The organism is Modestobacter sp. DSM 44400 (assembly GCF_900107175.1).
Taxonomy (GTDB): Bacteria; Actinomycetota; Actinomycetes; order Mycobacteriales; family Geodermatophilaceae; genus Modestobacter.
The window spans coordinates 57,672-159,209 of sequence record NZ_FNOZ01000004.1 but is presented as its reverse complement, the minus strand read 5'-3'; the positions used below and the strand labels follow the sequence as shown (position 1 = coordinate 159,209).

103 protein-coding genes, 2 tRNA genes, 3 pseudogenes and 1 riboswitch are annotated in these 101,538 nt (G+C 73.7%); of the genes and pseudogenes, 59 read left to right on the top strand and 49 right to left on the bottom strand.

Annotated features, from left to right (window positions below; genetic code table 11):
* The coding region (locus BLW04_RS05040; RefSeq protein WP_139306733.1) for a transposase at positions 1-297 on the top strand (297 nt) is incomplete at its 5' end.
* An 82-nt stretch (positions 298-379) separates the two neighbouring features.
* Here BLW04_RS05040 and BLW04_RS05035 read toward each other — a convergent pair.
* Positions 380-452: transfer RNA gene (locus BLW04_RS05035), tRNA-Arg, on the bottom strand.
* Between the two features lie 205 nt (positions 453-657).
* On the opposite strand from BLW04_RS05035, the gene BLW04_RS05030 reads away from it, so the two are divergent.
* Together BLW04_RS05030 and BLW04_RS05025 are read left to right on the top strand one after the other, a co-directional pair.
* Positions 658-978: a GNAT family N-acetyltransferase gene (locus BLW04_RS05030; protein ID WP_091537673.1), complete on the top strand. Its 321-nt coding sequence runs from the start codon at positions 658-660 to the stop codon at positions 976-978.
* Between the two features lie 42 nt (positions 979-1,020).
* Positions 1,021-2,391, top strand: a complete 1,371-nt coding sequence (locus tag BLW04_RS05025) for a cryptochrome/photolyase family protein (protein ID WP_091537672.1) — start codon at positions 1,021-1,023, stop codon at positions 2,389-2,391.
* Positions 2,392-2,442: 51 nt separating this feature from the next.
* Here the strand turns inward: BLW04_RS05025 and BLW04_RS05020 are convergent, their stop codons facing one another.
* Complete coding sequence (locus tag BLW04_RS05020; protein ID WP_371327771.1) at positions 2,443-3,273, bottom strand: SCO6745 family protein; 831 nt, start codon at positions 3,271-3,273, stop codon at positions 2,443-2,445.
* Between the two features lie 74 nt (positions 3,274-3,347).
* Here BLW04_RS05020 and BLW04_RS05015 point away from each other — a divergent pair, with 74 nt between their 5' ends.
* The gene (locus BLW04_RS05015; protein ID WP_091537670.1) at positions 3,348-4,157 is read left to right on the top strand and encodes an Fpg/Nei family DNA glycosylase; all 810 of its coding nucleotides are present in this window, start codon (positions 3,348-3,350) and stop codon (positions 4,155-4,157) included.
* A 62-nt stretch (positions 4,158-4,219) separates the two neighbouring features.
* Here BLW04_RS05015 and BLW04_RS05010 read toward each other — a convergent pair whose 3' ends face one another.
* Positions 4,220-4,528 carry a putative quinol monooxygenase gene (locus tag BLW04_RS05010; RefSeq protein ID WP_091537669.1) on the bottom strand — a complete coding sequence of 103 codons (309 nt, stop codon included), beginning with the start codon at positions 4,526-4,528 and terminating at the stop codon, positions 4,220-4,222.
* 80 nt (positions 4,529-4,608) lie between these two features.
* Here BLW04_RS05010 and BLW04_RS05005 point away from each other — a divergent pair, with 80 nt between their 5' ends.
* The 3 genes from BLW04_RS05005 to BLW04_RS04995 all read left to right on the top strand — a co-directional run bounded on the left by BLW04_RS05005 (position 4,609) and on the right by BLW04_RS04995 (position 8,175).
* The gene (locus tag BLW04_RS05005; RefSeq protein WP_254781064.1) at positions 4,609-5,994 is read left to right on the top strand and encodes an FAD-dependent oxidoreductase; all 1,386 of its coding nucleotides are present in this window, start codon (positions 4,609-4,611) and stop codon (positions 5,992-5,994) included.
* Positions 5,995-6,113: 119 nt separating this feature from the next.
* On the top strand, positions 6,114-7,244 hold the full coding sequence (locus BLW04_RS05000) for an aminotransferase-like domain-containing protein (RefSeq protein ID WP_091537667.1): 1,131 nt from the start codon (positions 6,114-6,116) through the stop codon (positions 7,242-7,244).
* Between the two features lie 4 nt (positions 7,245-7,248).
* Entirely contained in the window at positions 7,249-8,175 is a 927-nt protein-coding gene (locus tag BLW04_RS04995) for an SMP-30/gluconolactonase/LRE family protein (protein ID WP_091537666.1), read from the top strand.
* Between the two features lie 61 nt (positions 8,176-8,236).
* Here BLW04_RS04995 and BLW04_RS04990 read toward each other — a convergent pair whose 3' ends face one another.
* The 3 genes from BLW04_RS04990 to BLW04_RS04980 are packed head-to-tail and all read right to left on the bottom strand — an operon-like array spanning position 8,237 to position 11,394.
* Positions 8,237-9,217: a TIGR03557 family F420-dependent LLM class oxidoreductase gene (locus BLW04_RS04990; RefSeq protein ID WP_091537665.1), complete on the bottom strand. Its 981-nt coding sequence runs from the start codon at positions 9,215-9,217 to the stop codon at positions 8,237-8,239.
* Between the two features lie 45 nt (positions 9,218-9,262).
* A complete protein-coding gene (locus BLW04_RS04985) occupies positions 9,263-10,468 on the bottom strand; it encodes an ABC transporter permease (RefSeq protein WP_091537664.1) in 1,206 nt (401 codons plus the stop codon).
* Entirely contained in the window at positions 10,465-11,394 is a 930-nt protein-coding gene (locus BLW04_RS04980; RefSeq protein WP_091537663.1) for an ABC transporter ATP-binding protein, read from the bottom strand. The genes BLW04_RS04985 and BLW04_RS04980 overlap by 4 nt, the downstream gene beginning before the upstream one ends.
* A 147-nt stretch (positions 11,395-11,541) precedes the next feature.
* On the opposite strand from BLW04_RS04980, the pseudogene BLW04_RS29465 reads away from it, so the two are divergent.
* From BLW04_RS29465 to BLW04_RS04965, 3 genes and pseudogenes are all read left to right on the top strand, one after another.
* Positions 11,542-12,054, top strand: a pseudogene (locus BLW04_RS29465) (MFS transporter); the annotation flags it as partial.
* Positions 12,055-12,139: 85 nt separating this feature from the next.
* A complete protein-coding gene (locus BLW04_RS28055) occupies positions 12,140-12,859 on the top strand; it encodes an MFS transporter (protein WP_091537662.1) in 720 nt (239 codons plus the stop codon).
* A 46-nt stretch (positions 12,860-12,905) separates the two neighbouring features.
* Positions 12,906-13,583 carry a UdgX family uracil-DNA binding protein gene (locus BLW04_RS04965; RefSeq protein WP_091537661.1) on the top strand — a complete coding sequence of 226 codons (678 nt, stop codon included), beginning with the start codon at positions 12,906-12,908 and terminating at the stop codon, positions 13,581-13,583.
* Between the two features lie 75 nt (positions 13,584-13,658).
* Here BLW04_RS04965 and BLW04_RS04960 read toward each other — a convergent pair whose 3' ends face one another.
* From BLW04_RS04960 to pdxH, 3 genes are read right to left on the bottom strand one after another with little or no spacing between them, the layout of a single operon-like run.
* Positions 13,659-14,843, bottom strand: a complete 1,185-nt coding sequence (locus tag BLW04_RS04960) for a glucose-1-phosphate adenylyltransferase family protein (RefSeq protein ID WP_091537660.1) — start codon at positions 14,841-14,843, stop codon at positions 13,659-13,661.
* Between the two features lie 39 nt (positions 14,844-14,882).
* A complete protein-coding gene (locus tag BLW04_RS04955; protein WP_091537659.1) occupies positions 14,883-16,292 on the bottom strand; it encodes an MFS transporter in 1,410 nt (469 codons plus the stop codon).
* The gene (pdxH, locus tag BLW04_RS04950; RefSeq protein WP_091537658.1) at positions 16,289-16,945 is read right to left on the bottom strand and encodes a pyridoxamine 5'-phosphate oxidase; all 657 of its coding nucleotides are present in this window, start codon (positions 16,943-16,945) and stop codon (positions 16,289-16,291) included. The genes BLW04_RS04955 and pdxH overlap by 4 nt, the downstream gene beginning before the upstream one ends.
* Before the next feature lie 150 nt (positions 16,946-17,095).
* Between pdxH and BLW04_RS04945 the strand changes: the two genes are divergently transcribed.
* The 3 genes from BLW04_RS04945 (at position 17,096) to BLW04_RS04935 (ending at position 19,662) form a co-directional block, all read left to right on the top strand.
* Entirely contained in the window at positions 17,096-18,226 is a 1,131-nt protein-coding gene (locus tag BLW04_RS04945) for a citrate synthase 2 (protein WP_091537657.1), read from the top strand.
* A gap of 99 nt (positions 18,227-18,325) precedes the next feature.
* Positions 18,326-19,441 (top strand): phosphoserine transaminase, encoded by a 1,116-nt coding sequence (gene serC, locus BLW04_RS04940; RefSeq protein WP_091537656.1) that lies wholly within the window; start codon positions 18,326-18,328, stop codon positions 19,439-19,441.
* Between the two features lie 32 nt (positions 19,442-19,473).
* The gene (locus BLW04_RS04935; protein ID WP_091537655.1) at positions 19,474-19,662 is read left to right on the top strand and encodes a hypothetical protein; all 189 of its coding nucleotides are present in this window, start codon (positions 19,474-19,476) and stop codon (positions 19,660-19,662) included.
* 347 nt (positions 19,663-20,009) lie between these two features.
* Here BLW04_RS04935 and BLW04_RS04930 read toward each other — a convergent pair whose 3' ends face one another.
* The 3 genes from BLW04_RS04930 to BLW04_RS04920 form a co-directional block, all read right to left on the bottom strand.
* Positions 20,010-20,324 carry a type II toxin-antitoxin system PemK/MazF family toxin gene (locus tag BLW04_RS04930; protein ID WP_091537654.1) on the bottom strand — a complete coding sequence of 105 codons (315 nt, stop codon included), beginning with the start codon at positions 20,322-20,324 and terminating at the stop codon, positions 20,010-20,012.
* Positions 20,314-20,535, bottom strand: coding sequence for a hypothetical protein (locus BLW04_RS04925; RefSeq protein ID WP_091537653.1), 222 nt, complete (start codon positions 20,533-20,535; stop codon positions 20,314-20,316). The genes BLW04_RS04930 and BLW04_RS04925 overlap by 11 nt, the downstream gene beginning before the upstream one ends.
* 78 nt (positions 20,536-20,613) lie before the next feature.
* Complete coding sequence (locus BLW04_RS04920) at positions 20,614-22,101, bottom strand: circularly permuted type 2 ATP-grasp protein (protein ID WP_091537652.1); 1,488 nt, start codon at positions 22,099-22,101, stop codon at positions 20,614-20,616.
* 326 nt (positions 22,102-22,427) lie between these two features.
* Between BLW04_RS04920 and sepH the strand changes: the two genes are divergently transcribed.
* The 4 genes from sepH (at position 22,428) to BLW04_RS04900 (ending at position 27,914) form a co-directional block, all read left to right on the top strand.
* Positions 22,428-23,366, top strand: coding sequence for a septation protein SepH (gene sepH / locus BLW04_RS04915; RefSeq protein ID WP_091537651.1), 939 nt, complete (start codon positions 22,428-22,430; stop codon positions 23,364-23,366).
* A gap of 146 nt (positions 23,367-23,512) precedes the next feature.
* Complete coding sequence (locus BLW04_RS04910) at positions 23,513-25,321, top strand: ABC transporter ATP-binding protein (protein ID WP_091537650.1); 1,809 nt, start codon at positions 23,513-23,515, stop codon at positions 25,319-25,321.
* Between the two features lie 52 nt (positions 25,322-25,373).
* The gene (locus BLW04_RS04905; RefSeq protein WP_091537649.1) at positions 25,374-27,260 is read left to right on the top strand and encodes an ABC transporter ATP-binding protein; all 1,887 of its coding nucleotides are present in this window, start codon (positions 25,374-25,376) and stop codon (positions 27,258-27,260) included.
* 180 nt (positions 27,261-27,440) lie between these two features.
* Positions 27,441-27,914 carry a YflT domain-containing protein gene (locus tag BLW04_RS04900; protein ID WP_254781063.1) on the top strand — a complete coding sequence of 158 codons (474 nt, stop codon included), beginning with the start codon at positions 27,441-27,443 and terminating at the stop codon, positions 27,912-27,914.
* A 350-nt stretch (positions 27,915-28,264) separates the two neighbouring features.
* On the opposite strand, the gene BLW04_RS04895 is transcribed toward BLW04_RS04900, so the two are convergent.
* Positions 28,265-29,209: a TrmH family RNA methyltransferase gene (locus tag BLW04_RS04895; protein ID WP_254781062.1), complete on the bottom strand. Its 945-nt coding sequence runs from the start codon at positions 29,207-29,209 to the stop codon at positions 28,265-28,267.
* A gap of 96 nt (positions 29,210-29,305) precedes the next feature.
* On the opposite strand from BLW04_RS04895, the gene BLW04_RS04890 reads away from it, so the two are divergent.
* Genes BLW04_RS04890 through BLW04_RS04865 form a run of 6 tightly spaced genes read left to right on the top strand, consistent with a single transcriptional unit; the run spans position 29,306 to position 35,541 of the window.
* On the top strand, positions 29,306-30,031 hold the full coding sequence (locus BLW04_RS04890) for an ABC transporter ATP-binding protein (protein WP_091537648.1): 726 nt from the start codon (positions 29,306-29,308) through the stop codon (positions 30,029-30,031).
* On the top strand, positions 30,028-30,801 hold the full coding sequence (locus BLW04_RS28050) for an ABC transporter permease (RefSeq protein WP_091537647.1): 774 nt from the start codon (positions 30,028-30,030) through the stop codon (positions 30,799-30,801). The genes BLW04_RS04890 and BLW04_RS28050 overlap by 4 nt, the downstream gene beginning before the upstream one ends.
* Positions 30,798-31,445 (top strand): TetR/AcrR family transcriptional regulator, encoded by a 648-nt coding sequence (locus BLW04_RS28045; RefSeq protein WP_091537701.1) that lies wholly within the window; start codon positions 30,798-30,800, stop codon positions 31,443-31,445. Before BLW04_RS28050 ends, BLW04_RS28045 begins: the two co-directional genes overlap by 4 nt.
* A gap of 12 nt (positions 31,446-31,457) precedes the next feature.
* A complete protein-coding gene (locus tag BLW04_RS04875; RefSeq protein WP_091537646.1) occupies positions 31,458-32,204 on the top strand; it encodes an ABC transporter ATP-binding protein in 747 nt (248 codons plus the stop codon).
* Complete coding sequence (locus BLW04_RS04870) at positions 32,201-32,869, top strand: ABC transporter ATP-binding protein (RefSeq protein WP_091537645.1); 669 nt, start codon at positions 32,201-32,203, stop codon at positions 32,867-32,869. Before BLW04_RS04875 ends, BLW04_RS04870 begins: the two co-directional genes overlap by 4 nt.
* Entirely contained in the window at positions 32,866-35,541 is a 2,676-nt protein-coding gene (locus BLW04_RS04865; RefSeq protein ID WP_091537644.1) for an FtsX-like permease family protein, read from the top strand. The genes BLW04_RS04870 and BLW04_RS04865 overlap by 4 nt, the downstream gene beginning before the upstream one ends.
* A gap of 58 nt (positions 35,542-35,599) precedes the next feature.
* Here the strand turns inward: BLW04_RS04865 and BLW04_RS04860 are convergent, their stop codons facing one another.
* The gene (locus BLW04_RS04860; protein WP_091537700.1) at positions 35,600-36,427 is read right to left on the bottom strand and encodes an acyl-CoA thioesterase; all 828 of its coding nucleotides are present in this window, start codon (positions 36,425-36,427) and stop codon (positions 35,600-35,602) included.
* A gap of 27 nt (positions 36,428-36,454) precedes the next feature.
* Between BLW04_RS04860 and BLW04_RS04855 the strand changes: the two genes are divergently transcribed.
* Entirely contained in the window at positions 36,455-37,423 is a 969-nt protein-coding gene (locus BLW04_RS04855) for an aldo/keto reductase (protein WP_091537643.1), read from the top strand.
* An 11-nt stretch (positions 37,424-37,434) separates the two neighbouring features.
* Here the strand turns inward: BLW04_RS04855 and thpR are convergent, their stop codons facing one another.
* The 5 genes from thpR to BLW04_RS04835 form a co-directional block, all read right to left on the bottom strand.
* A complete protein-coding gene (gene thpR / locus BLW04_RS04850; protein WP_256375464.1) occupies positions 37,435-38,019 on the bottom strand; it encodes an RNA 2',3'-cyclic phosphodiesterase in 585 nt (194 codons plus the stop codon).
* A 23-nt stretch (positions 38,020-38,042) separates the two neighbouring features.
* Entirely contained in the window at positions 38,043-38,450 is a 408-nt protein-coding gene (locus BLW04_RS25690) for a hypothetical protein (RefSeq protein ID WP_139306731.1), read from the bottom strand.
* A gap of 63 nt (positions 38,451-38,513) precedes the next feature.
* A complete protein-coding gene (locus BLW04_RS04845; protein WP_254781060.1) occupies positions 38,514-39,917 on the bottom strand; it encodes an MFS transporter in 1,404 nt (467 codons plus the stop codon).
* Positions 39,914-40,348 carry a MarR family winged helix-turn-helix transcriptional regulator gene (locus tag BLW04_RS04840; RefSeq protein ID WP_091537697.1) on the bottom strand — a complete coding sequence of 145 codons (435 nt, stop codon included), beginning with the start codon at positions 40,346-40,348 and terminating at the stop codon, positions 39,914-39,916. Before BLW04_RS04840 ends, BLW04_RS04845 begins: the two co-directional genes overlap by 4 nt.
* 51 nt (positions 40,349-40,399) lie before the next feature.
* Entirely contained in the window at positions 40,400-41,962 is a 1,563-nt protein-coding gene (locus tag BLW04_RS04835) for an NCS2 family permease (protein WP_091537642.1), read from the bottom strand.
* A gap of 150 nt (positions 41,963-42,112) precedes the next feature.
* Between BLW04_RS04835 and BLW04_RS04830 the strand changes: the two genes are divergently transcribed.
* Entirely contained in the window at positions 42,113-42,322 is a 210-nt protein-coding gene (locus BLW04_RS04830; protein WP_091537641.1) for a DUF2530 domain-containing protein, read from the top strand.
* A gap of 93 nt (positions 42,323-42,415) precedes the next feature.
* On the opposite strand, the gene BLW04_RS04825 is transcribed toward BLW04_RS04830, so the two are convergent.
* Positions 42,416-43,246, bottom strand: a complete 831-nt coding sequence (locus BLW04_RS04825; protein ID WP_091537640.1) for a DUF3027 domain-containing protein — start codon at positions 43,244-43,246, stop codon at positions 42,416-42,418.
* A gap of 304 nt (positions 43,247-43,550) precedes the next feature.
* Between BLW04_RS04825 and BLW04_RS04820 the strand changes: the two genes are divergently transcribed.
* A complete protein-coding gene (locus BLW04_RS04820; RefSeq protein ID WP_254781059.1) occupies positions 43,551-44,900 on the top strand; it encodes an MFS transporter in 1,350 nt (449 codons plus the stop codon).
* On the top strand, positions 44,897-45,391 hold the full coding sequence (locus tag BLW04_RS04815; RefSeq protein ID WP_254781058.1) for a DUF2771 family protein: 495 nt from the start codon (positions 44,897-44,899) through the stop codon (positions 45,389-45,391). The genes BLW04_RS04820 and BLW04_RS04815 overlap by 4 nt, the downstream gene beginning before the upstream one ends.
* A 158-nt stretch (positions 45,392-45,549) precedes the next feature.
* Here the strand turns inward: BLW04_RS04815 and BLW04_RS29460 are convergent, their stop codons facing one another.
* Positions 45,550-46,041 carry a cold-shock protein gene (locus tag BLW04_RS29460; protein WP_371327770.1) on the bottom strand — a complete coding sequence of 164 codons (492 nt, stop codon included), beginning with the start codon at positions 46,039-46,041 and terminating at the stop codon, positions 45,550-45,552.
* Between the two features lie 47 nt (positions 46,042-46,088).
* Here BLW04_RS29460 and BLW04_RS04805 point away from each other — a divergent pair, with 47 nt between their 5' ends.
* The 3 genes from BLW04_RS04805 to BLW04_RS04795 are packed head-to-tail and all read left to right on the top strand — an operon-like array spanning position 46,089 to position 47,171.
* Entirely contained in the window at positions 46,089-46,457 is a 369-nt protein-coding gene (locus BLW04_RS04805) for a YidH family protein (RefSeq protein ID WP_091537638.1), read from the top strand.
* On the top strand, positions 46,454-46,789 hold the full coding sequence (locus BLW04_RS04800) for a hypothetical protein (RefSeq protein WP_091537637.1): 336 nt from the start codon (positions 46,454-46,456) through the stop codon (positions 46,787-46,789). Before BLW04_RS04805 ends, BLW04_RS04800 begins: the two co-directional genes overlap by 4 nt.
* 58 nt (positions 46,790-46,847) lie before the next feature.
* Complete coding sequence (locus BLW04_RS04795; RefSeq protein ID WP_139306730.1) at positions 46,848-47,171, top strand: hypothetical protein; 324 nt, start codon at positions 46,848-46,850, stop codon at positions 47,169-47,171.
* Positions 47,172-47,174: 3 nt separating this feature from the next.
* Here BLW04_RS04795 and BLW04_RS04790 read toward each other — a convergent pair whose 3' ends face one another.
* The 3 genes from BLW04_RS04790 to BLW04_RS04780 all read right to left on the bottom strand — a co-directional run bounded on the left by BLW04_RS04790 (position 47,175) and on the right by BLW04_RS04780 (position 49,770).
* Positions 47,175-48,833 (bottom strand): AMP-binding protein, encoded by a 1,659-nt coding sequence (locus BLW04_RS04790; protein ID WP_091537635.1) that lies wholly within the window; start codon positions 48,831-48,833, stop codon positions 47,175-47,177.
* A 76-nt stretch (positions 48,834-48,909) separates the two neighbouring features.
* Positions 48,910-49,131, bottom strand: a complete 222-nt coding sequence (locus BLW04_RS04785; RefSeq protein WP_091537634.1) for a hypothetical protein — start codon at positions 49,129-49,131, stop codon at positions 48,910-48,912.
* Between the two features lie 117 nt (positions 49,132-49,248).
* Complete coding sequence (locus tag BLW04_RS04780) at positions 49,249-49,770, bottom strand: hypothetical protein (protein WP_091537633.1); 522 nt, start codon at positions 49,768-49,770, stop codon at positions 49,249-49,251.
* Positions 49,771-49,852: 82 nt separating this feature from the next.
* Between BLW04_RS04780 and BLW04_RS04775 the strand changes: the two genes are divergently transcribed.
* Positions 49,853-52,117 (top strand): helicase C-terminal domain-containing protein, encoded by a 2,265-nt coding sequence (locus BLW04_RS04775; protein WP_091537694.1) that lies wholly within the window; start codon positions 49,853-49,855, stop codon positions 52,115-52,117.
* A gap of 135 nt (positions 52,118-52,252) precedes the next feature.
* Positions 52,253-53,533 carry an SAM-dependent methyltransferase gene (locus BLW04_RS04770; protein ID WP_091537632.1) on the top strand — a complete coding sequence of 427 codons (1,281 nt, stop codon included), beginning with the start codon at positions 52,253-52,255 and terminating at the stop codon, positions 53,531-53,533.
* A 25-nt stretch (positions 53,534-53,558) separates the two neighbouring features.
* Here the strand turns inward: BLW04_RS04770 and BLW04_RS04765 are convergent, their stop codons facing one another.
* A complete protein-coding gene (locus BLW04_RS04765) occupies positions 53,559-54,191 on the bottom strand; it encodes a class I SAM-dependent methyltransferase (protein ID WP_256375463.1) in 633 nt (210 codons plus the stop codon).
* 220 nt (positions 54,192-54,411) lie between these two features.
* Between BLW04_RS04765 and BLW04_RS04760 the strand changes: the two genes are divergently transcribed.
* From BLW04_RS04760 to BLW04_RS04750, 3 genes are read left to right on the top strand one after another with little or no spacing between them, the layout of a single operon-like run.
* The gene (locus BLW04_RS04760) at positions 54,412-56,097 is read left to right on the top strand and encodes a DNA repair helicase XPB (protein ID WP_091537630.1); all 1,686 of its coding nucleotides are present in this window, start codon (positions 54,412-54,414) and stop codon (positions 56,095-56,097) included.
* A gap of 33 nt (positions 56,098-56,130) precedes the next feature.
* Positions 56,131-56,406 carry a type II toxin-antitoxin system Phd/YefM family antitoxin gene (locus tag BLW04_RS04755; RefSeq protein WP_091537629.1) on the top strand — a complete coding sequence of 92 codons (276 nt, stop codon included), beginning with the start codon at positions 56,131-56,133 and terminating at the stop codon, positions 56,404-56,406.
* Positions 56,403-56,795, top strand: a complete 393-nt coding sequence (locus BLW04_RS04750; RefSeq protein WP_091537628.1) for a type II toxin-antitoxin system VapC family toxin — start codon at positions 56,403-56,405, stop codon at positions 56,793-56,795. The genes BLW04_RS04755 and BLW04_RS04750 overlap by 4 nt, the downstream gene beginning before the upstream one ends.
* Here BLW04_RS04750 and BLW04_RS04745 read toward each other — a convergent pair.
* Together BLW04_RS04745 and BLW04_RS04740 are read right to left on the bottom strand one after the other, a co-directional pair.
* A complete protein-coding gene (locus BLW04_RS04745) occupies positions 56,779-57,357 on the bottom strand; it encodes a GNAT family N-acetyltransferase (RefSeq protein ID WP_217630843.1) in 579 nt (192 codons plus the stop codon). The two genes, BLW04_RS04750 and BLW04_RS04745, sit on opposite strands and share 17 nt — an antisense overlap.
* Before the next feature lie 46 nt (positions 57,358-57,403).
* Positions 57,404-58,198 carry an alpha/beta fold hydrolase gene (locus tag BLW04_RS04740; RefSeq protein ID WP_217630842.1) on the bottom strand — a complete coding sequence of 265 codons (795 nt, stop codon included), beginning with the start codon at positions 58,196-58,198 and terminating at the stop codon, positions 57,404-57,406.
* A 265-nt stretch (positions 58,199-58,463) separates the two neighbouring features.
* Between BLW04_RS04740 and BLW04_RS04735 the strand changes: the two genes are divergently transcribed.
* From BLW04_RS04735 to BLW04_RS04720, 4 genes are all read left to right on the top strand, one after another.
* Positions 58,464-59,393 (top strand): ABC transporter substrate-binding protein, encoded by a 930-nt coding sequence (locus BLW04_RS04735; protein WP_091537626.1) that lies wholly within the window; start codon positions 58,464-58,466, stop codon positions 59,391-59,393.
* A 3-nt stretch (positions 59,394-59,396) separates the two neighbouring features.
* On the top strand, positions 59,397-60,353 hold the full coding sequence (locus tag BLW04_RS04730) for an amino acid ABC transporter permease (protein WP_091537625.1): 957 nt from the start codon (positions 59,397-59,399) through the stop codon (positions 60,351-60,353).
* A 32-nt stretch (positions 60,354-60,385) separates the two neighbouring features.
* Positions 60,386-61,138, top strand: a complete 753-nt coding sequence (locus tag BLW04_RS04725; protein WP_091537624.1) for an amino acid ABC transporter ATP-binding protein — start codon at positions 60,386-60,388, stop codon at positions 61,136-61,138.
* Positions 61,139-61,323: 185 nt separating this feature from the next.
* A complete protein-coding gene (locus BLW04_RS04720) occupies positions 61,324-63,132 on the top strand; it encodes a DEAD/DEAH box helicase (protein WP_091537623.1) in 1,809 nt (602 codons plus the stop codon).
* A gap of 178 nt (positions 63,133-63,310) precedes the next feature.
* Here BLW04_RS04720 and BLW04_RS29115 read toward each other — a convergent pair whose 3' ends face one another.
* Positions 63,311-63,439, bottom strand: coding sequence for a hypothetical protein (locus tag BLW04_RS29115; RefSeq protein WP_256375461.1), 129 nt, complete (start codon positions 63,437-63,439; stop codon positions 63,311-63,313).
* 247 nt (positions 63,440-63,686) lie between these two features.
* Between BLW04_RS29115 and BLW04_RS04715 the strand changes: the two genes are divergently transcribed.
* The 5 genes from BLW04_RS04715 to BLW04_RS04695 all read left to right on the top strand — a co-directional run bounded on the left by BLW04_RS04715 (position 63,687) and on the right by BLW04_RS04695 (position 67,965).
* Positions 63,687-65,108 carry a glucose-6-phosphate dehydrogenase gene (locus BLW04_RS04715; RefSeq protein ID WP_091537622.1) on the top strand — a complete coding sequence of 474 codons (1,422 nt, stop codon included), beginning with the start codon at positions 63,687-63,689 and terminating at the stop codon, positions 65,106-65,108.
* A gap of 393 nt (positions 65,109-65,501) precedes the next feature.
* On the top strand, positions 65,502-66,095 hold the full coding sequence (locus BLW04_RS04710; RefSeq protein WP_091537621.1) for a carboxymuconolactone decarboxylase family protein: 594 nt from the start codon (positions 65,502-65,504) through the stop codon (positions 66,093-66,095).
* Positions 66,092-66,919: a radical SAM protein gene (locus tag BLW04_RS04705; RefSeq protein WP_175483899.1), complete on the top strand. Its 828-nt coding sequence runs from the start codon at positions 66,092-66,094 to the stop codon at positions 66,917-66,919. The genes BLW04_RS04710 and BLW04_RS04705 overlap by 4 nt, the downstream gene beginning before the upstream one ends.
* 90 nt (positions 66,920-67,009) lie before the next feature.
* On the top strand, positions 67,010-67,537 hold the full coding sequence (locus BLW04_RS04700; protein ID WP_217630841.1) for a TQO small subunit DoxD: 528 nt from the start codon (positions 67,010-67,012) through the stop codon (positions 67,535-67,537).
* Positions 67,534-67,965 (top strand): Rv1678 family membrane protein, encoded by a 432-nt coding sequence (locus BLW04_RS04695; protein WP_091537618.1) that lies wholly within the window; start codon positions 67,534-67,536, stop codon positions 67,963-67,965. The genes BLW04_RS04700 and BLW04_RS04695 overlap by 4 nt, the downstream gene beginning before the upstream one ends.
* Positions 67,966-68,032: 67 nt before the next feature.
* On the opposite strand, the gene BLW04_RS04690 is transcribed toward BLW04_RS04695, so the two are convergent.
* Positions 68,033-68,626 carry a Crp/Fnr family transcriptional regulator gene (locus BLW04_RS04690; protein WP_217630840.1) on the bottom strand — a complete coding sequence of 198 codons (594 nt, stop codon included), beginning with the start codon at positions 68,624-68,626 and terminating at the stop codon, positions 68,033-68,035.
* A 507-nt stretch (positions 68,627-69,133) separates the two neighbouring features.
* Here BLW04_RS04690 and BLW04_RS04685 point away from each other — a divergent pair.
* The 3 genes from BLW04_RS04685 to BLW04_RS04675 all read left to right on the top strand — a co-directional run bounded on the left by BLW04_RS04685 (position 69,134) and on the right by BLW04_RS04675 (position 71,392).
* Entirely contained in the window at positions 69,134-70,405 is a 1,272-nt protein-coding gene (locus BLW04_RS04685; RefSeq protein WP_091537617.1) for an ArgE/DapE family deacylase, read from the top strand.
* On the top strand, positions 70,402-71,031 hold the full coding sequence (locus tag BLW04_RS04680; RefSeq protein WP_091537616.1) for an HD domain-containing protein: 630 nt from the start codon (positions 70,402-70,404) through the stop codon (positions 71,029-71,031). Before BLW04_RS04685 ends, BLW04_RS04680 begins: the two co-directional genes overlap by 4 nt.
* Before the next feature lie 112 nt (positions 71,032-71,143).
* Positions 71,144-71,392 (top strand): DUF6458 family protein, encoded by a 249-nt coding sequence (locus tag BLW04_RS04675; RefSeq protein ID WP_091537615.1) that lies wholly within the window; start codon positions 71,144-71,146, stop codon positions 71,390-71,392.
* Here the strand turns inward: BLW04_RS04675 and BLW04_RS04670 are convergent.
* A complete protein-coding gene (locus BLW04_RS04670; RefSeq protein ID WP_091537692.1) occupies positions 71,386-71,676 on the bottom strand; it encodes a DUF4031 domain-containing protein in 291 nt (96 codons plus the stop codon). The genes BLW04_RS04675 and BLW04_RS04670 overlap by 7 nt on opposite strands.
* Before the next feature lie 51 nt (positions 71,677-71,727).
* Here BLW04_RS04670 and BLW04_RS04665 point away from each other — a divergent pair, with 51 nt between their 5' ends.
* Positions 71,728-72,723 carry a Gfo/Idh/MocA family protein gene (locus BLW04_RS04665; protein WP_091537614.1) on the top strand — a complete coding sequence of 332 codons (996 nt, stop codon included), beginning with the start codon at positions 71,728-71,730 and terminating at the stop codon, positions 72,721-72,723.
* Here BLW04_RS04665 and BLW04_RS04660 read toward each other — a convergent pair.
* Positions 72,720-73,544: a DUF72 domain-containing protein gene (locus BLW04_RS04660; protein ID WP_091537613.1), complete on the bottom strand. Its 825-nt coding sequence runs from the start codon at positions 73,542-73,544 to the stop codon at positions 72,720-72,722. The genes BLW04_RS04665 and BLW04_RS04660 overlap by 4 nt on opposite strands.
* A gap of 24 nt (positions 73,545-73,568) precedes the next feature.
* On the opposite strand from BLW04_RS04660, the gene BLW04_RS04655 reads away from it, so the two are divergent.
* Entirely contained in the window at positions 73,569-74,009 is a 441-nt protein-coding gene (locus tag BLW04_RS04655; protein ID WP_091537612.1) for a VOC family protein, read from the top strand.
* 133 nt (positions 74,010-74,142) lie between these two features.
* Here BLW04_RS04655 and groL read toward each other — a convergent pair whose 3' ends face one another.
* From groL to thrC, 3 genes and pseudogenes are all read right to left on the bottom strand, one after another.
* Positions 74,143-75,771, bottom strand: a complete 1,629-nt coding sequence (groL, locus tag BLW04_RS04650; protein WP_091537611.1) for a chaperonin GroEL — start codon at positions 75,769-75,771, stop codon at positions 74,143-74,145.
* A gap of 331 nt (positions 75,772-76,102) precedes the next feature.
* Positions 76,103-76,302, bottom strand: a pseudogene (locus tag BLW04_RS04645) (cold-shock protein).
* 163 nt (positions 76,303-76,465) lie between these two features.
* Complete coding sequence (gene thrC / locus BLW04_RS04640) at positions 76,466-77,767, bottom strand: threonine synthase (RefSeq protein ID WP_217630839.1); 1,302 nt, start codon at positions 77,765-77,767, stop codon at positions 76,466-76,468.
* 12 nt (positions 77,768-77,779) lie between these two features.
* A riboswitch (SAM riboswitch) is annotated at positions 77,780-77,907 on the bottom strand.
* A 166-nt stretch (positions 77,908-78,073) separates the two neighbouring features.
* On the opposite strand from thrC, the gene BLW04_RS04635 reads away from it, so the two are divergent.
* Positions 78,074-78,895, top strand: a complete 822-nt coding sequence (locus tag BLW04_RS04635) for an HAD family hydrolase (RefSeq protein WP_091537610.1) — start codon at positions 78,074-78,076, stop codon at positions 78,893-78,895.
* Between the two features lie 43 nt (positions 78,896-78,938).
* On the opposite strand, the gene BLW04_RS04630 is transcribed toward BLW04_RS04635, so the two are convergent.
* From BLW04_RS04630 to BLW04_RS04605, 6 genes are all read right to left on the bottom strand, one after another.
* A complete protein-coding gene (locus BLW04_RS04630; protein WP_254781057.1) occupies positions 78,939-79,832 on the bottom strand; it encodes an ABC transporter permease in 894 nt (297 codons plus the stop codon).
* Positions 79,829-82,678: an alpha/beta fold hydrolase gene (locus BLW04_RS04625; RefSeq protein WP_254781056.1), complete on the bottom strand. Its 2,850-nt coding sequence runs from the start codon at positions 82,676-82,678 to the stop codon at positions 79,829-79,831. The genes BLW04_RS04630 and BLW04_RS04625 overlap by 4 nt, the downstream gene beginning before the upstream one ends.
* Before the next feature lie 89 nt (positions 82,679-82,767).
* Complete coding sequence (locus BLW04_RS04620; protein WP_091537607.1) at positions 82,768-84,090, bottom strand: LytR C-terminal domain-containing protein; 1,323 nt, start codon at positions 84,088-84,090, stop codon at positions 82,768-82,770.
* 239 nt (positions 84,091-84,329) lie between these two features.
* Entirely contained in the window at positions 84,330-84,590 is a 261-nt protein-coding gene (locus BLW04_RS04615) for a DUF3263 domain-containing protein (protein ID WP_254781055.1), read from the bottom strand.
* A 223-nt stretch (positions 84,591-84,813) separates the two neighbouring features.
* Positions 84,814-85,734, bottom strand: coding sequence for an EamA family transporter RarD (gene rarD / locus BLW04_RS04610; protein WP_091537605.1), 921 nt, complete (start codon positions 85,732-85,734; stop codon positions 84,814-84,816).
* 46 nt (positions 85,735-85,780) lie between these two features.
* A complete protein-coding gene (locus BLW04_RS04605) occupies positions 85,781-86,218 on the bottom strand; it encodes a CBS domain-containing protein (RefSeq protein WP_091537604.1) in 438 nt (145 codons plus the stop codon).
* 88 nt (positions 86,219-86,306) lie between these two features.
* Here BLW04_RS04605 and BLW04_RS04600 point away from each other — a divergent pair, with 88 nt between their 5' ends.
* Positions 86,307-86,705 carry a DUF5313 family protein gene (locus tag BLW04_RS04600; protein WP_091537603.1) on the top strand — a complete coding sequence of 133 codons (399 nt, stop codon included), beginning with the start codon at positions 86,307-86,309 and terminating at the stop codon, positions 86,703-86,705.
* A gap of 314 nt (positions 86,706-87,019) precedes the next feature.
* Positions 87,020-87,418: a Rieske (2Fe-2S) protein gene (locus BLW04_RS04595; protein WP_217630838.1), complete on the top strand. Its 399-nt coding sequence runs from the start codon at positions 87,020-87,022 to the stop codon at positions 87,416-87,418.
* Between the two features lie 2 nt (positions 87,419-87,420).
* Here the strand turns inward: BLW04_RS04595 and BLW04_RS04590 are convergent, their stop codons facing one another.
* From BLW04_RS04590 to BLW04_RS04580, 3 genes are all read right to left on the bottom strand, one after another.
* Entirely contained in the window at positions 87,421-87,630 is a 210-nt protein-coding gene (locus BLW04_RS04590) for a dodecin (protein WP_091537602.1), read from the bottom strand.
* Positions 87,631-87,723: 93 nt separating this feature from the next.
* Positions 87,724-89,535 carry a flavin-containing monooxygenase gene (locus BLW04_RS04585; protein ID WP_091537601.1) on the bottom strand — a complete coding sequence of 604 codons (1,812 nt, stop codon included), beginning with the start codon at positions 89,533-89,535 and terminating at the stop codon, positions 87,724-87,726.
* Between the two features lie 61 nt (positions 89,536-89,596).
* A tRNA-Thr gene (locus BLW04_RS04580) sits at positions 89,597-89,668 on the bottom strand.
* A 67-nt stretch (positions 89,669-89,735) separates the two neighbouring features.
* Here BLW04_RS04580 and BLW04_RS29455 point away from each other — a divergent pair.
* Positions 89,736-89,912 (top strand): annotated as a pseudogene (locus tag BLW04_RS29455) (NAD(P)-binding domain-containing protein); the annotation flags it as partial.
* Between the two features lie 110 nt (positions 89,913-90,022).
* The gene (locus BLW04_RS04570) at positions 90,023-90,607 is read left to right on the top strand and encodes an NAD(P)-dependent oxidoreductase (protein WP_091537599.1); all 585 of its coding nucleotides are present in this window, start codon (positions 90,023-90,025) and stop codon (positions 90,605-90,607) included.
* A gap of 10 nt (positions 90,608-90,617) precedes the next feature.
* Here BLW04_RS04570 and BLW04_RS04565 read toward each other — a convergent pair whose 3' ends face one another.
* Positions 90,618-91,439 carry a hypothetical protein gene (locus tag BLW04_RS04565; protein WP_091537598.1) on the bottom strand — a complete coding sequence of 274 codons (822 nt, stop codon included), beginning with the start codon at positions 91,437-91,439 and terminating at the stop codon, positions 90,618-90,620.
* Between the two features lie 141 nt (positions 91,440-91,580).
* Here BLW04_RS04565 and BLW04_RS04560 point away from each other — a divergent pair, with 141 nt between their 5' ends.
* The 4 genes from BLW04_RS04560 (at position 91,581) to BLW04_RS04545 (ending at position 96,363) form a co-directional block, all read left to right on the top strand.
* A complete protein-coding gene (locus tag BLW04_RS04560; protein WP_217630837.1) occupies positions 91,581-92,345 on the top strand; it encodes an ABC transporter permease in 765 nt (254 codons plus the stop codon).
* Positions 92,346-92,462: 117 nt separating this feature from the next.
* Positions 92,463-93,851: a S1C family serine protease gene (locus BLW04_RS04555; protein WP_091537596.1), complete on the top strand. Its 1,389-nt coding sequence runs from the start codon at positions 92,463-92,465 to the stop codon at positions 93,849-93,851.
* Between the two features lie 78 nt (positions 93,852-93,929).
* On the top strand, positions 93,930-95,210 hold the full coding sequence (locus BLW04_RS04550; protein ID WP_254781054.1) for a DUF445 domain-containing protein: 1,281 nt from the start codon (positions 93,930-93,932) through the stop codon (positions 95,208-95,210).
* Between the two features lie 70 nt (positions 95,211-95,280).
* Entirely contained in the window at positions 95,281-96,363 is a 1,083-nt protein-coding gene (locus BLW04_RS04545) for an ABC transporter ATP-binding protein (RefSeq protein ID WP_091537595.1), read from the top strand.
* A 48-nt stretch (positions 96,364-96,411) separates the two neighbouring features.
* On the opposite strand, the gene rlmB is transcribed toward BLW04_RS04545, so the two are convergent.
* From rlmB to BLW04_RS04520, 5 genes are all read right to left on the bottom strand, one after another.
* Positions 96,412-97,392 carry a 23S rRNA (guanosine(2251)-2'-O)-methyltransferase RlmB gene (gene rlmB / locus BLW04_RS04540; RefSeq protein WP_254781053.1) on the bottom strand — a complete coding sequence of 327 codons (981 nt, stop codon included), beginning with the start codon at positions 97,390-97,392 and terminating at the stop codon, positions 96,412-96,414.
* Positions 97,374-98,777, bottom strand: coding sequence for a cysteine--tRNA ligase (cysS, locus tag BLW04_RS04535; RefSeq protein ID WP_091537593.1), 1,404 nt, complete (start codon positions 98,775-98,777; stop codon positions 97,374-97,376). The genes rlmB and cysS overlap by 19 nt, the downstream gene beginning before the upstream one ends.
* Positions 98,774-99,283: a 2-C-methyl-D-erythritol 2,4-cyclodiphosphate synthase gene (ispF, locus tag BLW04_RS04530; RefSeq protein ID WP_091537592.1), complete on the bottom strand. Its 510-nt coding sequence runs from the start codon at positions 99,281-99,283 to the stop codon at positions 98,774-98,776. Before ispF ends, cysS begins: the two co-directional genes overlap by 4 nt.
* On the bottom strand, positions 99,280-99,960 hold the full coding sequence (ispD, locus tag BLW04_RS04525) for a 2-C-methyl-D-erythritol 4-phosphate cytidylyltransferase (RefSeq protein WP_091537688.1): 681 nt from the start codon (positions 99,958-99,960) through the stop codon (positions 99,280-99,282). The genes ispF and ispD overlap by 4 nt, the downstream gene beginning before the upstream one ends.
* A gap of 68 nt (positions 99,961-100,028) precedes the next feature.
* Positions 100,029-100,511: a CarD family transcriptional regulator gene (locus tag BLW04_RS04520; protein ID WP_091537591.1), complete on the bottom strand. Its 483-nt coding sequence runs from the start codon at positions 100,509-100,511 to the stop codon at positions 100,029-100,031.
* Between the two features lie 130 nt (positions 100,512-100,641).
* Here BLW04_RS04520 and BLW04_RS04515 point away from each other — a divergent pair, with 130 nt between their 5' ends.
* Entirely contained in the window at positions 100,642-101,502 is an 861-nt protein-coding gene (locus BLW04_RS04515; protein ID WP_254781052.1) for a UbiA family prenyltransferase, read from the top strand.
* Positions 101,503-101,538: the final 36 nt, after the last annotated feature.

The window sequence follows — 101,538 nt, the reverse complement described above, 5'->3', positions numbered from 1 at the left end:
GCGGACAAGGCGTACTCCCATCCCAGTACGCGGGCGCACCTGCGGGCGAAGAAGATCGCTCACACGATTCCCGAACGCAGCGACCAGATCGCACGCCGCAAGGCCAAGGGCTCGGCCGGTGGGCGACCACCGGCCTGCGATGCCGAGCTCTACAAGGACCGCAACACCGTCGAACGCGGGTTCGGCCGGCTCAAGCAGTGGCGCGCTATCGCCACCCGCTACGACAAATACGCCACCACCTACCTCGGCGGTGTCCTCCTCGGCTGCATGATCATCCATCACCGCGTCCGCAGTTAGCAGACACGCTCTAGACGGGCACCTGACGTCCTCGTCCAGCGTTCTACGCCCTCTCGCGAGCCGCTGACCTGGGAGTTTACGGTGCCCCCGGCAGGATTCGAACCTGCGACACACGGTTTAGGAAACCGATGCTCTATCCCCTGAGCTACGGGGGCTCATCGGCCACGCGGGCCGACCGGGAAGTGCGGCCCCGAGGCTAGCGGGCCGCTGGGAGAGACCGCCGCCGCGCCCGGTCGGGGAACACCCGAACGGTGCAACGCGTCTGTAGAAGCGGGCGATGGAGTGCCGCAACGGTTACCGTGTTCTGGCACACACGAGCCCCGGCATCGGTGCCGGGACGTGGGAGGTGGACAGCGCACGATGGACATCACGGTGGTCGACGTCCCGGAACGCGGACGGTTCGAGGTGCGGGCGGACGACCGGGTCGTCGGCCTCGCCAGCTACCACGTCGACGGCGACGTCATGACGTTGCCGCACACCGAGGTCGATCCCGCCATGGGCGGTCAGGGCCTCGGGACGACGCTGGTCAGCGGCGTCCTCGCCGCTGCCCGGGAGCGCCGACTGCACGTGCTGCCCTACTGCTCGTTCATCCGGCACTACCTGCACGAGCACCCTGAGGAGATCGACCTGGTCACCGAGGACGACCGCCCCACCTTCGGCCTGGCCACCGCCGACCACTGAACTCACCCGGCGGCGCGGCCGGCGGCTTCCTACGCTCGGCCGGTGCCCACCGCCCTGCTCTGGTTCCGCCGCGACCTCCGCCTGGGCGACCACCCGGCACTGCTCGCCGCCTGCGACGCGGCCGGCGCGGACGGCGACGTCCTGCCGGTCTTCGTCTTCGACGACCGCCTCTGGGGCCCCTCGGGCGCACCGCGCCGGCAGTTCCTGCTCGACTGCCTGGCCGAGCTGCGGACGGCGACCGGCGGCGCACTGATCCTCCGGCACGGCGACCCGGCCCAGGTGGTCCCCCAGCTCGCCGCCGAGGTCAATGCCAGCAGCGTGCACGTCTCTGCCGACACCGGCCCCTACGGCCGGCGTCGCGACGCGGCTGTCGAGCAGGCGCTGGGCGAGGTCCCCCTGGTCCGCACCGGCTCCCCGTACCTGGTCACCCCCGGCCGGGTCACCAAGCGCGACGGCACCCCCTTCCAGGTCTTCACCCCCTTCGCCCGCGCCTGGCGGGAGCACGGCTGGCGCGGACCGGCGCCGGCCCCCGGGTCGCTGACCTGGCACCGGGGCGCCGCCTCCGACGAGCTGCCGGCGGCCCCGGAGCTCGGCGCGGTCGCACTGCCCGCGGCCGGCGAAGACGCCGCGCACGCCGCCTGGGAGCGGTTCCGCGACGAGCGGCTGCTGGGCTACGCCGAGGGCCGCAACACCCCGGGCACCGACGGCACCAGCCGGCTCTCGGCCTACCTGAAGTACGGCTGCATCCACCCCCGCACCCTGCTCGCCGACCTGGCGGCACACGACGACGGCGGCGAGGCGGTGCGCCGCTACACCGACGAGCTGGCCTGGCGGGACTTCTACGCCGACGTGCTGTGGCACCGCCCCGACTCCGCCCGGGAGTACCTCAACCCCCAGCTGCAGGGCATGGGGTACGACTCCGGCCCCGACGCCGAGGCGCACGTGCGGACCTGGGAGACCGGCCGCACCGGTTTCCCGATCGTCGACGCCGGGATGCGCCAGCTGCTCGGCGAGGCCTACGTGCACAACCGGGTGCGGATGATCGTCGCCTCGTTCCTGGTCAAGGACCTGCACCAGGAGTGGACCCGCGGCGCCCGGTACTTCATGCAGCACCTGGTCGACGGCGACCTGGCCAGCAACAACCACGGCTGGCAGTGGGTCGCCGGCACCGGTACCGACGCCTCGCCTTACTACCGGGTGTTCAACCCGGTCACGCAGGGCAGGAAGTTCGATCCGGACGGCGCCTATGTGAAGCGCTGGGTCCCGGAGCTGCGCGGGCTGGACGCGAAGCACGTGCACGAGCCGTGGACGGCGCCCGGCGGCATCCCGGCCGGCTATCCCGAGCCGATCGTCGACCACGCCCACGAACGCCTGGTCGCCCTCGACCGCTACAACGCCGTCCGCGCCCGCTGAGGCCCGCGTGCAGGGGCCCGCTGCGAGCGTGGGGGGCAGGCGGGTCCTTTCTCAGCCGCGGGAGCGGATCCAGCCGGGCAGCACCCCGGAGTCCAGCACCTGCTTGCGCAGCGGAGCGACCAGTTCGATGAGCCGGCGGGTGCGCTCCTCCCCCAGGTGCGCCCAGCCCTGCACGGCCAGGACGTCGGTGGTCTCCTCGACCTGACGGCGCTGCTCCGCACCGGCGGCGGTGAGCCCGTCGTCGTCCACCAGCCCGCGGGCGCGGCACCGCTCGAGCCCCGCCGTCCACTCCTCGTCGGTCCAGCCGCGGGTGGTGCGCACGAACTCCAGACTGTTCGAGGCCAGGCCGCCGGTGACCAGCGCCTCGACCGGGTCCAGACCGGCGGCCATCAGCGCGGCGACGTGCCCGTCGCCACGGTGCTCACGCACCAGCAGCCCGGCGTGCCAGAGCTGCATCAGCGGGTCGGTGGGCCACCCGACGCCGCTCCAGGCGGCGAACAGCGGCCGACCGGCCGGCGACAGCCCGGCGCAGGCCTCCTGGGCCAGCGAGATGACCTCGGCGACGTCCGGCTCCCCCAGCGCCTCGTGCAGGCAGGCGGCCACCGCCTCGGCGCGGGCGGCGGCCCACGTCTCCGGCGGTGCGGCGGCCCAGACCGCCGGCACGGCGCGGTGGACCAGCGTCGGGGAGAAGACGTAGAACGTGGCGACGACGATCGCCGGGTCCACCCGGCCCAGCGGCGACGAGCGGGCGGCGAAGTACCCGGCCCGGGTCGCCGGCACGGCGAAGCGGTCGTAGGCCTGCTGAACCTGCGGGGCGAAGAAGCCGACCACGTGCAGCGTCTCCAGCGACCCCCAGGCCCGGCGGGCGAGCTGCGGTGTCATCTCGGTCACGGCGCCCATCGTGGCGGACGGCGTCCACTCGGGTGAAGCTGTGGGCATGACCGCCGGAGTCGCCCGTGCCTGAGGGCCACACCCTGTTCCGCCTGGCCCGCGAGCAGCAGGCCGCGTTCGCCGGGCGCGAGGTGCACGTGACCAGCCCGCAGGGCCGCTTCGCCGGCCAGGCGGAGCTGATCGACGGCCGGGTCCTCGACGGCGTCAGCTCCTACGGCAAGCACCTGTTCGCCAGCTTCGGCCCGGACGTCGTCCACGTGCACCTGGGTCTGTACGGCACGTTCAACGCCGGCACCGGCCTGCCGCCCGTGCCGCGCGGCGCCCTGCGGATGCGCTGGGAGGGCCCGGGCGTGGACGGCACGGGGGTGTGGACCGACCTGCGTGGCGCCACCGCCTGCGACCTGATCAACGAGGGCGAGGTGCAGCTCATCCTGGACCGGCTGGGCCCGGACCCGTTGCGGAAGAAGTCCGACCCGGACCGGGCGTTCGCGCGCATCTCCCGCAGCCGGACGGCGATCGGCGCCCTGCTCATGGACCAGGCCGTGCTCGCCGGCGTCGGCAACGTCTACCGCGCCGAACTGCTGTTCCGGCACCGGTTGTCACCGTTCCGCTCTGGCCGCGACGTCGACGCCGGCAGCTGGGCACGGATGTGGGCCGACCTGGTCACGCTGATGAAGGCCGGGGTCCGCGCCGGGCGGATCGTGACCACCCGCCCCGAGGACCGCGACCGGCGGCGCGGGGTGGCCGGCCGCACCGACGCGCACTACGTCTACCGGCGCACCGGGCTGCCCTGCCGGGTCTGCGGAACCGAGGTCCGCACCCAGGTGATGGTGGGCCGCAACCTCTTCTGGTGCCCCACCTGCCAGGCGCTGTAGCTGGCCCCTCTGCAGGGGCCCACCTCGAGCCTGCGAGAGGTGGGGGGCAGAGGGGTCCTCTTTCAGAGCGAGCCCTTGTCCGGGTCGCCGACCGGCAGCGGGGTCAGCACCCGGACGCCGAGGGGCTCGGCGAGGTCGTCGGTGATCGCGGCCAGCATGGCGGTGAAGTTCTCGCCCTCGCCGTGCACGCCCATCGCCTCCCGGCTGGCCCACTGCTCGATGAACACGAAGCCGCGCTTGTCCTCCTGGAGCGTGTAGCGCTCGCAGCCGGGCTCCTCGTGCACCGCGGGGACGGCGGCCAATAGCGCGGCACGCACCGCGTCCCGGCGCTCGGGCTTCGGGGTGACGGTGGCGACGATCAGGACGGACACGGGGTCTCCTCACGGGTGCGGGCAGCCGGGCACGCCGTCAGACCTGGCGCACACGGGTCGGGGGGACGACGATGCCGGACGTGACCGACGGCGACGCAGGCGGGGCACGTCCGCTCCGGGTGGCCGTGGTGGGCGCCGGCCCGGCCGGCATCTACGCCGCCGACGCGCTGGCCGGTCAGGACGACGTCCCGGTCGCCGTCGACCTGATCGACCGGCTGCCCACGCCGTTCGGGCTGGTGCGGCACGGCATCGCCCCGGACCACGCCAAGATGCGCGCGCTGCGCGAGACGCTGCACCACACGCTGGACCACGAGCGGGTGCGCTTCGTGGGCAACGTCGAGATCGGCACCGATCTGTCGCTGGCGGAGCTGCGGCGTCACGTGGACGCCGTCGTCTACACCTACGGCGCCTCCGGGGACCGCCGGCTGGGCATCGAGGGCGAGGAACTGGCCGGCAGCCTCGCGGCCACCGACGTCGTCGCCTGGTACTGCGGGCACCCCGACGCCGACCGGGCGCTGGTCGAGGAGGCCGTGGCCCGCGCCCGGGACGTCGTCGTCATCGGGGTGGGCAACGTGGCCCTGGACGTCGCCCGGGTGTTGTCCCGCGCACCCGGGGAGCTGCTCTCGACCGACATGCCGCAGCACGTGCTCGACGCGCTGGCCGCAGCCCCGGTGGAGCGGGTGACCGTGCTGGGCCGCCGCGGCCCCGCGCAGGCCACCTTCACCACCCACGAACTGCGCGAGCTGGACACGCTCTCCGACGCCACCGTGCTGGTCGACCCAGCCGACCTGGAGCTGGACCCGGCTGCCGAAGCCGCGATGGACCGACTCGTCGCCCGCAACCTCGCGGTGCTGCGCGGGTGGACGCAGCACGCCGGCAGCCCCGGCCGGGTCAGCCTCCGGCTGCGCTTCCACGCCCGGCCGGTGCGGCTGCTGGGCACCGACCGGGTCACCGGCGTGGAGGTCGAGCGGACGGCGGTGGACGCCGCCGGCCGGGCCACCGGGACCGGCGAGTTCGACGTGCTGCCCGCCGACCTGGTGGTGCGCTCGGTCGGCTACCGCGGGCACCCGCTGCCCGGCCTGCCGGTCGACGAGCGCTCCGGCACGGTGCCGCACGAGGCCGGCCGGCTGCTGCGTGACGGCGTGCCGAGCCCCGGTGAGTACGCGGCCGGCTGGATCAAGCGCGGGCCGACCGGGGTCGTCGGCACCAACAAGCACGACGCCCGGGAGACAGTCGCAGCTCTGCTGGCCGACGCGGAGTCCGGGCTGCTGCGGCCGGGCGGGGACGTCGACGACCTGGTCGAGACCCTGGTCGAACGGGGCGCCGAACCGGTCCTGCTGGCCAACTGGCGGGCGATCGACGCGGCCGAGGCGGCGCTGGGCGCCAGCCAGGGTCGCGCCCGGACGACGCTGCACGAGCGCGCGGCGCTGCTGGCCGCCGCCCGGGCCGCCGCCGCGGCGGGCTGACCCGTGCCGCGCTCTTCGTCGGCGCGGCGACGCTCTACGGCCTGCTGGTGGCTCGCCGCGCGGCGGTACCGGCCGCCTGTTCCGGTCCGGGTGGACGCGGTACGGCAGACTCACCTGACGTGAGCGGTTCCCCGACGACCCGAGCCCAGGTCCCCACGATCTCCTTCGCGCGCGGCGCCCCGTCGACGGACATCGTCGACGTCGAGGGGCTGAAGCAGGCCGCGGTCACCGCCTTCGACAACGACCCGGCCGGCCTCACCGGCTACGGAACCGCCGTCGGCTACGTGCCGCTGCGCTCCTGGATCGCCGAGCAGCACGGCGTTCCGACCGACCACGTGCTGGTCACCAACGGGTCGATGCAGGCCGACGCGTTCCTCTTCGACGAGTTGGTCCGCCCCGGCGCGGCGGTGATCACCGAGCGGCCCACCTATGACCGCACTTTGCTGGGGCTCAAAGCCCGCGGCGCGGACCTGCACCTGGTGACGCTGGAGGAGGATGGCCTCGACGTCGAGGAGGTGGCCGCCCTGCTCCGGGACGGCGTCCGGCCCACGCTGGCCCATGTCATCCCCAACTTCCAGAACCCGGCGGGGTACACGCTCTCGCTGGCCAAGCGCCGGCGGCTGCTGGAACTCGCCCACTCCCACGACTTCGTGGTGTTCGAGGACGACCCCTACGTCGACGTGCGGTTCAGCGGGGAGCCGCTGCCGCGGATGCTGGAGCTGGACGGCGGCGCGGACAGCGCGCACGTCGTCTACGCCTCCTCGTTCTCCAAGACCGTGTGCCCGGGCATCCGGGTCGGCTACCTGGTCGGCCCGCCGGCGATCATCGAGCGCATCCGCGTGCGTGCCACGAACACCTACATCGCGCCGAACATGGTCGCCCAGGGCACCGTCTACGAGTACGTCCGCGGGCCGCGCTTCCCCGGCGCGCTGGAGCGGGTGAAGAACGCGCTGGCCGAGCGGGTGGGCCTCCTGGACGCGGCGCTGCGCGAGCACCTGCCGCAGGCGACGTTCCGCCGTCCCGAGGGCGGCTACTTCCTCTGGGTGTCACTGCCCGAGGGTGAGGGGCACGACGTGGCACGGATCGCCGCGGAGGCCGCCGCCCGCGGCGTGGTGATCGTGCCGGGCACCGACTTCCTGCTCGAGGGCGGGGAGAACGCCTTCCGGCTCGCCTACTCCGGCGTGCAGGCCGAGGACGTCGACGAGGGCGTCCGGCGGCTGGCCGCAGCGATCGCGGCAGCACGGGGCTGAGCCGGTGATCCGACTGCCGGCCGCCGCCGCTGCCCTCCCGCCCGCAACCCACGGCGAGGGCCCGACCTGGGACGCCGAACGGCAGGAGCTGCTCTGGGTCGACATCACCGCCGGCCAGGTCCGCCGGGCGACGGTCGCGGCCGACGGCGCGCTGACCGAGGTCGCCGTGCACGAGGTCGGCGGCACGGTCGGCGTCGTCGTCCCGGCTGCGGGCGGCGGCTGGCTGCTCGGCGCCGGCCCCGGCGTCACGCACCTGACCGCGGACGGCGAGCCCCGGGTGCTCGTCGAGCTGCCCGGCGAGGGCGGCTCGGCGGAGTCCGGCGGCACCCGGATGAACGACGGCGGCTGCGACCGGGCCGGGCGGTTCTTCGTCGGCTCGATGGCCTTCGACGAGCGCGCGGGCGCCGGGGCGCTCTACCGGGTCGACCTGGACGGAACGGTCAGCACCGTGCTCGACGGCCTGACGATCTCCAACGGAACCGGCTGGTCTCCCGATGACCGCACCGTCTACCTCGCCGACTCCGGCCCCGGCGTGGTCTGGGCCTCCGACTATGACCTGGGCACCGGCACCTTCGGGGCGCGCCGGGCGCTGCTGGAGTTCGACGGGGACGACGGCGTCGCCGACGGCCTCACCGTGGACGACGAGGGCTGCCTCTGGACGGCGCTGTGGAGCGGCGGTCAGGTGCGGCGGTACTCCCCGGACGGCGAGCTGCTCGCAGTCGTCGAGGTGCCCACCGACAACACTTCCAGCTGCGCCTTCGCCGGGCCGGCCCGCGACCTGCTGGTGATCAGCACCTCGCAGCACGGGCTCACCGACGCACAGCGGGCCCAGCAGCCCGATGCCGGCCGGCTGTTCACCGCCCACCCGGGCGTCACCGGCCCGGCCGCATTCCCCTACCGCGGCCCGCTGACCGGCCTCCGCCTCGCCTGAAGAAGGACCCCCTGCCCCCCACCCCTCGCAAGCTCGGGGCGGATCCCTGCAGGGGGCCGGCTCAGGAGCCGAACGCCTCCCGCCAGGCGGGCATCAGCGACTTCTTCGTCCACTTCAGGTAGAGCTCCTGCTGGTCGCCGCCGATCTGCACCAGGGCCAGGTGGGTGAAGCCGGCGTCCGCGTAGGCCCGGGCCGCCTCGATGACCGCCTCGACGTCGTCCCCGCACGGGATGGACCCGGCGACGTCCTCCTCGCGGACGAACTGGCTGGCCGCCTCGAAACCCGCCGTCCCGGGCAGGTCGGCGTTGACCTTCCAGCCGAGGCCGAACCAGCGGAACAGCGAGTGCGCGCGAGTGACCGCCGCGGCCTTGTCGGTGTCGAAGCTGATCGGCATCTGGCCGACCCGGGGCTTGCCGGCGCCGCCCGCCGCGTCGAACGTCTCGCCGAGCTCCGCCTTCGGCTCGGTGGCGATCAGGACGTCGGCGTACTCGCCGGCCAGCTGCACCGACTGCTGGCCCGAGACCGCGATGCCAATGGGCACGCCGCCCTCGGGCAGGTCCCAGATCCGGCCGCCGTCCACCGCGTAGTAGTCGCCGTGGAAGGTGGTGTACCCGTCGCCGGCCAGCAGCTCCTTGATGATCTGCACGGCCTCGGCGAACATCTCGTGCCGGACGGCGACCGGCGGCCAGCCCTCGCCGATCACGTGCTCGTTGAGGTTCTCCCCCGCGCCAAGGCCCAGGGTGAACCGGCCCTCGGAGAGCAGCTGCAGGGTCGCGGCCTGCTGGGCCACGACGGCGGGGCGGTAGCGCAGGATCGGGCAGGTCACGTAGGTCATCAGCGGCAGCCGGGAGGTCGCCTGCGCCACCGCGCCGAGGGTGACCCAGGCATTGGGCGCGTGGCCCATCTCGTCCAGCCACGGGAAGTAGTGGTCGCTGCTGACGGCGAAGTCGAAACCGGTCTCTTCGGCGCCGACGGCGTAGGAGACCAGGTCCTTCGGCCCGGACTGCTCGGTCATCAGGGTGTACCCCAGCTGCATGCTCATGCCCCGGCGCTACCCCGCTCTCCCGGGCCGTGAACGGCCGGACGGTCAGGCGCGCTCGGCGCGCAGCGCCTCCCGGAACTTCAGATTGCCGCTGGTCCGTAGCAGCGCCCCGGAATAGACCCGGCCGCCGATCCGGACGATCCCCGCGATCGCCACGAGCATGAGGACAACAGCAGTCGCGACCTCCCACCAGGCGGCCTCCCCCGCGGCCATCCGCACCGGCATGACCATCGGCGAGAGCCCCGGCACGAAGGAGGTGATCGTGGCCAGCGTGCTGGTCGGGTCCTGCGCAGCCTGCGCGGCGACGATGAATCCGATGACCAGCAGGATCGTGGTCGGGGTCAGCACGCTGCCCAGGTCCTCCTGCCGGCTGACCAGCGAGGCCGCCACGGCGAACACACAGGCGTAGAAGGCGTAGCCGATCACGAACCAGGCGATGACGCTGACGACGGTGCCGATCAGCTGCCCGGGCAGGTCGACGACGTCGAAGGCGAGCGCCCCGACGACCCCGACCACACCGATGAGCAGCATCTGCAGCAGACCCAGCACACCCAGCCCGATGATCTTCCCGGCGAGGAGCTGCCAGGGGCGCATGGTGGCCAGCAGCAGCTCGACGACCCGGCTGGACTTCTCCTCGACCACGCCCTGGGCGACGAACTGCCCGAAGAGGATGAGCAGGAAGTACAGCAACCCGACCCCGACGAGCGCGACGACCGTGGCCTGCACCCGCTGCTCGGCGTCCGGGTCGAGGGAGACGACGTCCACCTGCGGTGGGGCCTGCAGGGCGACACCCGCGTCCGTGAGCTGGCTGGACAGCGACAGTTGCGCGACCGCACCGTGGACAACGGTCTCGGCCTGGGCGTCGCTGGTGCGCACGAGCAGCTCAGGCTGGGCGCCGGACGGGCTCAGCAGGGCGGCGTCCAGGTCCTCGGCGTCGACGGCCGCGCGAGCGGCCGCCTCGTCGTCCAGGTCGACGACGGAGACGTCGGTGCCGACCGCCTCGCCCTGGTCCCGCAGCGCCTGCTCGACGGGAGCGCTGCCGCCGACCAGGCCGATCCGGGTGGTCGACGCCCCGCTGCTGAGGGCGATCTGGAGGCCCATGACCCCCACCACCAGCAGGATCAGCACCAGGGAGCTGATCAGGAAGCCCTTGTCCCGGATCCGGGTGGAGATCTCCCGGCCGGCGACCAGCCGCACCAGGGCAGCGGCGCCCTGCGGCTGCGTGGGCGTCGGCTGACCGGGGGCGGTCAAGCCGCCAGCTCCGCGCCGGGTTCCGCGGAGGCGACCGGCGCGGCCACCGCACCTCGGAACAGCTCGACCAGGGCGGGTTGCCGCCAGGCGAAGTGGCTGACCCGGCCGGTGGCCAGGGCTGCGGCGAGCACCTGCTGGTCGTCCGCGCCGTCGGCGAGCTCCAGCACGGTGTCGCCGCGCTGCTCGGACACGACCCGGACGCCGGGCAGCGCCGCGGCCCACCCGGCGGGTGCGTCGGCGGCCACCACGCGCAGCTGGCGGCCGGACTCGGCGGCCTTGAGTTCGGCGACGGTGCCGCTGGCGACGATCCGGCCGCGGGCCAGGATGCCGACGGCGTCGCAGAGCCGCACGACCAGGTCCAGCTGGTGGCTGGAGAAGACGACCGGGACGCCGCGCCGGCACTGCTCGAGCAGCGCCTCGGCGAGGGAGTCGACGCCGACCGGGTCCAGTCCGGAGAACGGCTCGTCGAGGATCAGCACGTCTGGCTCGCTGACCAGCGCGGCGGCCAGCTGGACGCGCTGCTGGTTGCCCAGGGACAGCTTCTCCACCCGATCGCCGCGGCGCTCAGCCAGGCCGAGGCGGTCGGCCCACACCGCGGCCGCCCGCGCCGCCGCCCCGGCGTCCAGCCCGTGCAGTCGGGCGAAATAGGTGAGCTGTTCGCCGACCTTCATCTTCGGGTAGAGGCCGCGCTCCTCGGGCATGTAGCCGATCCGCCGGCGGACGGACTCGTCGACCGGGCGCCCGTTCCAGCGGACCGCGCCGGCGTCGGCCCGGGCCAGGCCCATGGCGATGCGCATGGTCGTGGTCTTCCCGGCGCCGTTGGAGCCGCAGAAGCCGAACATCTGCCCCGGCGCGACGGTAAAGGCGACCCCCTCGAGCACCTGGTTGCTGCCGTAGGCCTTGTACAGGCCGTCGAACTCGAGCACTGCTCCTCCGGAGGTCGTCGGTGCCTGCCGCCGTGCGGCCCTGGTATCGGCCGCACCACTTTCCATGTCGGAAGAAGTGGCGTATCGCTTTCCAACTCGTCAAGTGATCACCGCGCGTGTCGCCGTCCGGTCCGACACCCGAACGTAGTGGCTGCTTCGCGCTGCGCCCAGGCGCATCGCGTCTCCGCTACCGTGCCGCCCACCGACGCACAGCGGGAGGTACGTCCTGACGCACGTCCCGGCGGGCGCCGCTCCCGTCGAGCCCGCGGCCCGGCTGCCGGCGGACTTCTGGCGCCTCTGCGGCGCCGGGGTCGTCTCCCGGTTCGGCAGCGGCATCGTCGCGACGGCCACGCCGCTCCTCGCGGCCACGCTCACCCGGGATCCCCGGGCGATCTCGCTGGTCGGGTCTGCGCCGGCCTGCCCTGGTTGCTGCTCGCCCTGCACGCCGGTGCGCTCGCCGACCGGTGGGACCGGCGCCGCGCCATGTGGATGTGCGACCTGTGCTCGGCGGTGCTGTTCTGCGGCCTCGCCGCGGTCGTCGTGTCCGGGCGGACGACGTTGTGGGCCATCTGCATCGTCGCGTTCGCCGGGGCGTCGATCCTCACGCTGTTCGACAGCGCCCCGCAGGCGGCCCTGCCCTCGATCGTCCCGGGCGCGCTGCTGAGCCGGGCCAACAGCCGGCTGTACACGGGCAACGTGCTGGCCGCCCTGTTCCTCGGCCCGCCCCTCGGCAGCTGGCTGTTCCATCAGGCGCCCGGCCGCGCCGTTCCTGGTCAACGCGCTGTCGTTCGTCGGCTCGGCCGTCCTGGTCATCGCCCTCCGGACGACGATCGCCTCCCGCGCGCCGGCCGGCCCCGGGTTGATGCGCGAGATCGGCGAGGGCGTCCGGTGGCTGTGGCGGCACCGCCCACTGCGGGCCCTGGTGCTGTTGCTGACGGTGTGGAACCTGGTGGAGAACGCCTACGTCGCCGTCCTCGTGCTGTACGCGCTGGAGGTGCTACACGTCGGTGCCTCCTTCTACGGGCTGCTGCTCACCGGTCTGGCGGTCGGCGCGGTCGCCGGCGCGGCAGCGGCCCCGTGGATGGAACGGCGCTGGGGCACCGGCGGCGTCATTGCGCTGACCGTGGTCGTGGACGTGGTGGCCACCTCCGGGCTGGCCGTCACCCGGGCGGCGCTGGTCGCCGCGGCCCTGCTGGGCGTCGTCGGCTTCGGCGCCTTTGCCTTCAACGTGGTGTCGGCGACCTACCGGCAGACCGCCGTTCCCGATGCCCTGCGCGGGCGGGTGACCAGCGCCTACCGGTTCGCCACCTGGGGCGTGACGCCGCTGGGTGCCGCGCTGGGCGGGCTCGTCGCCGCCGGCTTCGGGCTGCCGGCCGTGTTCCTCCTCGCCGGGGTCGTGCTCACCGCCGTCTCGGCGCTCACGCTCCCCCTGCTCACCAACCGGCGGCCGGCCGCGGGCGCGTGAGCGCTTCGCGCTGCGCCGGTCCGCCGACTCAGGTGTCATCGACCCCATGAGCGAGCGCAATCACCCGGCCCAGGTGCCCGACGGCGTCGGTCTGGCCGGGCTAAGGGAGGCAGCGGCCGGCTGCCGCGCGTGCGAGCTGTGGGAGCCGGCCACCCAGACGGTCTTCGGCGAGGGGCCCGAGACCGCGCGGATCGTGTTTGTCGGCGAGCAGCCCGGCGACCAGGAGGACCGCGCCGGCGAGCCGTTCGTCGGGCCGGCGGGCAAGCTGCTGGACCGGGCGCTGGCCGACGCGGAGATCAACCGCCGGGACGCCTACGTCACCAACGCGGTCAAGCACTTCCGGTTCACCCCGACCCCGAAACGGCGGATCCACCAGTCCCCGGGCGCGGAGCACCTGATGGCCTGCCGGCCGTGGCTGGAGGCCGAGTTCGCCGTCCTGGCTCCGGAGATCGTCGTCTGCCTCGGCGCGGTCGCCGCCAAGGCGCTCATCTCACCGTCGTTCCGGATCACCAAGGACCGCGGCCGGCTGTTGCCCTGGACACCGCCCGGGGTGCCCGCCGCGGAAGCCGGGGACGACGAGCCGGAGGAGGAGGTGCCCGCGCAGACCTGGATGCTGGCGACCGCGCACCCCTCCGCCGTCCTGCGGACCCCCGACGAAGGCCGGGCCGCCGCCTACGACGCGCTCGTCGCCGACCTGCGGGTGGTCGCGCACGCGCTGGCCTGACCCGCCCACCGTCGTGCGCTCGTCGACGGGTCAGAAGCCGCGCGGACGACGATCACCGCACAACGGCGGCGAAGCTCAGTCCTCCTCGCCCGGGTCGGGCAGCCGCGCCCCGGCGGCCAGCTTCGAACCGGCCTCGACCTTCGCCTGACGGCCGACCAGCGTGATGTCGCCGTCCCCGCCGACCACCGCCCCCTCCCCCACCTCGACCAGGTCGTCGAGCACCGAGCGGGTCACCGTCGCGCCGGTCCGCACCCGCACGCCGGGCAGCAGCACCGAGTCGACGACGGTGGCACCGGCCTCCACGACCACCCCGGGCGAGAGGACCGACCCGGTGACCTGACCGGCGACCCGGGTGCCGCCGGAGACCAGGCTGTCCTCGACCGTCGCGCCGCGGAGCAGCCGGGCCGCGCTGTGCCGGCCGCCGCGGGTGTGCACCGGCCAGCCGGGCTCGTCCAGGTCGATCGGCGGCTCCTCGGACAGGAAGTCGCGGTGCGCCTGCCAGTACGCCGGGATGGTGCCCACGTCCCGCCAGTAGCTCTCCAGCCGGTGCGCGCGGGCCGCGCCGTCCCGGGTCTGGGCGGGCAGCAGGTGGCTGCCGAGGTCCTCCAGCCCGTCTTTCCCGACCTGGTGGCTCAACGCCTCGAGCCGGTCCAGCGTGGGGGTCGGGGTGAAGACGAAGACCTCGTTGGTGGCCGTGGTGGTCGCCGGCTCGTCGGGCTTGTAGGCGTAGTCGCTGACCCAGCCGCCCTCGCCGAGCTGCACGATGCCGTAGCGGGAGGCGTCGTCCGGGGCGACCTCGGTGGTCACCATCGTGACCTCCGCGCCGGACTGGAGGTGACCGTCGACCACCTCGCGGTAGTCCAGCTTGTAGACCGCGTCGGAGCTGACGACGACGAGCGCGTCGGCGCGGAACTGGCGGATCAGCTCAGTCTGCCGCCACAGCCCGTCAGCGGTGCCCGAGGTCCAGCCACCCCGTTCGGTCCCCTGGAACGGCGGCAGCGTCATCAGCCCGCCGGAGGTGCGGTCCAGGTCCCAGGGCCGGCCGTTGGCCAGGTGGTCCGACAGCGAGGTCGGGTGGTACTGCACCGAGATCCAGACGTCGGAGATCTGCGAGTGCTCGCAGTTGCTCAGCGGGAAGTCGATGAGCCGGTAGACCCCGGCGAAGGGGACGGCGGACTTGGCGCGGTTCTCGGTCAGCAACTCCAGGCGGCCGCCGGCACCACCGGCGAGCACGAGCACGAGGATCCGGGGAAGCGTCATCCCCGCCCGCTACCCGGCGACCCGGGACTCACGCCCGCGTCAGCCCGCGACCGGCCCGGCGATCGTCGTCCGGGCGCGTTCGGCGTACTCCGTCGCCCGGGAGGCGCGGAACAGCCAGAACGACGGGACGACGACCGCGACCACCGCCATGAGCACGACGATCACCACACCGCCGGACACCATGGCCACGCTGACCCCGAACGCGCTGGCCAGCACCCCGGCGCGCAGGTCGCCCAGCCGGGGACCACCGGCGACCACGACGATGAACACGCCCTGCATCCGGCCGCGCATCTCGTCCGGCGCCGCGGTCTGCAGCATCGAGGAGCGCAGCACCGCGCTGACCATGTCGCCGGCGCCGGCCACCGCCAGGCACAGCACCGCCAGCCACAGCGAGTTCGCCAGGCCGAAGCCGACGATGGCCACGCCCCACACCGCGATCGCGCCGAGGACCACGGCGCCCTGCCGGTCCACGTGACTGACCCAGCCGGAGCTCAAGCCCATGAGCAGCGAGCCGATCGACACACCGGCGAACAGCCAGCCCAGGCTGTTGGCATCCCCGGCGAAGACGGTCTGGGAGAGCTCCGGGAAGACCGCCTGCGGCCAGGCGAACAGCATCGCGATGACGTCGACGACGAAGGTCATCAGCAGCACCGGCTGCGTGCGCAGAAAGGCGAACCCCTCCCATACGCCGCGCACGGCCGCGCGCAGACGCAATGGCCCGGCCCCGCCGCCCGGCGGCAGCGACGGCAGCCCGCGGAGCAGGAACACCGCCGCCACGAATCCCAGGGCGTCGATCGTATAGGTGATCGGGAGGTTGCCGACGCCGATCAGCACGCCGGCGAGCAGCGGCCCGACGATGACCCCCATCTGCCGCACGGTCATGGCCAGCGCGTTCGCAGCCGGAACACCCTCCTCACCCACCAGGGCCGGGATGACGGCGCTACGGGTCGGCTGGTTCACCGCCGCGAACCCGGACACCGCCGCGGTGAGCACCCAGAGCACGGCCAGGTTCCCGTTGCCGGGCAGGAGTGCCTGGACCGCGAGCAGCGCGCTGGTGACCGCCGCACCCACCGAGGTGATCAGGATCAACTTCCGGCGGTCCATGGCATCGGCGATCGCCCCGCCGAGCAGGCCGAAGACGACCAGCGGCACCAGCGCGACCATCGAGGTGACGCCGACCATCAACGAGGAGCCGGTGAGCTCGTAGACCTGGTACGGAACGGCGACCAGCGTCATCTGCTGGCCGAGCATGGTCACCGCCACGCCGCCGAAGAGCCGTCGGTAGGGGCGGTTGCGCAGCGGCGTGGTGTCGATCGCCCAGCGGCGACGACGCACCGGCTGGGGCTGCGCGACCGGCCCCCCACCCTCGAGCGGGTCGACGGGCGTCGGCTCCTGAGTCCGGCCGAAGTGGCCACTTTGGCCGGACTGACTGTCGCCGGGGACGGTCACGGGGCCAGGCGCCGCACGACCCAGCCGCCGCCCTCCTCGTCATCGCGCACGAACTTCAACCGGTCGTGCAGGCGGTCGTGGCCGCCCTGCCAGAACTCCACGGTCCCGGGCACCACCCGGTAGCCGCCCCAGGCGTCGGGACGGGGCAGCTGGCCCGGCGGCGTCGCCACGTCCAGGGCGTGGACCCGTTCGACCAGCTCGGCCCGCGACTCGACCACGGTGGACTGGATCGAGGCCGCGGCGGCCAGCTGGGAGCCGCGCGGGCGCGGGTCCCACAGCGCGTCCGACGCCGTCGGGCCGATCCGCTCGACCCGGCCGGTCACCCGCACCGAGCGCTGCAGGGCGTGCCAGGGGAAAACCAGCGCCGCCCGCGGGTTGACCGCGAGCTCGGCGGCCTTGGCCGAGGCGTAGCTGGTGCCGAAGACGAACCCGTCGGCGGCGTAGCCCTTCATCAACACGATCCGAGCGTCCGGCGCACCGTCGGCGTCGGCGGTGGCGACCACCATCGCGTTGGGCTCGGGCAGCTCCGCGGCCACCGCGTCGGCGAACCACCGGTCGAACTGCTCGACCCAGGTCGCGGCCAGAGTCTGCTCGGACAGGCCCCCGTCGTCGTAGTCCCTGCGCATGCTGGTCAGGTCTGGCACGGCCGCCATGCTGTCACCGCCGGGGAGGCCGGCAGAGGGCGGCCGGTCCGTTCCGCACCGCCCGGGTGCACCGGCCGGCGGGCAGGCGCCTAAGTTGTCGGCTGTCATGGGCGGACCTGCGCCACGACGCACCACCCCCGCTGCAAAGGAGCATGCGAGATGGCCGACGACTTCGTACCCGGCCTGGAAGGCGTCATCGCCTTCGAGACCACCATCGCGGAGCCGGACAAGGACGGCGGCGCACTCCGGTACCGCGGCGTCGACATCGAGGATCTCGTCGGCAAGGTCACCTTCGGCAACGTCTGGGCGTTGCTGGTCGACGGCAAGTTCGGCTCGGGCCTCCCGCCGGCCGAGCCGTTCCCGATTCCGGTGCACACCGGCGACGTCCGGGTCGACGTGCAGGCCGCGCTGGCGATGCTGACCCCGATCTGGGGTTACCGCCCGCTGCTGGACATCTCCGCCGAGGAGGCTCGCGAGGAGCTCGCCCGGGCCGCGGTCATGGCGCTGTCCTACGTCGCGCAGTCCGCCCGCGGCATCGGCATCCCCGCCGTTCCGCAGAAGCGGATCGACCAGGCCGCCACGATCGTCGAGCGCTTCATGGTCCGCTGGCGCGGCGAGCCCGACCCGGCGCACGTGGCCGCCGTGGACGCCTACTGGACGTCGGCCGCCGAGCACGGCATGAACGCCTCCACCTTCACCGCCCGGGTGATCGCCTCCACCGGCGCCGACGTGGCCGCCTCGCTGTCCGGGGCCATCGGCGCGATGTCCGGCCCGCTGCACGGTGGCGCGCCGTCCCGGGTGCTGCACATGCTGGACGGCGTCGAGCAGTCCGGGAACGCCGACTCCTACGTCAAGGACCTGCTCGACCGCGGCGACCGGCTGATGGGCTTCGGCCACCGGGTCTACCGCGCCGAGGACCCCCGCGCCCGCGTGCTGCGCCGCGCCGCCCAGGAGCTCGCGGCCCCCCGCTTCGAGGCCGCCCTCGCGCTGGAGCAGGCCGCGCTCAAGGAACTCCGCGAGCGCCGTCCCGACCGTCCGATCGAGACCAACGTCGAGTTCTGGGCCGCCATCGTGCTCGACTTCGCCGAGGTCCCCAGCCACATGTTCACCTCGATGTTCACCTGCGCCCGCACCGCCGGCTGGTGTGCGCACATCCTGGAGCAGAAGAACACCGGCCGCCTGGTACGGCCTTCGGCCCGCTACATCGGGCCCGACCCGCGCAAGCCCGAGGACGTCGAGGGCTGGGACACCGTCCAGACCAAGTCGATCAGCCAGGCCACCCCCGCCTGAAAGAGGACCCCCTGCCCCCCGCCACTCGCAGGCTCGCGGCGGGGCCCTGCAGGGGGCCGAGGCCTTGCCGTGGCCACCACTTCGAGAGGCATAGCGCGCATGAGCATCACCATCCCCGCCGACCTGCTGCCGAAGGACGGGCGGTTCGGCTGCGGCCCGTCCAAGGTCCGCCCGGAGGCACTGGCCGCCCTCGCCGGGCCGGGGGCCGCACTGATGGGCACCTCGCACCGGCAGGCGCCGGTGAAGAACCTGGTCAAGCGGGTGCGGGAGGGGCTCACGCAGCTTTTCGACCTGCCCGACGGGTACGAGGTGGTGCTGGGCAACGGCGGGACGACGGCGTTCTGGGACGCCGCCACTATCGGGCTGATCCGCACGCAGAGCGCGCACGGCACCTACGGCGAGTTCTCCGCCAAGTTCGCCAGCGGAGTCGCCGAGGCGCCGTTCCTGGACGCCCCGGTGATCGCCAAGGCCGCCCCCGGCTCGCTGGCCCTGCCCGAAGCCCAGGCCGGCGTCGACGTCTACGCCTGGGCGCACAACGAGACCTCCACCGGCGTGATGGCACCGGTGCTGCGGCCGGCCGGCGCCGACGAGGGCTCCCTGGTGCTCATCGACGCCACCTCCGGCGCCGGCGGCCTGCCGGTGGACGTGCTGCAGAGCGACGTCTACTACTTCGCACCGCAGAAGTCCTTCGCCAGTGACGGCGGGCTGTGGATCGCGCTGATGTCGCCGAAGGCGCTGGCCCGCGTGTCCGAGATCAGGGCCTCGGGGCGCTGGATCCCCGGCTTCCTGGACCTGTCGGTCGCCGTCGACAACTCCGCCAAGGACCAGACCTACAACACCCCCGCGGTGGCCACGCTGTTCCTGCTGGCCGACCAGATCGACTGGATGCTGGGGCTGGGCGGGCTGTCCGGGGCGGTGGCACGCAGCACGGACTCCTCGAGCCGGCTGTACGGCTGGGCGGAGAAGACCTCCTACACCCAGCCGTTCGTCACCGAGGTGGCGGAGCGCTCGCTGGTGGTCGGCACCGTCGACTTCGACGAATCGGTGGACGCCGCCCTGGTCGCTGCGACCCTGCGCGCTCACGGGGTCGTCGACGTCGAGCCGTACCGCAAGCTCGGCCGCAACCAGCTGCGCGTCGGCATGTTCCCTGCCGTTGACCCCGACGACGTCAGCGCGCTGACCGCCTGCATCGAGCACGTGGTCGGTCGGCTCTAGCCGCCGAGCAGTACTCGCGTCATCCTTCGGGCATGCCGAAGGTGACGGTCTCCCTGCCCAGCGACCTGCTCACTGACCTCGACCGTGAGGCGGCCTGGCGTGAGCTGGAGCAGCAAGATCCCCAGGAACTCGATGCCGCGCTCGACCGGGCCCGGGTGGCGATGCGGGCGGCCGGGTCGTTGGACGCTACTGGCCTGATGCGAGCCGAGCGTGGTCGGTGACCCTGCTGATCGACACGTCCGTCGTCCCCACGTGGGTACACGAGGAGGGGAAGGCCGAGGTCGAAGCGGCGCGCGAACTGCTGACCGCCCATCGCGCCGGGGACCTCGTCAGCTATGAGGTGGGCAACGTGCTCCTGCGCGCATTACGGCAGCCGGCTGCGGTTGTCGACGAGCACCTGGACCTCTCCCGCCGACTGTGCGGGCCGTTCGTGCATCCCGCGCCTTCGTGGCTCGCCGAGGCTGCCGTCCGCGGCGAGCAGCACGACCTGATCTGCTACGACGCCAGCTGGGCCGCGGCAGCACGGGCGCTGGAATGTCCCCTGGTCAGCGCCGATCGTCGAGCCTCCTCAGTCGAGCTCGAGGGCCAGACGGAGCGAGTCGTTCACCTGCGCCAACTCGTCGCAGCTGAGGTGGCCGACGAGCTCACCGAGGCGCTCCCGCGCCACTGCGGTCGCCTGCTCCACGAGGACCTGCGTCTGCTGGTCGTTCACCGTGATCGTCGGACGGAAGACCCGGGGCAATGCCGAGCGGGACGTGGGAGCCACGAGGACGGTCGACAGCAGCAGATCATCGGACTGCACCACGATGGCGTACCTCGCACCGCGCTCCTCGCTGCCGCGAGCGTCACGGGGAGCACGCAGGCGGTGGACGTCACCGCGCACGCAGCTCGTCCATCTCCGCCAGGACCCGTCGGCTCTCGGCGAGGTCGGCCGGGTTCCCGGCCGCCTCCAGCGACTCCCGCCGCATCGCCTCGCGCCGGCGTAGCCGGACGGCGTCGACCAGCGCCTGACGGATCGCGTCGGACACGGTGGAACCGTCGGCGGTCAGCTCCGCCAGAGCACGCTCGGACCGCTCATCGGTCCTGAAGTTCACGACAGCCACGGTGGCGAGCGTACTGCCGAGCGTCGGTTAATTGTCTTACGCGCACAAAGTGGACACACGCCTCCGCCCTCAGGCCGGCAGGATCCAGGTGTCCTTGCTGCCGCCGCCGCGGCCTGAGTTGACCAGCAGCGACCCCTCGGTCAGCGCCACCCGGGTCAGCGGCGCCGGCAGCGCCCTGGTGCTGGTGCCGGCCACCGCGAAGGCGCGCAGGTCGACGTGCCGCGGGGCGACCAGCCCATCGACCACCGTGGGCACGGTAGTGACATCCACCGGCTCCTGGGCGATGAACCGGTGCGGCGTCGCGGCGACCACGGCCTCCAGCTCGGCAAGTTCCGCGGCCGAGCACAGTGGCCCGAAGACCACGCCCTGCCCGCCGTACCCGTCGACGGGCTTGACGACCAGCTCGTGCAGTCGGTCACGGACCGCGGCGTGGTCGGCGGCGTCGGCGAGCACCCAGGTCGGCACCGAGGACAGCACCGGCTCCTCGCCGAGGTAGAAACGGATCATCTCCGGCACGTACCGGTAGGTGACCTTGTCGTCGGCCACCCCGTTGCCCGGCACGTTCGCCAGCGCCAGCTGCCCCAGGCGCACAGCTTCGCCCAACAGCACGTCGACCGGGGTGCCGGTCGGGGTGAGGTGGGCGGCCAGCCCGGCCTCGTCGAGCCGCCGGTAGAGCACGTTCACCGGCAGCCGCCGGCCGTCGACCTGGACGGCGACCCCACCGGTCGGCGTGGGCCACAGCGTGTCAGGGGTGACGATCGGGATGCCCATCGCCTCGGCCAACAGCTGGTGCTCGAACCACGCCGCGTTGTGCCGGCCGTCGGTGAGCAGCCCGAGCTGCGGCGGCCCCTCGCAGCCCGGTGGGGCGGCGTCGACCAGCGCCGCGCGGAGGACGTCGACGGCCTCGTGCGGGTCGGCCAGCCCGGCGGCCGACTCACCCAGGTACAGGCCCGGCAGCGCGGCCGCCGCGCTCTCGCGGTTGCTGATCGCGTAGCCGATGCCGGCCGGGACGCGGAGGTCGTCCGCCAGTGCGACCCAGCCGTCGGGCCCGTGCAGCAGGTCCAGGCCGGACACGGTGATCCGCTGCTGGCCAGGCCAGGCCAGTCCGACCGCGCCGGGCCGGTGGCCGGGGCTCGCCGTGACCACCCGGGCCGGCAGCACCCCGGCCCGCACCGCCTCCGGTTCGCGGTCGGCGTCGGTGCGCCGTCGTCCGGCAGGCCGGTAGACGTCGGCCAGGAAGGCGTTCAGTGCGCGGGTGCGTTGCTCGACGCCCCGGGTCAGGTGCTCCCAGTCCGCGGCGGGCAGCACCCGCGGCACCGGGCACAGCGGCAGCGGCCGCTCCTCGAGCCGGCCGTCGACGAAGCTGCCGACGACCACGCCGCGGACGCGCCGTTCCCTGGCCATCTCCCCGACCGCGGCGGCCAGGCCGACCCCGCCCAGCTCGTCGAGGGCCCGGAGCGCCGGTTCGTAACCGGCCCGCAGCGTGCCGTCGGGTTCGACCGCCTCGTCACCGGGCGAGCCGGGATAGCGGGCGAACACGCCGGCGGTATCGGTCATCGAGGCCTCACAACCACCGATCGAACCACCGGGAACCCGCTTGGTCAGCCCACGACACCGTCCCGTCCTCCCACGGTGTGACCTCCGCCGGCCGCAGCAGTCGGGCCGGCGCACCCGTGCCCCCGCCGGCCAGAGTGGCCACAATGGCTGACTTCTCTGCGCTGCGCGACCGGGCGGGCACGCTCGGTCGGGGACTCTGTGGGGGCGTTGTCGAGCCGACGCGCCGGACCGGGCGTGTCTGCGCGTGGGGCGCGTGCGACGCAGATAGCCTCGCGGGACGGGTCTGCTCCCCCAGGCCTCCCCGATCCAGCTGGAGGACGTCCCTCATGCGCTCCTTGCGCCTCGTGGCGCTCTCCGACGACGGCAAGCACCTGGTGCTGGCTCCGGACGGGCCCGAGTCCGGCGATCCCGCCGAACGGTTCCTCGTCCCGATCGACGACCGGCTCGGGGCCGCGGCGCGCGGTGACGCCCACCGGGTCGCCCAGATCGAGATCGAGGTCGGCAACTCGCTGCCTCCGCGGGTGATCCAGGCCCGCATCCGCGCCGGGGAGACCCCAGAGCAGGTCGCGCACTCCTCCGGCACCTCGGTGGAGCGGATCATGCGCTTCGCGCACCCTGTCCTGCAGGAACGCGAGCGGGTGGCCGACCAGGCCCGCGACGCCCGCGTGCGGCTGTCCGAGGGGACGCCGTCGGTGCCGCTGGAGCAGTTCATGTCCGAGCGCCTGCGGCTGCTGGGCGCCGACCTGGACGCCGTCCGCTGGGACGCCCACCGCAACGAGGACGGCACCTGGCAGGTGCGCGCCGCCTGGCGGGCCGGCCACAAGTCCGGCACCACCCGCTGGAGCTTCGACCTCCCGGCCAAGACCGTCACCCCGGTCGACGCCACCACGATGGACTTCGCCGAGGGCACCCGGCTGGTGCGCGTCGTCCCCGACGTCCCGGCCGGCATCCCGGCGGCCGACCCGCGCCGGCCGATCTCGGTCGCCCGCGGCGGGTCCGACCCGGCCGACGCCGACGCGATCACCGACGCCGACGACCTCGTGGTGGAGGAGATCGCGGACGCCGAGGAGGGCGTGCGCAACGTCGTCCCGGTCGACGGCAACCCGGTCGACGTCCTGCTGTCGGGCTCCGACGTCGGGGACGACGACCTGGCCACCCGCGACACCGTGGTGCTCGGCAAGCTCGGCGACGGCGAGACCGAGGACCCGCGGGCTCGCATCCCCGCGTGGGAGGACATCGTCTTCGGCGTCCGCCGGCACCGCTGAGCCGAGGGCCACGCCCTGCGCGGCTGAGCCAACGGCACGCCTCCGGCGGCTGAGCCAACGGCACGCCTCCGGCGGCTGAGCCAACGGCACGCCTCCGGCGTAAATGGTTAGGGAGTGTCAGCACCTCGTCATAGCCTGACCAGGCCATGACCGATGACCCCACGCTCGAGACGACCCGGGGCCGCCTCTCGGCGCTGGCGCGGCTGTGGCCGTTCGCTCGCCCTTACCGCGGCCTGATCGCGCTGACCTTCACCGGCGCGCTGCTGGCCACGCTCACCCAGCTGGTCATCCCGCTGGTCATCCAGGCGGTGGTCGACGGGCCGATCGCGGACGGCGACCGGGCCGGCCTCGTCCCGCTGCTCGCCCTGGCCCTCGGCTTCGGGCTGGCCGAGGCGGCCCTGTTCTTCCTCCGCCGCTGGGCGATGAACATCAGCAGCCTGCAGATCGAGCGCGACCTGCGCGACACCCTCTACCAACGGCTGCAACGCCTGCCGATCGCCTTCCACGAGGGCTGGCCCTCCGGTCAGCTGCTGTCCCGCGCGACCACCGACGTGTCCACCATCCGGCGCTTCGTCGGCTTCGGCGCGGTCTTCCTCGTGGTCAACCTGATCACCTGCGCAATCGTCGGCGTCCTGCTCGTGCTCACCTACTGGCCGCTGGGCGTCGCGGTGCTGATCACGAGCATTCCGTTGACGGCGTTCGGGCTGCGCTGGGAGAAGCGGTACAACGCCCAGTCCCGGCTGGTGCAGGACGAGCAGGGCGAGCTGGCCACCGACGTCGAGGAGGCCGTCCAGGGCATCCGCGTGGTCAAGTCGCTGGGCCGCAGCCGGCTGGTGTTCGGCCGCTACGACCGCAAGGCGCTGCGGCTGCACGACCTGCAGCTGGTCAAGGTGCGCACGCTGGCCCAGATCTGGTGCCTGTTCGAGTTCCACCCGCAGATCACCCTGGCGGTCATTCTGGTCGGCGGCTCGCTGGCCGTGGGCAGCGGCGCTCTCACCGTGGGCGGCCTGGTCGGCTTCGTCGCGCTGTTCACCGTGCTGCTGTGGCCGATCCTGTCGCTGGGCTTCCTGCTGGCCCAGGCCCAGGAGGCCGCCAGCGCCTGCGACCGGATCGGTGAGCTGCTCGACGCCCCGCTGACGGTGACCGACTCCCCGGGCGTCCGACCCCAGCAGGTCGGCACGCCCGCCCGACTGCGCTTCGAGTCGGTCGGCTTCCGCTTCCCCGGTGCCGGGGCGGCGATCCTGGACGGCGTCGACCTCGACGTCGCTCCCGGCGAGACCGTCGCCCTGGTCGGCGCCACGGGGTCGGGCAAGACCACGATGACCGCCCTGGTCAGCCGGCTGCTCGACGTCACGTCCGGACGCGTGACCCTCGACGGGCACGACGTCCGCGACCTGCCGCTGACGCAGCTGCGCGGTGTTGTCGCCACCGCCTTCGAGGACGCGACGCTGTTCTCGATGAGCGTCCGGGAGAACCTGACGCTGGGCCGGCCTGACGCGGGCGACGACCAGGTCGCGGAGGCGCTGCGGGTGGCCCAGGCCGAGTTCGTGCACGACCTGCCCTGGGGGCTGGACACCCGGATCGGCGAGCAGGGGCTTTCCCTGTCCGGCGGGCAGCGTCAACGGCTGGCGCTGGCCCGTGCGGTGCTGGGCCGCCCGTCGGTGCTGGTCCTCGACGACCCGCTGTCGGCGCTGGACGTGCACACCGAGGCGCTGGTGGAGCGTGCGCTGCGCGACGTGCTGGCCGAGACCACGGCGCTGGTGGTGGCCCACCGCGCCTCCACGGTGCTGCTCGCCGACCGGGTCGCCCTGCTGGAGGGCGGGCGGATCACCGCCGTCGGCCGGCACACCGACCTGCTGGCGGAGGTGCCGGCCTACCGCGAGCTGCTCTCCTCGGAGTCGGAGCTGGGTGGCTCGGCGAACCTCGGCGACCTGAGCGAGGTGGGCAGCCGATGAGGTGCTCGACAGCACGGCGTAGCCGTTCCGCTCCGGCACCGGAGGTGGGTCGATGAGCACCGCGAGTCCGGCCGGCCCGCCGTCCGGCACCTCCCCGTCCGGCCCCACCCCGCCCGACACCTCCGCCGGCTGGCGCGGCGTGGCCACCGAGGACGACGACGACCTCTCCGCCACCGCCAGCTCCTTCCTGCGCGGCCGCTCCCGGCAGCTGCTCGGTGAGCTGCTGCGCCCGCACCGCCGGGCGCTGTGGGTGCTGCTCGGGGTGATCCTGGTGCAGAACCTGGCCTGGCTGGCCGGGCCGTTCCTGATCGGCGTCGGCATCGACGTCGCCGTCCCGGCACTGCTGGACGGCGATCCCTGGCCGCTGGTCTGGACGACCGCGGCCATGGTCGGGGCGGCGCTGGCCGACACGGTGCTGCGCTACCGCTTCCTGATCGGCTCGGGCCGCGTCGGGCAGGCGGTGCTGCTGACACTGCGGCGGCGCGTGTTCACCCACGTGCAGCACCTGCCGCTGTCCTTCCACGAGCGCTACACCTCGGGCAAGACGATCAGCCGGCTGACCAGCGACATCGAGGCTCTGGCGGAACTGCTCGACGAGGGCCTCGACGGCCTGCTCACCGCCCTGTTCAGCGTGCTCACCATCGGTGTCGTCCTGCTGGTGCTCGACCCGCCGCTGGGCCTGGTCGCGCTGCTGGGCTTTCCCCTGCTGTTCCTGCTCAGCCGCTGGTTCCAGCGCAACTCCACGGTCGCCTACCGGCGCACCCGCCAGACGATCGCGGCACTGATCGTCCAGTTCACCGAGACGATGGGCGGCATGCGGGCGGTGCAGGCCTTCCGCCGCGAGCCCCGCAACGACGAGCTGCACGCCCAGCTGAACGAGGACAACCGCCGCGCCCACCACCGGGCGTTCTGGCTGATCGCGGTCTTCGTGCCGCTGGTCACTCTGATCGGCAACGTGATCACCGTCGCGGTGCTCGGCTACGGCGCGCTGCGCGTGATGGACGGCGACCTGGCCGTCGGCGTCCTGGTGTCCTTCCTGCTCTACCTGCGCCGGTTCTTCGACCCGCTGCAGGACATCGCGATGTTCTACAACAGCTACCAGTCGGCCAGCGCGGCGTTGGAGAAACTGTCCGGGGTGCTCGAGGAACGGTCGGTGGTGGCCGAGCCGGTCGACCCCACTCCGCTGCCCTCGGGATCCGGGGCGGCCGCCGGAGAGGTGGTCTTCGACCGCGTGCGGTTCGGTTACGGCGCGGCCACCGTGCTGCCGGAGCTGCACCTGACCATCCCGGCCGGGCAGACGGTGGCGCTGGTCGGAGCGACCGGTGCGGGCAAATCGACGCTGGCCCGGCTGGCGGCGCGCTTCTACGACCCACTGTCCGGCCAGGTGCGCCTGGACGGCGTCCCACTGGACCAGCTCGCCGACGCCGACCTGCGCCGTGCGGTGGTCATGGTGACCCAGGAGAGCTTCCTGTTCTCCGGGTCGATCGCCGACAACATCTCCTTCGGCCGGCCCGACGCCACCCGCCCGGAGGTGGAGGCCGCGGCCCGGGCGATCGGTGCACACACCTTTATCGCGGCGCTGCCGGAGGGCTACGACACCGACGTCCGCAAGCGGGGCGGCCGGCTCTCGGCCGGACAGCGGCAGCTGGTCAGCTTCGCCCGGGCGTTCCTGGCCGATCCCGCGGTCCTGGTGCTCGACGAGGCCACCAGCTCCCTCGACGTGCCCAGCGAGCGGCTGGTGCAGCGGGCCCTGCAGACGCTGCTGGCCGACCGGACGGCGCTGATCATCGCCCACCGGCTGTCGACCGTGGAGTTCGCCGACCGGGCGCTGGTCATGGACGCCGGCCGGATCGTCGAGGACGGCTCCCCCGCCGACCTGGTCGCCGGCGCGGGCCGGTTCGCCGACCTGCACCGGGCCTGGGCCGACAGCCTGGTCTAGGACGGCCCCGTCCAGGGCACCGCTCCGAGCTCATGAGGGGTGAGGAGGACGGGTCTTTCCCGGAACAGCGTGCAGGTCGCGACCGTTCGGGTACACGACAGGCGCTCGCGCAGGTGGACGCCGTGGGGTCGGAACGCCCGGTCCCCACGCCGCCGCCGGGCCCATTGATCGGAGGCTGACATGACAGCATCGGTGTCCATGCCGCTCGGCGGCGTGCAGGTCGGTACCTACGGCGACTACCCCTCGGCCCAGCGGGCCGTGGACTTCCTGTCCGACGAGAAGTTCCCGGTCGAGAACGTGACGATCATCGGCAGTGACCTGCGGATGGTCGAGCGGGTGACGGGGCGGCTGAGCTGGGGCCGTGCGATCGGTGCCGGCGCGGCCAGCGGAGCCTGGTTCGGGCTCTTCGTGGGCCTGCTGCTGGGCATCTTCGCCCCCGACGGGACCAGCTGGATCGGGTCGGTGATCACCGGGCTGCTCATCGGCCTGGTGTTCGGCGCCGTCTTCGGGGCCGTCGGCTACGCGGCCTCGCAGGGTAAGCGCGACTTCACCAGCACCAGTCAGACGGTCGCCAGCCGCTACGACGTACTGGCGGCTCCCCCCGTCGCCGAGCAGGCCCGGGAATTGCTCGCCCGGCTGTCGCTGCGCGGCTGACCTACGGCCGGGGCGGGTCCCGCGCTCAGTAGGAGCCGCCCCCGTGCAGGTTCGTCCCGCGGTAGGCCTCGGGATTGCCCCGCTCGCTGCCCCGGTCGACACCCTGACCGATGTCGCCCCGGACCCGCGCACCGCGCCCGGGCACGCCGGTCGTGCAGCCACATCGAGCTCAGCACGACGACCAGCACGATCCCGGCCACGATCCAGAACGTCATGGACCGACCGTAGGGGGCCGCGGGTGTCCGAGCACGCCGGCCCTGCCTGGTCGACGTGCCACTACCTGGGCGACATCCAGCTCGCGCTGATCTCCGGTGGGTCCGGCGCCGGCGTGTTCGTGCTGGCCGCTCAGGTCAGCGCAGCGACGCGAAGGCGATCGCCGCCGCCGCGGCGACGCCCAACGAGTCCACCCCGGTGCGCATGGGGATACGGGCCCGCACCTGCACGGCCTGCTGCGCCGCGACCGTGAGCCCCGGACCCTCAGCGCCGAGCAGAACGGCAGTCCGCCGGTGCGACCGCGGGTCGACATCGGTCAGGTCGACGGCATCGGCGGCCGGGGTCAACGCCACCGTGCGGTAGCCAGCAGCGTGCAGCTGGTCCAGATCGCCGGGCCAGTTGCCGAGCACCGCGATCGGCAGGGTCAGCACGTGCCCCATCGACACCCGCACGCACCGCCGGTACAGCGGGTCGGCGCAGGCCGGGTCCAGCAGCAGCCCGTCGATGCCCAGCGCCACCGCCGAACGGGCGATCGACCCGATGTTCTCGTGGTCGTTGAGCCCCTCCAGCACGGCCAGCCGGCGCGGCGCCGCCGGGTCGGGACCGGTGATGAGCTCACCCAGGTCCAGCGGTGGGATCCGGTCGGCGGAGGCCAGCACCCCGCGGGTCAGCCGGAAGCCGATCACCTCCGAAAGCACCCACCGGTCGGCCTCGTAGGCCGCCACGTCATCGGGGAGGCCGAGGTCGGCGACCCGGCCGGGGATGCCGAAGACGGTGCGCACCGGGTACGGCGACGCCAGCAGCCGCTCGACGGCCGGCACCCCTTCGACGATGACCGGGCCGGTACCCCGCTCGGTGCCGGGCCGGCGGTCTCCGGCGACCAGGTTGCGGAAGTCGGCGACCCGCTCGTCGGCGGGGTCGGTGATCACCTCGGGCAGCGTCGGCACGGCCGCGATCATGCCCGCCCGGGAGATCGCCGTCCTCACCTGCGTGCCGCCGTCCTCGCCCCACAGCGTGCGGACGGCGGCTGTGGCGTGCGGTTCGCGATCACCCGCCGCGCCGCGGGCCGGGACGCCGCGCACCGGAAAGACGCGTGCACGGCAGTGCCGGAGGGCCCTGTGCCCGGGCGAGTAATTCATCTAGCGTTGAGTTCCTCGTCCCCTGAGTCGGAGGCCGGCATGGACGCCGCAGTCACCGTCACCGATCTCGTCGTCGACCGCGGCCGCCGCCGCGTGCTGCACGGCCTGTCGTTCGCCGTCCCACCGGGCCAGGTCACCGGGCTGCTCGGCCCCAGCGGCAGCGGGAAGTCCACCCTGCTGCGGGCGCTGGTCGGTGTCCAGGTGGTCCGCTCCGGCGAGGTCACCGTGCTCGGTGAGCCGGCGGGCTCCACCCCGCTGCGCTCCCGGGTCGGCTACGTCACCCAGGCACCCAGCGTCTACGCCGACCTCACCGTGCGGGAGAACGCCCGCTTCTTCGCCGCGCTCTACGGGGTCGGCGCCGCGGCGGCCGACCGGGCGGTGGCCGACGTCGGGCTGGACGACGCGGCCGGGCAGCTCGTGCGCGACCTCTCCGGGGGCCAGATGGGACGGGCGTCGCTGGCCTGCGCCCTGCTGGCCGCGCCGGAGGTACTCGTGCTCGACGAGCCGACCGTCGGGCTGGACCCGCTGCTGCGGGTCGAACTGTGGAACCAGTTCCACGCGCTCGCCGCAACCGGGACGACGCTGCTGGTGTCCAGCCACGTGATGGACGAGGCCGGCCGCTGCGACCGGCTGCTGCTGCTCCGCGAGGGCCGGCTGCTCGCCGACTCCACCCCCGCCGAGCTGCGGGTCCGCACGGGCACCGACGACCTGGAGGAGGCCTTCCTCCGCGTGGTCCGCGAGCAGCGGACCGGGGTACGGGCATGACCGCCATCCCGACGCACGCCCGCCCGCACGCCGCGCCGGGCGCCACCACGCTGGCGGTCACCGCCCGGGTGCTCCGTCAGCTGCGGCACGACCCGCGCACCATCGTGCTGCTGCTCGTCGTGCCCAGCCTGCTGCTGGGCCTGATGGACGCGCTGTGGACCGGGCAGCCGCAGGTCTTCGACCGGGTCGGCCTGGTGATGCTGGCGATCTTCCCGTTCGTGGTGATGTTCCTGGTCACCAGCATCGCGATGCTCCGCGAGCGCACCTCCGGCACGCTGGAGCGGCTGCTCACCACACCGCTCCCCCGGCCGGCACTGCTGCTGGGCTACGGCGCCGGCTTCGGCCTCGCGGCCGCCGTCCAGGCCGCCGTCACCACCGCCGTCGGCTTCGGGCTGCTCGGCCTGGAGACGGCCGGCCCGCTGGGCTGGGTGGTGCTGATCGCGATGGTCGACGCTGTCCTCGGCGTGGCCCTGGGGCTGCTGTGCAGCGCATTCGCCCGCAGCGAGTTCCAGGCGGTGCAGTTCATGCCGGTGGTCGTGCTTCCGCAGGTCTTCCTCTGCGGGCTGCTGGTGCCGCGCGAGCAGATGGCGGGCTGGCTGCAGGCGATCAGCGACGTGTTGCCGTTGACCTACGCCGTCGACGCCCTGCAGGAGGTCGGCAGCTCCTCGGCGGCGACCGGCCGGATGGGGCTGGACCTGGCCGTCGTGGCCGGCGGCGCGCTGCTGGCCCTGGTGCTGGCGGCGGCCACCCTGCGGCGGAGGACCAGCTGAGCGAGCCGGCCGCCCGGCCGCGCCGGGCCCGCGGCACCGGCCGCCGTCCTGGCAACCCCGGGACCCGGGACGGCGTCCTTGCCGCGGCCCGCGCCACCTTCGCCGAACGCGGCTACGACGGCGCCTCCATCCGGGTCATCGCCGCCGCCGCCGGGGTCGACCCGGCGCTGGTGCACCACTACTTCGGCAGCAAGGAGAGGCTCTTCCTCGCCGCCGTCGACGCCCCGGCCGATCCCGACGAGCTGCTGCCCGCGGTGCTCGAGGGCGGCCCGGCCGAGCTCGGCGCGAACGTCGTCCGGATGGTGCTCGGTGTCTGGGACGGGCCCGGCCGGGCCGCCGGGCTGGCGCTGATCCGCTCCGCGGTCAGCAACGAGTGGACGGCGCGGCTGCTGCGCGAGTTCATCGTCAATCGGGTCGTCCGCCGGGTGGTGGGCACCCTCGGGCTGCCCCCGGCCGAGGCGGAGGCCCGGGGGGCGCTGGTCGCCTCTCAGCTGGCCGGGCTGGTCGTCACCCGGTACGTGCTGCGGGTGGAGCCGCTGGCCTCGGCGCCGGCCGAGGAGCTGGTGGCCGCGGTCGGGCCCACGCTGCAGCGTTACCTGACCGGACCGGTGGCCCTGCCCAGCGGAACGGCACCCAGCCCCTAGGCTGCGCACTCGATGAGCGGTCCCGAGGGCTTCCGGTTCGCCGACGACCCGCTGGCCGCGCCGGTCTTCACCGCCGCGCCCGTGGAGGCCTCGGCCGCGGTGTGCCGGGGCGTGTCCAAGACCTACCGGACGGCGACCGAGTCGGTGCCGGCGCTGGTCGACGTCACGCTGGCCATCCCGCGGGCACAGGTGACCGTGGTGGTCGGGCCGTCGGGATCGGGCAAGTCCTCGCTGCTGCGGCTGCTCGCCTGCATCGACCGCCCCGACAGCGGCGAGGTGCTGATCGCCGGGCAGCGGGTCGACCAGTTGCGCGCCCGGGCCCGCCGCCGGCTCCGCCAGCAGCAGGTCGCCTACCTCTTCCAGCGCCCCGGGGAGAATTTGCTGCCCTACCTGGACGCGGTCGCCCAGATCCGGCTGGCCGGCCAGCTGCGCGGCACGGCGGTGAGCGACGCCGACGCGTTGGACCTGCTGGACCGGCTGGGCCTGGCCGAGCGGGCCGACCACCACCCGGCACAGCTGTCCGGCGGGGAGCAGCAGCGCCTCGCCGTGGCCTGCGGCGTGGTCGGCGCCCCCGCCCTGGTCGTGGCCGACGAGCCGACCGCCGAGCTGGACACTGCTGCAGCGGAACGGGTGCTGGCCGCGATGGAGGACCTGTCCACCGCCGGCGTCGGGTTCGTCATCTCCTCCCACGACCCGCGGGTGATGGCGGTCACCGACGGCTTCATCCGGCTCGACCACGGCCGGCTGATGCCGGCGTGACGGGTGGCTTTGAAGGCAGTGGGCTGGTAAAGCGGTACCGGCGCGGCGCGGAGACGGTGTCCGCCCTGGCCGGGGTGGACCTGCAGGTCGACGCCGGCGAGTTCGTCGCGCTCGTCGGACCGTCCGGGTCGGGCAAGTCGACGCTGCTGGCGCTGCTGTGCGGCTGGGAGACCGCCGACGAGGGCATCCTCAGTTACCACGGCGCGCTGGCGGACCGCCGCCCGGACACCCTGGGCTGGCCCGAGCTCGCCCTCGTCCCGCAGGCCCTCGGGCTGGTCGCCGACCTCAACCTGGGCGACAACGTGCTGCTCCCGGCCCGGCTGCGCGGCACCCTCGCGACCGAGGAGCCGCGAGCGCGGGACCTGCTCGCCGACTTCGGTCTCGACCACCTCGTCGACCGCTACCCGGCGCAGGCCTCCCTCGGGGAGCAGCAGCGGGTCGCCGTCGCCCGCGCCCTGCTGCTGCGCCCGGCGGTGCTGCTCGCCGACGAGCCCACCGCCCACCAGGACCGCGGGCATGCCGACCGGCTGCTGGACGCCGTCACCGACGCCGCCCGCGCCGGCTCCGCGGTGCTCATCGCCACCCACGACGAGCTGGCCTGGGCCCGCGCCGACCGGGTGCTGTCGATGCGCGACGGCCACCTGACCGACGGCGCGCCGTCGTGAGCCGCAGACTCTGGCGGCTGCCGCCCTGGACCCGAGCGCCGTGGCTGGGACTGCGCCAGCCGGCCGCTGTCGCCGCCGTCCTGGTGACCAGCGCGATCCTGGCGTGCGCGGTCGCCTCCGCGCCGCTGTTCCTGTCCTCGGCCCGCTCCGCCGCGCTGCAGCAGCAGCTGGCCCCGCAGTGCGCGGAGGCCGGCTGGGTGCAGGCGGGCTTCGGAAGCCAGCAGCTCACCCAGAACGGCGTCGCGACCGGTCAGCTGGCGTCCGCCAACTTGGACGAGGTGCTGGCGGGGGCCTGGCGCGAGCAGGGTCGGGCCAGCTCGCCGGTGCTGGCGACAGCGCAGCTGGTCGGGCGGTACCGCGGACCGGACGGCGCCACCGTGGTCGCGCCCTCGGGAGAGCCGGTGTCGATCCAGCTGAGCCTGTTCTCCCGGCCCGGCGCGACCGAGCATGTGCAGGTCGTCGACCAGCAGCCCGGCGAGGGCATCTGGTTGCCGGCCGGGTACGCGCAGAACTCGGGCATCGCCCTCGGGGACACGATCACCGTGGCCGACCGGCCGGTGGACGTCGTCGGCCTCTACACCGATCTCTTCACCGTGGACCCGGGCGCCTACTGGTGCGACTACCGACTGCTCTACGCCAACGACACGAGCTCCAACACGCCTCCACCGGCACTGGGGATCGTGCCCGACCCGGCGACCTTCCACCGACTGGCCGCCGGCTACACCGTGGTCGAGCAGATCGCCCAGGTGCCACTGGACGCCGACCGTCTCTCCCTCACCGACGCCCGGGCGGTGCGGGCCGAGCAGGAGCGTGCCCAGCAGCGGGCCTTCGCGCTGGCCGACGACGGACGCACGTTCAGCCTCACCAACCAACGTCTCGCCACCGCCGCCGACCGCGCGCAGCTGATCGAGTCCGGGCTGCGTGGGCCGGTCATCCCGGTGGCCGTCGCCGGTGCCCTGCTCGCGCTGCTCCTGGTCGCGGCCGCCGGCAGCTTCTGGGCCGACCGGCGGGCGAGTGAGGTCCGGCTGCTGGCCGCCCGCGGGGTGGGCCCGGTGCCGCTGGCCGGGAAGGCGGCCCTGGAGCTCGGGCTGCCCGCGCTGGCCGGCGCGGCGCTGGGCTGGGCGGCGTCCCGGCTGCTGATCGCCGGCCTCGGGCCGGCCGACGACCTCGACCCGGCGGCCACCAGTGCGGCGGTGTGGGCCGGTGTCGCCGCGTTCGTCGTCGGGCTGGGCGCTGCCTCCGTGGTCGCCGGGCTGCGGGCCCGCGGCACCGCGGAGCGTCCGCTGGGCGCGACACCGCGGTGGCCGGCGCAGGTGCCGTGGGAGCTGGCCCTGCTCGCGGCCGCCGCCTGGTGCTGGGCGCTGTTGGAGGGCCGGGACGCCATCGTGAGCACCGGCGGGGTGGCCCAGGTCAACGGGCTGCTGGTGGCCTTCCCGCTGCTGGGCATCGCCGGCGCCGCGGTGCTGCTTGCCCGGCTGGTCACCGCCCTGCTGCCGCGGCTGCGCGGCTGGGCGGGCCGCCGGGCACCGGCGGTGTTCCTCGCGGTCAACCGGCTGACCGCGGCCCGGCTGGCAACCGCGACACTGCTGGTCGCGGTCGCCCTGCCGGTCGCCGTGCTCGGTTACACCGCCACGCTGACCGCCAGCTCGCAGACGACTCTGGACGCCAAGGTCGGGGTGCAGATCGGCGCGACCCGGGCGGTCATCTCGGTGAGCCGGTTCCAGTCGACCGCCGCGATCGACGCGGTGGGCACCTACGTCGTCCGGTACGACGGGAGCGCGCTGGCCCCCTCCCAGGACGGTGGCAGCGGCGACCGCACCGACGTCCAGGTGCTCGCCGTGGACCCCGACGACTTCGCCGGCACCGCCTTCTGGGACGACTCCTTCGCCGACCAGCCGCTGGCGGAACTGCTCGCCGCGCTGGACGGGCCCGAGGTCGACGGACGGGTGCCGGTGGTGGCCGCCGGACTGTCCGCCGGCGATCCCGACCTGTGGCTGGGCAGCCAGGCGCTGCCCGCCCAGGTGGTCGCCGAGGCCCGGGTGCTGCCGGGTCGCCGCTCCGCCGACCCGGTGGTGATGGTGGCCGCCGACCGCGTCCCGGACGTGCCGCGGTCGGCCGGCGCGGGCCGGATGGCCGAGGTCTGGACCGACGGGTCGATCGGCCCGGCCATCGACTCCCTCGTCGCCGCCGGCGGCGTGGACAGCCGGGAGCTGCAACCGGACCAGGTGCAGACCAACGCGAACTTCCTGGGGATCACCTGGACCTTCGGCTACCTGTCCGCGCTGGCCGTCTTCGTCGGTGTGATCGCGATCGGCGGCCTGCTGCTGTACCTGGAGGCCCGGTCCCGCACCCGGGTGTCGGGGTACGTGATGGCCCGCCGGCTGGGGCTGTCCCGGGCGGCCCACCTGCGCTCGCTGGTCGTCGAGTTGGCCGGGGTCGCCGTCGCCGGCCTCGTGCTCGGCGCGGTGCTGGCGGCCGGTGCGGTGGCGGTGGTCAACCGGCGGCTGGACGTCGACCGGCTGCGCCCGCCCACCCCGCTGCTCGACGTCCCGTGGACGGCGGTGGCCGCGACGGTCGCCGGAGCGGTCGTGGTGGCCGGGCTGGCCGCGCTGTACGCCCAACGCGCCGCCGACCGCGCCGACCCGGCGACCGTGCTGCGCGATGACGCTTGAGGCCCCCTCCAGGGCCCCGCCCCGAGCTTGCGAGGGATGGGGAGGAGGAGGTCCTTCATCATCTCGGGGCGCGGGCGAGTTGTCGGCTCTGCGCGACGAGCCGGCCGGTGCAGTCCCAGATCCGGTAGTCCTCGTCGAGCCATCCACCGGCGACCTCGCTGGCCCGGGCCTCCACCAGGCACCAGCCCGGGGCCGGCAGCGCCCGGATGAGCACCTGCAGCTGCACCGTGGGAGCCCACCCGTACTGGCCGATCGCCCAGCTGGTCGGCGGCAGCACGTCGGCGAACAGGACCAGCGCCAGCGGGTCGGGCTCCCGGCCGCCGGTCAGGCGGACCCACGCCCGCATCACCGGCTCCCCCAACGGCTGCCCGGCGGCCCAGCCGGCGGTCGCCGGGTCGAGCCGCGTCTCCACCCGCTCCCGCAGCCCGACCACGGGGACCGGGTGACCGGCCAGGTCGGCCCCGGCGTCCGCGGGCAGGCACCGCTCGACGGGAGGAACCTCCGGCATCGGAGAGGAGAACACCGGGGCGTCCTCGCCCAGCGTGGCAGTCGTCGCCTGGACGGCGAGCGTGGGGCCGGCCGGGTCCCCCAGCGTCACCTGCGCGTGCGCCAGCGTGCGGCCGGCCGGGCCGGGCGTCACGGTGAGCGTCGTCCTGCCCGGGCCGGTGACCCGCAGGTAGCTGGCCGACAGCGCCACCGGGTGCGGGTGCGGTGACTCGAGCACCGCGGCCCGCGCGGCGACCGACAGCAGGTACCCGCCGTTGAGCACCCCGCTGCCGACGTCCCAGCCCGGGTCCAGGACGGCGGTCAGGCCGCCGCCCTCGCCGCGGGAGACAGCGGTGGCGGCGTCGAAGTCGGACAGCGGGACGGCGTCGGTCGGCGGCACGCCGAACAGGGTGCCAGGGTGGGTGGCATGGACCAGACCCACCTCGGCCGCAGCGGACTGTCGGTCTCCCGGCTCTGCCTCGGCACCATGAACTTCGGCCCGGAGACCTCCGAGGAGGACGCGCACGAGATCATGGACCGCGCCCACACCGAGGGTGTGAACTTCTTCGACACCGCCAACGTCTACGGTCAGTCGGCCGGCAAGGGCCGCACCGAGGAGATCCTCGGCACCTGGTTCGCCTCGGGCGGCGGACGCCGGGAGCGCACCGTGCTGGCCACCAAGGTCTACGGCTCGATGAGCGACTGGCCGAACGACACGTTCCTGTCCGCCCGCAACCTCGTCCGGTCCGCCGACGAGTCGCTGCGGCGGATGCAGACCGACTGGATCGACCTCTACCAGTTCCACCACGTCGACCTCGCCACCCCGTGGGACGAGATCTGGCAGGCCTGCGAGACGCTGGTCGCCCAGGGCAAGGTGCTCTACGTGGGCTCGTCCAACCACGCCGGTTGGCAGCTCGCCGCCGGCAGCGAGGCCGCCCGCGCCCGCCACTTCACCGGCCTGGTCAGCGAGCAGTCCATCTACAACTTGCTCACCCGGGACATCGAGCTGGAGGTTCTCCCGGCCGCGCAGCACTACGGCATCGGCATCATCCCGTGGAGCCCGCTGCAGGGCGGCCTGCTCGCCGGCGTGCTCGCGAAGCAGGATGGCAGCCGGCGGCACAACGAGCGCAACCAGAAGCGGGTGGCGGAGGTGCGCCCGCAGTTGCAGCGGTACGAGGACCTCTGTGCGGAGTGGGGGCTGGCGCCGGCCGACGTCGGGCTGGTCTGGCTGCTGCACCAGCCGGCGGTGACCGCGCCGATCATCGGTCCGCGCACGATGGCCCAGTTCGAGAGCTCGCTGGGCGCGGCCTCCCTGACCCTGACGACCGAGCAGCTCGACGCGCTCGACGACATCTTCCCGGGGAAGAAGCCGGCGCCGATGCAGTACGCCTGGTAGTTCGGCCCCCTTCAGGGTCCCGCCCCGAGCTTGCGAGGGGTGGGGAGAAGGGGGTCCTTCAACGGCCAGGCGGACACCCGGTCGTAGCGCGGGGCCGGTCCGAGGTGGCTGCGCCACAGCACGACCTCGCTGACCGGCCACGTCGGCCCCGCGGTGCCGGCGAGCCGGTCGCACAGGTCGCCGTCGGCCGGCTGCCCGGCCCGCCACCGGCCCAGCGTGAGGTGCGCGCGGAAGGGCCGGTCCTCCACGGACAGCCCGACGGTGCGGGCCGCTCCGGCCAGCCGGCCGGCCAGTGCGGTCAGTTCATCGACGTCTCCGGTCACGCCGGCCCAGCAGACGGCCGGACGGCGTCGCGACCCGAACCGGCCGCCGCCCGCCAGCTGCAGCGTCATCGGCGGGTCAGCGGCGACTGCCGGGGCCACGGCGGCGCACAACGGTCCGACGTCTGGGGCGGGCACGTCGCCCAGGAACAGCAGGGTGAGGTGCCACCGTTCCGGCGGCGTCCAGCGCGGCGCACCGGGCGCACCCCGCAGCGGCGCCAGCGCGGCGTCGAGGGCGGCGACGGCCGCCGGCGGCGGGTCGACGGCGAGGAACAGCCGGCCACCGGTGTCCGGCTCGCTCAGTCGGTCACCAGACCGGCCGACCGGAGCGCGGCGAGCAGCCGGATCCGCTCCACCTCGCGCCCGGCCAGGGGCACGTCGGCCAGGTGTTCGGGCACCTCCAGCGCGGCGGCGGCCTCGCACAGCACGTCGTCGTAAGCGGCGAGCAGGCCACGCCGGCGAGCCACCGGGGTGCCGCTGGGCACCATCGCGAGCTCACGGGCCAGCCGGCGCACGTCCGCGGCGACCAGTTCGAGCGGGCGGCGGGTCGGAACGGCCGGCCCGGCGTGCCGACGGCGGAGCGCATGCGGCCCGGACAGCCACCGGGTGAGCAGGCTCACCGCACCGAAGACGACGACCGGGACCGCCGTGATCACGGCCAGGCGCACCAGGGCGCCGTCCGGGGACACCGACCCGTTCAGGGGCACGGCCCCGACGCTAGCCCCGCGACCGGCCGGTTGCCAACGCCCCGCGGGGTCTCGTCCGCCAGCTCAGCGGGCGGGACCGCCGGCCACCTGCTCGCCGGGCACCTCGCCGTCGGCCTCCTCGGCCAGCCCGGCGACCCGCTCGGGCGGTGCCTGGGCCGGCACCGATCCCATCGCCGCCGCCACGTGCAGCTGCACGCTGGGCGGGACGACGTGCACCTCCACTCGCACCCCACGCCCGCGGGAGAGCACCGCACCGGCCCCCGCCGCGACCACGATGCAGACCAGCCCGCCCCCGATCAGGCCCCACGGCGCGCCGAACCGCTCGGACACCCAGCCGATCATCGGGGCGCCCACCGGCGTGCCGCCCATGAAGGCCATGAAGTACAGCGCCAGGATCCGCCCGCGCATCTGCGGCTCGACGCCCAGCTGGACGAAGCTGTTGCAGGCCACGCTGAACACCAGTGCCGCGGCGCCGGTGGGCACCAGCATGACGGCGAAGGCGTAGTAGTTGCCCATCAGCCCGCTGATCACCAGCAACACTCCGAAGACCACCGCCGAGACGATCAGGAACCGCTGCAAGGGGCGGGCGCTGCGCCGGGTGGACAGCAATGCGCCGGACAGCGAGCCGATCGCGTAACAGGTCGACAGCAGGCCGAAGGCCCCGGCGCCCAGCCCGAAGACCTCCCGGGCCATCAGGGCGATGGTGATCTGGGAGTTGAACCCGAAGGTGCCGATCGTGAAGGCCAGCAGCATCGCCAACTGCAGGTCCGGGTGCTGGCGGGTGTAGACCAGCGCGGCGCGCAGCTGCCCACCGGCCCGGGCCACCCGCGTGCTGGGCCGCAGCTCCCCGGCCCGCATGCCCAGCAGCGAGGCGATGGTGAAGCCGAAGCTGGCCGCGTTGACCAGGAAGGCCGGCGCGGTGCTGCCGCCCGAGACGGCGATGATCGCTCCGGCGACCGCCGGGCCGATCAGGCGCGCGGCGTTGAAGGCGGTGGAGTTCAGGCTGACCGCGTTGGCCAGGTACTCCGGACCGACCATCTCCGAGACGAAGGACTGCCGGGCCGGGGTGTCCAGCGAGGCCACCACGCCGAGCGCGGCCGCGAACACATAGACGTGCCACAGCGCGATGCCGTCGGTGGTGACCAGCAGCCCGAGGGCCAGCGCCAGCACGCCCATCACCACCTGGGTGAGGACCAGCACCCGGCGCTTGTCGTACCGGTCGGCCAGCACCCCGCCGTAGAAGCTGAACAGCAGCGTCGGCCCGAACTGCAGCGCCGTGGTGATGCCCAGCGCCACCCCGCTGTCGCCGGACAGCTGCAGCACCAGCCAGTCCTGGCCGATGCGCTGCATCCACGTGCCGACCTGGCTGATCAGGTTCGCCGACACGTACAGGCGGAAGTTGCGCACCCGGAGGGCACCGAACATCGCCGTCCGGTGCGGTGCGTCGGCGTCAGGCGTGTGCGTCACCCACCGGCGAGCTTCTCCATGATCGTCGCGGCCTCCCGCAGCACGGCCCGCTCCTCGGCGCTCAGCTCCTGCAGCTGGCCGGACAGCCACGCCTCGCGGGCCCGCACCTCCTCGCTGAGCAGCTCCTCGGCCGCCGGGGTGAGGTCGATGACCACCTGCCGCCCGTCGGTGGGGTGCGGTGTGCGGGTGACCAGACCCCGGGACTCCAGGGCCACGACGACGCGGGTCATCGAGGGCGGCTGGACGCGCTCGTGCGCCGCGAGCTCACCGGGGCTCATGGCGCCGTGCCGCTTGAGCGTCGACAGCGCCGCGAGGTGGGTCAGCGTGACGGTGGTGTCGACCCGCTGGTTGCGCAGCCGGCGGGAGAACCGCATGACGGCCAGCCGGAGGTCGTGGGCCAGCGCCGCGGTGTCCAGCGTCGTCCGAGCCACGGCGACCACTCTAACCGATACGAAGCATGCCTAAGGACTTTCCGGACGCCGTCAGAGCAGCTGTTGCAGCGGCTCGAGGGCGAAGTAGACGACGAAGACCACCGCCACCACCCACATCAGCGGATGGACCTCCCGGGCCCGCCCGACCGCCGCGCGGAGCAGCACGAAGGTGACCACCCCGGCGCCGATGCCGTTGGTGATCGAGTAGGTGAACGGCATCAGCGCAATGGTGAGGAAGGCGGGGATGACCAGCGACATGTCGCCCCACTCCAGGTCGCGGATCTGGCCGATCATCATCGCGCCGACGATGACCAGCACCGGCGCCGCTGCCTCCGACGGCACGACCTGGACCAGCGGGGTGAAGAACGTGGCGATCAGGAACAGCACACCGGTGACCACGCTGGCCAGCCCGGTGCGGGCGCCGTCGCCCACCCCGGCGGCGCTCTCGATGTAGGTCGTGTTCGACGAGATGCTGCTCGCTCCGCCCGCGGCGGCGGCCAGCGAGTCGACCAGCAGCACCGGCTGGGAGCGGGGCAGGTTGCGGTCCTCGTCGAGCAGGTTGCCCTCGGCGCCCACCGCGGTGATCGTGCCCACGGTGTCGAAGAAGTCGGCGATCATGATCGAGAAGATGATGAGGACGGCGGCGAGGACGCCGATCCGGGAGAAGCCGCCGAACAGCGAGAAGTGCCCGATCAGCGACAGGTCGGGGACGTCGAAGACCTGCCCCGGCCAGGTCGGCACCTGCAGCGCCCAGCCGTGCGCGTCGGCCTCCGCGCCGTCGGCGCCGATGCGGGGCCCGATGTCCGCGATGGCCTCCACGATGATGGCGAACACGGTCGTGACGACGATGCCGATGAGCAGCGCGCCCCGGACCTTGCGCACCACGAGCACGCTGGTGACCAGCAGGCCGACGACGAAGGTGAGCATCGGCCAGCCGGCGAGCTGGCCGGCCACACCGAACCCGATCAGCGGGGTGCCCGGGCGGATGATGCCGGCGTCGGCCAGCCCGATGATGGTCAGGAAGAAGCCGATGCCCACGGCGATCGCCGTCTTCAGCTGCGCCGGGATGGCGGTGAACACCGCCCGGCGGAAGCCGGTGAGCACCAGCACGGTGATGAGGAGCCCTTCCAGCACGACCAGGCCCATGATCTCGGGCCAGGTGAGCTGGGTGGCGGCGAAGACCGCGACGATCGCGTTGATGCCCAGCCCGGCCGCCAGGGCCAGGGGGTACCGCCCGACGATGCCCATCGCGATGGTCAGCACTCCGGCGACCAGCGCGGTCACCGCCGCGACCGAGGCGAAGGGCAGCGTGGCGCCGGTGATGTCGGCGCCGGACAGGATGATCGGGTTGAGCACCACGATGTAGGCCATCGTGAAGAACGTGGTGAGCCCGCCCCGCAGCTCGCGGCCCAGGGAGGAGCGGCGGGCGGTGACCTCGAAGTACCGGTCCAGACCGTTCTTGGGGCGCACCGTCGGGCCGGGGCTGCGCCGCGGCGGGGCGACGACCTCGTCCACGGTGCCCGCTGTCGGGGCCGCCGGCGCGCTCGGTGCGACCGCGGTGGAGCCGGTGCGCCCCCCCGGCTTGCGGCCGCTGGGACGGGACTTCTCGGGCATGGGTGGACCCCCGGAACGGCGGATGGGCGGTGCCGGCGTGCACTGAGCACGCCGGACCGACCGCGCAGACGGCTGTGAGCGGCGACAGCGTGCCACACGGTGGCGGGGTGCAGGGCCCGCCGGCGCCCGGCGGCGTCCTAAGGTCGGGGCGTGCCCGCGCCGTCCCGCCCGTCTCCCCCGCCGCTGCAGGTCGACACCGCCCGGGTGGTGCAGGCCGGCGTCGTGCTGTGGGCCCTCGCCCTGGGGGTACTGCTCGTCCTCGGCGACCGCGTCGACACGGTGTGGACCTGGACCTGCGTGGCCGCCATCGCCCTCGCCGGCCTGGGGCTGCTGATCATGCGTCGGCAGGGCCAGCGCTGACCGTCGCCTGATCCCGGGGTGTAGGCATAGGAAGCTTTACACCCGTTTTCGAGGTCAAAACTGGGTGTAGAGCTTCCTATGCCTGGGGGCGGGTCAGAGCACGTCGAAGTCGGCGGTGTCGTAGCGCGCGGAGGTCACGACCTCGGCCGGCGGCTCACCCGGGTTCTCCAGGCTGGCCTGGCTGTGCGCCCCGCAGCCGTAGTCGGCGGTCACGACGCGCCCGTCCGCCGGGGAGTAGACGTTGCTGCAGGCGCCCATGGACATCCGCAGGGAGCCGGCCAGCGGCAGGAAGAACCCGCAGGTCGCGCACGGGGCGGGGGCATGCCGGGCCATGGCCGAGGCCGGCCCGAAGTCGCCGTCCCGCCACCGCTCGACCGCCTCGGCGCGGCCCTCGACCGACAGCACCCGCTCGCGCCCGATGCCGATCTCCTGGGCGACCACCCGGCCGGCCGGGTCGTCGGCGGAGTCGTCGTCGGCCAGGTAGGCCGGCACCAGCCGCGGGTCGTCCTCGGTGGCGGGGAGGACATCGCCCACCGACAGGTCGCCGGGGCGCAGCCGCTCGTGCCAGGGCACCCAGGACGGGGCCAGCAGCGCCTGCTCGCCGGGCAGCAGCACGACCTCGTCGACGGTGACGGTGTCCTCGCCGGGTACCCGGGCGACGGTGACCGCCCAGTGCCAACCGACGTAGCCCGGCAGCGCGGCGGCGAAGGAGTGCGTGGCCACCGCGCCGAACTGCTCGGCCGGAAGCGCCGCCGCGAACCCGAAGTCGTCGGCCAGCGGCTCGGCGGTCACCCCCTGGTGGTCCCCCACCCCGGCCGGCTCCCCGGCCACGTCGACGGCGGCGGCGCGGGCCAGTTCGACGGCCGCAGCCAGGACGTCGTCCGGGGTGGAGCCGTGCGCAGCAGCGTGCAGGGAGTCGGACACGCACTCCAGTGTCCCGGATGACCCCGCCGGCGCGCCCACCCCCGTCCCGGCGGTGCGGCACGATGGGCCGGTGAGCCCGTCCACAGGTCCGCGCGGACGGCGGCGGCCCCGCCTCTCCCGCCGGTCCCCGGGCGCCCCCGCGGCCGGGACGGAGACCCGGCCGCTGGGGGTCCGGCGGCCCCGGACCCGGCCGCTGCCGGTCGCCGGCGCCCAACCGCCCGGCGACGACAGCCCGAGGCTCGCCGGGGTGCCGACCGTCCCGCCCTTGGTGCCCGCAGATCCGGTGCCGCCCGCTGTCACCGCCGTGAGTGCGAGACCCCGCACGCCCACCGTCACCCGGGTCGCGGCCGCCCGCACCCGGGAGCTCACCAGCGCCGCCGTCCGCCGGGTGCGGGCGGCCAGCCGGGCGGACGGCGCCGGCGGGAGCGGGCTGTCCGGGCTGGTATGGGTCAATGCTCTGCACACGGCCGGGGACGCGATGATCGCCGTGTCGCTCGCCGGCACGCTCTTCTTCGCCGCCCCCGCCGACGCCCAACGCGGCAACGTCGCCCTGTACCTGCTGGTCACCATGGCGCCGTTCGCCGTGCTCGCGCCGGTGATCGGCCCGGCGCTGGACCGGCTGCAGCGCGGCCGGCGGTGGGCGCTGGCCGCGAGCCTGGCCGGGCGGGCGCTGCTGGCGGTGCTCATGGCCGTCCACTTCGACGATCTGGCGCTGTACCCGGCGGCGCTCGGCGTCCCGGTGCTGTCCAAGGGGTTCAGCGTGCTCCGCGCCGCGGTGGTTCCGCGCGTGCTGCCCCGGGCGCTGTCGCTCACCTCGGCCAACGCCCGGCTGTCGGTGTTCGGCCTGGCCGCCGGCGCGGTGCTGGGCGCGCTGGGCGCCGGCCTCGCAGCGGTGCTCGGGTTCGAATGGGAGCTCGGCGCCGCCGCCACCCTGTTCGCCACCGCGACCGTGCTCGCCGTCCGGCTGCCCGCGCACGTCGACGTCTCGGTGGGCGAGGCGCCGGCCGACGTCTTCACCACCGCCGAGATCCCGACGGTAGGCCGTCGCCGACGGCCGGCCGGCCCGCACGTTGCCACCGCGTTGCGGGCGACCGCGGCGCTGCGTGGGCTCAGCGGTTTCCTGACCATCTTCTCCGCGTTCCTGGTGCAGGCCACCGTCGCCGACGGCTGGGAGGCGACCGCGGCGCTCGGGGGAATCGCCGCAGCGGCCGGCGTGGGCAGCTTCGGCGGCACCGCCGTCGGTTCGCGGCTGCAGTCGGTCAGCCCCGACACCGTCGTGCTGGTGTCGGCCGGCGGTGCCGCCGTGGTGACCGTCGCGGCGGCGGCGCTCTACAGCTTCCCGATGGCCGCCGTGGTCGCCGGGGTGTCGGCAGTGGCCAACGCGCTGGGCAAGATCTCGCTGGATGCGATCATCCAGCGAGAGGTGTCCGATTTGCTGCGGGCATCTGCGTTCGCCCGCTCCGAGACGGCGCTCCAGCTGGCCTGGGTCGTCGGCGGTGTGCTGGGCATCGCCCTGCCGACCATCGGCTGGCTGGGGTTCACCGTGGCGGCGGCGCTGCTGGTGCTCGCCGTGGGCGTGACCCTGGCGGGCCGGCACCGCGCCGCCGCGGCGGCGGACCGGCGGGCACGCGAGGAGGAAGAGGGGTGGGCGTGACCGGGACCGGACGCGGGCTGGCCGGGGTCGTGCTGCTGGGCGGCCTCGTCGCACTCGGCGGCTGCGGCTCCGGGGACGACGCGGAGGCCGGCGCGCCGACGGTGACCGTCCAGGTGGGCGACCAGACCGTGGACGTCGACCCGACGCAGTACTGCCTGAACGGCGACGGGCAGCGCTACGACACCACTCCGCCGATCCTCGAGGCCCCGCCGGACAGCCCGATCACCCTCACCGTGTCCGACGCGGTGGCCGCGGCGGGCTGGGCCGTGCAGGTGTTCGACGACAAGCTGAAGGAGCGGATCGGCGAGGTCGAGGTCGACCCGGACACCACGGCGTTCGACGGGGTCAACACCTCCGACGTCGCCCCATCGGCCTTCTACCTGGTCGTCGTCCAGGACAGCGACGCCGACGCGTGCAACGGCCTGGCCGGGGCATGGCCGGTGGGCTTCATCCGGGCCGGGGGCGGGACTCCCACGGGCACCAGCCCGTAGGCCCCGTCCCGGGTCCGCCCCGAGCCTGCGAGGGGTGGGCAGGACGGCGGCCTCCCTGCAGGGTCCCGCCGCGAGCCTGCGAGCGGTGGCGGGCAGGCGGCCTCCCTGCAGGGTCCCGCCGCGAGCCTGCGAGCGGTGGGGGGCAGGGAGGTCCTTTCTCAACCCTCCAGGTCGGCGGCGACGGCGCGCAGCACCGAGCCGACCTTGCGGGCCATCTGCTTGTCGGGGTGCCGGCCGTGGCGCAGACCCTCGGAGACGCCGTCCAGCAGCTTGATCAGGTCCTCGATGATCGGCACCAGGTCGTCGGGCTTCTTGCGGGTGGCGGCGACCGCCGAGGGCAGCGGGTCCAGCACCTGCACCTGCAGCGCCTGGTCACCGCGACGGCCCTGGACGATGCCGAACTCCACCCGCTGACCCGGCTTCAGCTCGGCGGTCCCGGCCGGCAGGGCGTCCCTGTGCACGAACACGTCAGGGCCGCCGTCGTGGGCGAGGAAGCCGAAGCCCTTCTCCGCGTTGAACCACTTCACCTTGCCGCTGGGCACGTTGATCCCTCGGTCGCACTCGTCGTCCACCCCCGGACCGGGGTGGCCCGAGACGGCGGCGACCCGGGGAACCCCCGCAGTCGCCGCACTCCCCAGGTTAGTCGGCACGACCGCTGCCGGGCCTGGGCTTCACCGCGGACACCTACGCTGACGCGGTGTCCTCCCCGGCGGGCCCGCCCGCGCACCCGCCGCACCCGGACTACCGGTTCAGTCTGGCCAACGAGCGCACCCTGCTGGCGTGGCTGCGCACCGCGCTGGCCCTGGTCGCCGGTGGGGTGGCGATGACCCAGTTCGTCCCCGATCTCGGGATCCCGGGCGGTGGACCGGTCGTCTCGGTGGGCCTGTTGCTGGGCGGGCTGGTCACCGCACTGGCCGGCCACCGCCGCTACGTGCGCAACGAGCGGGCCATCGTCGCGGACCAGCCGCTGCCGGTCAGCGCCGCCGCGGCCTGGGTGACCGGGCTGGTCGCCGTCCTGGTGCTGGCGCTGCTGGTGCTGGTCGTGGCCGAGGTGTTGCGCGGATGAGCGCGCCGCGGGGCGGCGGGGAGACCCAGCCGGCCCGTACCGCGCTGGCCTGGCAACGCACCGGGCTGGGCGTGCTGCTGGTCGCCGGGCTGCTGGCGCGGCTCGCCGCCGCACAGGGCGAACTGGTGCTCGTCGTCCCGACGGTCGTGGTCGCCGGCGCCGGCCTCACCGTGCTGGGCGTGCTCACCCCGCGCCGGCGGCGCTCCAGCCAGCGGGCGGCGACGACCGGCGGCCCGGGGCACGCGCCGCGCACCGCCGCGATGGGCACCGGCCTGGTCGTGCTGGCCGCCGTGTGTGCCCTCGGCGCCGACCTGCTGGCGCGGCTGGGCTGAGATCCACCCGGACGCCGGGACGTTGGTGCCGGGCCACACGCCGGTGCACGATGCCCCCATGATCCGCAGCGCTGCGTCCTCGCTGCTGACCCCGCTCGCCGCCGCCGTCCGGCTGGTGCCCTCGCTCGTGGCCGGGTTGATCGTGGTCTACGCCGCCTTCACGTTCTTCGCGGCCAACCCCACGAACCCGCTGGTCGAGTTCACCTCGGGGGTGCGCGACTCGCTGGGCTGGTTCACCAAGGACCTGTTCACCCCTGCGGACCCGAAGATCGCCGAGACGATCAACGCGGTGCTCGCCGCGGTGGTCTGTGTGCTGGTCGGCAACCTGCTGTCCAAGGCGATCACGACGCTCGCCCCGGGCTGCGCCAGGGCGAAGATCTGACCCTCAGGCGAAGCGGTGCGCGGCCGCCGATTGCAGCCCCAGCTCTCCGACGGCGACCTCGCGCATCTCGATCTTGCGCACCTTGCCGGTGACCGTCATCGGGAAGGCCTCGACGACCTTGACGTAACGCGGGACCTTGTAGTGCGCCAGCTTGCCTGCGCACCAGGTGCGCAACGACTCGGCGGTCATCGGCTCGGCGCCCTCACGCAGCCGGACCCAGGCCATCAGCTCCTCACCGTACCGCTCGTCGGGGACGCCGATCACCTGCGCGTCGACGACGTCGGGGTGGGTGTAGAGGAACTCCTCGATCTCCCGCGGGTAGAGGTTCTCCCCGCCGCGGATGACCATGTCCTTGATCCGCCCGACGATGTTGAGGTAGCCCTCCTCGTCCATCACCGCCAGGTCGCCGGTGTGCATCCAGCGCGCGGCGTCGAGCACCTCGGCGGTCTTCTCCGGTTCCTGCCAGTAGCCCAGCATCACCGAGTAGCCGCGGGTGCAGAACTCACCGGTCTCTCCCCGCGGAACTGTCAGGCCGGTGCCGGGATCGACGACCTTCACTTCCAGGTGCGGGTGCACCCGACCGACCGTGGCGGTGCGGCGATCAAGGTCGTCGTCCGCGCCGGTCTGGGTGGACACCGGCGAGGTCTCGGTCATGCCGTAGCAGATGGCCACCTCCGCCATGCCCATCTCGTCGACCACCCGCTTCATCACTTCCACCGGGCACGATGAGCCGGCCATGATCCCGGTGCGCAGGCTGGACAGGTCGTAGGAGGCGAAGTCGGGCAGCGCGAGTTCGGCGATGAACATCGTCGGGACGCCGTAGAGCGACGTGCACCGCTCCTCCTGCACCGCCCGCAGGGTCGCGACCGGGTCGAAGGCCGGGGCCGGGATGACCATCGTCGCGCCGTGCGAGGTGCAGCCGATGTTGCCCATGCCCATGCCGAAGCAGTGGTAGAAGGGCACCGGGATGCACACCCGGTCGGCCTCGGTGTAGCCGCAGCCCTCGCCCACGAAGAACCCGTTGTTGAGCAAATTGTGGTGGGTGAGCGTGGCGCCCTTGGGGAAACCCGTCGTCCCTGACGTGTACTGGATGTTGATCGGGTCGTCGGCCGACAGCTGGGTCTCCCGCTCGGCCAGCCGGGCCCGGTCGCCGGCGCGGCCGGTCTCCAACAGCTGCTGCCACTCCGGCTCGCCGAGGTAGACCACCGTGCGCAGCTCGGGGCACTCGCCGCGCACCTCGTCGACCATCGCCCGGTAGTCGCTGGTCCGGTGAGCCGGGGCGGCCACGAGCAGCGAGATGCCGGCCTGACGCAGCACGAACCCGAGTTCGTGTGTGCGGTAGGCGGGGTTGATGTTGACCATCACCGCGCCGAGCTTCGCCGTCCCGTACTGGACGAAGACCCACTCGGCGCAGTTCGGTGCCCAGATGCCGACCCGGTCGCCCTTGCCGACACCGAGCGCATCGAGGCCCAGCGCGCATGCGTCGACCTCGGCGACCAGCTCGGGATAGCTCCAGCGGCGGCCGGTGGAGCACTCGACCAGCGCCTCGTGGTCGCCCACCCGCGCCGCCGTCCGGTCGAGATTCGCCCCGATCGTGTCGCCGAGCAGCGGCACGGTGGAGGTTCCGCTGCTGTAGGACGGCAGCGCGGGGGCCTTGCTCATTGCTCGACTCCGCCCTCGTTCCGCTCCTCGGTTGCTGGCGCTCCCTGCGATGTTCGCGAGGGCGTCGTCTTCGCGCTCACGCGCCCTCGCCCGCCATCAGGCCGGCCCGGTTGGGCTTGTCGGTCGGGTGGGCGTAGCGCAGCTTGTCCGGCGGGAGCGGAAAGGCGTGATCCTCGCCGAACGGCGAGGGCCCACCGGCCATCTCGCTGACCAGTTCGGTCAGCGGCGGGCCGCCACCCTCGGACTCGCCCCAGGTGGGCTCGACCAGGTGAGCGTGCTTGTCCTTGCGCTTTGCCATGTCGCCTCCAGTTGCCGCGCGCTGCCCGGTCCGCCGGGGCGCATCGGCGTCCATCTTCCCGTGCAGTCCACCAGGCACGCGCGATGTCCACCAGACCGTGTCGTCCGCGAGTTGCGGTCAGCGCTTCCGACCGGCCGTCCGGGCCCCGAAGACGGTGCCGGCGCCGTCGGCGGTGAGCACCCACTCCCGGGCCGAGACCGGGGCGTAGGAGACGGTGGCCTCGGCCAGCCGCTGTACCGCGCGGGTCCGCCAGACGGCGGTGGACAGGAGCTGCACACGCAGCGGCACGTCGCTCAGCTCGTCGAAGCCGAGCGGCTCGATCGCCAGCGCGGCCGCGCCGGCCACCCGCAGCCGGCCGAGCCGCCAGGAGGTGCCCGACAGCGCCGCGGTCCAGCGGCGGGCGCGCAGCAGCGAGCCCAGCCCGACGACGGCGGCGGCCAGGCCGCCGAAGACCAGGGCGACCACCGCGAGCCCGACGCCGGGGAGCGGCTCTCCACTATCCCGGGCGATCCGGACGGCGGCCACGGTCAGCAGCGCCCCGAGGACGACGGCGACCACCCCGCCCCCGAGCCAGCGCAGCGCACCCACCCGGAGCGCGGCCAGCGCGGCGCGGGTCTGCGGGTCGTCGAGGGCGGGCACGGGGGAATGGTCGCAGAGAAGTGAGTGCGCGCCTTCCCGCCTCAGCAGCGCCCTCGCAGCGCGGCGACGTAACGTGGACCGGATGCCTGCCGACCCGCCCGCCACGCTGGCCGCCTGGCTGCGCACCCGCTCCGACGAGCAGTTGGGCGCGCTGCTGGTCGCCCGCCCCGACGTCGCCCGTCCCGCACCGTCGGACGTCGTCGCGCTGGCCACCCGCCTGGCGGTTCCGGTGTCGGTCGACCGCGCGCTCGACGAACTGGACGCCGCCACCCTCCAGGTGCTCGACGTCGTCCTGCTCGCCCCCACCGACGGCGTGGCCCGCGCCGACCTGCCCGCGCTGCTCCCGGGCGTGCCCGCCGGTGTCCTGGACGCCGCGGTCGAGGCGCTGACCACCCGCGCGCTGCTGTGGGGCGATGACGAGCTGCACGCCCCTGACCAGGTGCGTCGGTCGGTCCGTTACCCGGCGGGGCTCGGCCGCCGGGCGGTCGACCTGCGGATCACGCTCCCCCGCGACCTGCCCGCCGCCCTCGACGGGCTGGACACCGAGGAGCGCACGGTCCTCGAGCGGTTGGCCGGCGACCGGCCGCTCGGTCACCTGCCCGACACCGGCAACGGCCCGCTCACCCCGGCCCGCCGGCTGCTGCAGCGCGGCCTGCTGACCCGCATCGACGCGGTCAACGTCGAGCTCCCCCGCGAGATCGGCCTGGCCCTGCGCGGCGATCAGCCCTACGGGCCCCCGCGGCTGCGCCCGGACGCCGAGGTCAGCCGGCGGGACCGGGCGACGGTCGACCAGCAGGCGGCCGGCGCGGCGCTGGAGGTGCTGGGCCGGGTGGCCGACGTCCTCACCGCGCTGGAGGAAGAGCCGGCCGGCCTGCTGCGCAGCGGCGGGCTCGGCGTCCGCGACCAGAAGCGGCTGGCCCGCGACCTCAAGGTGAGCGAGGCAGACATCGCCTTTCTGGCGGAGCTGGCGCACTGCGCCGGCCTGCTGGACGTCGGCGGTGCGCATCGCGACGAGTGGCTGCCCACCCGCGAGTACGACGCCTGGCGCGAGCAGGACCTCCCCGACCGGTGGGCGGTGCTGGCCGAGTGCTGGCTGACCAGCGTCCGGCTCATCTCGCTGGTGGGCCAGCGCGACATCGCCGGCAAGGCGGTCAACGTGCTCTCCCCCGACGTCGTGCGGCAGAGCGCCCCGGCGCTGCGCGGCTCGGCCCTGGCGGTGCTGGCCGAGTACCCGGTCGGCACCGGGTTGCGCGCCGACGAGCTCGTCGCGCTGCTGCGCTGGCGCACCCCGCGGCGGGCCGACCGGCTGGCGCCGGTGCCGGCGCTGCTGGCGGAGGCCGAACGGCTGGGCATCGTCGTCCAGGGCGTGCTGGGCAGCGGCGGCCGCGGGCTGCTGCGCAGCGGTGCGGACGGCGCCGCGATGAGCATGCGCGACCTGCTGCCCGCCCCGGTCGACCACGTGCTCGCCCAACCCGACCTGTCGCTGATCGCCCCCGGCCCGCTCGTCGCCGAGTTGGCCGGCTCGCTGGCCGTGCTGGCCGATGTCGAGTCCTCCGGCGGGGCCACGGTCTACCGGGTGACCGACGGCAGCATCCGCCGCGCGCTGGACAACGGCTGGTCGGCCACCGACCTGCACGACTTCTTCACCCGCGCCTCCCGCACCCCGGTGCCACAGGCGCTGGACTACCTCGTCGACGACGTCGCTCGTCAGCACGGTCGGCTCCGGGTGGGTGCGATCGAGTGCTACGTCCGCTCCGACGACCACGGGCTGCTCTCCCAGGTGGTCAACGACCGGCGCACCGCCCACGCGGAGCTGCGCCGGCTGGCTCCGGGCGTGCTCGTCAGCGGCCTGCCGGCCGACGAGGTGCTCAGCGTGCTGCGGTCGGCCGGGTACGCCCCGGCCGGTGAGTCCGCGGGGGGCGCCGTCCTCACCCGTCCTCCGGCCCGGCCCCGGGCGGTGGGCCGCCGGCCGGGCGCGGCGCCGGTGTCCGGGCCGCGCCCGCTGGCCCGGGACGACGTCGCAGCGACCGTCCGGGAGATCCGGGCCGGCGACGCGGCGCTGGCCGCGCGCCGCACCGACCCGGTGCGCCAGGTCCCCGGGGTCACCACCGCCAACACCCTGGAGCTGCTCACCCGCGCCGTCCGCGACGGGTTGCCGATCTGGCTGGGCTACGTCGACGCCCAGGGCAGCGGGAGCCAGCGGATCGTGCAGCCGGTGTCGCTGATGGGCGGCTTCCTGCAGGGGTTCGACGAGGGCCGCGGGGAGAGCCGCACCTTCGCCGTTCACCGCATCACCTCGGTCGCCGTCGTCGAGGACGACGAACCGGGACGCGCCGCGAGCTCCTGAACACCCCGCTACCGGGAATGATCAACCATCCGCCAGACTTGGGGCGGACGTAGTTGATTTTCGCAACCAGCGCCTGACCCGGTCACCGTCGCCCTCAGGGTCGCGCACTGGCTGACCTGGACGGGGTGGGCGGACATGGCACGGCAGACGGTCGCGGACCGGTTGGCGACGGCGCTCGGCGCCGTCCTGGGCACCTCGGAGCTTCCCCTGCGGCTGCGCGGCTGGGATGGCTCCCTCGCCGGCCCTCCGGGAGCCCCGGTGGTGGCCGTCCGGTCCCGGCGGGCGTTGCGGCGGCTGGTGTGGTCGCCCGGGCAGCTCGGGCTGGGCCGGGCCTACGTCGCCGGCGAGATCGACGTCGAGGACGACGTCTTCGCCACCTTCTCTGCGGTGAGCTCCGTCGGCCGGCTGTCCGAGACCGGGCCGATGGCCGCCCCCACGCTGCGCGAGCGGCTCGGGCTGGTCGGCACCGCACTGCGCCTGGGCGCGATCGGCCCCGAGCCGGTGCCGCCGGCGGAGGAGGCCGACCTCGGCCGGGCCGGGGGCCGACACTCCCGCTCCCGGGACGCCGCGGCGATCGCCCACCACTACGACGTCGGCAACGACTTCTACTCCCTGGTGCTCGGGCCCTCGATGGTCTACTCCTGCGCGGTCTGGGAGTCCCCGGACGCCGGACTGGAGGCCGCCCAGGAGGCCAAGCTCGACCTGGTCTGCCGCAAGCTCGGGCTCATCCCCGGCGCCCGACTGCTGGACGTCGGCTGCGGCTGGGGCAGCATGGCGATCCACGCCGCGCAGCGCTACGGCGTGACGGTCGTGGGCATCACGCTGTCGGAGGAGCAGGCCCGGATGGCCCGCAAGCGGGTGGCCGAGGCCGGGCTGACCGACAAGGTCGACATCCGGGTGCAGGACTACCGCGCCGTGGACGACGGGCCCTTCGACGCGATCAGTTCCATCGGCATGGCCGAGCACGTCGGGCGGGCGCAGATGCCCGAGTACGTCGCCCGGCTCACCGCGCTCCTGCGCCCCGGTGGCCGGCTGCTCAACCACGCGATCGCCTGGAACGACGGCGAGGCGACGTGGAACCCCGACACCTTCATCGCCCGCTACGTCTTTCCGGACGGCGAGCTGCTCAGCATCGGCGAGATGGTCGGCCGGCTGGAGGGCGGCGGGCTCGAGGTGCTCGACGTGGAGGCGCTGCGTCGGCACTACGCCCTGACTCTGCGGGCCTGGGTGCAGCGACTGGAGGAGGACTGGGATGCCGCCGTCGAGCTGACCAGCGAGGGCCGGGCCCGGGTCTGGCGGCTGTACATGGCCGCCTGCGCGCTGGCCTTCGAGGCCGGGAACATGGGCGTGAACCAGGTGCTGCTGCGCAAGCCGGGCGGCGAGGAGCCGCCGCTGCGGCGCACCGACTGGGTGTGACCCGGGCCGGGACGACGGCCTGCGGTCAGCCGGCGGCCCGCAGCAGGAAGGCGAACGCCGTGGCGTCGTCGGCCGCGGGTCGCCCGGCGGCGTCCTGCACCGCCTCGGTGCGCAGTCCGGCCGCGGTCACCAGCCGCCGGAACCCGTTCTGCGTGTGCCGGTGCAGCGTCCAGGTGCGGTCGACGACGGTGCGGTCGGTTCCCGCGTGCCGCTCGTACCGGAGCTCCGCGCGCCGCGTCCGACTGCCCTCGTCACGCTCCTCGGAGCGCAGGGAGAACCGCAGCAGGGCGCCCTCTGCGGCCAGCGCCTCGTGCATCTCGCCGAACCGGTGCTCCGGTGTCGGCGCGGGGACGAACAGCGGCACCAGCGCGGCACCGTCGTCAGCCAGGTGTGCCCGGATGCCGCGCAAGGAACGCAGCGCGGTGGTGTCGTCCGGCAGCAGGATGAAGGTCGGGCCAGCCAGGAAGATCGAGGAGTACCGGCGCGGCAGGTTCAGCTCCTCCATCCGCTGGTGGTGCAGGACGACGTCGAGCCCGGCGTCAGCGACCGCCCTCCGGCAGCGGTCGAGCATGTCGGCCGACGAGTCGACGCCCTCGACGTCCAAACCCCGACGGCGCAGGTCGAGCAGTGGCTCGCCGTCCCCGCAGCCGAGTTCCAGGGCCGACTCGCCGTGCCGCGCGATGAAGTCGGCATAGGGCGCGGCGTCCTGCGCGGTGGACTTCAGCGGCTGGTAGAGCTCCGCAACGATGCCGGTATAGAACCTGTCAGCCTTCCGGGCGCGTCACGCGGGTTGCAGCCGGAAGGGACTGTCGCCGTCCCGCGTTACCGTGGAGAGTCCGGCGCGGAGCTGCGCCGAAGCCCCCAAGCGAAGGATGCGCGTGAGCGACGGCCCCCTGATCGTCCAGTCGGACAAGACCCTGCTGCTCGAGGTCGACCACCCGCTCTCCAAGGAGTGTCGCGCGGCGATCGCGCCGTTCGCGGAGCTGGAACGCTCCCCCGAGCACGTGCACACCTACCGGGTCACCCCGCTGGCGCTGTGGAACGCGCGCGCCGCCGGGCACGACGCGGAGCAGGTCGTCGATGCACTGGTGCGCTACTCGCGCTACCCCGTGCCGCACGCGCTGCTGGTCGACATCGCCGACACGATGGACCGCTACGGCCGGCTGACCCTGGCCAACAACCCGGTGCACGGCCTGGTGCTGAGCAGCACCGACCGCGCCGTGCTCGAGGAGGTCGTCCGCAGCAAGCGGGTGGGTCCGATGCTCGGCGCACGGATCGACACCGACTCCGTCGTCGTGCACCCCTCCGAGCGCGGCCGGCTCAAGCAGGCGCTGCTGAAGATCGGCTGGCCGGCCGAGGACCTCGCGGGCTACGTCGACGGGCAGGCCCACCAGATCGAGCTCGACCAGGCAGACTGGCATCTGCGCGACTACCAGCAGCAGGCCGTCGACGGCTTCTGGGCCGGTGGCTCGGGCGTGGTCGTGCTGCCCTGTGGTGCGGGCAAGACTTTGGTCGGTGCCGCGGCGATGGCCGAGGCCAAGGCCACCACGCTGATCCTGGTCACCAACACCGTTGCCGGCCGGCAGTGGAAGCGCGAGCTCATCGCCCGCACGACGCTGACCGAGGAGGAGATCGGCGAGTACTCCGGGGAGCGCAAGGAGATCCGGCCGGTCACCATCGCGACCTACCAGGTGATCACCACCCGCCGGAAGGGCGAGTACCGGCACCTGGACCTCTTCGACGCCCAGGACTGGGGCCTGATCATTTACGACGAGGTGCACCTGCTGCCGGCGCCGATCTTCCGGCTGACCGCCGACCTGCAGTCCCGCCGCCGGCTCGGCCTGACCGCCACGCTGGTGCGCGAGGACGGGCGCGAGGACGACGTCTTCTCCCTCATCGGCCCGAAGCGGTACGACGCACCGTGGCGGGACATCGAGGCGCAGGGCTACATCGCGCCGGCCGAGTGCATCGAGGTGCGGGTCTCCCTCGACGACGAGGAACGGATGACCTACGCGGTCGCCGAACCCGAGGAGCGCTACCGGATCGCCGCCACCGCGCAGTCGAAGCTGCCGGTGATCCGCCGGGTGCTGGAGCGCCACCCCGACGAGCCGTCGCTGGTGATCGGCGCCTACCTCGACCAACTCGAAGAGCTCGGCGCCGCGCTCGACGCCCCGGTCATCCAGGGATCGACGACCAACAAGGAGCGCGAGCGGCTGTATCAGGCCTTCCGCACCGGCGAGATCCGCACCCTCGTGGTGTCCAAGGTGGCCAACTTCTCCATCGACCTGCCGGAGGCCGCGGTCGCCGTCCAGGTGTCGGGGACGTTCGGCTCGCGGCAGGAGGAGGCCCAGCGCCTGGGCCGGGTGCTGCGCCCCAAGGCCGACGGACGGCAGGCGCACTTCTACACCGTCGTCAGCCGGGACACCCTGGACAGCGAGTACGCCGCCCACCGGCAGCGCTTCCTCGCCGAGCAGGGCTACGCGTACACGATCGTGGACGCCGCCGACCTGGCCGGGCCCGGCGAGGTCAACGGCCCGGACTGGGTGGACGAGCCCGCCGACTGACCGTGGTAGCACTTGACGTGCTACGGTGACCCTATGACCAGGATCGGCGTCCGTGAACTCCGGCAGAATGCGAGCGCCTACCTCGCTCTGGTCAAGGCGGGCGAGACGGTCGAGGTCACGGAGCGCGGCGAGTTGGTCGCGGTGCTCGTCCCGCCATCCCCTGCTACCACCGCCCGCGAGCGGCTCATCGCCGAGGGGCGCCTCGTTCCGGCGAGCGCGCCGTTCCGGTTCCCACGGCGAGTCCAGCCCCCCGCCGGCAGTCCGGACAGCGGGACGGTCCTGGACGAGCTTCGCGCCGAGCGGCTGTGATCCAGCTCGATTCCTCGGCGCTGGCGAAGCTCGTTCTCGCCGAGCCCGAGTCCGACGCGCTCGAGGCCTGGCTGTCGGCCCGGACAGAACTCACCGTCGTGGCCAGCGACCTGGTTCGCGTGGAGGTGGTTCGGGCGGTCGCCCGGCTGGAGCCGGGCGCAGTACCGACCGCCCGGGCGTTGCTCGCCGGCCTCTACTTGGTGCCCGTGACGACGGATCTGCTGGAGCTGGCAGCGGGAGCGGGTCCGTCCTCGCTGCGCAGTCTGGACGCGATCCATCTGGCGACGGCCACGATCCTGGGCCCGGAGCTGGAGGCCTTCGTGGTCTACGACCACCGACTGGCCGGGGCCGCCGTCGACGCAGGGCTCCCCGTCACCCGCCCCTCGTGACGGCGGACGGGGTCAGCGGCGGAGATCGAGGGACATCAGCACCTCGTCGCGCCGGTCGCCCGGGGTGACCTGCAGCGCCCCGGGCCACCGGCCCCGCCACCGTCCAGCCGAACCGGGCGTAGAAGTCCTCGAGTCCCATCCCGCCGCGTACCTCCAGGCGGAGCAGTTCGAGCCCGAGGTCGTGCGCAGCCCGGTGGACCTCGGTCATCAGGGCCCGTGCGACACCGGTGCCGCGCGCAGCCAGTGCGGTCTGCACCCGGGTCACCCGGCCCCAGTGCGCCAGAACCGGGTTCGCGTTGCCGGTGAGCACCAGCCAGCCGGCCAGCGCGCCGTCCCGCTCGGCCACCAACAGCCGCCCGAGCCGCGGGTCGAGAGCTGCGACGACGCCGTCGACCGCGGGCGCGACGTCGTCATCGGTGACCGGGAGCAGCTCGGCGAAGCCGACCGCGCCGCCGGCGTTGGCCACGTCCCGCCAGCAGACCGTGAGGGCCTGTCGCAGCGGACCGGCCACCTCGCCCGGGGCGGTGTACCAGCGCAAGGACGCCCCGGAGCGCACGGTCACCCCGGGAGTCCGGCAGCGGGTCGACCGACCGGCCCGCCTCCGCGGATCACCCGCCCAGGTGTTCCCGGATGGCGGCGGTGACCTGGTCCGGCGAGTCCTCCGTCGGAATGTGCTTGCCCGGCACCTCGACGAGGTCGGCGCCGGGCACCTGGTCGACGTAGCGCTGAGCGAACTCGAGCTTCTGGAACTCGTCGTCCCGGCCCCAGACCAGGCGGGTGGGCAGCGCCCGCTCCACCAGGCCGGGGACCAAATCCAGGGTGAACCGGGCGTCGGCGGCCGCGGCCATCGCCGTCCAGGACCGCACCCGCACCTCGTCGTGCCACGGCGAGACGTAGTCCTCGACCTCGGCGTCCGACAGCTGCCGCCCCACCGCCGCACGGGTGCTCTGCCGACGCGCGGCGAGCAGGTCGTCCACGGTCGTCGTGCTCCGCACGGCGGCGTCGCGGAACCGTTCGACGGCCGGCACCGGCCACGAGTCGAGCAGCACCGCGTTCATCATCACCAGGCTGCGCACCCGGGCCGGCTGGTGCACCACCAGGTGCTGGGCGATCGCGCCGCCGATGTCGTGCGCGGCCAGGTCGAACTCCTGCACCCCGAGCGCGTCCGCGGCGCCCAGCACCGTGCCGGCCAGCGCCGGCGCGGTCGCCGCGGCGAGATCGAGCTCGCCACCGCTGCGACCGAACCCGGGCAGGTCCAGGGCGATGCAGTGCCGGGTCTTCCCCAGCTCGTCCAGGACCGGCTGCCACACCCGGCTCCAGAACGTGCCGTGCAGCAGCACCAGCGGCGGGGCCTCCAGGTCGCCGGCCTCCAGGTAGGACAGCTCGATCCCGTCCACGTCCACCTGCTGACGCTGCATCCGATCCCCCCTCGTCCCTGCGTCCGATCCGGAACGCACGCCTGGCGCACTGCCCAGCGACACCCGGTACGAACCGTCGGACTAATGGATCGGGCAGCCGGACCGCTGCTCGACTGCGCCCGGACTCGCGCCGCCGCTGGACCCGCCGCCGTGCCCGGGGCCGAGGCTTCGGGGAACGGCCGATTCCCCACAGCGAGGGCAGGCAGGGCAGGATCGTGCGGTCCGGCCACCGTGAAGGAGAATCACACCCGTGCTCGTGAGAACGCCGACCCGCCGTACGGCAGTCACCGCAGTCCTGACCACCGCCGTCTTTGCACTTGCCGGTTGTGGGGGCGACACCTCCAGCTCCGCGACCGGCGGCGCCGCGGGCAGCAGCGCGTCGCCGCTGCCGAGCGTGTCGGCCGACGACGCGCTGGCCGCCCGGGTGCCCGACAGCATCGCCGCCGACGGGGTGCTCTCGGTCGGCAGCGACACGACGTACGCGCCGAGTGAGTTCATCGCCGAGGACGGCAGCACGATCGTCGGGTTCGATGTGGACCTGTTCACGCTGGTGGCACAGAAGCTGGGCCTCGAGGCGGAGTTCACGACCGCACCGTTCGACTCGATCATCGCCGGGGTCGGCTCGGGCAAGTACGAGGCCGGCGTCTCCTCCTTCACCATCAACCCCGAGCGGCTGGCCCAGGTCAACATGGTCAGCTACTACGCCGCCGGCACCCAGTGGTCGACGAAGAAGGGCAACCCGGAGGGCGTCGACCCGGAGAACGCCTGCGGTCTGGCCATCGCGGTGCAGAAGGCGACCGTCCAGGTCGACGACGTCACCGCCCGCTCCCGGGCCTGCACGGACGCCGGCAAGCCCGCCATCACGATCGACCAGTACGAGGCCCAGAGCGACGCCACCGCCGCCGTCGTGTCCGGAAAGGACGTCGCGGGCCTGGCTGACTCCCCGGTCATGGCCTACGCGGTCCAGCAGACCAACGGTCAGCTGGAGCTGCTCGGCGACGTCTACGACGCCGCGCCCTACGGCTACGTGGTGCCCAAGGACCAGACCGAATTCGCGCAGGCGATCGCGGACGCGGTGCAGGCACTCATCGCCGACGGGTCCTACGAGAAGGTGCTGGAGAACTGGGGCGTGCTGGACGGCGCCATTCCCGACCCCACGGTGAACCCCACCGTCGGCTGACCGATGGCCGCCGACACGATCCCCAGACCGGCACCGCCCGAGCAGATCCGGGCGGTGCCCGTCCGGCACGCCGGCCGGTGGGTCGCGGCCGCGGTCATCGCGGTGTTGGCCGCGATGTTCGTCCACATGCTGGTCACCAACCCGGTGTTCCAGTGGGGGTTCATGGTCGACAACATGTTCGCCCCGCCGGTCCTGCGCGGTGCCCGGACGACGCTGCTGATGACCGTGCTCGCCATGGTGCTCGGCGTGGTGCTCGGCATCGGGGTCGCGGTCATGCGGCTGTCGCCGAACCCGGTGGTGTCGGCGGCGGCCTGGACCTACGTGTGGTTCTTCCGCGCCATCCCGCGCATCGTGCTGCTCTTCTTCTGCGCCAACCTCGGCGCGCTGTACGCGACCTACGAGCTGGGCATCCCGTTCGACCGTCAGCTGATGGGCGCCCTCGGCCTCGACGGCGACCTGCGGTTCCTCGGCCTCGACGGCAACCAGATCTTCGCCGGGTTCACCGCCGGCCTGATCGGACTGGTCCTGTCCGAGGCCGCGTACATGGCCGAGATCGTCCGGGCCGGGATCCAGGCGGTGGACCCCGGGCAGACCGAGGCGGCCGGGGCCCTCGGCATGAGCCGCAGCACGACGATGCGCCGCATCGTGCTCCCGCAGGCGATGCGCGTCATCATTCCGCCGACCGGCAACGAGACCATCGCCATGCTGAAGGACACCTCGCTGCTGATCGCGGTACCGGTGACCTCCGAACTGAACTTCCAGCTGCGGGCGATCGGCAGCCGGACCTTCCAGATCATTCCGCTCGCCGTGGCCTCGATCCTCTGGTACGTGGCCTTGTCCAGCCTGCTCATGGTGGGCCAGCACTTCCTGGAGAAGCGATTCAGCCGGGGATTCGGCTCTCGGGAGACCCGGGCCCAGCGGGCCGCACGGGAGGCCGACGCCGTGGGGAGCACCCATTGAGAGACGTCGTCGACGCACCGGTCGGTCCGCCGATGGTCAAGGCGGAGGGCGTCCGCAAGAGCTTCGGGCATGTGGAGGTGCTCAAGGGCATCGACCTGGAGGTCGCGGCACGCGAGGTGCTGTGCGTGATCGGCCCGTCCGGGTCCGGGAAGTCGACCTTCCTGCGTTGCATCAACCACCTGGAGAAGATCAACTCCGGCCGACTGTGGGTGGACGATCACCTGGTCGGCTACCGAGAACGGGGCGGCAAGCTGCACGAGCTCCCGGACCGCGAGGTCTCCGCGCAGCGCCGCGACATCGGCATGGTGTTCCAGCGCTTCAACCTCTTTCCGCACATGACCGCGTTGCAGAACGTCATCGAGGCACCGACCCGGGTCAAGCGCGTCGGCAAGCAGGAGTCCCGCGCACGCGGACAGGAACTGCTGGAGCGGGTGGGGCTGGGTGACCGCGTCCACGCCTACCCGAACCAGCTCTCCGGGGGTCAGCAGCAGCGGGTGGCGATCGCCCGGGCGCTGGCCATGGAACCCAAGCTGATGCTGTTCGACGAGCCGACGTCGGCGCTGGACCCCGAACTCGTCGGCGAGGTCCTGGACGTGATGCGGGGCCTGGCCGCCGACGGCATGACCATGGTGGTCGTCACCCACGAGATGGGCTTCGCGCGCGAGGTGGGCGACACGCTGGTGTTCATGGACGACGGCGCTGTCGTCGAGGCCGGCGATCCCAAGGTGGTGCTGACCGATCCCCAGCACCAGCGGACACAGGCCTTCCTGTCCAAGGTGCTGTAACCGGCCCGTCACCGCTGCACCCGGCCGGTCGAAGGCAGGGTGACGTCTCCCACCCCCGGGCACCGCTGCGTCGGGGGCTGCCCTGGGAGACTGAGCGGACCCCCCTGCCACACCGATCCCGGCACACCCGGGTGCCCCGGGTGGCTGGGCGTGTCGGACCGATCCGACACACGATGGACCACGCGATGGGAGACACAGCACTGGCGCGCGCAACACCGGCAGCCACCGCCCAGTCCGACTCGGCCCGGCCCCTGCGGGCCTGGCAGGCGACTGCGCTGACGCAGTACGAGGAGCAGCAGCCCAAGGACTTCCTGGTCACCGCCACCCCGGGGGCGGGCAAGACGACGTTCGCGCTGACCCTTGCCCAGCGACTGCTCGCCAAGCGGGAGGTCGCCCGGGTGGTCGTGGTCTGCCCGACCGACCACCTGCGGCTGCAGTGGGCCGACGCCGCCGACCGGATGGGCATCGTGCTGGACCCCGGGCTGACCAACGCGGTCGGCCCGGTGCGGGCCGGCACGCAGGGCTACGTGACCACCTACGCGCAGGTCGCCGGCAAGCCGATGCTGCACGCGGCGCGGGCCACGGCCGGAAAGTCGCTGATCATCCTGGACGAGGTGCACCACGCCGGTGACGGCCTGTCCTGGGGTGAGGCCATCGAGGAGGCGTTCAGCTTCGCCGCCCGCCGGCTGTGCCTGACCGGGACGCCGTTCCGCACCAAGGCCGACGAGCGGATCCCCTTCGTGCGCTACGAGGAGGACACCTTCGAGGGCGACGACGGCACGGGCGGCGTGGGGCTGGCCAGCCGGGCGGACTACACCTACGGCTACAAGGAGGCGCTGGCCGACGCCGTCGTCCGGCCGGTCGTGTTCGCCGCCTACACCGGCACCTCCCGCTGGCGGAACTCCGCCGGCGAGGTGGTCGCCGCATCGCTGTCGGAGGCCGCCACCCGGTCGGTGGAGATGCAGGCCTGGCGGACAGCGCTGGACCCCAAGGGCCAGTGGGTGCCGCACGTCATCGCGGCGATGGACGACCGGATCACCCACCTGCGCGAGACCGGCGTCCCGGACGCGGCCGGGCTGGTGCTGGCCAGCGACCAGGACGACGCCCGGGCCTACGCCAAGATCGTCCGCCGGGTGACCGGCAAGGCCCCGGAGCTGATCCTCTCCGACGACCCGAAGGCGTCGAAGAAGATCGAGCGCTTCGCCACCGGGTCGGCGCGGATCGCGGTCTGCGTGCGGATGGTGTCCGAGGGCGTGGACATCCCCCGCGCCGCGGTCCTGGCCTGGATGACCTCCTACCGGACGCCGCTGTTCTTCGCCCAGGCCGTCGGCCGCGTGGTGCGGGCACGCAATCCGCAGGAGTCCGCGACGGTGTTCCTGCCCGCGGTGCGGCCGCTCCTGACGCTGGCCGCGTCGCTGGAGGAAGAACGCAACCACGTTCTGCCGCCGCCGAAGACGGCCCAGGACGACGATCTGGAGGCGCTGGACCTGCCGCCGCGCGAGGAGCGCGAGGGCGCCGCGCCGCAGTGGGAGGCGCTGGAGGCCGACGCCCGGTTCGCGCACGTGCTGCACGGCGGGACGGCGCACACCGGCGAGGGCACCCCGGCGGTGACCCTGGCGCCGCTGGGCGCCGAGGAGGAGGAGTTCCTGGGCATCCCCGGGCTACTCACCCCCGCCCAGACCGCCGAACTGCTGGCCAAGCGTGACGACGAGCTGAGAGTGCGCATCGCGCAGCACCGGCACACCGACGACTCCGACGACGACGGCCACCTGGTCGAGGAACTGCCCGAGGTCGAGACCGGCGGATCGTGGCGCGACGCCGCAGAGCTGCGCCGGGAGATCAACCGGCTGGTCAGCAAGGTGTCGGCGCGGACCTCGACCCCGCACGCGGTGGTGCACACCCAACTGCGCCAGTCGGTGCCCGGACCGCCGTCCGCCTCGGCGCCGGTGGACGTGCTCCGCGCCCGGCGGGAGCGCCTGCGCACGATGCTGTGACACTGCGGTCCTCCGGACCGCTGAGCCGCTTCGCCGCTCGCTCCCTCGCCTTGCACGCTCTTCGGACACCTTGCACGTGGTGCACCGCGTGCAAGGCAGCAGAAGAGCGTGCAATGCGGCACGTCACCGATCGTGGCACGGCCTCGCGACAGGTCCGGCTCGCACGGCGCCGACGTGCTCAGTGCTGCCGTCGCCGGCCGGGCAGCCAGGAGCCGCGCCGGCCGCCGTGCCGCGCCGCCGTCTGGATGAGCTCGCGCCGGTAGGCCAGTTCGGCTTCCAGCGCCTCGTTGGGGTAACGCAGCGTCATGACCGTCACCTTTGTGTCGTCCGGTGGGGACGTGGAGGACGGTCGTCCGTCCTGAGGTGGGGTCGGCCGCACCGGTCGGTCACGCAGTCCCGCGGCCGGTGGGCACCTCACACCGACCTGAGGGACCTCAGGCACCGCAGACAGGCGCGGGGACGATCCTGGCCGCGGCAGGGATAGCCGCGCCGCCCGCGGGGAACACCTCAGCGCGAGCGCCCCGGCGACTGCCCGCCGCGCTGAGAGGAGCACCGTGCCCGACAACGGCAGCACCGACCTGCCCCCCACCGTCTTCGTGCTCTACGGGGCCACCGGCGACCTCGCGCACCGGATGGTCCTGCCGGCCTTCTACCAGCTCGCCCAGCACGGCCTGCTGCCCGCCGACTGGCGGCTGGTCGGCAACGGCCGCGGCGACGTGTCCCACGAGGACTTCGCCGGACGGGTGCACGACTCGCTGGCCGAGTTCGGCCCGCACCCCGACGAGGGCCCGTGGGACGAGTTCAGCTCCCGGCTCCGGTTCGCCGGCGGCGGGTTCGCCTCCGACGACCCCGGCAGCCTGCTCGACGTGCTGGCCGAGGCCCGCGAGGACCTCGGCGAGGAGGCGCAGCTGGTCCACTACCTGGCCATCCCACCGACCGCGTTCGCCGGTATCACCCGGGGCCTGGCCGAGCACGGCCTGGCCAAGGGGTCGCGCGTGGTCTACGAGAAGCCCTACGGCACCTCCCCGGAGTCCTTCCGCGAACTCGACGAGCTCGTGCTGTCGGTGCTCGAGGAGGAGCAGGTCTTCCGGATCGACCACTTCCTGGGCAAGGAGGGCACCCAGGACCTGCACGTGCTGCGCTTCGCGAACGGGCTGTTCGAGCACATCTGGAGTCGCGAGCACATCCGCCAGGTGCAGATCGACGTCCCGGAGACCCTGGACGTCGCCCAGCGGGCGGAGTTCTGCGACGCCACCGGCGCCACCCTGGACATGCTGGTCACCCACCTGTTCCAGGTCGCCGCCGAGGTGGCCATGGAGCCGCCGGTGTCGCTGCGGCCGGCCGACCTGCAGGACGCCCGCGAGTCGGTGCTGGCGGCCTTCCGGCCGCTGACGCCCCAGGACGTCGTCCTGGGGCAGTTCGAGGGCTACACCGACATCGACGGCGTGGCCGACGACTCGCAGACCGACACCTTCGTGGCCGCCAGGCTGATGATCGACACCGATCGGTGGCGGGACGTGCCTTTCCTGCTGCGCACCGGTAAGAAGCTGGCCGCCGGCGAGCAGCGGGTGAGCCTGCTGCTGCACAAGCCCGACGGCCCGGTCACCCAGCTGCCCGGGTACGGCAACGTGGTGTCGCTGTCGCTGTCCGGCGCCGGATCGCTGGACCTGCACCTGATCGCCAAGGAGCCCGGGCCAGACCTGTCGCTGGCCGAGGCCACCACCAGCCTGGACCTGGCGGACATCCCGGGTGGCGATCCACTCCCGCCCTACGTCTCGCTGATCCACGACGTGATCACCGGCGACCGGTCGCTGTTCACCACCAGTGCAGGACTGTCCGCGGCCTGGGCCGCGATCCAGCCGGTGCTCGACGACCGGCCGGCGGTGCAGCCCTACGCCGGAGGTTCGTGGGGGCCGGTGGCCGCCAACGAGCTGCCCGGCCCGTGCGGCTGGCTGCTGGGCCAGACCGAGGGCTGAGCCACCGCCGAAAGCACGAGAGCCCCGTCCACGCATGGACGGGGCTCTCGTGCGTTCGGGTCCGGACCGGACGCTGGTCGCCTCGCGGCGGTTTGCACATCCGCAGCTCCAGGCCCCCGACCGAGGTCGGGGCGGTGTTCCGCGGCGGCAGTTACTAGTGGAGCCCGGGGACACAGGTCGCCCGGTCCGGACATCCCCAGAGTACTCTCCCGGCGGATGGCGGAGCCATGCGCCGGCGGTCCGCAGGACACGTCCATGTACCTGTCAGCGCGGCGCAGCCGGTCGGACACCATGACCGGCCGGCCCTCGGATGGTCATCCAGCTGACTGTCCGGTGCCGCGCACACCGCCGGCCCGGCGATGATGGGGAGTCACCGGGACGAGGAGTCAGAGCATGAGCGCTGCCGTACCGCCCGTGGACGTGCCGACGCGGCCGGGCGGCGCGCCGCGGATCACGCTCATCGACGCGGCGTCGGCGGGCCTGCTCCTGCGCCAGCACTTCTCCTCCGGCGATCCCGGACCGGTCATAGCCTCGCTGGCTCACGTGCCAGAGCTGGTGGGCCCCACCCTTCCCTTCCTCGGTGCGGTGCTCGGGCCGTCGTGGATACCGGCGCGCGAGAAGGAAATAGTCATCCTGCGCACCTCTGCGGTGATGGGCTGCCGTTACTGCACCGAGGCGCACAGCGTCGTGGCGCTGGACTCGGGGTTGAACGTGCGGGAAGTTCGAGCACTCCGCGGAGAGCTGCCGGTCGGTGACGTGTTCACCGCCGAGGAGGAGCGGGCTCTCGTCGCCTGGTGCGACGCCGTGGCGCAGGGGGCCGAGGCCGACATCAGGCAGGCGCGGCAGGTGCTCGACGTCGACGATGCCCGCCTGGTCGAGCTGACCCTGCTGGTCGCCACCACGGTGATGCTCAACCGCTACGCCACCGCGTTGGCCCTGCCGACGTCGCTGGACGTGCGGGAACGCCTGCTCCGGGAGGACCTGTGACCGCCCTTGCGCAGGCCCTGGCCAAGGGATCCCTCGGCAACCGACTGTGGCTCTACAGCAACTACCACTGCAACCTGACCTGCACCTACTGCCTCACCGAGTCTGGCCCACTGGTCAGCCGGCGCGAACTCGACCCGGACACCATGGTCGACCTCGCGCACGAGGCCCGCGCACTCGGGTTCACCCAGCTGGGGATCACCGGCGGCGAACCCTTTCTCATCCCGCACATGCCCGAGCTGCTGCTCGAGCTCTCCCGCGTGCTGCCCGTCCTCGTCCTTACCAACGGCACGCTGTTCCGGCGGGCGCTGCTCGACCGGATGGCTCCGCTTGCCGACGCCGATGTCACCCTGCAGATCTCGCTGGACCACCCCGACCCCGTGGCCAACGACGTCATGCGCGGGCCGCAGAACTTCCGCAAGGTGGTCGACGCGGTACCAGCTCTCCTGCGGCACGGCATCGGCGTGCGCATCGCCACCACAGTCGAGGACCCGGACGCCGACGACCTCGCCCGGCTCTGCGCGCTACACCGGAACCTCGGTATCACCGACGACGACCACATCGTCCGTCCGATCCTCCGGCGTGGTCGCGCGCGGACCGGGGACATGGGCGTGGTCGCCCGGTACCTGGATCTCCCCCCCGAACTCACCGTCACCGCGGACGGCGCATTCTGGTCCCCCTTCGGGCCGACGGTCACCGGTGGTGTGCTCGACACCGACCTGCTGCTCACCCGGACGGTCCGCCCGCTCCAGCGGCCGGTGCAGGCGATGCTGACGGTCCTCGGCGCCCGGCCGGAGGGCGCGGACAGCACCCTCAACATCCGTTAGGCGTGATCCAGCGGCACCCGGTCGGGTGTCTGCACCACCCTCTTCCACCCCGATCGGCGAGGTCCCATGGCCAGAGCGACGAGCGACCCGATGACAGCCCCAGCCGTCGAGGGGCCTGACCAAGGGAAGGCCGCCCGGGCGACGCTCGCGGCCGTCCGGATCGCACTCGGTCTGCTGTGGATCCAGGGCGTGGGCTGGAAGACCCCGCCGGACTTCGGGCAGGAAGCGGGCCGGGGACTGTTCAGGTACACCAGGTACGCGGTCGACCACCCCGTCCTGCCGCCGTTCAGTTGGTTGATCGAGAACCTCGTGCTCCCTCACTTCGTCTTCTTCGGCTACCTGACCTTGCTGCTCGAAGCCAGCATCGGGGCCTTTCTCCTGGTCGGACTGGCCACCCGGTTCTGGGCCGCCATGGGCATCGTCCAGACCACAGCCATCACCCTGTCGGTGCTGAACGCGCCGAACGAGTGGCCGTGGTCGTACTACCTGATGTTCGCGGCCCACGTCGTCGTGCTGACCACGGCGGCCGGTCGGAGCGCCGGCATGGACGGCCAGCTGCGACCGGTGTGGCGGCGATCGCCGGGCCGGGTGGCACGCGTGCTGCTGAGGGTGTCGTGAACGCCCCCGACCCAGAGACGGGACGGCGCCAGCTCTTCCAGGCCGGCTACGGCCTCAGTGCCGCCGCCGGGGTGGCGACCGTGTCCGCCGTGGTGCCCGGCAACGACGCGGTGCGCTTCGTCACGGTGCCCCCGGCCGCTGTCGCGGCACTGGTGGTGGTGGCCCTCCTCGGGGTTCTCGGCACCCGCCTCGGACGCGCGTCGCTCCTCGCCGCCGCCAGCGGCCTCAGCGGTGCGGTGAGCCTCCTGCAACTGGTCCAGGCAGGCCGCAGCTGGAACTGGCTGGGCGGCAACGGTTCCACCGCCGCCTTCTTCGCCGCCCTGGCGATCGGCTTCGGCGCGCTCTGTCACGTCGCCGTGGCCCGCTCACGGGGGGCCAGGACCGACCAGCCGCAACCGGAATCGCCAGATGTGCGAGGCGAGCGATAGACCAGCAGCGAAGGTACGACCTGGTGATCGAGTGGGCGGCTCTCGTGGGCGGGGCGGGGCGGTTGCCTCAGCCGTCGGCCACCCCCCGGAGGCCGTCCTCGTCGAGGAGCCGGATCGAGGCGTAGCCGAGTGCCACGAGGCCTCGCCGCTCCAGTTCCTTGAGCACCTTGTTGAGTGAGGGCCGCGCCACGCCGAGCATCGCCGCCAGAGTGCGCTGGGGCAGCTCGACCGTCCCGTCCTCGGACTCGTCGACCAGAAGGCCGGCCAGCTGCGCCACCAGGGGGCGGCCGAGCAGGGAGATCAGTCGGCCGTGGCTGGTGGCCAGCCGCTGCGCCACGCTCGACAACCAACGCCGGGCCAATGCCGGGTGCCGGCCGAGCAACTCCTCGAAGGCGGTCGGCGACAGGTACAGGCACACGGTGTCGGCGAGCGCACGGGCCGAGTACGGGGTGGGGATCCCGAGCAGCAGGGGGATGTCGCCCTCGACGTCACCGGGGCGCCGCAACCCGATCACCACCCCTCCGCGCGGTGTCGCGACGCCGAGCTCGACGTGACCGGAACGGACGATCCACACGCCAGGGCGGTCACCGGCGGCGCCGCCGAATACCGGCTCGTCCCGCCGGAACCGGGTCGGGGTGATCCGGTCGGCCAGCGCAGTCACGTCCTGCGGGCCGAGCGGGGACGCGCTGCCCCGACCGACGCATCGAGCGACCCACGCAGCGTCACGGATTTGTACGTCCCGAGGCGTCAGGGCCGCGTCGGCGGGGAACAGCGCTGTCCATCGCCCTAGGTCCACGCCGTTGTCACCCCAGGGGACGGGTCGGTGACCGAACGAGTCGAATCGTGGCGTCTCACTCTCAATCACCTCTCCGATGAGCGTGACCCCGGTTGAACCGCCCTCGCGCTCTTCGAGGGCGCTGCCCCCATCTTGTTGTGATCCTGGACGCCTCGCGGCCCGGCCCGTCGGTGATCCCGGAGTCCCAGGCCCAGGTCTCGGCCTGGCTGCTGCAGGTGTCCGGTCCAGTCCGCCCGTCCCGCCAGTAGGTGCCGGCGCTCCCGGCGGGGTTCCGGTACGAGCCGAGTGGAGGCGGTGGAGCAGACATGGCGGGGACGGTAGCGGGTTCGGCGTCCGGGCCGGCCGCCCGCGGGGCCGTGCCAGACTCCCGGCGTGGCGGACCTGACCGACGCCGAGGCCCGGGTCCTGGAGTGCGTGGACGAACAATGGCTGGTCGACCGGCTGCGCGAGCTGGTCGCCGTCCCGTCGGTCGGCGGTACGGCCGCGGAGTCCGAGGCCCAGCACCTGGTCGCCGGCTGGCTGACCGCGGACGGCGCCGACGTCGACGCCTGGCCGATCGACCTGCTCGCGGCCGCGGGCGCCGAGGACGCCCCCGGCCAGGAGGTCACCCGGACTGAGGCCTGGGGTGTGGTGGGCACGCTGGCCGGCGTCGAGGACGGCGAGCCCGGCCTGGTGCTGTGCGGGCACACGGACGTCGTCCCGGCCGGCGACCCGACGCTGTGGCCGGCCGACCCGTTCACCCCGCGGGTCACCGATGGGCTGCTGCACGGACGCGGCGCCTGCGACATGAAGGGCGGGCTGGTCGCCGCGCTCGGCGCCGTCCGCGCGGTGCAGGCCGCCGGCGTGCGGCTGGTCCGGCCGCTGGCGGTGCACAGCGTCGTCGGCGAGGAGGACGGCGGGCTGGGCGCCTGGGCGACCCTAGCCCGCGGGCACCGGGGTGCCGCCTGCATCATCCCCGAGCCGACCGCCGGCACGGTGATGACCGCCAACGCCGGGGCGCTGACCTTCCGGCTGACCGTCATCGGGCTGGCCGCGCACGGCGCGATGCGGGACGCCGGGATCAGCGCGGTCACCCTGTTCGAGCGCGTGCACGCGGCGCTGCGGCAGTTCGAGGCCGAGCGGCAGCGCGGCACCGAAGGCCGGTTCGTCGGCACCGAGCTGCCCTACGGGATCTCCATCGGGCTGCTGCGGGCCGGCGACTGGGCGAGCACCGTCCCCGACCGGCTGGTGGCCGAGGGCCGCTACGGGGTCCGGGTCGGCGAGGCGGTGTCGGAGGCGCGCGCGGAGTTCGAGTCGACCGTGGCCCGGGCCTGCGCCGACCACCCGTGGCTGTCCGGGCACCCGGTGCGGGTCGAGTGGGTCGGCGGCAGCTTCGCCAGCGGACAGCTCCTCCAGGACTCCCCGCTGCTGCCGCGGGTGCAGCAGGCGGCGGTGGACGCCGGCGGTCCGCGCCCGGTGGAGAAGGCACTCCCGGCCGGCACCGACCTGCGGCTCTACGCGGCCGCGGGCATTCCGACGCTGCACCTGGGTCCCGGTGACCTGCGGCTGGCCCACGCGCCTCGGGAGAACGTGCCGATCGCCGAGGTGGTACACGTGGCCCGGGCGCTGGCGCTCACCGCCGTCCGCAGCTGTGGTGTCGCATGATCTCGTTCGCAACCTGGGCTCAGCTCGCCGGCGACTCCCCCACCTCGCGGACCGAGTGGGCCGCGGTCGTTGGCTCGTGGTCCGAGCCGCACCGCCGCTACCACGTCCTGGCTCACCTGGCGGCAGTGCTCGGCATCGTCGGGGAGCTTGCCGGGCACGCCGCCGACCCGGCCGCCGTCCGGCTCGCCGCCTGGTACCACGACGTCGCCTACGACCCGACGCGCGAGGACAACGAGCGGGTCAGCGCCGCCCGCGCCCGGATCGGCCTGCTCGGGCTGGTGGACGACGCGACGCGCACGGAGGTCGAGCGGCTGGTGCTGCTGACCGCCGGGCACGACCCGGCGCCCGGCGACGCCAACGGTGCGGTGCTCTGCGACGCCGACCTCGCCGTGCTGGCCGGACCGGCCGAGGCCTACGCCGCCTACGCGTCGGCGGTGCGGGAGGAGTACGGGCACCTGTCCGACGAGGTCTTCACCGCCGGTCGCACCGCCGTCCTGCAGCAGTTGCTGGCGCTGCCGGCGCTCTACCGGCTACCGGAGACCGCGGCGCAGTGGACCGACCGGGCGCGGGCCAACCTGACGGCCGAACTCGGCCTGCTGCGGAACCGGGCTCACCCCATCGGGTGACACCGGCAGACCTGGGGTAGCCGCACCCGCGGGCAGCACCCACTGTCGGGCTGCGGTCGCACCGCCGGTCATCCGACCGGGCCCGGCACGGCCGCCTGGAGAGGGAGTTCCCATGCGGCTCGGTACCGGCATCTTCCTGATCGCCCTCGGCGCCATCCTGACCTTCGCCGTCGACGTACAGGTCAGCGGCGTGGACCTGCGGGTCGTGGGCTGGATCCTGATGGCCGCCGGCGTGCTCGGCGTGCTCGTGGAGCTGGCCGTCTGGGCTCCGCGTCGGCGCCGGACCGTCCAGACCGAGGCCCGCGGGAGCACTCCGGACGGCGCGCCCGCCCGGCGGACGACCACCGACGAGAGCTACTGATCTGATCCGCCCGGCGCCGCCGCGACCCGCGGTTTCCTGACCCGCAACCCGGCGGCCAGCAGCCGCTGCAGCAGCTCGCGACAGCCGACCGGCTCGGCGCCGGCGGACACCGCCCGGTCGTAGAGCTCCTCCGGGACGTCGTAGTGATCGCCCTGGAAGGCCCGCCGCGGGATGTCCAGCGCGGCGGCGAAGGCGTGCAGCTCCTGGTGGCTGACGTCGCTGACCAGGTGCGACCAGCGCCGGCCACGCCAGGGCCACACGGGGGTGTCGATCAGCACGGGCACCGGGCCAGTCTGCCCGCCGGCGGGCACGGCGGTCCGGCTAGCGTCTTCCCGGTGACCACTGAGATCCGCTGGGGAGTCGTCGGGCCGGGCCGGATCGCGGAGCAGGTGGTCGAGGACTTCTCGGTGGTGAACGGCGCCCGGGCGGTCGCGGTGGCCTCGCGTTCGCTGGACCGCGCCCGCGACTTCGCTTCCCGCCACGGGCTGGAGCGGTCCTACGGCTCCTACGCCGAGGTGATCGCCGACCCGGAGGTCGACGTCCTCTACGTCGCCACCCCGCACCCCCAGCACGCCGCGATCGCCCGCGCCGCCATCGAAGCGGGCAAGGCGCTGCTGGTGGAGAAGTCCTTCACCGCCACGAGCGCCGGCGCCATCGAGGTGGTCGACCTGGCCCGGCAGCACGGCGTGTTCGTCATGGAGGCCATGTGGACCCGGTTCCAGCCGGCCGTGGTCGCCCTGCGGGAGCTGATCGCCGACGGCGCGATCGGGAAGGTCCGCTCCGTGCAGGCCGATCTGGGGGTACAGCGCGAGTTCGACCCCGAGGATCGGCTGTTCAGCCACGAGCTCGGCGGCGGCGCGCTGCTCGACCTCGGGGTGTACGTCGTCTCCTTCGCCCAGATGCTGCTCGGCTCCCCCGACACGGTCAGCGCCGTCGGCTCCCAGTTCCCCACCGGGGTCGACGCCGAGGCCTCGCTGCTGCTCGGCTACGCCGACGGGCGCTCGGCCGCGCTGATGACCTCGCTGCGCAACGCGTTGCCCGGCCAGGCCCGGGTGTTCGGCACGCAGGGGTGGATCGACGTCCTGCCGCGGTTCCACCACCCGCAGACGTTTGTGCTGCACCGCGGGGACGCCGAGCCGGAGACCATCTCCCGCCCGCAGCTCGGCAGCGGCTACGCCCACGAGCTGTTCGAGGTCACCGAGTGCCTGCAGGCCGGCCGCACGGAGAGCACGGTCATGCCGCTGGCCGACACCCTCGCCGTCCAGGCAGTTCTGCAGCAGGCCGCCGAGCAGCTGGGCGTGCACCACGCGGAGGCTCCTGTCGACCTCTAGCCGGCTGCTTTCCGCCGCGCGGCTGGTGGCTCCGGCGCCGGCCAGGCCGACCCGGTCGCCTGCGCCATCGTGGGCACCCGGGTGGCCGGCCGGCCGGTGCGCTGCACCGCCTCGGCGAAGACCACGGCGTCGATGACGGCCGCGCCGCCCGGGTCGTTGTTGAGGTACACGAGGACGTCCGAGTCCGCGCCGTAGCCGGCCGCGAGCCGCTCGGCCCACAACTGGAGGGTCCCCGGCCGGTAGCGGGGCCACGGTTCGGCGGCCCCGGTGTGCAGGCGGAGGTAGCCCCAGTCGGTGGTGCGCCACAGCGGGGTCAGCGGCTGCTCGTCTCGGTCGGCCCAGCACAGCGCCGCCCCGTACCGCTCCAGCAGTGCCCGCACCTCGTCGGTCCACCAGCTCTCGTGTCGCGGCTCCACGGCCACCCGGGTGCCGGCGGGGAACTGCGCCAGGCAGTCCCGCAGCAGGTCCACGTCGGCGCGCAGGGTGGGCGGCAGCTGCAGCAGGATCGCGTCCAGCCGGTCACCGAGCCCGGCGGCCCGCTCCATCAGCCGACCGACCGGCTCCTCGGGTTCGCGCATCCGCTTGATGTGGGTCAGGAAGCGGCTGGCCTTCACCGCCCACCGGTAGTCCGGCGGGGTGCGCTCCCGCCACGCCCCGAAGGTGGTCTTCTCGGGCAGCCGGTAGAAGGCGTTGTTGCTCTCGACGGTGGCGAAGTGCGCGGCGTGGTGCTCGAGCCACAGCCGCTGGGGCAGCTTCGGCGGGTAGAAGCGGCCGCGCCAGTCGCGGTACTGCCACCCGGACGTCCCGATGATCACCGTCACCCCGCCCGCCTACCCTGCTCGGCCATGACCGACTCCCCCGCGCGCTTCAAGGACATCTGCCTGGACGCCCACGACCACCAGGCGCTCGCCGACTGGTGGTGCGCGGCGATGGGGTACGTCCGGCGGGACACCCTCGGACCGCGGCAGACCGAGCACGAGTGGACCCGCCCGCTGGACTGGCCGGTGCCGATCGCCGACCCGGCCGGGCACGGCCCGCTGATCTGGGTCATCCCGGTGCCCGAGGGCAAGACGGTCAAGAACCGGATGCACCACGACGTCGTCGGCGACACCCAGGCGCTGGTCACGCTCGGGGCCACCGTCGTCCGGGCCAGCGACGACCGCCCCGGCCACGAGGCGGACTTCGCCGCCGGGGAGGTCAGCTGGGACGTGCTGGTCGACCCGGAGGGCAACGAGTTCTGCTGCTTCGCCCCCCGGCGGCACGCCTTCCCCCAGCCCGAGAGCTGAGTCCCCGTCGTCGACGCCTCGGCCCGGGAACGCCGACAGGGGCGGCCCCGCGTGTGCGGAACCGCCCCTGCCGGGCAGTGCTGGTCGTGCAGTGTTGCTGGTGGTGCGTGTCAGCTGGCGCTGACGGCGGGACTCAGAAGTCCATGCCGCCCATGCCGCCGTCGCCGCCGCCGCCCATGGCCGGGGCGTTCTTCTCCGGCTTGTCGGCGATGACGGCCTCGGTGGTGAGGAAGAGCGCCGCGATGGAGGCGGCGTTCTGCAGCGCCGAGCGGGTGACCTTGGCCGGGTCGATGATGCCGGCCGCGATCAGGTCCACGTACTCGCCGGTGGCGGCGTTGAGGCCCCAGCCGGTCTCGGAGTTGCGGACCTTCTCTGCCACGACGCCGCCCTCGAGGCCGGCGTTGATCGCGATCTGCTTCAGCGGGGCCTCGAGCGCGACGCGCACGATGTTGGCACCGGTCGCCTCGTCGCCTTCGAGCTCGAGCTTGGCGAAGACCGATCCGGCCTGCGCCAGGGCGACGCCACCACCGGCGACGATGCCCTCCTCGACGGCGGCCTTGGCGTTGCGCACCGCGTCCTCGATGCGGTGCTTGCGCTCCTTCAGCTCGACCTCGGTCGCGGCACCGGCCTTGATGACCGCAACGCCACCGGCCAGCTTGGCCAGCCGCTCCTGCAGCTTCTCGCGGTCGTAGTCGGAGTCCGACTTCTCGATCTCGGCGCGAATCTGGTTCACCCGACCCTGGATCTGGTCGGCGTCACCGGAGCCCTCGATGATCGTGGTCTCGTCCTTGGTGGTGACGAACTTGCGCGCCCGGCCCAGCAGGGACAGGTCGGCGGTGTCCAGCTTGAGGCCGACCTCCTCGCTGATGACCTGACCACCGGTGAGGATGGCGATGTCGCCGAGCATGGCCTTGCGACGGTCACCGAACCCGGGGGCCTTCACCGCGACGGACTTGAAGGTCCCGCGGATCTTGTTGACCACCAGGGTCGCGAGGGCCTCGCCCTCGACGTCCTCGGCGATGATCGCCAGCGGCTTGCCGGACTGCATGACCTTCTCCAGCAGCGGGAGCAGGTCCTTGACCGTGGAGATCTTCGAGTTGACGACCAGGATGTAGGGGTCGTCAAGGACGGTCTCCATCCGGTCGGTGTCGGTCACGAAGTAGGCCGACAGGTGACCCTTGTCGAAGCGCATGCCCTCGGTGAGCTCGAGCTCGAGACCGAAGGTGTTGCTCTCCTCGACGGTGATGACGCCTTCCTTGCCGACCTTGTCCATCGCCTCGGCGATGAGCTCGCCGATGGCCGGGTCAGCGGCGGAGATCGAGGCGGTGGCCGCGATCTGCTCCTTGGTCTCGACGTCCTTGGCGGTGCTGAGGAGATAGTCGGAGACGGCGGCGACGGCCTTCTCGATTCCCTTCTTGAGGGCCATCGGGTTGGCGCCGGCGGCGACGTTGCGCAGCCCCTCGCGGACGAGGGCCTGGGCGAGCACGGTGGCGGTGGTGGTGCCGTCACCCGCGACGTCGTCGGTCTTCTTGGCGACCTCCTTGACGAGCTCGGCCCCGATCTTCTCGTACGGGTCCTCGAGCTCGATCTCCTTGGCGATGCTCACACCATCGTTGGTGATGGTGGGGGCGCCCCACTTCTTCTCCAGTACGACGTTCCGGCCACGGGGGCCGAGGGTCACCTTGACGGCGTCGGCGAGGGTGTTCATGCCCCGCTCGAGGCCGCGGCGAGCCTCTTCGTCGAACGCGATCATCTTGGCCATGTGGTGATGTCCTCCATGCGTGGATCGCTGGCTGGTCAGGTCCGGCGCCCGCGACGGACGACACCGGCGACGTGGACGCTCCTGCGGCCCACGACCAGTGCCTCACCGTTCCGACCTGGTTGGCACTCAGGTGCTCCGAGTGCCAGGACGAGTCTGGCACTCGACCCAGGCGAGTGCAAGAACGGGGGTCGATCACCCGGTCGGCCTACCGGCCTCCACCGCGCCCAGGAGTCGTCCCCGGCCGCCGCTGCGCCGCTGTCCGTGTCCCGCACGGGCGCCCAGACGACAGAGGCCCGGCCCCCCGAAGGGGACCGGCCTCTGCCAGAGCCGATCAGGCGGCGGTGACGCCGTCGGCCTGCGGGCCCTTCTCGCCCTGCATGACCTCGAAGCCGACCCGCTGGCCCTCGTCGAGGCTCTTTACCCGTCCATCTGGGTGGCCGAGTAGTGGACGAAGACGTCCTGCCCGGCGTCGGCGGTGATGGAGCCGAGGCCCTTCTCGGCGTCGAACCACTTCACGGTGCCCTGTGCCACGTGTGCTCCCACGCGTGCGTCGGTCGGCCCCCGTCTGCTGGGGGTCGGGATCTCGCTCTTCCTCCCGCCGATCACGAACGTGAACCACGAACCGCGCGGAACGGTATAGCCGCGGACGTCGCAGCCCCGCCGAGCAGCCGTGACCGGACTGTGACGGGCCTCGTCAGCCGATCAGGCCGGCCTCGCGCAGCGACGACAGCGAGGGCTGCACGTGGTGCGACGGGCCGACGACGGTCAGCAGCGGGTCCAGCGTCTTGAGGCCCTCGCCGGTGTTGAGGACGACGGTCTCCTTCGCCGGGTCGAGCAGGCCGCCCTCGACCAGCTTGCGCAGCACCGCGGTGGTGACCCCGCCCGCGGTCTCGGCGAAGATTCCGGTGGTGCGCGCCAGGTCGCGGATGCCGGCCACGATCTCGTCGTCGCCAACCCGGCCGACGGCACCTCCGGTGCGCCGGATGGCGTCCAGCGCGTAGGGGCCGTCGGCGGGATTGCCGATGTTCAGCGACTTGGCAATGCCGGTGGGCTTGACCGGCTTGACGACGTCCCAGCCGTTGTCGAAGGCGGTGGCGATCGGGTCGCAGCCGGCCGACTGCGCTCCGAACACCTTCCACCCGGTGTCCTCGACGATGCCGGCGGCCACCAGCTCCCGCCAGGCCTTGTCGACCTTGGTCAGCAGCGACCCCGACGCCATCGGGATGACGATCTGGGCGGGGATCCGCCAGCCGAGCTGCTCGGCGATCTCGTAGCCCATCGTCTTGGAACCCTCGGCGTAGTACGGCCGCACGTTCTGGTTGACGAAGGCGGTGTCCTCGAACTCGTCGGTCTCGGCGAGTTCGCTGGTCAGCCGGTTGACGTCGTCGTAGGAGCCGTCGACGGCGATCAGCGCCTGGCCGTAGACCGCGGACTGCACGATCTTCCCCGGCTCCAGGTCACTGGGGACGAACACGAAGGAGGGCAGCCCCATCCGGGCGGCGTGCGCGGCCACGGAGTTGGCCAGGTTGCCGGTGGAGGCGCAGGCGATCTTGGCGTAGCCGAAGCCTCTGGCCGCGGTGGCGGCCAGGCTGACCACCCGGTCCTTGAAGGAGTGGGTGGGGTTGGCCGAGTCGTCCTTCACCCAGAGCCCGCCGGTGATGCCCAGCTCGGCGGCGAGCCGGTCGGCGCGCACCAGCGGGGTCATCCCCGGGTCCAGCGTCACCCGGTCGGCCGGGTCCTGACCCACCGGCAGAAGGGCGGCGTAGCGCCAGATGTTCTGCGGACCGGCCTCGATCTGCTGCCGGGTCACCGCCCGCATCAGCTCGGGGTCGTAGTCGACCTCCAGCGGGCCGAAGCACTCCGCGCAGGCGTGCTCGGCGATGAGGCCGAAGGTGGCACCGCAGTTGCGGCAGATGAGGCCGCGGGCCGGGTTCGGCGGGACCGGACCCCCCTCAGTGACATCGGCCTGGGCAGAACCGGGAGCGGTCAGGGTCATGCGACGACTACCTCCTCATCTTCCCCGCGCCGGGCCGTCGAGCCGCGCGGGACGGAATTGGCACCTTCCCTCCGCAGGAGTGCGAATGGCGGTTGCCGGGGCTTCGTCGGGCCGTGTCCCCCTGCCCCTCTGGATGAGTGGAACGCTGGTAACTCTACCCACCCACCTCCGTGCAGGAGCGGAACGGCTACGCCGTGCTGAAAGCACACCCCACCCACCTCGGTGACGGAGCGGTGCGGCTGCCGCCGCGCGATCGAGCATCCCCCGGGGTCGGGCGCTGCGGCCGGGAGCAGTCAGGATGGGCGGGTGGCCACCGGCATCGTCTACACCGACCTCGACGGGACCATGGTCGGCCCGCGCGGCTCCTTCTGGCACACCGCGGAGCGCACGCCGACCGCCTCCCCGGCCACCGCGCTGTTGGAACTTCACCGCGCCGGCGTCCCGTTGGTGCTGGTCAGCGGGCGCACCCACGACCAGTTGGTCGAGGCCGCCCGGATCTTCGGCGCCGACGGGTCGATCGCCGAGCTGGGCTCGCTGGTGAGCTGGGCCGGCGGCCGGCAGACCCACCTGCTCACCGGCGACCTGCCCGCCGAGCACATCGGCCGCACGCCGATGGCCGTAATGGCCGAACAGGGCGTCGTCGACGCGCTGGTGGCGGCCAACGCCGGACGACTCGAGTGGCACGAGCCCTGGCATGTCACCCACTCCGCCGACGCCCTGCTGCGCGGCCGGGTCGGCCCCGCCGCCGTCGACGCCTGGCTGGCCGGACAGGGGTGGGGGTGGCTGACATGCAAGGACAACGGCGCCATCCCGGCGACGTCCCGGATGACGCTGGCGCCCGAGGCCCTGCCGCCGCGGGTCTACCACCTCATGCCGCGGGGCATCTCCAAGGGCGCGGCCATCGCCTGGGACCTCGCCCGTCGTGGGCTGTCCCCGGCCGACGCGGTCGCGATCGGGGACAGCGTCAGCGACCTGGAGATGGCCCCGGCGGTCGGCCGGTTGTGGGTCACCGCCAACGGGGCCGCCGTCCCGGGGATGGCCGAGCTGCTCACCGCCGTCCCGAACGCGACCGTGACCGAGGAGCCGATGGGCTCGGGCTGGGCCCAGGCGGTCCTCGCCAGCCTGTGAACGGAGTCGCTGGGTGACGGGAACCGTCACCCAGCGACTCCACTCAGGAGGTGACGTCGCGGCGGGCGAAGTGCCGGAAGGCCAGCGCGGTGAACAGCGCGGCGTAGACCAGCGACTGCACCACGCCACGGAAGAGGTCGGCGGAGTCCACCGGTGTCTGCAGCAGGTCGGTCCAGGCGAACTCGCCGGCGGTCGGGAACCAGTCGCGCAGGCTGCCCAGCTGCTCGACCTGGTCGAGGATCGCGAAGACGAACATCGTGAAGATCGCCCCGCCGACGGCGGCCAGCGGCGCGTCGGTGACCGTGGACAGCCAGATCGCCAGCGTGCCCACGACGAGCAGGTGGACGGCGAGGTAGCCGACGATCCCGGCCAGCCGCAGCAGGCCACTGCCCTGCGGGATGGACAGCCCGACCGGGGTCTGCACATCGCCGAAGCCGAAGGCGATGCCACCGGCTACCACCGAGACGACGGTGACGGTGACCAGGGCGCTGACCGACAGCACCAGCGCGGCGTACCACTTCTGCCGCAGCAGCCGGAGCCGCGGGATCGGCGTGGCCAGCGCGTAGCGCAGCGACCCCCACTGCGCTTCGCTGGCCACGGTGTCGCCGAAGAACAGCGCGAACACCACGACCAGGAAGAAGCTGGTGGCGGCGAACAGCACGAACAGGGTGAAGTTGAGCCCGCTGGCGGTGGCCACGTCGACCAGATTGACCCGGCCGTTCGCCTGCGCCTCCGCGGAGGCGCCCAGCTTCAGCGCGGCGATCAGGATCAGCGGCAGCGCCACCATCGCCACGAAGACGCCCAGCGTGCGGCGCCGCTTGAACTGGCGGCGCAGCTCCACGCCCAGCCGCAGGGTGCGCCCGGGCCGGTAGCCGGCCGCCGCACCGGTCCTGTCGTGGGCAGAAATGGCCATTTCTGCCCTCTCGGTAGCGCTCATGACGACTCCACCAACGACAGGAACGCGTCCTCCAGCCGGCGCCGCGGGGTCAGCTGGTCCACCCCGATGCCCGCCGCGACCAACGCGGACAGCGCCGCGGCGCGCCCGGTCGGGCCGAGGTCGACGACCAGGCCCTCCTCGGTGCGCTCGACCGGCCCCGCCCCCGGCAACCCGGCCAGCAGGACGGCCGCCCGGTCGGTGTCGGCCTCGTCGGCCAAGCCCACGAGCACCGCACCACCGGCACCGATGATCTCCTCGACCGTGCCCTGGGCGATCTTCTGTCCTTTCGCCATGACCACGACGTGGCTGCAGGTCTGCTCGATCTCCGACAGCAGGTGGCTGGAGACGATGACCGTGCGGCCGGTCTGCGCGTAGGACCGGAGCACCTCACGCATCGCGTGGATCTGCGGCGGGTCCAGCCCGTTGGTGGGCTCGTCGAGGACCAGCAGGTCGGGCAGCCCGAGCATGGCCTGGGCGATGGCGACCCGCTGGCGCATGCCCTGGCTGTAGCTGCGCACCCGCTTGTCGATCGCCGTCCCGAGTCCGGCGACCTCCATCGCCTCGTCCAGGTGCGCGTCGGCCAGCGGGCGGCCGGTGGCCGCCCAGTACAGGGTCAGGTTGTCCCGGCCGGACAGGTGCGGCTGCAGGCCGGTGCCCTCGACGAACGAGCCGAGCCGGGACAGCACCGGCGCCCCGGGCCGCGCGGCGTGCCCGAACACCGAGATCCGGCCCTCGGTGGGACGGATGAGGCCCATCAGCATGCGCAGCGAGGTGGTCTTGCCGGCGCCGTTGGGCCCGAGCAGGCCGAGCACCTGACCGCGGCGGACCTCGAAGGACAGGTCCCGGACGGCGACGAAGCCGTCGTTGTAGGCCTTGGTGACCCCCTCGAATCGCAACGGCACGTCCTCGCCGTTCGGCTCGACGGCCGACAGCCGCCGGTCCCGGCGCCGTCCCCACAGCTTCGCGGCCAGCCAGCCGAGCGCTCCCACGGCGGCCAGAACGGCTAGCAGCACCCACCAGCGCGCCGATCCCCCCGAGCCGGCCACGGTGCCCGGCGCCTGCGGGACGGCGATCGACGTCTCGCCGACGGGCAGCCCCACCGAGTACACCGCCGCCGTCGAGGGGAGGGCGAATGCCTGGTCGGTCGAGGAGACCAGCAGCCGCATCCTGTGCCCAGCCTCGAAGCGGTGCACGATGCCCGGCAGCGTGACCGGCACCGCCGTGGGAGCGGCCGGGTCGGTCGACAGCGCGGTCAGCCGCAGCGGGGCCACCAGCCCGGCGGGCAGCGTCATCGTGCCGTCGGGGGCGACGTCGTAGAGCTTGGCGAACAGCGTCGCCGTCCCGCTGGGCGAGGAGACGGCCAGCGTGGTGGTCGCGGCACCGACCGCGTCGGTGCCGACGTCGAGCGCGGCGCTGTCGAAGGCGGCGAACTGGCCGGGGATCTCCACGGTCGTGCCGCCGAGTGCCGAGGTGACCGCGCCGAGGCCGGGCACGGTGGTCAGGGCGGCGGGGCTGCCGCCGGCGGGGGTGACCACCGGCTGGGTCATCCCGCCGAGCGCGACCGTCGTCCGCTGCGCCGGGTCGCCGCCGGCCAGGCCCGGGTAGGCGGCGGCGGTGACGGTCTGGCCGCCGTCCTGCACGCTGCCCACGCCGCTGACCAGGCCGGTGGGCGCGGGGTAGCTGAAGCCGCCGGTGCCCGGCGCCGGGTCCGCGCCGAGCAGGTGGGTGCCGAACCAGCCGGCGACCCGGTCGCGCAGGTCGGCGGTGACCCGGTCGGAGGCCTGCGTGTCGTGCCCACCGGCGTACCAGACGACCTGCACCGGCGTGCCGTTCGCAGCGATGCCGCGGGCGTTCGCGTCCGCCTCGCCGAGCCCGAAGAGGGAGTCCTGGGTGCCCTGCACCAGCAGCGTCGGGGCGCTGATCCGGTCCAGCACCGCGGCCGGGCTGCTGCGGTCGAGCACCGCGGCGACCTCCGGTGTCAGCGTCCCGGTGGCGGCGGCCGACTGGTAGGCCGCGCAGACGTCGGCCCGGAATCGGCCGCAGGTCAGCGCCTGGGTCACCGCGCCCGGGTCGAGAGCGGACTCGTCCGGAACGCCGGTCCCGTCACCGGCGCTGCCGCCGGTCAGCGCGCCCAGCAGCCCGTCGCCGGTGGGCACCGAGCCAACGCCGAAGAAGAGCCCGGCCCAGGACCGCTTGAACACCCCCGCATCGGTGCTGACCGGGCCGGCCGCCACGGTGTCCGCGTCGACGATGCCGGCGTTCTCCGGGAACAGCGCCGAGGTCAGCGAGTTCCAGGTGATCTCCGGGGCGATGGCGTCGATCCGGTCGTCGTAGCCTGCCGCCAGTAGCGACACCGCGCCGCCGTAGGAGGCGCCGGTGAGGCCCACGCTCGGGTCACCGGGACCGTCGAGCCGCACGTCGTCGCGGGCGGCGAGCAGGTCGATCAGGGTGCTGACGTCGGCCACCTCGTACCGGGGGTCGTCCAGGCCGATCTGCCCGGTGCTGCGGCCGAAGCCGCGCGCGGACCAGGTGAGGACGACGAAGCCGTGGCCCGCCAGGTCCCGGGCGTCGGCGGCGACGGACTCCTTGCTGCCGCCGAACCCATGCGCGATGAGCACCGCGGCGGCCGGGTCGTCGGCGGTGGCCGACGACGGCATGTAGAGCGTGGTGTCCAGCTCGACGGCGTCCGCGCCCTGCCCGGAGGGCACCGTGGCATCGGTGGTGGTGACGTCCTCGGCTGCGCGCGCCGGCGCGGCCGGGGCGACGACGAGCAGCGCGGCGAAGGAGAGGGCAGTGAGCAGGACGGCGGTCAGGAATCGCGCACCGGAGCGCGGACCGGGCAGCACGGACCCGGAGGGAGGGCGCACGCAGGCGGCAACGGCCGAGGGGACTCCGGCGTTCCACTGTGCGCCGGCTGTACGCCCGCCCGGGCCGGTCAGGGCCGCCAGTCCCCCGTCACGACGACGACCAGGCCGGGGTCGGGCACGCCGGGGACGTCGAAGAACCGCTCCGCCGGGCCCCCGGCGAGGTCGGGGAACTGTTCCCTGAGCTGATTGGCCGCGTCTTGCTGCACCGAGTTGCCAGCGGTGTAGTAGACGGTGGTGATGGCTACGTCCGCAGCGCCGTAGGCGCCGGGCTCGTTGACCTGCCAACCGCCGACGCTGAACTGGTCGCCGATGTCGGCGGCCAGGCCGGTGATGCGGGTGCTGTTCAGCACGGTGATCGGGGCTCGGACCGGGCCCGCCGGCACGCTGGGAGTCGCCTCGGCCGAGGGGGTCGCCTCGACCGCGGGCGCCGCCGCCGAGGACGGCGGCGCACCGGTGGCTGCCGGGGTCCGTGCGGAGGTCTCCTCGGTGCGCGGTGAGGTGAAGGACCAGACGCCCAGCACTGCCAGGGCCACCACGACCGTCGCCAGCACGAGCTGGACGGCACGCCGGGGAGCCCCGCGGCCGCGCTGGCCGTCGGTCGCCGCCTCCCGCTCGGAACCGGACGGGGGCGCGGGCGGGCCACCCGGACGGGCGAGCGGGCCAGCAGCGGTACTCCCCCGCCGACCACCCTTGCGCGCCGCAGCCTCGGCCGCCTGGCGTTCGAGTCGGGCGGCAGCCCGGCCACCCACGGGTCCGCTCCCCGGCCCGGGGACGCGTGCGGGGGCCCCCTCGTGCACCGGCGCCTCGGCCGGTTCCTCGCCCCAGGCCAGCGGCGGGAGCGCCGTGGTCTCCCGCTCGACGGCGGGGCTCCGCAGGTCGGGAGCTGCGGCGCGCGGCGCCGCGGGCGTACGCGCCGGCCGGGCCGCCGGCTCAGCCGGGGTCCAGGCAGCCGGGGCCGCCGGTGGCGCCGGCTCCGCGGCACGTCGGCCGGCCGGGGCGGCCGCGGCGGCCGCGGCGGAGCGGCGATCCGGCTGGTCGTCGAACGGGAACGGGTCGGCGTCCGGTGCCGAGGCGGGCAGGCCGGGCGTGAACGGCAGGTTCGTCGTCTGCGGCGCCCGGGTCGCGGGGCTGGGCGTCGCGGGAGCGGCCAGGCGGCTGCGGTCCGCGCCGATCCGGGCAGCGCCGTCGGACGTCGACAGCGTCGCGGAGGTGGGCACGTCGGCCGGCGAGGGGGCGGGGCCGGGCTGGTCGGTGCGGCGTCGTCCGGTGACGGGCGGCACGGCCGGGCCGGGCCGACCGGCGGTCGGGGGACGGCGGAGCAGCGGGTCCTCACCGGCCGGGAGCAGCCCCTCCCGGCGGCGCTCGGCCCGGCTGCGGCGCGGCATGGTCATCGCGTCGCCCTCGGTGTCCGGGCCGGAGCGGACCGGGCGGGGTTGGGGCCGGGGCGCCACAGGAGGCGCTGCCGAAGCTGCCGGGCGACGCGCGGCCGGGGGCTGGACACCGGCCGGCGGGCGGGCCGGGGGCTGGGCTGCGGTCGGGGGTGCGTCGTCCGGGAACCGGGAGGCGACCTCGCCGTCCGGGCGGGTGCCGTCACCACCTGATTGCGCATGCCTCCCCACGGTGAGGAAGGCTAGTCGGCCGAAGGGTCCGTGCCCAGCGTTCGCCCGGAGCGCTGCCGCTGTCGCGCGGAGCGCATCCGCCGCAACCGGCGCACCAGCAGCGGGTCGGCGGCCAGCGCCTCGGGGCGGTCGATCACGCTGTTGAGCACTTGGTAGTAGCGGGTTGCCGAGAGCCCGAACCGCTCGCGGATGGCGGTCTCCTTGGCCCCCGGGAACCGCCACCACTGCCGTTCGAACGCGAGCACCTCGCGGTCGCGTGCGGGAAGGTTCACAGCTGCGGTCGTCCCGCCCGCCCCACCCGTCACGGGCGTCTCGCTCGCGGCCTCGCCGGATGGTGGGCCAGCCACCTCGTCGGGTGCGGGGTCGCTGGTCATCTGCGGGCCTCCGATGGGCGCGGGTCGGACCGGCCGGCGGCGGGGCCGGCCCCGGACGGACCCCTCCGACGGTAGTCGCGCCGGGCGGTTGGAGGTGGAATCCCCGCCCAGGCGGTCGGCCTCACGGGGCGACGGGGACGGCGTCCGCCGCGGCGACGGCCCGGCGGTTGCCGTGGGCGGCGCGCAGGGTGTCGAGGGTGAAGACGGCCAGCGCCAGCCAGACGATGGCGAAGCCGGCCAGCCGAGCCGGCGGCATGGGCTCGCCGAGGACGAGGACGGCGATCGCCAGCTGCATCAGCGGGTTGATGTACTGCAGCAGCCCCACCGTCGACAGCGGCACCCGCCGGGCCGCTGCGGCGAAGAGGAGCAGCGGCACGGCGGTGGCCACGCCGGAGAAGGCAAGCAGCAGCGCGCTGCCCGTGCCCTCGTGGCCGAACGCGCCCGAGCCGGTCGCCTCGAGGACGACGAGGACCACGAGGGCCGGGAGGAAGACCAGCGCCGTCTCCACGAACAGCCCCGGCGCCGCCTCCACCCGGACCAGCTTCTTCATCAGCCCGTACAGGCCGAAGGAGCCGGCCAGGGCCAGCGCGATCCAGGGCGGGCGGCCGTAGTCGACGGTGAGGACGATGACCGCGAGCGCGGCGGTACCAACGGCGACCCACTGCAGCCGGCGCAGTCGCTCCCGGAACACCAGGACGCCGAGCAGCACGCTGACCAGCGGATGGATGAAATAGCCCAGCGAGATCTCCACGACGTGGCCGGAGTTGACGCCGTAGACGAAGACCAGCCAGTTGACGACGATCAACACGGCTGCCGCGGCGAGCACGAGCAGCGTGCGGCGGTCGGCGAAGGCGGCGCGGACCTGCGGCCAGCCGCGGCGGACGCTGAGCAGCAGCCCGATGAACAGCAACGACCAGACCACGCGGTGGGCGACGATCTCCAGGCCCCCGGCCGGCTCGAGCAGGGGGAAGTAGAGCGGGAACAAACCCCAGAGGACGTAGGCCGCGAGCCCGGCGACCACCCCGACACGACGTTCGTCCACGCCGGGACCCTACGTCCGACGCCGCCAGGGCCAGGCGGCGTCGGTGTCAGCTGGTCTGGATGTAGTCCACCAGCTGCTCGCGCTCGGTCTCCAGCTCGTCGAGCCGGGCCTTGACGACGTCGCCGATGGAGACGATCCCGGCGAGCCGGCCGGCCACCAGCACCGGCACGTGGCGCACCCGGTGCTCGGTCATCAGCCGGGTCAGGTCGGTCACGGCGGTGGCCGGAGTGCACGTGTGCACCTGTGCGGTCATCAACGTGCCGACCAGGTCGCCGAGCACGTCCCCGCCCCGCGCGTGCAGCCCGCGGGCGACGTCCCGCTCGGAGACGACGCCGTCCACGTGCTCCCCATCCGCGCTCACCACCAGTGCGCCGACGTTGCGCTCGACCAGCTGGGCGAGCGCCTCGCCGACCGTTGCGTCGCCGGGGACGGTGGCGACCGCTCCCCCGCCGACCTTGTGCCGCAGCACGTCCTCGACCCGCACGGTGCCTCCTCGGGCTCGTCCCCCGCGTGCGGAGTGTGGCGCAGCTCGTCCCCCACGGCAACGGCCTGCGACGCCTACCGTCTCCTGTGTGTCAGCTGCACGGCCGAACCCGGCACAGTGGGTCTGGTACGCCCTCGGCGGCGGCCTCCCCCAGCGCCTGTCGGGATGGGTGCTCGAGGACACCACGCGGCGCAGCTGGGTGCTGCGCCACCTGGCTCGGGCGCTGGTCCAACTGTCCCCCGTGATCGTGCTGTGCCTGCTCGTCCCGCCGGTGCCGATGGGGTTCCGGGTGAGCGCGGCCATTGGCGGGACGCTGATCGGGCTGCTCTTCTCCCTGGCGTACATGACCGAGACCACCGAGCACCGCGCGGTCAAGGCCGGCCACCCGTCGGGGACCACCGCCCGGGTGCGCGCCGAGCGGGCCGAACGCGAGCGGCTGGAGAGGCGGGCCCGCTACCGGGACGGCGGCTCCGGCAGCTTCGACTAAGTTGACTGTCGTCCTCCGGACTCCACCGCGGCCACGAGCCGTTCCCGGGCTTCCGCGGAGCCGTTGCGTGTCCCCCAGGTGGAGAGCCTCCGGCCCCCGCACCCTCAGGACACAGCGCTCCTCCGGAGCGCAGATCCACCACGGACTCCACCGCGGTCCCGGTTCTTTCCCGGGCTTCCGTGGAGCCGTTGCGTGTCCCCCAGGTGGAGAGCCTCCGGCCCCCGCACCCTCAGGACACAGCGCTCCTCCGGAGCGCGGGCTCGTGCAGCTTCGAGGCGCTGCCCTCATGGAAGATGCAGGCCGTGCATCCCTGCGTGTCCCGCCGGAGCCTGCTCATCGCCGGCGGTGCCGGCCTCTGCGCGCTCGCGCTGGCCGGCTGCGGAGGCGGTATCGACCTCCCAGAGCTGACCGGGGTCGCCAGCGGCGACGTGCTGGTGGCGCTGGCCGACGTCCCCGTCGAGGGCGGCTACCTGCTCGAGGTCGACGGACGCCGGGTGGTCATCACCCAGCCGTCGGCCGGCACCGTGGCCGCGTTCGACGCCACGTGCCCGCACGCGGGGTGCACGGTGCGGCCCACCGGTGACGGGCTGGGCTGCCCCTGCCACGGGTCGGCGTTCGACCCGGCCACCGGTGAGGTGCGGGAGGGGCCGGCGACGTCCCCGCTGATTCCGGTCGGGGTGACGGTCCGCGGGAACGACGTCGTCCTGGTGTGAGGTCAGTCCTCGACGCGGAAGCCGATCTTCATGGTGACCTGGAAGTAGGCGACCTCGCCGTCGACGACCTGGCCGCGGACCTCCGAGGTCTGGAACCACTCGATGTTGCGCACGGTCTGCGAGGCCTTCCGCACCGCGGTGCGGATGGCGTCGTCGACGCTGGTGGTGGACGTGCCGACGATCTCGCTCAGCCGGTAGACGTGGTCGCTCAACGGGACTCCTCGGGGCGGCTGCCCGGACGGCAGCGGGACCCCGACCCTGGCACGGTCCCGCCGCGCCCGCGACCGAGCGGGCACACCGGCCGGTCAGCTGCGGTGGTGAACCTCCTGGAGCCCGTACACCGGGGTCGGGAGGCCCTCCTTGCGCGCCTTGAGCTGCAGCGCGAGGTACAGGGAGTAGTGCCGCGACTGGTGCAGGTTGCCACCGTGGAACCACAGCGCCTCCTGCTGGGTGGGCTTCCACATGTTGCGCTGCTCGCCCTCCCACGGGCCGGGGTCCTTGGTGGTGTCCGAGCCCAGCCCCCACACCTTGCCGACGCGGTCGGCGACCTCCTGGGAGATCAGGTCCGCCGCCCAGCCGTTCATCGAGCCGTACCCGGTGGCGTAGACGACGAGGTCGGCCGGCATCTCGGTGCCGTCGGTGAGCACCACCGAGTGCTCGGTCAGGTGGTCGACCTGGCCCCTGACCAGGGCGACGTCGCCGTTGGCCACCAGGTCCGCGGCGCCGACGTCGATGTAGTAGCCCGAGCCCCGGCGCAGGTACTTCATGAACAGCCCCGAGCCGTCCTCGCCCCAGTCGTGGTCGAAGCCGGCAGCCTCCAGCCGCCCATAGAAGTCCTTGTCGCGTTCCCGCATCTGGTCGTACAGCGGGATCTGGAACTCGTGCATGATCCGGTAGGGCAGCGACGCGAAGACCAGGTCGGCCTTCTCCGTGGTCATGCCCGCGGCGACGGCGTCTTCGGAGTACAGGGCGCCCAGTCCGATGTCCATCAGCGAGTCCGAGCGCACGATGTGCGTTGAGGAGCGCTGCACCATCGTCACGTCCGCGCCGTTCTCCCACAGTGCCCCGCAGATGTCGAAGGCGGAGTTGTTCGAGCCCACGACGACGCACTTCTTGCCGCGGTAGGCGTCCGGGCCGGGGTGCGCGGACGAGTGGTGCTGGTCGCCGCGGAAGACGTCCATGCCGGGGAAGTCGGGGACGTTGGGCTTGCCCGACATCCCGGTGGCCAGCACGAGCTGCTGCGGGCGCAGGACGACCGGGATGCCGTCGCGCTCAACGGTCACTGTCCACTCCCCGGTGGACTCGTCGTAGGCGGCGTTCACGGCCCGCGTGTTGGACCAGTAGTTGAGTTCCATGACCCGGGTGTAGGACTCGAGCCAGTCGGCGATCTTGTCCTTGGGGGCGAACACCGGCCAGTTGTCCGGGAACTTGACGTAGGGCAGGTGGTCGTACCAGACCGGGTCGTGCAGGCACAGCGACTTGTACCGGCTGCGCCACTGGTCCCCGGGCCGCGGGTGCTTGTCGATGACGATGGTCGGGACGTCGAGCTGGCGCAGCCGCGCACCGAGGGCGATGCCGCCCTGTCCTCCCCCTACGACCAGAACGTACGGCTGGGTCTCGTAGCCGAGCTCGCGCGCCTCGCGCTCCCGCCGGTCCAGCCACGACTCGCGGTCGCGGTGGATCCCGTGCTCGGCGCCCTTGGGCCGCCGGTCCCGCGTCGGCTCCTCGTGCCCGGTGAGCTCGTAGAGCGTGGTGAGCAGCGTCCAGGCACGGCCGTCGCGCAGCCGCAGCTGCCCCCGGCCACGACCGACCGCCGTCTCGAACTGGATCCAGGCTTCGGTGACCCCGTCGGCCTCGGCCGGCTCTTCCCCGGGGGTGATCGTCCAGTTGCGCGGGCGGGTCCCGGTCAGCGTCTGCTCGAGCATGTCGGCGATGGCCGGCCGCCCCTCGGCGGTCGTGATGTTCCAGGTGAAGGAGATCAGGTCGCGCCAGTAGCAGTCCTCGGTGAACAGCGCGGCGGCGGCCGCCGCGTCACCGGCGGTGAGCGCGGCGTCGAAGTCGGACAGCCAGCCCCGGACGGCGGTCGCGGCCGGGCTCTGCTCGAGGGTGGTGGTCATGGCAGCAGTGTCGTATGTCACCTCCGGCTCGGCCAGGTGGCGACGCCGGAGCGCCGGGCGGAGCCCCATGTCCGGATTGAACGGACGACCTTTCGCTTACAAGGCGAGTGCTCTACCACTGAGCTAATGGGGCGGGCTCCGGGCGAGGCTACCGGTCTCCCGCACTGCCGCTGCGGTCCGGGAGCTGCAGGATCGGAGACATGACGCTCCCCGTGGTCGCCGTCCTCGGCACCGGCACGATGGGCGCAGGGATGGTCGGCTCGCTGCGGCGGGCCGGCATCCCGGTGCGGATGTGGAACCGCGACGCGGCGAAGGCCCGAGCGCTGACCGGTACCGGCGCGGAGACCCTGGACTCCCCGGTGGAGGCTGCCACCGGTGCCCACGTCGTGTTGACGACGGTCTTCGATGCGGACGCCGCGGTCGACGTCGTCCGGCAGGCCGCGCCGGCGCCGGGCACGGTGTGTGGCTGCAGTGCACCACCGTCGGCATGGCCGGTGCTGACGCGACCATCGCCACCGCCGGCGAGCTGGGCCTGGTCCTCGTCGACTGCCCGGTGCTGGGCACGAAGAAGCCGGCCGAGGACGGCTCGCTGGTGCTGCTGGCCTCTGGGGACGAGGGCGCGCGCGAGCAGCTGGCCCCGGTGTTCGACGCGTTGGGCAGCCGGACGCTCTGGCTGGGCGGGGCCGGCGCCGGGAGCCGGCTGAAGATGGCTTGCAACGCTTGGCTGTTCATGGTCACCGCCGGCGCCGCGCAGTCGATCGCGCTCGCGCGCGGACTGGGGCTGGACCCGCAGCACTTCCTGGACGCGATAGCGGGCGGCCCGCTGGACACCCCTTACGCGCAGCTAAAGGGCGCGAACATGATCGGCGGGGAGCACCCGGTGAGCTTCGGGCTGACCGGCGCGGCCAAGGATGCCCGGCTGATCCGGGAGGCGCTGCAGGCGGCCGGCGTCCCCGACCGGCTGGACGCCGCGGTGCTGGAGACCATGGACGCCGCGGCGCGACAGCTCCCCGACCCCGGGGCGGTCGACGTCAGCGCGCTGATCGCCGGGCTGGCGCCGGACCGGGACTGAGCCGGCCGGCTCAGGCGGTGCCCGACCCCGCCGACCAGTCGCCGCGCAGGTACTGCGCGGGGTTGCTGTCCGCCGTCGCCCCGGCGGCGAGCCAGCGGGCGAACCCGACCGGGTCGCGGCGCTCCAGCTCGTCGAGGGCCTCACGCCGCCGGTGCGCGACCTGCGCCCGGACGGCCGGGTCTACCGCGGCCTCCAGCGCCGAACCCGTGCGCAGCCACTCCCGGCCCAGCGCCTCCATCGACAGCCGCGACAGGTCGGTGGCGGCGACCGGCGGCACACCGGGCACCGCGGCCGGCCTGGCCGCGGGCTCCGGCCGGGAGGTCGCCGGGTGGGCGGGATCCTGGAGGGGCGGGTGGCCGGGGCCGCGCGAGGAGGGGTGTCGTTCCCGCCGGGCCGACGGCGGGCGGGCAGCGGGCCGGGCCGGCGCCGCGGGTCCCGCGCCGGGCCGGCTGCTCCCGGAGGGGTGTGGCGGGCCCGCAGGGCGGGCGTCGGCGCCGCGGGACCACCAGGCGAGCGCGACCACGGCGGCCCAGGGTGCAACCACCACCAGGGCGGCCCCGCCGGCCAGCGCCGCCGAGCCGCTCAGCACCAGCAGGACTGCCACCACGCCCACCCCGGTCCGCCAGGCCGCCTCGACGGTCGTGGCGCGCGCGGACCCGGTGGCGGACTCCCGAGCGATGCCGGCTGTCAGACAGGCGCCCATCGCCCCGGCCAGGCCCACGGCGGCCACGCCCGTACCGTGCAACGAGACGCCCCCGACGAGCGCGAGTCCCCCGGTCAGGATCAGGGCGACCACCGTCGAGCACCGGCTGAGCAGACTGTGCGCGGACACCGGCACCTCCCTGGCTGGCGAGCAACGAGGGAGACCCCTGCCGCCGAGCATCAGCTCAGCGGCGTCCCCCGTGTACAGAGAGTCCTCCTCCGCGGCCGATCCCGCCCGTCCTGGGGGGATGGACCAGGCACGATGTGCGCCGTGGGCAACTCCGTCGTGCAGGTGGGTCCCGGGCTCGCCCTCGCGGCGGTCGCGCTGACCGCGCTGGCCGTGGCGGTCGGCTGGACGTCCGGGCTGGGCCAGCAGCGCCCGGTGGCCGTCGCAGCACTGCGGGCGGCGGTCCAGCTGGCCGTCGTCTCCACCGTGCTGGCCGCCGTCCTGGGTTCACTGGCGCTGTCGACGCTGTTCGTCCTGCTCATGCTCACCGTCGCGGCCGCCACCGCGGCCGGGCGGGTGACCCGGTTGCCGGTGCACGCTCCGGGCCGGGTGCGACGGGTCGCCGCCGCCGGCGCCGCCGTCCTCACCGGCGTCGTCCCGGTGGTCGCCCTGGTGCTGGCCAGTGGCTCGGTCCCGCTGCGCGGGGTGGCGGTCATCCCGGTGGCCGGCATCGTGATCGGCGGGGCCATGACGGCGACCTCGCTGGCCGGGCGGCGACTGTTTGACGAGCTGGACCAGCGCCGCGGCGAGGTGGACGCCGCACTGGCGCTCGGCTTCCTGCCGCGGGACGCCGTCCTGGAGATCGCCCGCCCGGTCGCTGCCACCGCCCTGGTGCCGGGGCTGGACCAGACCCGCACCGTCGGGCTGGTGACCCTCCCCGGGGCCTTCGTCGGCGTCCTGCTGGGCGGAGGCAGCGCCGTGGAGGCCGGGGCGGCTCAGCTGCTGGTGCTCGTCGGGCTGCTGGCGGCGCAGGGCCTTGCGGTGTGGGTGACCCTGGAGCTCGTGGCCCGCGGCGTACTGCGACGCTGACCGGCCGGCGCATGCAGGAACCTCACAGCCCACCTCCAGTTGCGGCCCAGTCCGCTCCCGCACAGTGGTGTCCATCGCGGCGGGGACGGCCCGACGCGAGGTAGGGGAGGACGACCAGTGACTGAGCAGAACCGACCGGGCGATGAGACCGGACACGGCACCGACCGGCCCGGAGACGCCGGCAGCTCCTGGGCGCCACCGCAGGCCCAGCAGCCGCAGCCCGTGCCGAACCCGTACGCGAACCCACAGCAGCCGACCGCACAGTTCCCGCCGCACGCCGGTGACACCGCGCACCAGGGCTGGCCGCCGGCCGGCTGGGGTCAGCCGGCCGGCGCACCGCACCAGGCCGCGGGGCACCCCGGCTTTCCCGCCTTCCAGCCGGCCGCCGCGCCGGTGCAGCCGGTCCGCCGGGCCGGCCGCTGGCGGCTCGGGGCCGCCGGCCTGGTCGCCGGGGCGCTGATCGGGGGCGGCACCGGCGCAGGGGTAGCCACCCTGGTCGGCAACGACGGCGGCGCCGGTTCCTCGGCGGCCAGCGCGCAGAGCGTCGTCATCAAGGATCCGGAATCGGCCACCTCCGCCACTGCCGCGGCCGCCAAGGCCGCGCCCAGCGTGGTCACCATCTACGTAAGCTCGGGATCCAGCGGCGGGTCGGGCTCCGGGGTGGTGCTGACCGCGGACGGCTACGTGCTGACCAACAACCACGTAGTCACCCTGGACAGCAGCACCGAGGACGCAACGGTCCAGGTCCGCACGGCCGACGGCACGCTCTACGACGCGAGCGTCGTGGGCACCGACCCGACGTCGGACCTCGCCGTGGTGAAGCTCGACAACGCCGACGGCCTGACCGCCGCCACCTTCGCCGACTCCACCGAGGTGCAGGTCGGTGACCTGGCCATCGCCATCGGTGCGCCGCTGGGCCTGTCGAACACGGTCACCGACGGCATCATCAGCGCCACCAACCGGGCGGTGTCCACCGGCTCGAACACCGAGCAGACGGTCATCGACGCGCTGCAGACCGACGCCGCCATCAACCCCGGCAACTCCGGCGGCGCGCTCGTCGACGCCGCCGGTCAGGTGATCGGCATCAACACTGCGATCGCCACGGTGGCTACCGCCGTACCGGGCCAGGACTCGGGCCAGAGCGGCAACATCGGCGTCGGCTTCGCCATCCCGTCGAACACCGCCAAGCGGATCGCCGACGAGATCATCGCCAACGGCTCGGCCACCCACGCCCTGCTCGGCGTCAGCGCCCGGACGGCGGCGCAGAGCTCGGCCGTCGGCACCGGCGCCGAGGTGGTGCAGGTGCAGGCCGGCAGTGCGGCCGCCGACGCCGGCCTGCAGGCCGGTGACGTGGTGACCGCCGTCGGCGACCGCGCGGTGACCACCGCCACCGAGCTCACCGCCGCGGTGCGCAGCGCGAAGCCGGGCGACCAGGTGACGCTGACCGTCCGTCGGGACGGCAAATCCTCGACGGTCGACGTGACGCTGGACGCCGCCGCCAACTGACCGCCCCCTGGACCGACGACCCGGCACCGCCCCCGAGGTGCCGGGTCGTCGCACGTCCGGGGCCCCTACCCTGGAGGAGTGCCGGCCTCCCCGCTGACCGTCCCCCTGGCCGGCTCCCTCGACGATCCGGCCCGCGCCCGCGATCTGGCCCGGATGAAGCGCCTGGCGCTGGCGCTGTTCCTCTTCGCCGCCGTCGTGTTCCTGGTCTGCGTGCTTGCCGGCGACAACCTCGGGGCCTGGGTGCGCTACGTACGGGCCACCGCCGAGGCGTCCATGGTCGGCGCCCTCGCCGACTGGTTCGCCGTCACTGCACTGTTTCGGCACCCCATGCGACTGCCGATCCCACACACCGCGATCATCCCGCGCAAGAAGGACCAGATCGGCACCAGCCTGGGCACCTTCGTGCAGGACAACTTCCTGACCCGCGCGGTGGTCGACGAGCGGCTGGCCGCCGTCGACGTGCCCGGCCGGCTGGGCACCTTCCTCGCCGCCCCGGGCCGGGCCGAGCGGCTCGCCGGGGACGCCGGCGCGGCGCTGGGTGCGCTGACCGACCTGCTCAAGGACGACGACCTGCAGCCCGCCGTCGCCGCCCTCGTGGACCGGAAGCTCCGCGAGACCCCCGCCGCGCCGGCCGTCGCCCGGGCGTTGGAGCTGGTCGTGGACGGCGACCGGCACCAGGAGGTGCTGTCGGCGGCGCTGACCGGCCTGGCCCGGTTCCTGGAGGAGAACCGGGTCGTCTTCCGCGCCCAGCTGGGCGACGCCTCGCCGTCCTGGGTGCCGGACTGGGTCGACGACCGGGTGTTCGACCGGGTCTTCAGCGGGCTGCAGGGCTTCCTCGAGGAGGTCGGCGACGATCCCCGGCACGAGCTGCGGCGCGCCTACGACCTCCGGTTACGCGCCTACGTCCACTCGCTGCGCACCGACCCCGTCGCGGCCGCCCGGGTCGAGCAGCTCAAGGACGAGCTGCTCGACCACCCGGCGGTGCGCACCTGGTCGGGGTCGCTGTGGAGCACCGTCAAGACCACTGTCGTCGCCGCCGCGGCCGACCCCGACTCGGTGCTGCGGGCGCGGATGGCCGGGCTGATCCGGCACGCCGCGAAGCTGCTGGTGGAGGACCCGACGATCCGCGAGCTGGTACAGCGGCAGAGCCGCCGGGCCGCGGGGTACGCCGTCGAGCGCTTCTCCGGCGACGTCGCCGACCTGGTCGGCGCCACCGTGGCCCGCTGGGACACCGAGGAGACCAGCCGGCGGATCGAGCTGCAGGTGGGCCGGGATCTGCAGTGGATCCGGGTGAACGGCACCGTCGTCGGCGGCCTGGCCGGGCTGGTCATCTACACGGTGGGCCAGTTGCTGTCCTGAGCTCCCGGGCCGGCCCCATCGTCACCGGATCGTGCTCCGGCGGCCCGTTCGTGCCATTACAGTCCCGCCCATGTCAACGGTGACCTATGCCGGGGCCTCGCGCCTCTACCCCGGGAACGACGCCCCCGCAGTCGACAAGCTGGACCTGGACATCGCCGACGGCGAGTTCCTGGTGCTGGTCGGCCCCTCGGGCTCGGGCAAGTCCACCGCGCTGCGCATGCTCGCCGGCCTGGAGGACGTCGACGAGGGCGAGATCCGCATCGACGGGCAGGACGTCAGCGACGCCGCCCCCAAGGACCGCGACATCGCCATGGTGTTCCAGAACTACGCGCTGTACCCGCACATGACCGTCGGGGACAACATGGGCTTCGCGCTGAAGCTGGCCGGCACGTCGAAGTCCGAGATCGCCGAGCGGGTGGGCCGGGCCGCGCAGATGCTGGACCTGGTGCCCTACCTGGACCGCAAGCCCAAGGCGCTGTCCGGTGGCCAGCGGCAGCGGGTGGCGATGGGCCGGGCGATCGTGCGCTCCCCCCGGGTGTTCCTGATGGACGAGCCGCTGTCGAACCTGGACGCCAAGCTCCGCGTGCAGACCCGCGCGGAGATCGCCGCCCTGCAGCGCGACCTCAACACCACCACCGTCTACGTCACCCACGACCAGACCGAGGCCATGACCATGGGCCACCGGGTGGCGGTGCTGCGCGACGGCCTGCTCCAGCAGGTCGCAACCCCGCGGGAGCTCTACGACACCCCGGCCAACGTCTTCGTCGCCGGCTTCATCGGCTCACCGGCCATGAACCTGTTCCGCGCCCCGGTCACCGCCGACGGCGTCGCGGTGGGCGGGCTGGCCCTGCCGGTCCCCCGCGAGCGGCTCGCCCAGCTCGGCGCCGCGCGCACCATCGACGTGGGGATCCGGCCCGAGTCGTTCACGCTGAGCAGCGAGCCCACCGGGCTGACGATGGACGTCCGGCTGGTCGAGGAGCTCGGCGCCGACGCCTACCTGCACGGCACCACCCGGCACGACGGCGCCGCCTCCTCCCTCGTCGTCCGGGTGGACGGACGTCGTCCGCCGGTGATGGGCTCGACCGTCGACCTGGCGGTGCGCGCCGACGAGGTGCACGTGTTCCACCCGGAGTCCGGCATCCGGCTCACCTGACGCCGGCTCTCCTCCGTTCCGCAGAAATGGCCATTTCTGCGGAACCGGTCACCGGCGGGCGGAGGCGGCGGCGTAGAGCGCGATCCCGGCCGCGACGCTGACGTTCAGCGACTCGGTGTCCTTGGTGATCGGGATGGACAGCACCACGTCGCAGCGCTCGCGGACCAACCGGGACAGCCCGGCGCCCTCGGCCCCGACGACGAGCGCGATCGGGTCGGCGAACCCGTCGTAGGAGTGGATGCCCATGTCCCCGTCGGCGGCCAGGCCGATGGTCTGCAGGCCGGCCTCCTGGTAGGAGGCCAGCGAGCGGGCGAGGTTGACCGCCCGGGCGACCCGCAGCCGGGCCGCGGCACCGGCGCTGGTGCGCCAGGCCGAGCCGGTCATGCCCACCGCCCGGCGCTGCGGCACCAGGACGCCGTGGGCGTCGAAGGCCGCGGCCGACCGGATGATGGCGCCCAGGTTGCGCGGGTCGGTCACGCCGTCCAGGGCCACGAGCAGCGGCGGGCGCCCGGAGTTCCGGGCGATGTCGAGCAGGTCGTCGGGGTGCGCGTAATCGTAGGGCGGCACCATCAGGCCGATGCCCTGGTGCAGCGACCCGTCGCTCATCCGGTCGAACTCGGCCTTGCCCACCTCGAGCAGCGGGAGCCCCCGGTCGGCGGCCAGCTGCACGGACTCGGCGATCCGCTCGTCGGTGCCGCCCCGGCTGGTGTCGCCGGTGACGACGTAGAGCGCGGTGGCCGGGATCTGGGCGCGCAGCGCCTCGAGCACCGGGTTGCGACCGAGCAGCAGCTCGGGGGACTCCTCGTTGCGCCGCTGCACCCGCTGCCGGTTGTCCCGTCGGGCGACGGCCACCTGGGCCTTCTTGAAGGCCGGGTGGTTCGGCCGCGCCGCGGCCGGCGGGGTGGCGCCCCGACCGGCCAGCGACCTGCGGTTCTTCCCCCCGGTTCCGGTGGTGGCGCTCTTCTTGCCTGCGCCGGCCGAGCGGCCTCGGCGTTGGCTGTTGCCGGCCATCAGGTCGTCAGCTCCCATCGTGTGCCCTGGGCGGTGTCCTCGACCTGCACGCCCAGGGCGCCGAGCTGGTCCCGGATGGCATCGGCTGATGCGTAGTCCTTGCGGGCCCGGGCCGCCGCGCGCTGCTCCAGCGCGAGGGACACCAGGCCGTCGGTCGCCTGCGCGAGCCGCTGGTCGTTGCCGCCGGTGGCCCACTGCGGGTCCAGCGGGTCCAGGCCGAGCACACCGAGCATGGCGCGCACCGACCCGAGCTCCCCGGCGACCGTGGCGTCGTCGCCGCCGGCCAGTGCGGTGTTCCCGCGGGTGACCGCCTCGTGCACGACGGCCACCGCGGCGGGAGTGGACAGGTCGTCGTCCAGGGCGGCGGAGAACGCGTCGGGGAGCACCGGCGCACCGGTACCCGACCCCACCCGCTCGGCCGCCTTGCGGACGAACGACTCCAGCCGCCGGTAACCCGCGCCGGCCTCCTCCAGTGCACCCTCGGTGAACTCGATGGTGGACCGGTAGTGCGGGGCGACCAGGTAGTAGCGCAGCTCCACCGGGCGGACCCGCTGGACGACCTCGTCGACCAGCGCGGTGTTGCCCAGGGACTTGCTCATCTTCTCCCCGCCCATGGTGACCCAGCCGTTGTGCAGCCAGTACCGGGCGAAGCCGTCACCGGCGGCCTGCGACTGCGCCCGCTCGTTCTCGTGGTGCGGAAAGCGCAGGTCCAGTCCGCCGCCGTGGACGTCGAACTCCGGGCCGAGGTAGCGCTCGGCCATCGCCGAGCACTCCAGGTGCCAGCCGGGCCGGCCGCGCCCCCACGGCGTGGCCCAGGACGCGGTGTCGGGCTCGCCGGCCTTGGTGCCCTTCCACAGCGCGAAGTCGCGGGGGTCGCGCTTGCGGTCGTCGGTCTCGGTGTCCGCGGCCGGCTGCAGGTCGGCCAGCCGCTGGCCGGTCAGCTCGCCGTAGCCGGGGAAGGACCGGACATCGAAGTACACGTCGCCGTCGACGGCGTAGGCGTGCCCCCGTGCGATCAGCCGCTCGATCAGCTCGACCATCTCCGGCACGTGGCCGGTGGCGCGCGGCTCGTACGTGGGCGGCAGGGTGCCCAGCGCGTCGTAGGCGCGGGTCGCCGCCCGCTCGTTCTCATAGGCCCAGGCCCACCAGGGGACGCCGGCCGCGTCGGCCTTGGCGAGGATCTTGTCGTCGACGTCGGTGATATTGCGGACGTAGGTGACCTCGGAGCCCGAGTGCAGCAGCCAGCGGCGCAGCACGTCGAAGGCGATCGCGAACCGCACGTGGCCGATGTGGGGTGGCCCCTGCACGGTCAGCCCGCAGACGTACATGGAGACCTGTCCCGCACGCAGGGGCGTGAAGTCGCGCACGGCACGTGCTGCCGTGTCGTACAGGCGGAGGCTCACCGCGCCGAGTCTACGGGCGGGGAAGAGGTGGTCCGGACCACCAGCGCGGTGGCCACCGCGGCCCGCCCCTCACCGCGCCCGGTCAGCCCCAGCCCGTCGGTGGTGGTCGCCGTGACGCTGACCGGCGCCCCCAGGGCCGCGGATAGCGCCGCCTCCGCCTCGGTCCGCCGAGGCGCGACCCTCGGGGTGTTGCCGATCAACTGCACCGCGGCGTTCCCGACCTGCCAGCCGGCGGTGGCGAGCACCTCGCGGACGTGGGCCAGCACTGCGGCGCCGCGGGCGCCGGCCCACCGGGGGTCGTCGGTGCCCAGCAGGCCGCCGATGTCGCCCAGCCCGGCCGCGGATAGGACGGCGTCGGAGAGCGCGTGCGCGGCGACGTCGCCGTCGGAGTGCCCGGCGCAGCCGTCCGCGCCCGGCCACTCCAGCCCGGCGAGCCAGCAGGGCCGGCCGGTCTCGACCGGGTGCACGTCGGTGCCGATGCCGACGCGAGGAAGTGGTGCGGTCACGAGGCGACCTCCCGCTCGGCGGCCAGCAGGTCGGAGGCCACGGTGATCTTGGCGGCACGCTCGTCGCCGGCCACGGTGTGCACCGGGACGCCGGCGGCCCGCACGACCGAGGCGTCGTCGGTGAACTCCGCGGCCGTCCCGTGCACCCGACCGTAGGCGGCAACCAGCGTGGCCCGATCGAAGCCCTGCGGGGTCTGCACCCGGCGCAGCGACGCCCGCGGGACGTCGGCGATCACCACGCCGTCGTCGTCGACCACGACGGTGGTGTCGACGACCGGCAGCACCGGGACGACGGCGAGCGCGCCGGCGGCCAGCGCGGCGAGCACGCGTGCGACGACGTTGGGTGGGGTGAGCGGTCGAGCCGCGTCGTGCACCAGGACGGCGGTGGGACCGGGGTCGCCCGCGTGCTCCCGGGCCGCGGCCAGCGCAGCGCGGACCGAGGCGGTGCGGGTGTCGCCGCCGACCACCACGTGCACGTCGTCGGGCAGCACGGCGGTGAAGGCCGGGCGCTGGGGCGCCGGAACGGCGACCACCACCTCGGCCACCCCGCCGGCGCGCAGCGACTCCACGGCCCAGCAGACCAGCGGCCGGCCGCCGAGGAGAACCAGGGCCTTCGGCAGTTCTGCCCCCGGACGCAGACCACTCCCGGCCGCTGCGACGATGCCGACAGCGTGCACGGGAGTGGTCTGGGAGTCTCTGGGGTGGGGCTCGGTGCTCAGGGACCCGGTCTTCACATACTCAGCGCTCAGGAGGCGAGGACCTCGTCGAGCAGCAGCTCGGCCTTGTCCTCGTTGGTGCCCTCGGCGAGCGCCAGCTCGCTGACCAGGATCTGACGGGCCTTGGAGAGCATGCGCTTCTCCCCGGCCGACAGCCCACGGTCCTTATCGCGGCGCCAGAGGTCACGCACGACCTCGGCCACCTTGTTCACATCGCCGGAGGCCAGCTTCTCGAGGTTGGCCTTGTAGCGGCGCGACCAGTTGGTCGGCTCTTCGGTGTGCGGGGCCCGCAGCACCTCGAAGACCTTGTTCAGGCCCTCCTGGCCGACGACGTCGCGGACACCGACGATCTCGGCGTTGTCGGCCGGAACCCGCACCGTGAGGTCGCCCTGGGCGACCTTCAGCACGAGGTAGGCCTTCTCCACGCCCTTGATGGTCCGCTGCTCGATCGCCTCGATCAGCGCGGCGCCGTGGTGCGGGTAGACAACGGTCTCGCCAACAGTGAAGCCCATGTGTGTGGAACCCCTTTCCGTGTGCCCAGGTTACCACGGAAGAATGACGTCCGGCTCGTCGAAGTACGACAAAAGTGCAGGTCAGACGCGCGACCGAGGTCAAGTCAGGGGTTGACAGGAGGTGGTCGGTGTGCCTGTGCGCAGTACGGGCGGCCCGGTGGGCACGTTCGCCGCGGTCGTCGCGATGGCCCGCGCGACCCACCTGGGCCCGACGGTGGCCGTGACCGTCGTGGCCATCCTGCTCGCCGTCGCCGCCGACGTGGGCCCTGCTCGCACCCTGCTGGTCGGCGCTGCCGTCCTCGCAGGTCAGGCGTCCATCGGGTGGTCCAACGACTGGCTGGACGCCGACCGTGACCGGGCCGTGGCCCGCGCCGACAAGCCCGTCGTCCAGGGCGTGGTGACCCCTGGCAGGCTGCGCTCGGCGGCGCTCGCCGCGGCCGCGCTGAGCGTGGTCCTTTCCCTGCTGCTCGGCGTGGTGCCCGGCCTGCTGCTGCTCGTGCTGGTCATCAGCGGCTGGGGCTACAACGCCGGGCTCAAGCGGACCGCGGCCTCCGGTCTGCCCTACCTGACCGGCTTCGGGCTGCTGCCCGCCGGCGTGGTCGCCGCAGCCCCGGACTCCCCCGCCGCGCCGTGGTGGCTGGTGGCCGCCGGGGCGGCATTGGGCGGGGCGGCGCACGCGGCCAACGTGGCCCCCGACGTCGCCGACGACCTCGCGACCGGGGTGCGGGGGCTGCCGCACCGGATCGGCGCGGTCCCCTCGGCGGTGGCGGGCGCCCTGCTGCTCGGCGCGGCCACGCTGCTGCTGGTGCTCGGCCCGGCCGACCCCCCGGACGCGCTGGGCTGGGTCGCCGTCGTCCTGGCGGCGCCGGCGGTGGCCGTCGCCGCACTGGCCGGCAGCGCACGCTGGCGCCGGCTGGCCTTCCCCGCGGTCATGCTGCTGACCGTGCTGGACGTCGTCCTGCTGGTGCTCGGCGGCGCCTCGCTGGGCTGACCCGCCTCCGGGCGGCTCGGCGCGCGTCCCGTCGCC

What these genes read in the sequence shown, in the direction of transcription:
- BLW04_RS04725 (WP_091537624.1), top strand. Translation starts at nt 60,386, where the DNA reads ATGGTCAAGGCGGAGGGCGTCCGCAAGAGCTTCGGGCATGTGGAGGTG.
- rlmB (WP_254781053.1), bottom strand. Translation starts at nt 97,392, where the DNA reads ATGGGAGCTGACGACCTGATGGCCGGCAACAGCCAACGCCGAGGCCGC.
- BLW04_RS29115 (WP_256375461.1), bottom strand. Translation starts at nt 63,439, where the DNA reads ATGACGCTGCGTTACCCCAACGAGGCGCTGGAAGCCGAACTGGCCTAC.
- BLW04_RS04795 (WP_139306730.1), top strand. Translation starts at nt 46,848, where the DNA reads ATGATCCGCAGCGCTGCGTCCTCGCTGCTGACCCCGCTCGCCGCCGCC.
- BLW04_RS04675 (WP_091537615.1), top strand. Translation starts at nt 71,144, where the DNA reads ATGCGGCTCGGTACCGGCATCTTCCTGATCGCCCTCGGCGCCATCCTG.
- BLW04_RS04680 (WP_091537616.1), top strand. Translation starts at nt 70,402, where the DNA reads ATGATCTCGTTCGCAACCTGGGCTCAGCTCGCCGGCGACTCCCCCACC.
- BLW04_RS04790 (WP_091537635.1), bottom strand. Translation starts at nt 48,833, where the DNA reads ATGAGCAAGGCCCCCGCGCTGCCGTCCTACAGCAGCGGAACCTCCACC.
- BLW04_RS05020 (WP_371327771.1), bottom strand. Translation starts at nt 3,273, where the DNA reads ATGACACCGCAGCTCGCCCGCCGGGCCTGGGGGTCGCTGGAGACGCTG.
- BLW04_RS04570 (WP_091537599.1), top strand. Translation starts at nt 90,023, where the DNA reads ATGGCCGGTGCTGACGCGACCATCGCCACCGCCGGCGAGCTGGGCCTG.
- BLW04_RS04935 (WP_091537655.1), top strand. Translation starts at nt 19,474, where the DNA reads ATGCCGAAGGTGACGGTCTCCCTGCCCAGCGACCTGCTCACTGACCTC.
- BLW04_RS04585 (WP_091537601.1), bottom strand. Translation starts at nt 89,535, where the DNA reads ATGACCACCACCCTCGAGCAGAGCCCGGCCGCGACCGCCGTCCGGGGC.
- serC (WP_091537656.1), top strand. Translation starts at nt 18,326, where the DNA reads ATGAGCATCACCATCCCCGCCGACCTGCTGCCGAAGGACGGGCGGTTC.
- pdxH (WP_091537658.1), bottom strand. Translation starts at nt 16,945, where the DNA reads ATGGCGGCCGTGCCAGACCTGACCAGCATGCGCAGGGACTACGACGAC.
- groL (WP_091537611.1), bottom strand. Translation starts at nt 75,771, where the DNA reads ATGGCCAAGATGATCGCGTTCGACGAAGAGGCTCGCCGCGGCCTCGAG.
- BLW04_RS04655 (WP_091537612.1), top strand. Translation starts at nt 73,569, where the DNA reads ATGACCGACTCCCCCGCGCGCTTCAAGGACATCTGCCTGGACGCCCAC.
- BLW04_RS04710 (WP_091537621.1), top strand. Translation starts at nt 65,502, where the DNA reads ATGAGCGCTGCCGTACCGCCCGTGGACGTGCCGACGCGGCCGGGCGGC.
- BLW04_RS04910 (WP_091537650.1), top strand. Translation starts at nt 23,513, where the DNA reads ATGACCGATGACCCCACGCTCGAGACGACCCGGGGCCGCCTCTCGGCG.
- BLW04_RS04875 (WP_091537646.1), top strand. Translation starts at nt 31,458, where the DNA reads ATGAGCGGTCCCGAGGGCTTCCGGTTCGCCGACGACCCGCTGGCCGCG.
- BLW04_RS04960 (WP_091537660.1), bottom strand. Translation starts at nt 14,843, where the DNA reads ATGACGCTTCCCCGGATCCTCGTGCTCGTGCTCGCCGGTGGTGCCGGC.
- BLW04_RS04755 (WP_091537629.1), top strand. Translation starts at nt 56,131, where the DNA reads ATGACCAGGATCGGCGTCCGTGAACTCCGGCAGAATGCGAGCGCCTAC.
- BLW04_RS04785 (WP_091537634.1), bottom strand. Translation starts at nt 49,131, where the DNA reads ATGGCAAAGCGCAAGGACAAGCACGCTCACCTGGTCGAGCCCACCTGG.
- BLW04_RS04855 (WP_091537643.1), top strand. Translation starts at nt 36,455, where the DNA reads ATGGACCAGACCCACCTCGGCCGCAGCGGACTGTCGGTCTCCCGGCTC.
- BLW04_RS04630 (WP_254781057.1), bottom strand. Translation starts at nt 79,832, where the DNA reads ATGAGCGCTACCGAGAGGGCAGAAATGGCCATTTCTGCCCACGACAGG.
- BLW04_RS05030 (WP_091537673.1), top strand. Translation starts at nt 658, where the DNA reads ATGGACATCACGGTGGTCGACGTCCCGGAACGCGGACGGTTCGAGGTG.
- BLW04_RS04900 (WP_254781063.1), top strand. Translation starts at nt 27,441, where the DNA reads ATGACAGCATCGGTGTCCATGCCGCTCGGCGGCGTGCAGGTCGGTACC.
- BLW04_RS04905 (WP_091537649.1), top strand. Translation starts at nt 25,374, where the DNA reads ATGAGCACCGCGAGTCCGGCCGGCCCGCCGTCCGGCACCTCCCCGTCC.
- BLW04_RS04835 (WP_091537642.1), bottom strand. Translation starts at nt 41,962, where the DNA reads ATGCCCGAGAAGTCCCGTCCCAGCGGCCGCAAGCCGGGGGGGCGCACC.
- BLW04_RS04770 (WP_091537632.1), top strand. Translation starts at nt 52,253, where the DNA reads ATGGCACGGCAGACGGTCGCGGACCGGTTGGCGACGGCGCTCGGCGCC.
- BLW04_RS04620 (WP_091537607.1), bottom strand. Translation starts at nt 84,090, where the DNA reads ATGACCATGCCGCGCCGCAGCCGGGCCGAGCGCCGCCGGGAGGGGCTG.
- sepH (WP_091537651.1), top strand. Translation starts at nt 22,428, where the DNA reads ATGCGCTCCTTGCGCCTCGTGGCGCTCTCCGACGACGGCAAGCACCTG.
- BLW04_RS04890 (WP_091537648.1), top strand. Translation starts at nt 29,306, where the DNA reads ATGGACGCCGCAGTCACCGTCACCGATCTCGTCGTCGACCGCGGCCGC.
- BLW04_RS04720 (WP_091537623.1), top strand. Translation starts at nt 61,324, where the DNA reads ATGGGAGACACAGCACTGGCGCGCGCAACACCGGCAGCCACCGCCCAG.
- BLW04_RS04775 (WP_091537694.1), top strand. Translation starts at nt 49,853, where the DNA reads ATGCCTGCCGACCCGCCCGCCACGCTGGCCGCCTGGCTGCGCACCCGC.
- BLW04_RS04920 (WP_091537652.1), bottom strand. Translation starts at nt 22,101, where the DNA reads ATGACCGATACCGCCGGCGTGTTCGCCCGCTATCCCGGCTCGCCCGGT.
- BLW04_RS04520 (WP_091537591.1), bottom strand. Translation starts at nt 100,511, where the DNA reads ATGGGCTTCACTGTTGGCGAGACCGTTGTCTACCCGCACCACGGCGCC.
- BLW04_RS04965 (WP_091537661.1), top strand. Translation starts at nt 12,906, where the DNA reads ATGAGCGAGCGCAATCACCCGGCCCAGGTGCCCGACGGCGTCGGTCTG.
- BLW04_RS04945 (WP_091537657.1), top strand. Translation starts at nt 17,096, where the DNA reads ATGGCCGACGACTTCGTACCCGGCCTGGAAGGCGTCATCGCCTTCGAG.
- BLW04_RS04990 (WP_091537665.1), bottom strand. Translation starts at nt 9,217, where the DNA reads ATGAGCATGCAGCTGGGGTACACCCTGATGACCGAGCAGTCCGGGCCG.
- BLW04_RS04800 (WP_091537637.1), top strand. Translation starts at nt 46,454, where the DNA reads ATGAGCGCGCCGCGGGGCGGCGGGGAGACCCAGCCGGCCCGTACCGCG.
- BLW04_RS04545 (WP_091537595.1), top strand. Translation starts at nt 95,281, where the DNA reads ATGTCAACGGTGACCTATGCCGGGGCCTCGCGCCTCTACCCCGGGAAC.
- thrC (WP_217630839.1), bottom strand. Translation starts at nt 77,767, where the DNA reads ATGACCCTGACCGCTCCCGGTTCTGCCCAGGCCGATGTCACTGAGGGG.
- BLW04_RS28050 (WP_091537647.1), top strand. Translation starts at nt 30,028, where the DNA reads ATGACCGCCATCCCGACGCACGCCCGCCCGCACGCCGCGCCGGGCGCC.
- BLW04_RS04700 (WP_217630841.1), top strand. Translation starts at nt 67,010, where the DNA reads ATGACAGCCCCAGCCGTCGAGGGGCCTGACCAAGGGAAGGCCGCCCGG.
- BLW04_RS04730 (WP_091537625.1), top strand. Translation starts at nt 59,397, where the DNA reads ATGGCCGCCGACACGATCCCCAGACCGGCACCGCCCGAGCAGATCCGG.